Genomic DNA, 114,528 nt, shown 5'->3' with positions numbered 1-114,528 from the left:
GTCGTTCCGCCCACAGGAATGTCGGGACGCTCGATCGCCGGCTGGCTGAGGGCCGGCGGGCCCGAACCTGTTCGGCAAGACATCGTCTTCCAGTCGAACGGCAACGAGGCCTACGGCATCCAGCGGATCATCGTGAGAAACAGGTGGAAGCTCGTCTACAATGCGTTCGACTATGATGAACTTTACGAGCTCGATGCGGATCCGGGCGAAATGCACAACCTGCTTGCGGTCGACGCGAGCGTGCGCAATCTCGGCGCCGGTCACCTGGACCGGATCCCGCAAGATTTGCGACCGATCGTTCGGGATCTCTATGTCCGGCTGTGGCGGTTCGCCATCGATCGCGGCGACGACATCTTCGATCCATACATCCTGACGGCGATGGGCACGTTTGGACCAAAGGCCACCGCCGATGGTTCGGGGACATAGTTTTCGGCCAGACGAAACAGCGGTGTTTGGCAAAACGGCGCCTTGAGCGGGCGGTTATGCCCGCTCGGCTTCGACCGCGCTTCAACTGCAGTTGGCAAAGATGATTGTCGAGCATGGCCGAGCGCGAATTGGCGCGGCGGTCGAGCGATCGACGAATGGGAGGGATCATGGGAAACATAGTTCTGGATAGAGTGACGAAGTCGTTTGGTTCGACGACGATCATTCCCGGTATCAGCCTTGAGATAGATGACGGGGAGTTCGTCGTGTTCGTCGGACCGTCTGGCTGCGGAAAGTCGACGCTTCTGCGCCTCATCGCGGGCCTGGAAGACACGACCGCGGGAACGATCTCGATCGGTGGTCGCGACGTCACGCGCGAAGCGCCGGCCGCACGCAAGCTCGCGATGGTGTTCCAGTCCTATGCGCTCTATCCGCATATGTCGGTTGCGAAGAACATTGCCTTCCCGCTGAAAATGGCGGGCGAGAGCCAGGACGTCATCGACAGGAAGGTAAGGGAGGCTGCGGAGGTCCTCAACCTCACCAATTATCTGGAGCGCCGGCCAGGCCAACTTTCCGGCGGGCAGCGCCAGCGGGTCGCGATCGGACGCGCCATCGTGCGTCAGCCCACCGCCTTCCTATTCGACGAACCCTTGTCCAATCTGGATGCGGCGTTGCGCGGTGCCATGCGGCTGGAGATTTCGGAACTGCACCACCAGTTGAAGACCACGATGATCTACGTCACCCACGATCAGGTGGAGGCGATGACCATGGCAGACAAGATCGTTGTGCTGAACGCAGGCGATATCGAGCAGGTCGGTTCGCCCCTGGAGCTGTATAACAGCCCAAGGAATCTTTTCGTTGCCGGTTTCATCGGCTCGCCGAAGATGAACTTTCTCGAAGGTTCGGCGGCCGACAGGCACAATGCCCAAACCATCGGGGTACGGCCAGAGCACGTCGAAATCTCGAAGACTGTGGGCGAGTGGATAGGCAAAGTGACGGTTGCCGAGCATCTCGGCTCGGACACCTTCGTACATGTGCACACCGAACACGGCCCGATCAATGCGCGTGCGAACGGGGAGTGCGACGTCAAACACGGAGATACCGTGTTCCTTTCGCCTGTTCCTTCCAAGATCCATCGGTTCGGGGCTGATGGGCGCGCATTGTCTGAAGACAAAATGGCATCGAGGATCTGAAGAGCGAGAGGATCATCTCGTTCTGGCAGCGAACCGCGCCAATGCAGGGAGCGACGTCGCTTGAAAATTCGAGGAACAGGATCCAGCGGGGAGTGTCGCCAATGTCTGCGACGACACCTTCTCATTGGTGCCGCTCAGGAACTCAAGCGGACGCAAGGCCATCCATGCGCAGGATGAACCGTTGAATCGCATCGGGCGCGAGCGCGACATGATCTCGTGTCGCCAGCATGTGCTCGGTCAGCGTCGAGAACAGCTCCGCAGCGAGATCGGCATGTTCGACGATCAGGTTTGTCGTTTCCTGCGGGTCGCTTGCCAGCGCGTAGAGTTCGAAGAAAATCTCATCCTTGAAGATGTCGACGATGAGCTTGTGCGATCTTCGGATGATGCATCGCGAGAAATTGCCTAGAGCGCCATTGCCGTCATACTGGATAAAGACGTCCTCGCCCGTGCTTTCACCGCTCATTGCCGACAGCAGGGAGGACCCGGGAAGGTCGCCTGGTTTCTCCACACCCAGTATTTCGCAGATCGTCGGTAAAACATCGATGTGGCTGACAGGGTGATCGCAGACGCCCACACCGGCGATACTTGCGGGCATCTTGAAGAGAAGGGGTGTCCTGACGGCTTCCTCGTACATGCACATCTTCTGCCAGAGGCGATGCGAGCCGAGCATTTCCCCGTGGTCGCTCGTAAACAGGATCAGCGTTTCGTCATAGATGCCTTCAGCCTTGAGCCTGGTCACCAGTTCGCCGATGCAGTGGTCGAGAAGGGCGACGAGACCGGCATAGACACGCCAGATCTCCTTCCAATCGTCGCGGCTGTACCGGGCACCGACGAAGCCGGGAAGATTGTAGAGCTGCAAAGGGCTTTGGCCCGAGAACCATTGGCCGACATTGGCAGGCAGGTCGACCTCGCGTGCCAAGGAGTACCACGGCTCCGGCACGTCGAAGGGCGGATGCGGCGCAAGGAACATCGCGCTCAGGAAGAAAGGACGCGATCTGTCGCGGTTTTCGATGGCATCGAGCGATGATTGCAGTATGTAGCCATCGAAGAAGCTGTCGAAACCCGGCTCGTAGCAACCTGTCGCCGGGATCGAATAGTTCCCGACCGAAGTGATGGCGCCAGAGGTCAATTCCGGAACGATGCCGCGGAAGCGGGCGCCTCCCGGGACACGGTGTGCTCTTGCTTCGAGGAGCGCGTCATAATTGCTTTCAAGCGCGCTCCACCGGACCGCCGAGCCCTCGCGTGTCTCCAGCGGTGGTTGGTACATCAGGTGCTGTTTCCCCGCATGCCAGCAATCCCAGTCGGCCGACAGCAATTCGTAAAGGTTGGTGACGCCTTCATCGACGAAGCCATGCTCTTTGTCCGCCTCGATCCATGGATTGATCAGGCAGCCTGTCGAGCTGGGGTACCGTCCGGTAAAGAACGCGCCCCGGGAAGGGACGCAGAGCGGGGACGCGCAATAGGCGTTTGGGAAGAGGCAGCTGTCGGCCTGAAGCGCCTGGAGATGCGGCATGTACTGCGTGCCGATGAAGTCGTAGCGAAGTTGATCCGCCATAATCACGACGATGTTGGGCTTCTTCATCGAGACATCCTTGCAAAGGCTGCGCGAGAAGGCAGCGCAACGGGTGACCGCCCGCCAGTGCAGGTCGGCGGTCGATTTCATGCGATGTGGAGACGGCGGGAAGGGGGCTGAAGGTTTCGCCGACCTCAGCGGCCATGCCTGGGCGGGCCGACGGTCGCCCTTTCGATCAGTTTGACACCCATGTTGACGCGCGTGATGCTCTCCTCGGCGTTGGCGATCCGCTTCATCAGCAGTTGAATGCCGATCCGGCCGAGTTCGATGCGATCGATGCTGATGGTCGTCAGTGGCGGCCGGCTGTGCATGGCAACAGCCACGTCGTCGAGCCCGATGATCGAGTAGTCGTCGGGCACGGAGAGGCCCTGGCTCTGAAGCGCCTGCATCACGCCGAGTGCAACCACGTCCATGCTGCAGAAAAGTGCTGTTGCCTTGTCCAGCCTGCCGCTCTCGAGCGCCTGGCGGGTGGCCGATTGTGCCTGGGTTTCCAGGAACCCCATCTTGCCGAGGTCGATAACGTGCCTTTCGGGATCGAAGGCAATTCCAGCTTCTTCCAGCGCCAGGCGAAACCCCTCGAGACGACGCTGCATGGACAGTCTGCGGGGCAGCGTCACATGAACGATTTCCCGGTGGCCTGCCTCCAGGAGGCGACGCGTGGCTAGCCAGCCCGCCGACCAGTTGTCGGGCAGGACACTGTCCATGCGCATCGAGCGATCCATGCCATTGATGAGAACAGTCGGCACACCGCTTGCTGCGAGGCGGTCGATCGCGGCCCGGTCGTCCAGCCCGACAGCGATGATTGTGCTCGGTGCGGCGCCCCGCAGATACTCATCGATTTCCGATGCGTTCTTCTGGGCGTCGTGGGTCAAAAGTTGCACATCGACCTTCAGCGAATGCGCAGCTGCCTCGTCCAGTGCGCCGCGGATCACATCCTCATAGAACTGCGACCCGGAGTAATATTCGGCCGGCACGATCAGGGCGGTGCTTCCGATGCCCGCCCTGTGTAGCGATCGGGCGCTGCGCCCGAGGTAGCCGAGCTCTTCCGCCAGCGCCAGGATCTTCTTGCGGCTCTCGTCGCTGACGCCGCCGCGGTTGTTCAGCACCTTCGACACGGACGCGACGGAAACTCCGGCCGCGTCGGCGATATCGCGCAGGGTCAGTGTGGCAAGTTGATCATCGGTCATTGGAAACCCACTCCATCAGATTCCTGCGCGTTTTGGGAGTCGCGGCGGCTGACATTTCGCCTGCTTACCAGAAGAATTGCGTATGCCCGAGCGACCGCATCAAAGCTTCCATGAAATAGTAGTCACCATAGGGAAGCATGGTGTCGGAATAGCCGGATCCGACATGGGCCGCGCCGTGGGCGAGAAGGCCAAGTGCGGTCGGATCGTCTGTCAGATCGCAGGTGTCGAGCAACCCGGCGATCAGGCGGTCTGCGAACCCGCGCCAGCGCTGTGCCTCGTCCGCATCGCACTGGTCGGCAAGCATATAGATGCCGGCCGCCATGATCGCGCCGGCCGAACTGTCGCGCGGCGCGTTCTTCGGGTCAGGAACGTCATAGTCCCACACGGGAACGAGGTCGTCGCCCATCAAAAGCTCGGCCTTGGCGGCAAGCCTGCGGGCCGCATCCAGATAGGATTTGTTGCCGGTGACACGCGCACATTGGGCAAAGCCATGGATCAGCCAGGCCTGGCCGCGCGACCAGCAGGAGCCGTCGGCATGGCCCTGGTGGGTTTCTCCGCGCAACGCTTCGCCGGTGCTGGGATCAAACAGGAAGGTGTGGAAGCTGGTGTCGTCGTCGCGCACCAGGTGTTTCAATGTGGTGTCGGCATGGCCATCGGCGGCCTCGCGAAAGTCGGCTCGCCCGGTTTCGCCGTGCGCCCAGTAGAGCAATGCGAGGTTTTGCATCGTGTCGGCGATGATCCGGCCGTTGGCGAAGTCGGCGCGCATGGAACCATGCGTCGGAAGCGCATTCCACGCCTGAAGGTAGCGCCCTTCCGGTCGATATCTTCCAAGCAGCAAATTGGCGGCTTCGAGCGCCATTGCGCGCGGCTCTTTCTCGCCGGTCATCAGCCATTCGGCCACGCAGCTCAGAGAAAACTGGAAGCCGAGATCATGGTCCTGGGCGCGACGATGCGCCAGAATGCCGCGAAAGATGGCGCGTCGGGCGCGTGCTGCATGGAGGAATGCCGGATCGCCGGTCATTTGCAGTGCCAGCCACAGCTGTCCCGCTTGAAAGCTGACGACCCAATCATAGGGACTGCAATAGGCCCAGCTATTGTCGCTCAAGCCGATTTTCGGATTGCGGATGCCGATGACCGGCATGGTGCTTCGCAGCTTTTCGATGCTGCGAACGAGTGCGGCCTGGTGTCGATCCGCATCGGAGGTGGCGGCTGCGGCGACGGAGGCTGCAAAGTAGCTGCTGGTTTCGATTTTCATGGGCTTGCTCCTGGTGTAGGAAATCTTTTTGCCCATTACGTAAATTTCGTCAATAGCGAAAGTTTCGCTTGACGAAGAATGTTTTCGGTTTCATGTTGCATTCAGTCTGGACGTCCTTCGTGGCGTCAAAGGCGCCGATTAGGGAGGGTGAGGGAATGTCCATTACGGACGCATCGAGTGCAGGGCCGACTTTGCGCGGGCGACTGCGCAGCCAGTTGGGCGGCTACGGCTTCCTGTTGCCCTGGCTGCTCGGGTTTGTCGTGCTGACGTTGGGGCCGGCCGTTTCGTCGTTCTATCTCTCGCTCACGGACTTCGGCCTGATGGGGCCTGCCAACTGGGTCGGCGCGGAAAATTACATCCGGATTGCCAGCGACGACCCTCGTTTCTGGACCGCGATGCGCGTGACCTTCACCTTCGTTCTCTTGTCGGTGCCGCTGAAACTGATGTTCGCGCTGGCGATCGCGGTGGCGCTGAACAAGGGGCTTCGCGGTCTGACGGTCTTTCGCGCGATCTTCTATCTTCCGTCGCTGGTCGGCGGCAGCGTCGCAATTGCGGTGCTCTGGCGGCAGGTCTTTGCAGGAGACGGCGTGTTGAACCAGGTTCTCGCCGCTCTCTTCGGTTACGAAGGGCCGAGCTGGATATCAAACCCCTCGACATCGCTCTACACTCTGGTCCTGCTTGCTGCCTGGCAGTTCGGGTCCTCGATGATCATCTTTCTCGCAGGATTGCGCCAGATCCCGCAGGACATGTACGAGGCCGCCAGCATCGATGGCGCAAGCCGTTCTCGTCAGTTCTTCAAGATCACGCTGCCCTTGCTGACGCCGGTGATCTTCTTCAATGCGGTGATCCTGACGATCGACGCCTTCAAGGCTTTCACGTCGGCCTTCGTTGTCAGTGACGGAAGCGGCGGTCCGATCGACACGACTTTGTTCTACACGCTCTACCTCTACCAGGAGGCCTTCACCAACTTCCGCTTTGGATATGCCTCGGCGCTTGCCTGGGTGCTGGTCGTCATCATCGCGATTTTCACGGCGCTCTCCTTCATGTCTGCCAAATATTGGGTGCACTACGATGACTGATACCGTCTACACGTCGAACGTCGTCGAGGCTGCTGCCGTGCCGGATGGAGCGACGTCATCGCCTTTGAAGCGGGCACTGGTCTACGCGCTGCTGACGGCAGTAAGCTTCATCATGCTTTATCCGCTGCTGTGGATGGTCTCGAGTTCGTTCAAGCCCGAAAACGAGATCTTTGCGACGACATCGCTCATCCCGCAGGAGTTTACGCTCGATGCCTATCGCCGCGGCTGGAATGGCCTGAGCGTCAGCTTCGGCTACATGTTCCTCAACTCGCTGCTGATCTCGGTCCTGGTCGTCATCGGCAACCTTATATCGTGTTCGATGGCGGCCTATGCCTTCACGCGCCTGCAGTTCAGGGGGCGCGGCTTCTGGTTCGCGCTGATGCTCGGGACCCTCATGATGCCGCAGCATGCGGTGCTGATCCCGCAATATCTCATGTTTCTGAAGTTCGGCTGGGTCAACACGATCATGCCGCTCGTCGTGCCGAAGTTCTTCGCCATCGATGCCTTCTTCATCTTCCTGATGGTTCAGTTCTTCCGTGGCATCCCGCGCGAGCTCGACGAGGCCGCGATCATGGACGGTGCGGGACCGTTGCGCATCTTTCTCAAGGTGATCCTGCCGCTTTCGACGCCGGTGCTGGCGACCGCTGCAGTCTTCTCCTTCATCTGGACCTGGGACGATTTCTTCGCGCCGCTGATCTATCTGAACGACATCGAGAAATACACAGCGCAGCTCGGACTTCGCACCTTTGTCGATGCCACGGCGCAATCGGACTGGGGCGCGCTGCTCGCGATGTCGACTTTGACCGTATTGCCGATCTTCATTCTCTTCCTCCTGTTCCAGCGGCTTCTGATCGAAGGCATCGCGACAACGGGCATGAAGCGCTAGCGGCGCGAACGAAACCACAGAACAAGCAATAGAAAGGGGAGCCCAATGACGACGCTCGCTTTGAAGCAAGTCCAGAAGCGCTACGGTGCCGTCGAGATCATTCGCGGCGTCGACCTCCAGATCGGTAGCGGCGAGTTCGTCGTTTTCGTCGGGCCGTCGGGATGCGGCAAGTCCACGCTCTTGCGCATGATAGCCGGGCTGGAACCGATCTCCGGCGGCGAGCTGGCGATCGGCGGCGCCAGGATGAACGAGAAGGCTGCCTCCGAGCGCGGCATCGCCATGGTGTTTCAATCCTACGCACTCTATCCGCATATGAGTGTTTACAAGAACATGTCGTTCGGCCTTGAAACCATGCGCATGCCCAAGCCCGAAATCGACAAGCGGGTGCGCAGGGCCGCCGATATCCTGCAGATCACCCAGTTGCTCGAACGCAAGCCGAAGCAGCTGTCAGGTGGGCAGCGCCAGCGCGTCGCCATCGGCCGCGCCATTGTGCGCGATCCGAAAATCTTCCTGTTCGACGAGCCCCTGTCCAATCTCGACGCCGAGCTTCGCGTTCAAACCCGCGTTGAGATCGCAAAACTCCACGCCGATATCGGCGCAACCATGATCTATGTCACCCATGACCAGGTCGAAGCCATGACGCTGGCTGACCGGATCGTCGTGCTGCGCGCCGGCCGCATCGAGCAGCAGGGGACGCCGCTCGAAATCTACAACAGGCCGGTCAACCGCTTTGTCGCCGGCTTTATCGGCTCACCCAAGATGAATTTCCTGGATGTTTCCGTGACGGGCCACCGCGACAACGAGGCCGTCCTCGGTCTTGCCGGCGCCGATGTCGCCGTGCCGATGGCCGAAAGAGCTTCGATTGGGGCGACGCTCAGCCTCGGCGTTCGCCCGGAGCATATCAGGGTCAAGGGCGCTTCCGGGATCCACCTGGGAACCCTGACGATAACCCATATCGAGCATCTCGGCGGCCAGACCATCGTCTATGGGCGTTTGCCCGACAAGCAGTCGCTCATCGTCGCGATGGAGGGCCAATCGCTGCTCGGTACGGGTGAAACACTGAGCGTCAGCATCGCACCGGAGCACTGCCATCTGTTCGACGCCGAAGGGCACAGGCTTGCACACTAGGCTCACGCAATAAGGGAACCAAAGGGAGGAATTCATGCTCAATCGACGCGAACTTCTACGCACCGGCCTGATGCTCGGTGGGGCGGCGGCATTCTCGCAACTACCGATGCGCAGCGCATTTGCCGATAGCGCTACGATGCGGCTCTATTGGTGGGGCACGCCTGCGCGCGCCGAACGCACGCTTGGCGTCGCCAGGCTTTTCGAGGCGGCCAATCCTGACGTCAAGATCAACGGTGAAGTCGGCGGAAACGACTATTGGTCCAAGCTGACGACGATGCTCGTTGGCGGCAATGCGCCTGATATTTTCCAGCTTGAGCCCGGCCGGTTTGCCGACTACGCGCGCCGCAACACCACGCTTGCGCTCAACGACTTCCTCGGCAAGACCATTCGCACCGACAGGCTGGCGCCGGGTGTCCTGGAACTCGGAACCGTTGACGGCAAGGTCGCGGGTATGCCGCTGTCGCTCAACGCCTTCGCACTGTTCTACGACACGCAAGCCTTCAAGCAGGCCGGGCTCAACCCGCCGGGCGCTGCAACCACCTGGGACGAATTCGCCAAGCTTTGCATCGATGTGACCAAGGCGATCGATCGCAGGAACGTTTGGGCGGTCGGCAACGCGTCGCGCTACACCTATGCTTTCGATGCCTTCCTCAACCAGCGCGGCAAGCGGTTGTACGGTGAGGATGGCAAGATCGGCTTTGACGCCAACGATGCCAAGGACTGGTACGGCTATTGGGAGAGCCTTGCCAAGAGCGGGGGATGCGTGTCGGCCGAGGTCCAGTCGATGGACCAGATCCAGGTCGATTCGAACCCGCTTGCAACTGGCAAGGCCGCCATGGCCATCGCATTTTCGAACCAGCTTCTAGGCTATCAGTCGGCAGTGAAGAACCCGCTCGGGATCACCACCTTGCCGGTGTCGGATCCATCAGGGCCGTCCGGCCTGTTCTATCGGCCGGGTCTCCATTTCGGCATTGCAAGTACCTGCGAAAATCCCGAGCTTGCTGCCCGGTTCATCGACTTCTTCGTCAACGACATGGCAGCCGGCAAGGTGCTCGGCGTCGAGCGCGGAGTTCCCGTCAACACCGACGTCAAGGATGCCGTGGTTCCTCTGATCGACGACGTGTCGAAGCGCACCGTCGATTACATCTCGTCGATCGCCGGAAGGGTGGGAACCTATCCCCCGCCGGTACCCGTTGGCGCATCTGAATTCGATACGCGCGCGTTCCGGCCCCTGGCCGACAAGGTGGCTTTCGGCCAACTGACCCCCGGGGAGGCAGCCGACCAACTGGTTGCCGAAGGCGGCCGGATCGTCAAGGGCTGATCGTCTCGCAACGAGAGGCGGCCGCTTCGCACGTCGAAAAGGCCCATGCGTACAAGTGCGCCGCCGAAGGAGGTCGGCGGCGCAGGCAAATTGAAGCTTTCGGGAGATTACCATGTTTGGCAGACGCGAACTCTTGCAGTTGGGATTGATGTTCGGAGGCGCTGCAACGTTTTTGCAATCGCCGCTGCGTTCGGCCCTCGCAGACAGCGCGATGATGCGCCTCTTCTGGTTCGGTTCGCCGGCGCGCGCAGAGCGCACGCTCGCTGTCACCAGGCTGTTCGAAGCCGCCAATCCGGGCGTGAAGATCAATGGAGAGGTTGGCGGCAACGACTATTGGTCGAAGCTGACGACGATGCTGGCCGGCGGCAACGCGCCCGACATTTTCCAGCTGGCGCCGAGCCGTTTTGCCGACTATGCCCGCCGCAACACCATGCTTCCACTCGACGACTATCTGGGGAGCACGATCCGTACCGAAAAGCTGATGCCCGGTGTGCTCGATCTTGGCGCTGTCGACGGCAAGATCGTCGGCATGCCGTTGTCGCTGAATGCGTTTGCGCTTCTCTACGACAGCGTGGCCTTCGAACAGTCAGGTATTACGCCGCCCGGTCCGACCACCACCTGGGACGATTTCGCCAGGCTCTGCATCGACATGACCAAGGCGATCGGCCGGAAGAATGTCTGGGCGGTCGGAAATGGTGCTCGCTACAGCTATGCCCTCGAAGCGTTTCTCGTTCAGCGCGGCAAGCGCTTGTACGGCGAGGATGGCCGGATCGGCTTCGACGCGAACGATGCGAGGGAGTGGTACGGTTATTGGGAAAGCCTTGCGAAGAGCGGCGGCTGCGTTCCGGCAGAAATCCAGGCGCTGGACAAATTGCAGATCGACTCCAACCCGCTGTCTACAGGCCATGCTGTGATCGCCATTGCCTTTTCCAACCAGTTGCTGGGCTATCAGGCACTTGCAAAAAACAAGCTGGAGATCACCTCGCTGCCGATCTCCGAGGCAACGGGCCCGTCCGGATTGTTCTACAAGGCCAGCCTGCATTTCGGTGTTGCCAGCACGTCCAGGCAGCCGGAGCTTGCGGCCCGGTTCATCGATTTCTTCATCAACGACCTTCCGGCGGGCGGACTTCTCGGCGTGGAACGTGGTGTCCCGATCAACCTCAATGTCCGCGAGGCCGTGACGCCTCTGGTCGATGATGTCTCGAAGCGATCGGTGGACTACATTTCCTCGATCGCGGGACGGGTCGGCGCCTTCCCGCCCCAGGTTCCGATCGGTGCATCGGAGCTTGAAGAACGCGTGTTCCGCCCGATTGCAGATCGGGTTGCCTTCGGCCAATTGACCGTCGCTGCAGCCGGCGAGGAGCTGGTCGCACAGGCAAATCGCATCCTCAGGAGTTGATGCTGCCAACCGGTCGGCGTCCGCCGAACGCCGACCACACGTTTTCCAAGACAGGAATGGCCAATGAGTGATGGCATTTTCGCCGACAGCCTGTTCCATCCATGGGCAGGCAATGAACTGCGTACGCGTGCCGACGTCGAGCGCGCCCTGAAGGCGCTCTGCGACCCCGCCGAAACCTACCGCTCGACTGGCGGTGCCCGTTTGAGGTTCGATGCGACTGCCGCGCATTTCGATCAGGCGGCTGCCGATCTCGAAGGCTTTTCGCGGCTATTGTGGGGACTGGTCCCGGCAGAGCTCGGCGGCGCCGACTGGATCGACTGGACGCCTATCGCGCGCGGCCTTGCGGCCGGCACGGACCCGCAGCATCCCGAATATTGGGGCAAACCCACCGATCGCAACCAGCGTCTGGTCGAGCTCGCGGCAATCGGTTTTGCGCTGCGGCTCGTGCCGGAAAAGCTCTGGGCGCCGTTGGGGGCAGGCGAGCAGGCGAACGTCATCTCCTATCTCAAATCCGGGCACGCCTGCGCATTTTCCGAGAACAACTGGAAGTTCTTCCGCCTTCTCATCAGTCTGGGGCTGGATGCGGTCGGGGCCGATCACGATCGCGCCCTCAACCAGGCCTATATCGACGAGATCGAGGCCTTCTATTTCGGCGATGGCTGGTACAGCGACGGCGACGCGCGCCGGGCCGACCACTACATTCCCTTCGCATTTCACTTCTACGGGCTCATTCTCGGCGTGCTCGACGGCCAAGCCTATACGCAGCCTTATCGAGAGCGTGCACGGCTCGTCGCCAACGACCTGGTGCGCTGGTTTGCCGATGACGGTGCGGCATTGGCGTTCGGCCGGTCGATGACCTATCGCTTCGCCATCGCCGGTTTCTTCGGCGCCTTGGCATTTGCCGGCGAAGAGGCGCTGCCCTGGGGCCAACTGAAAGGCTTCTATCTGCGCAATCTGCGCTGGTGGGCCAGCCGACCGATGGCATCGAGAGACGGTATCCTGCCGGTTGGCTACGCCTATCCGAACCTCCTGATGTGCGAGACCTACAATTCGCCGCAGTCGCCCTACTGGGCATTGAAGGCATTCCTGCCGCTGGCCTTGCCGGAGCAACACCCCTTCTGGAGCGCCAAGGAGGCGGATGTGTTGCCGCGCGACGACGTGGCCGTGCACCTGCACACGGGCATGATCATCAAGAACCCTCCCGGCGATGCCATTGCGCTTTGCGGCGGTCAGCAGACCGGGCCGCAAAACACCTGGGCACGGTTCGGCGCCGAGAAATACAGCAAGTTCGTCTATTCCGCCCGCTACGGCTTCAGCGTCGAAAGCGACCCCAATCGGTTCGCCGACGCGGTCCTGGATGGCATGCTGGGGTTCAGCAGCGACGGCCTCCAGTTTTCCGTCCGTCAGGCCAACGAAGAGGTGCTGATTGCCGGTGACGTCCTTTACGCGCGCTGGCGGCCTGTTGGCGACATTCTGGTCGAAACATGGCTTTACTGGCATGGAGATTTCCATGTCCGCGCCCACCGCATCCGGACGGATCGCGCCGTCTCGACCAAGGAAGGCGGCTTTGCGATCGCGCGCAACGAGGGGTTATCCGATGCGCTCGAAAGCGAGGGGGGCAAGGCGGTCGTTTCCACCCAGCGCGACCTCTCGGCGATCATCGATCTCGGCTCGTCGATCCATCGTGCCGGCAAGGCGCATATCGCCCAGCCGAACACCAATCTCATTGCCGCAAGGACACTGGTGCCGCAGTTGACGGCCGAGATCCCTCCCGGAGAGAGCACTTTTTTTGCCGCCGTCCTGGCGTGCGGCGATGCGTCCGCCGGGCGCAGCGCGCTGGAGCATCTGCCGCCGACGCCCGACCTGCCAGCGCTTCAAGCCCTGCTCAAGACAAAGGGCCGGCCGGTCACGCTTATGAGCAGAAACACGAATGCCTGACCGGCGGACACTGCTGGCCGGCCAATGAAGGAAAAAACTGATGGATATTCGCCAAGCTATACATTTCGAACAGGCCGAGACGCTCGATACCGAAGGTCTGCGCCGCCACTTCCTTATCGAGGACCTCTTCGTTGCCGGAGAAATGCGTGCCGCGTACAGCCACTATGACCGCCTGGTGCAGCTTGGCATACTGCCACAGGCCACGCCGCTTTCCTTCAGCCCTGAGCTCGCGAAATCCGCTGGCGTCACCGATTTTCTGGAACGACGGGAACTGGCGGTTGTGAACCTTGGCGGTGGTCCGGCGAGGATATCTGCGGATGCGCAAGATCACGTCGTCGCACCTTTCGAGGCGCTCTATATCGGGAAGGGGGCAAAGGGCGTATCGTTCGCGGCGGTAGACGATGCCTTGCCTCCAAGGCTCTACGGTGTTTCGGCGCCCGCGCATGCCACCCATCCCACCCGCAAGATCACCCAGGAAGAAGCTTCGCCGCAGGCACTCGGAACGACGGAAGCTGCCAACAAGCGCACCATCTACAAATACGTCCATGATGGCCTGCTGCCGACCTGCCAGCTCATGCTCGGGATCACGCGGTTCGAGCCGGGAAGCGTGTGGAACACCATGCCTGCGCACCTTCACGATCGGCGCATGGAAGCCTATCTCTATTTCGACATGCCGGACGATCGCATGGTGGTGCATCTCATGGGCCGACCCGAGGCGACGCGCCACCTGATCGTTCGTAACGAGCAGGCGGTGCTCTCGCCCCCGTGGTCGATCCATAGCGGCGCCGGCACGGGCTCCTATGCCTTCGTCTGGGCGATGGCGGGCGATAACCAGTCCTTTGCCGACATGGACTTTGTGGCAATGGAGACCCTGCGATGACCGGGCTTGCGGACATGTTCGGTCTTGCCGGCAAGTGGGCACTGGTCACGGGCGCCCGGGGAGGACTGGGCCAGGCGATGGCTCTGGCGCTGGCGAGCGCGGGGGCCGACATCGTCGGCCTCGGGTCCACGCCCATGCCGGAGACAAGGGCATTGGTCGAAGCCGAAGGGCGTCGGTTCCTCGGTGTTCAAACGGATCTTTCGCAACCCAACGACTTTCGCTCCCTCGTCGATGAGATCGAGGAGCAGGCCGGGCCAATCGATATCCTGGTCAACAATGCCGGAACGATCAGGCGCGCCGATTTGCTCGACTACACGGAGGCGGATTGGGACGCGGTGACGAACGTCAATGAAAAGAGCCTGTTCTTTCTGAGCCAAGCGGTCGCGCGCGGCATGGCCAAGCGCGGCGTCGGCCGCATCATCAACATCGCTTCGCTGCTTTCCTTCCAGGGCGGAATCCGGGTTCCGGCCTACACCGCCTCAAAGCACGCGGTCGTCGGGCTGACCAAGCTGATGGCAAACGAGCTGGCCGCATCCGGTATCACCGTCAACGCCATTGCACCCGGCTACATGGAAACCGACAACACCGCCGCACTTCGGGCGGACCCGGTTCGCCAGCGGCAGATCCTCGAACGTATTCCGATCGGCCGATGGGGCGTGCCTGAAGACCTGGCTGCCGCCGTTCTCTTCCTGGCCAGTCCTCGCGCCTCCTATGTAACCGGAGCGACCATCCCGGTCGACGGAGGATGGCTCGCCCGATGAGCCGGTAGCCGCAACTTGTCTGATTTGGAGAATGAAGGGCCGCGCAATCGTGCGGCCTCGTCCGTCATCGAGTCGATCGCGGACCGGTTGGCCCGCGATCGCCGTGGCCTTGTTACGGATAGATCGGGTTCGACCAGGCGATCTTGCCCGCAGAATCGATCGCCACGACACGGCACCAGTCGCCCTTGAACTTGTCGAGCGGGAACTTTGCCGATGTCACGTCAGTGCCCGATTGTTTTTCGTTCCGCGACGCCCTGCCAACCACGGATATCTGGAAGACCGCGGACGTCTCGATCACGATCATTCCATCTTCGACACGGATATCTTCAATCCGCGGCCCCTGCGTCGAGTAGTAGTGGCCTTGCTTCAAGGCTTCGACCAGTGCGTCCGGCTCGTTCGCGCCCGCCTTGACCATGACCCAGCCGCCGAAAGCGTCCCGGTTCTGGTCTTCGCCGGCAACGAAATGGGCATCGTCGCAAGCAAGCGCGTTGATGCGGCGGCCGGAATTGAGAAGATCGTCCAGATAGTATGAGCCGCCACCCCTCGCGTTCAGCACCTGGCTGGTGTGGTTGTAGACCTCCACCGCATGGGCGCCGGGGATCGATGCGGCGTCCGCCATCGTCAGCGCGTACCATTCCGGATGGGGGATCGCGACAAAGGCGCCGGCATCGAGACAACGCTTTGCAATCTCCGGGCCGGTCTCGCCGTCGCCATTCGGTGCAAAGTCGAGCGGGAGGCCAACCGCGAGGATATGCCACTTCTCGCCGTGCTCGGTGGCCATTGCATGGCATTCGGCGCCGAGGATCGTTGTGAAGCTGTTGGTGCGAAACGCCCGGGTATCGGCGATCGGGTAATTGTAGTGCGGCATGAAGTGATCGGACAGGCAGATGAAATCATAGCCGCGCTCACGGTAGCGCTTGCAGACCTCTTCCGGATCGAGCTTGCCGTCGGACAGCGATGAATGGGTGTGGAGGTTGCCTCGATAGAACTGTCCGGGGGCGGCGAAGGCGTCAATTTGCATGCTTCATGGTCCTTTGTGCGAGCTGCTCGGAGGCCATCGAAAAGGCCGCCAGCAGGTTTTGGGTATAGGAAGACGTCGGCGCGGCAAGGACGTCCTGCGTGTCGCCGTAGTCTCGAATGCGGCCGCCCTCCAGAACCAGGATCTGGTTGGACATCTCCGCCACGACCGGAAGATCGTGCGAAATGAACAGGTATGTCGTGCCATGCTCGCGCTGCAGCCGCTTCATGACCTTGAGCACGGAAGATTGCACGGTTACATCAAGCGCGGAGGTAACTTCGTCACACAGGACAAGGTCGGGTTTGCCGGCAAAGGCGCGAGCGATGGCGACGCGCTGCTGTTGGCCGCCGGAAAGCTGCCGCGGCGAGCGCGTCAGGAAGCTCGCATTGAGGTCCAGCTCTTCCAGGTGTGCCACGGCCTGATCGCGGGCGGCCACGCGCGACATGCCGAAGAAGAACTGCAGGGGGCGGGCAATGATCTGCTCGACGGTATGCTGCGGATTGAGCGAGGACGCCGGGTCCTGGAAGATCATCTGCACGCGTCGGCGCAGATCGCGTTCGCGGCCGTTGGCAAGACCATGGAGCGGCTTTCCGTCGAATTCGATCGCGCCGGGCTTGCAGTCGATCAACCCGGCAACAAGCGCTGCGAGCGTCGATTTTCCGCTGCCGGATTCGCCGACCACGCCAAGCGTCGTTCCCGCCTCGATCGACACCGAGATGCCGGAAAGCGTCCTGGGGGCTTCGGTGCGCAGGAACAGCCGCGAAATCGGGTTGAGCCCGGCTGCCTTGCCATAGGAAAACTCAAGGCCGTTGATGGTCAGTTTTGGCGATGCGGTCGGCAAATGGCGCGGTTTGCTGTTGCCGATGGTCTCCAGCTTGGGAATGGCGGCGATCAGCGCTCGTGCATAGTCCGTCCGGGGATTGGCAAAAACCTGTGCGGTCGGGCCGTCCTCCAGCACCTTGCCGTCTTTCATCACCAGAACCCTCTCGCACATGCGGGCGATGACGTTGAGGTCGTGGCTCACATAGATCAGTGTCGTGTTGGTGCGCTTCTGCAGCCTTGCGACGAGCTCGAGAACCTGGCCTTCGACTGTCTTGTCGAGGGCCGTCGTCGGTTCGTCGAGGATGATCAGTTCCGGTTCAGCGACGAGCGCCGCTGCGATGACGACACGCTGTCGCTGGCCGCCCGAAAGCTGGTGCGGATAACGATCGAAGATCGCCGCGGGGTCGGGCATTTCCATTGCGCCGAGAAGCTCGATCGCCTTGTCCTTCGGGTGCTTGCCTCCCGCCGTCTTGTGGAGGCGGATCAATTCCGTCAGATGCTGGCCGATCGTTCGGTGGGGGGTGAGCGAGGAGAGCGGGTTCTGGGGCACCATGGCGGCGCGGCGCCCTCGAAACGCAGCGAGCTCCCTCGCGTCGAATGTCAGGATGTCGGCGCCGGACATCACGATCGAGCCGCCGGCTATGCGTGCGCCGGGCCGCGTATAGGCAAGGAATGCCCGCGCCAGCGAGGACTTGCCGCAGCCGCTTTCACCGACGATGCCCAGCGTTTCTCCCTTGCGAAGAGAGAAGCTCACATTGTCGATTGCAGGCACTTCGGTCTTCGGGCCTGTCTTGTAGACGAGTGTCAGGTCGCGAACGGTAATATGAGTGGTTTCGACCATGATCAAAGCTCCGCCGTCGAGATGCCGAAGGCCCGGGAGAAGCCGTCCACCATGAAGTTCACGCCGAGGATGAGGCTCGAAAGCATGATCGCCGGCAGCAAGAGAAACCACGGATCGGTATAGACGACACCCATGGCCTCCTGAACCATCAGGCCCCAGTCGGGGGTCGGCTGGCTGATGCCGAGCCCGAGGAAGGAAAGCGCACTGATGCGAAGCACGGCCGAAGAAATCCTGACCGCCAGTTCGACACCGATGAGACCGGTGAGGTTCGGAAGAATCTCCCGCAGCATGATGCTCAACCGGTTTTCCCCGCGCAGTTCGGCTGCCCGCACGAAGTCCAGGGTCGACAGGCTCACGGTCTTGGCGCGCATGACGCGCACCACGCCCCAGGTATACACGACGGCGACGATCGGGATCAGCATGACCACATCCTTGCCAAGCGCGAGCGTCAGGATGGCGATGAGGATGATGTCCGGAATGGCCATCACGGCATCGATGAAGCGCATGATTGCCTCGTCGATGCGGCCTCCCACATAGCCGGCGACCATGCCGAGAAAGGTGCCGATCGCAACGGCGATGGCGACACCGCAGAAGGAAACCAGAAGTGCGATGCGTCCGCCTTCGATGATGCGGCTGAAATAGTCGCGGCCGATCTGATCGGTCCCCATCCAGAATTCCGCCGATGGGGGCGCGAGCGGCGTACCGACGAGGGCGCTCGAGTCATGAGGGGCTATCAACGGGCTGAAGATTGCAAGAAAGAGGTGGATGGCAACGACAATGGCGCCGATCAGCGTTGCGGGTTCGCCGAGGGCGCGGCGGAGCTTGGAGCTGGGCGGTCGAGGTTGGGCGACGGGATGAAGAGTGCTTGTATCAGGCATTTTCCAGACTCGTGCGGACGCGTGGGTCGAGGGCGAGGACGGCAAGGTCGGCGATCAGGTTGGCGACCACCACCGCCAGGGCGGCGAGAAACGCGATCGCCTGGATGGTCGGGATTTCCCGTTGGGAAATGGCCCGCAGCAGTTCGCCGCCAGCGCCGGGAAACTTGAACACGGCCTCGACGACGACGGAGCCGGCGAGAAGTCCGGCGACAAACGTCGCCGTGCCGTTGAGCATCGGGATCACGGCCGCTGGAAGGGCATGCCGCGTCGCGATCCGCCAGGTGGGAATGCCCGCCAGCCGTGCCCGTTCGACATAGTCGCTGTTGAGCGCTTCGACCATGCCGGCGCGCAAGAGCCGGAACTGATAGGCCGCCCCGTGTACGCATAGGGCGATGACCGGCAGGACGGCTGCCCCGAGGATCGTCAACTTCGGTGCATCCGTTGGAGCGAAGATGACTGCCGGCACAAGGCCAAGCCAGACGGAAAAGACGATGACGAAGATGTTGGACACGACAAAATCGGGCATCGAATAGGTGAAAAGCGTCGCGCTGCTGATGGCGTTGTCGAGCCGCCCACCCGGCTTCAGGCTTGCAAGAATGCCCAGAGCGATAACGATCGTCAGCATGACAACCAGCGCCATGCCCGCCATGATCGCCGAGTTTATCATCGGGTGGATGATCCGATCGACGACCGGCTCGCGGCGCAGCAGCGTCTGCCCGAAATCGAAGCTGAACAGATTTTGCCAGACCTCCAGGAAACGCACCGGCAGGGATCGGTCGAGGCCAAGGTCAGCCCGCATCAATGCGAGCTGCTCCTCGGTGTAGAACGCCAGTTCCTCGGCCGGGATCGTCGCCGTCAGCGCGTCGCCGGGAAGAACCTCGGTTCCAAGGAAGACGATCAGCGACGTCAGGGTCAGGATGAAGAAAGACAAGACCAGACGGCGACCGATCAAGGTGACAATGTTTGACATACGTGCTGCCGTTCTTTTCTACGAAATGTATGCGGCTCGAAGGTGTGTTGTGGTCATCAGCCATCGACCCAGCAGTCGTCAAAGCGGGTTCCCCAGTTCTGGGAATGCGACTTCAGGTTCTTCACCCTGGTCGTGTGTGCCAGCATGTTGCGACGGCCGCCAAGCACGATCGCGGGCGTGTCCGCCTGTGCGATCCGCTGCAGTTCCTGATAGTTTGCCAGGCGCTTTTCGGCATCGGGTTCAGCGATCGTTTCCTGGTACAGTTTGACGAAGGCATCGTTCTGCGGGCCGGTCCAGCCTGCGGATTCGACAGGGTTCGATACCAGCCGGCCCAGATTGATCGCCGGATTGCGGGGGCCGACCAGGCCGGCATTGGGCCGGCCGACGGGTGGGTTCACCTGCTTGACATAGGCGTCGAAACCGTCGGTCGGCATTTCGCGAAGTTCGGCATTGATGCCTGCCTTCTTCCAGGATTCGGCGACGATCGCCATCACCCGCGGCATCTCCGGGAACGACGGGGAGAACACGATCACCGGAAGGTCGATGCCGTCAGCATAACCGGCTTCGGCGAGAAGTTGCCTTGCGCGCTCGGGGTCGAACGGCTTTTGCCGGGCAATGAACTCCTTGTTTATGCCCGACATCTGCGTGTCGTTGCCGAGCCAGGTTCCCGGGTCGTTGTAGACGATGGTGTTGATGGCGTCGCGGTCGATGCTGAGGCTCATGGCCTCGCGTATCTTCTGGTCATTCCAGGGCAGGGTGAGGTTTTTCGGCAGGCCGATAAGAAACTGGTCGCCACCCGCCGATTTATGGATGTGGCCGCCGGCGCTCTCGAACTGGCCGGCAGTGGTCGGGTCGATGTTGAAGACCGCATCGAACTGGCCGGAGCGAAATCCGTTGATCGCCGTTTGCGAATTGACGACGTAACCTTCGAGCTCATCGAGGAAGGGGCGGCCGCCGAGCCAGTAATTCTCGTTGCGGACTGCCTTGAAGCCGCGACGGTTGTCCACCTGGACGAGCTTGAACGGACCGGTACCGATCCCGTCCGTCAGGATGGCCTCGGGGGAGGCGCTCGGGACGATCGTCAACCGGTACTCGGCAAGGATATAGGGGAATTCCGCATAGCCGGAGTTCAAGGTAAAGCGGACGCCGTACTTGCCGGTCGCTTCGACCTTCTCGAACCACTTGTTGAGAAAGCTGCTGGCCTTTTGTGCGATGTGCGCATTGAACGAGGCGACGACATCATCGGATGTCATTTCCTTGCCGTTGTGGAACTGCACGCCTTCGCGCAGTTTGAAGTCCCAGACTTTCAACGTGTCGTCACTCGGGTTCCACGTTTCGGCCAATTCGCCCTGGAGGTTGAAATCGTGGTCGACCCACAGGAGGCAATTCCAGACGGAACGCGTGAGCAGATCGATCCAGTAATAGGGGTGCTTGCCATTGTCAGACGTGCCTACCGCCCAGTTGGGATAGGTCTGGCCATAGACGAGCTTGCCGCCGGTCTTGGGGGCTGCTCCGACAGGAAGCGCAGCCCAGTCGGGAAGTCCAGCCGCATGTGCATGTCCGCCGGTCATCAGCGGTTGCATGCCGAGTGCCATGGCACCGAGACCGAGCAACTGGAGGAATTCTCGTTTGGACTGCGACTGCATTGCTCTCTCCCGGTTGTTCGCATGACCGGCCCCTGCGAGTTGCAGTTTCGGGCGCGCGCACGCGTTGATATATCAGCTGTCTGACCGGACGATGGCACTTCGCGGGATGGCGTTCAAATACGAAGTCTCAATAATGATAATAGATAAAATATATGGAAGGCTCAGAAACTATTGTTTCTTGAATGCGCGCTGGGGTTTCAGGAAATGATCAAGACCGGCCGGTGTCGCGCGATGCGGACGCGCGCACGAGGGGTGTCTCAGTGCATGCCGGGAAGTGCTATCTGCCGACGGTCATCGCCAAAAAGGCAGGGCGATCACAGATCGTCCTGCCTTCTTTGAAGTGTGCTTTTGTGGTGCGTCGACTATGGCAAACGGCTGGCGTTCAAGACATGCGGTTGCTTACCAGGGCAGCGAAAACGTCTTGACGTTGGTGTAGGACTTCATTGCCTCGATGACGCCCTCCTTGTAGCCGTTGCCGGAATCCTTGATGCCACCGAACGGCGACATTTCTATGCGGTAGCCGGGGACTTCCCAGATGTTGACCGTGCCGACCTCGAGGCCGGCGATGTACTTCTGCATGCGGCGGAAATCGTTGGTGCAGACCCCGGAGGACAGGCCGAATGCGGTGGAGTTGGAAAGCGCGATTAGGGCATCGTCGTCATCGGGCGCGCGGATGATCGGGATGATCGGACCGAAGGTCTCTTCCATGACGAGATCGCAGCCGTGCGGAACGCGATCGACAACGATCGGCGGGAGAAGGGCGCCTTTCCGGCCCGGATCGTAGAGCACGTCGGCGCCTTGCTCGGCCGCCATATGAACCCGCTTTTCGAATAGTGCTGCCGCCCGTTCGTGCACGACGGTGCCGAGCTGTGTCGCGCGGTCCATCGGGTCGCCGAAGATCAATGCCTTCGCCCGCTCCAGTACCATCGGCACAAAGCGGTCCGCCACGCGCTCCTGGCAGAGGATGCGCTTGACGGCCGTGCAGCGCTGGCCGGAGTTTTTCGTGGCGCCGGCAACCGCGAGGTCGGCGGCTCTTGCGAGGTCGTCATCCGAAAGATCGTTGAGGATGATCAGCGGGTCGTTGCCGCCGAGTTCCAGCACCTGGCGCTTGTATCCGGCCTTCGAGGCGATCAGCTTGCCGACCGGAACGCCGCCGGTAAAGGTGATCAGGTCGATATTGGGATTGGTGATCATCTCGTCGCCGATATCGCCCGGCCAGCCGGTGACCACCGACAGCATCTCCGGCGGCAAGCCGGCGTCGTAGAGGATGTCGGCAAGCAACAGCGCTGTCATCGGGGTCAGTTCCGTCGGTTTGACCACGATGCAATTGTTTGTGGCGATGGCCGGCGCGATCTTGTGCGCCACCATGTTCAGCGGATGGTTGAACGGCGTGATCGCGGAAATGGCCTTCAACGGTTCGCGCAGCGTGAAGATCTTGCGCTGCTTGCCGTGAGGGGTGAGGTCGCAGGAGAAAATCTGGCCGTCGTCCTGAATGCACATCTGTCCGGAAAGCGTGAAGACGTCGAAGGCGCGGCCGACCTCGTAGAGCGAATCCTGCTTGGAGATGCCGAGTTCGAGCGTGACGAGGTCGGAAATCTCCTCCTTGCGGGCGTCAAGCAGGTCTGCGGTGCGCAGCAGGATCCGCTGGCGCTCGTAGCGGGTCAGCTTCGATTTGAAGTTTGCGGCAATGTCGAAGGCCTGGCGCGCGTGTTCGGCGCTGCCTGCGGGTACGGTGCCGACCACCGTGTCGGTATAGGGGTAGCGAACTTCGACGATGCCGTCGGCATCGACCATTTTGCCGGCGATCCGCATCGGCTCATGGCGGACTTTGATGGAGGTCTCGGAGCGGGTCATCTAATGTCTTCCTTTTGAGCGTCGCCTGCCGGCTCAGGCCTTCTTCTCGGTCTGTGCCGCGGCCATGACCGCATAGTAGAAGGCGTCGAAGTTCCGGAGATCAGGGGCATCCGGCTGATCGGGCAGAACCCTGTTGGTGATGAAGGGAACGGCCTGCTCGCTCAATCCGCCGTGGGAGCGCAGCGGTTCGTCGAGCGCTGCGAGATCGTGGCGGTGTTCGCTGGTGCCGATCGTCTTGTTCTCGGATGACAGCATGACGATGCCGCCGATGCGATCCTCAGGAAGCTCGAAGCGGCGGCATGCATCCTCGCGGCCAAGGACGAGCTCTATGCCCTCGATCTTGCGCAGCCGGTCCATGATGGCGTTGCGGTCGGCATGGGGCGGAAGGTAAGCGGTGGCGAACGAGCCGAGCGCGCCGTGATGAACCACATAGGGGTCGGTGATCGGCAGGATGACGCGCGCGATGTCCTTTCCGAGCCATTCGTCGAACAGATCCTGGGCGTAGACGACATCGGGTGTGCCGTCTGCCCGGTGCTTCGGTTTCATGCCGTGGTCCGCGGTCACCACGATTGCGGCGCCGAGCGCGTCGAGTTCGCCGAGATACGTGTCGAACATGGCGTAGAAGTCGTTCGCCTGTTTTGCGCCGGGAGCATATTTATGCTGAACGTAGTCGGTCGTTGTCAGATACATCACGTCCGGCTGGAATTCCTTCAGCAGCTTGACGCCCGCGGCGAAGACGAATTCCGACAGTTCTGCCGAATAGACTTCCGGCACGCGGCGACCCAGCCATTTCGAGGCATTGTCGATGCCGTTCGCGGCCTTGGTGGTGGTATCGGCCCTTTCGGAGGAGAAGCACACGGCCCGGTCGTCGTCATAGGCAAGTCCGTGACCGAGCAGCGCCCGCAGCTTGTCCTTGGCGGTGACGACCGCGACTTTTGCGCCGGCATCATAGAAGGCCTTGAAGATCGTCGGCGCGCGCAGGAATTTCGGGTCGTTCATCATCACCTCGTCGCCCGTCGCCGGGTTGTAGAGGTAGTTGCCGCAAATTCCGTGCACCGCCGGTGGGCGGCCGGTTGCGATGGAAAGATTGTTCGGGTTGGTGAAGCTTGGAATGACGCTGTGTGCCGTGCGCACGGTGCCCTGTTCGCGCAGGCGCTTGAGCGTCGGCATCAGGCCGGCTTCGATCGCCGCATCGAGGTAGGCGGGTTCGCAGCCGTCGAGGCAGATCGCGATCGCCGGTACCTTTGGCCATTGATAGTCTCGGCCATTCGCGTTGACGGTGATGGGTGACATCTGGTTCATGGCGGTGTCCCTTGCTGAGGGCGGACCGGGCAGCACTCGATCCGCATCTGTTTCTCGTTCTATCTGCCGCAAATCCATCCATCTGAAAAATTGCAATTATGAATTAGATCGATAGATCCTACCTATGGTTCGGGTTCGTGAGCCGGCTCGCGAGGAGATCACCGCTTCTGGTCAGGATCGGATAGGCGACGGTGACCAGGAGCGAATTGATCTCCTTCAGCCCGCGGGCGATTTCGATGTGCATCCCGCTCGTCTCGATGCTTTCCGCCGTGCCCGATTGAAGGCGCCTCAGATGCCGGTCGTGGGTGTGGCGCGCCATTTTCCGCATTTTCTCCTTTTCGAGCACGAGTTGACGTGCCGAAGGCAGGTCCTGGGAGATGAGGACGTTCAGCGAAAGGTGCATGTTCTCGACGACCTGGGCATGAAGCTCGAGCAGTTCGGACCAACCTTCGCTCGAAAAGCGACAACTCTTTTCGGTGCGCTCTTCGGCAAGAACGAGAAGGGTCTTGGCGACGATGTCGCCGGCATGCTCGAGGTTGATGGCGAAATCTGTCAGTTCGATACTGCGCGACGCTTCGTCTGTCGTCATGATGCCCCGGTTGACCTCGGCAAGATAGAGCTTGATGTCCCGATGAGCCTGATTGACCGCGTTGTCGATCTCGCGAATGCGGGTGATCTCCGCCCGACTGCCGGCTTGCAGGAGATCCATGACAGGCCGCACCATCACTTCGACGAACTCTCCCATGCGCAGCAGTTCCCGGGTCGCGCTGGCGAGCGCAAGTCTTGGCGTGGCGATGACGGAGCGGTCGAGGGCGGTGACGCGGTTTTGCCGAGGGTCATCGCCGGGGCTCGCTTCCAAGTTCGCTAGTAGGTGCCCCGTCAGGCGGGTCATCGCCGCAATGAAAGGCAATCCGGCAAGCACGAGAGCGGCATTGAAAAGCAGGTGGAAATTCACCAACGCGTCCGCCGGCCCGAGACCGAGTGCTGTGATCGGCAGGGCCGTCGTTTCCATCAAAGCGAGGGTGGCGAGCGAGGCGACGGTGCGGAAGATGAGGTTGCCGAGCGGAATGCGTTGAGCGGCCGGCGACATGCCGCGCGATAACCAGAAGGCGATCAGGCCGCCGCCTAGATTGGCGCCGAGCACCAGCGGGACGGCGGCTTCCAGGGGCACCAGGTCCTGCGCGGCAAAGGTCGCGACCATGAGGATCGCGGCCACGCTGGAATGGATAAGCCACGTGAAGAGCGCGCCGAGCAGGAACGCCGTCAAGAAGTCCTCGGCAAGGTAGCCGGCGAGTGACGGCAACATGGCCCCGTCGCGCAGTGGCGCCGTTGCCGTCCCGATCAGTCGCAGCGACAGAAGCACGAAGCCGACGCCGAGTACCATGCGACCGATCTCGCGCGTCTTTCGGGCGGAGAATTTGAGGTGCAGAATCCCACCCACGAGGAGAAGGACCGGGACGAGCCAACCGAGATCGAACGACAGCACCCGCACGACCAGCGCGGATCCGAGATCGGCGCCCAGCACAAGGGCAAGGCCGGTCGACACGGGAAGAATGCCGTTGGCGGTGAAGCCGCAGGCGAGCATGGCGACGGCGGTGGAGCTTTGCAGCAGGATGGCTATGGCGGCTCCGCCGGCCGCAGCCCTGCCGTGACCCTGCCTTGCCGCGGCCAGCATGGTTCGCAGGTCGGCGCCATAGGCATTCTCTACCCCGCTTCGCACCATCTGAACGGCGAAGAGCAGCAGCATGGTGGCACCAGCCAGGTGCAGCAATATGACGGAGAGATGCATCGGTTCCTGTCCTGTCTGTTGAACACGGGACAATCGGCCGACGCCGACATATTCGTCAATTCTAAAGTTTCAATCGAACCTATAGGGAAAATCTATGGTTCGAGCTATCTTACTACTCCAGCACTGTCTTCATGAAGGCTTCGATCTTCGGCGAGCCCCGCCGTTCCATCAGGCAGCAGAGTCGATATTCGGTCTGCACCTTGGCGTCCGAGAAGCGGATCGTCCCAAGGCGGGGATGGGCGACGAACTCGAAATCGGCGACCACGCCGATACCGAGACCGCGCTCGACAGCCTTCCAGACGCCTTCGCGACTGCCGATCTCGAGACGCGGCCTGATCGGCACGTCAAACTCCACGGCCGCTTGCTCCAGCGCCCGACGTGTCGTCGATCCCAGTTCACGCAGGATCAAAGGCTGATCTGCGAGCTCGGTGATGGAGACTTCTTCGCGCCCGTACCAGGGGTGATCGACATTGACGAAAACAACGACGTCGTGCGTGCTGAAGGGCACGGACGAGATCCGCGGATCCTCGACCGCGTGGGCGAGGATTGCAACGTCGGATTCGAGGTCCAGGATCCGTTGCAGGGTCTGGTCGGAATTGCCAAGCAGCATGCTGACCTTGATCGACGGGTACTTGGCGAGGAAGCGCGCGACCATCTCTGTCGCGTGGAACGGACCGACGGCCGCAAGCCGCAGTTGGCCGGTCTCCAGCCGGCCACTGCTGAGCAGAAGCTCCTCGGCTTCCTCATGCAGCGTCATGATGCGTTTCGTCACGTCGAACAGGGCCGCGCCGGTCTCCGAGAGTTCCACCCGCCGCCCACGGCGCACGACAAGCTCGACGCCATAACGGTCTTCGAGCTCTTTGACCTGGGTGGTGACTGTCGGCTGACTGATGTTGAGGGCATCGGCGGCCGCGGTAAAACCGCGGTTGTCGGCGACGGCGTGAAAGGAGCGGAGGTGCGTAAATACTATAGCCATAGTCTATGATAATCCGCAAAGATTTGTATTAGTCAATGGATCGCGGCTTCGTCACAGTGTCCCTGCCAATCAATTTGCAGAACAGGAAGTCGTCCGTGTGGTCTTATCGAAACCCCGTTGATGTCCGTTTTGGTCCCGGCAGCTTTACGCGCCTTGCCGATGCCATTGCCGGCCGTACCTATGCCCTGGTCACCTATGGAGATGCCTTTTTCCGCGGGCTCGCATTGCGCCTTGAACAGGAGGCCGGCGCGCCATTGCTCGTCATCGACGATATCGCCCCTAACCCGGACATCGCTCTTCTTGAGATCCAGACTGCCCGGTTTGCGGCCTTACCGCGCCAACCTGAAGTGATCGTTGCGCTCGGTGGTGGCTCCGTCATCGACTCGGCGAAGGTGTTTGCCGCTGCCCGGGGCGATTTCACTGCCATGGACGCCTATTTGAAGAAGCGTGCCGGCGCGGAAACCCTTGCTCCCTGGCCGCTGATCGCCGTGCCGACAACGGCGGGCACCGGCAGCGAGGTCACCTGCTGGGGCACGGTCTGGGACAATGCCGGCGGCCTGAAATACTCGCTCGCCCATCCCGGTCTCTATCCCGAATACTCGATCGTCGATCCTGAACTCATGGTCGGCAAACCGCGGGACCTGACGATCCAGACCGGTCTCGATGCGCTCTCGCATTCACTCGAAAGCCTCTGGAACCAAAGCGCCAATCCGGTCTCGATGGCCCATGCCATAGCCGCTGCCCGTGGCGTTCTCTCGACGTTGCCGCAGCTTGTGGACGATCTGGCGAATGTCGAATTGCGCGGCCGCATGGCGCGCGCCGCCACGCTTGCTGGCTTTGCCTTCTCCAATACCAAGACCGCGATCGCCCATTCGCTGTCCTATCCCATCACGCTGCGCCATGGCGTACCGCATGGCATCGCCTGCTCCTTCTCGCTTCCGATGATCATTCGCAGCGTCGCTGCGGAAGGCGGGATCTGCGCAGAGGGCCTGCAGGCGATCTTCGGTAGCAATGGTCGCGCGGCGGCCGACGAGATGCAGGCCTTCCTGGCCGGTCTCGGCGTTGCGACCGACTATCGCCACTACGGTATAGACGACGTGGAGTGGCGCGACCTGATCGCGCTCGCCTTCGATGGCGAGCGGGGACAGAACTTCATCGGCAAGCGGGAGGTGCTTCTGGCGATCGCCGATGATGGAGCGAGGAAGCAGATGGCAATGGCATGATCGACTTCTAACCGCCGCGAGCGGGAGGCTCCGGCGGATCAATTTCATTTGTTTTGGGAGGAATGAATGACCAATTTGAAACGCACTGTCGCGGGCCTGGCAACCCTGGGTGCCGCGATTGCCTACACGACGTCCGGAGCGCTCGCCGAGGAGTGCAAGAACCCCGATGCGCTGGTCTTTTCCATCATTCCGACGGAGGAAACGACCCAGGAACTGGATATCTACAAGCCGCTCCTTGACAAACTGAAGGAAAAGACCGGCAAACCGGTCGAGTTCTTCATGCCCACATCCTACGCCTCGGTCATCGAGGGCATGGTCAACGGGTGGGTCCAGATCGGCGTTCACGGGCCCAACTCCTACGTGCTTGCCAAGGAAAAGGATCCGACACTCGAGGTCTTCGCCACCTACACCAAGACCAAGGGTCACTTCCAGGAGGAGGGCCCAGGCTATCGTGCCGTGCTCGTCGTCAAGGCGGATTCGAAATTCGACAGCATCGACGCCCTCAAGGGATCCGTCGTCGGTCTTGCCGATCCGGCCAGCACGTCGGGGAACCTGTTGCCGCGCATGGTGTTCGGCGAGAAGATCGGCACGGGTCCGGAATTGGAGAAGTACTTCTCCAAGGTCGTCTATACCGGTGGGCATGACCAGTCGGCGCTGGCCGTCAAGGAAGGCCGCGTCGACGACGCCTTCGTTGCCACCCACCGTCTCGACAACGTCATCGACCGGGGGCTCGCCAAAAAGGAGGATTTCCGGGTGCTCTGGCAGTCGGACATCATCCCCCAGGACCCGATGGTCTATCGCGGCGATCTCTGTGAGCCGCTGAAGGCTTCCATTCGCGAAGCGTTCCTGACGCTGCACGAGGATCCTGCTGCAAAGCCGCTCTTCGACGGTATTAGCTCGACGAAGTTCGTCGCCATGAACGACGGCGACTACGACATCATCCGCAAGCTGGTGGCAGCGGAAAAGGCGGCGAGCCAGTGAGACACGAAAAGGACATCGTCGAGAGCCGCGCATCGCGCGGCTCCATGGCTGACGGGGTGGCCTCCATGTCGATCCTGCAGGTGCGCAATCTGAAAGTCAGCTACGCGGCCAGCGGCCCGCAGATCCTCAAGGGGATCGATTTTGCAGTCGATGGCGGCGATTTCTGCGCCGTCATCGGGCCGAGCGGTGCCGGCAAGTCGACTCTGATCCGCTGTATCAATCGGCTTGTCGAGCCGACGGAGGGCGACATCTTCCTGTTCGGCCAGTCGGTTCGGCCGTTGCGAGGATCAGAGCTTCGCCGCCTGCGCCGGCGCATCGGCATGATCTTCCAGGAGTTCAATCTCGTGAACCGGATGTCGGTTATGGACAACGTTCTGTCCGGCCGGCTTGGCTACACCGGCCCCGTCCGCAGCTTCTTCAAGGCATTCCCGCGCGAAGATATCGATCGGGCGTTGCGCCTGCTTGAACGGGTCGGGCTACAGGATCATGTCGACAAGCGCGCGGATGCCCTCTCGGGCGGCCAGCGGCAGCGGGTCGGCATTGCCCGCGCGCTGATGCAGAGGCCGGAAATCCTGCTGCTCGACGAGCCGACCTCGGCTCTCGACCCGAAAATATCGCGCGATGTGATGCGGCTCATCCGTGAACTGGCGACGGAGTTCAAGATCCCGGTCCTCTGCAACATCCACGACGTCCAACTGGCGCTCGAAAGCTGCAACCGCATCATCGGCATGCAGGACGGCTACAAGAAGTTCGACGGGCCGTCCGACGGGATGCGCAAGCAGGACCTCGACGAGATCTACGCCATGGAGGTGCTGTGATGAGCATGGCGGCAACCTCGCCGAGGGAGTACGGTTTCGAAGCCTGGCTTGCCCACAAGCGCAGCCGCCGCGCGAAGAACTGGCTGATCGCGGCGGTGGGCACCGCGGTTCTCTTATGGTGCTTCTGGGACACCATCATGTTCGATACGGATTGGGCGCGCATGGGCGGCGCACTCGGTATCGCCGGTACGCTGGAACGCTTCCTATGGATCGACTGGTCGCTCGCGCCGAAACTTGTGGTGCCGGCGCTCGAAACCCTGATGATGGCGACGCTCGGAACGATCCTCGGCTGCGTGCTGTCCTTGCCCGTCGCCTGGTTCGGAGCGACAAACGTCACGCCGAGCCGGTTCATCCTCTATCCGTTCGGGCGCTTGCTGATGGTGTTGTCCCGTTCGATCCACGAGATCATCTGGGCGCTTTTGTTCGTCGGCGCAGTCGGCCTCGGGGCCTTGCCCGGTATTCTCGCCGTCGCGATGCGCTCCATCGGGTTCATCTCGAAGATAACGGCAGAAGCGATCGAGAACATCGACCCGAAGCCGGTCGAAGCGATCAGGGCGGTCGGCGGCAACCAGTTCCAGGTGATGTACTACGGAATCGTGCCGCAGATCCTGCCTGTGATCATCGGTACCATCATCTTCGAATGGGACATCAACATCCGCCGCTCCGCGATCATGGGGCTGGTCGGTGCGGGTGGCCTGGGTCTTGTCTTCTTCCGCCAGATGGCGATGTTCAATTATGGGGGCGTGACGCTCGTGATCCTTTCGGTCCTCGCACTCATCGCGCTTGGCGAGGTGGTTTCTCATTTCGCCCGCAAGGCGGTCATCTAGGGAGGCGGCAATGGCCATCGCATCTGCACAATCCATCCCCGCCAACGGGCGCCGCTGGTCGCGCTACCGCCACCCAGAATCGACGATCCGCTTTGCCGTTCTGCTCGCGGTTCTGACGTTCCTGGCGTGGTCCGTGGCCTTCCTCAACATCGACCTGGCGCGTCTGCTCGGTGCCTTTCCGCGGTTGGCGGAGATCCTTGCGACCCGCTATTTCCCACCGGACATGGACTACATCTCCGATGCGGAATTCATTCGATCGGTTATCCGTACGCTTGAAATGTCGCTGCTTGGCGGGTTCTTTGGCGTCGTCTTTTCCATGCCGCTTGCCTGGCTTGCGGCACGCAACATCACCGTCGGCCGCCGGATCGCCTATCCTTTCGGACGCTTCGCGATCATGGGTAGCCGCTCCATCCACGAGACGATCTGGACCATTCTTTTCGTTTCGATCCTCGGCTTCGGCATGTTGGCGGGGACGCTGGCGCTCACTGTGTTCTGTGTCGGTTTTGCCGGAAAGCTCTTCTCCGATGAACTTGAGGCCATCGACATGGGGCCGGTCGATGCCATGCGCTCCGTCGGCGCCAGTCCGTTGCAAGTGTTTCAATACGCGGTTCTGCCGCAAGTTCGGGTCGCCTTCACCGGCATCGCCATCTACACTTGGGACGTGGCCTTCCGCGCGGCGACCGTCGTCGGCTTCTTCGGCGGTGGCGGCATGGGCTGGTATCTGAAACGAACCACGCAGCAACTCGAATCGACCCGCGTCGCTGCAATCCTGCTGGTCGTCATCGGCCTCGTGCTCATCGCCGAAATCGGCTCTGGCTGGCTGCGGCGGCGGATAGCCAGGATGCGGTGAATGTGATCGCGGGAACGACTGATTGTGTTCTCTCGCACGAGCTAACGCAGTGGCTTGTTTGCTCACTTACGCAAAGCAGGCAGTCGAGCATTGCGCGCATAATGTATCGGCTGGAACCGCTGAAGCAGACCGCGGCGACTAGCCGCGGGCCTTTGACATTCAAAAGAGTTGGCGGTTGCAAATGGCTTGCAGATCAGCGCGGCAGCGCGTCCGCGGGTTCGACGACCAGGCCGTTTGCAGCTCTGTTCGTCGTGTGAAGGCGCCTCGAAATCGGTCTGCGGTTTTGGGCGCAAGTTCGAGCTTTTGGAGTTCGGCAAGCATCGGAGAAGCGCGGCAGGTCTCTCGCGCGCAACAGGTCGCGCAGAAAATCCGCGGCTAGCCGATCGATGATGCGGCTGCGCTGATCTCAGCTTGATACGATCAATGCATACCCACTGTCGTCCAATCGCCATTGCGAATGCCTAAGTGTGTCTGCCAAAGGCGACGTAAAGCGTCGCCCTTACCGTGAAATCGTTCAGAGACGAGAGAACAAGACTGAACTCGGTCGGTCCGGAAACGACGGAACGCGCTTCTCAACTCGCACCATCCAACGATCATGTGGGCTTCGACGTCGTACGCTAGCGCTATGGGCATAATCAGTCTGCACGTTGCCTCACCTGCGGCATCCGAATAATTGAGGAACAGCTTTCGCTCCTCTCGAATGGCCTGCCGGATCATGGCCACATCCAAACCTTTGACCGGTGATGGACCGGGCGGTGTCGCGTAAAGGCTGTCGGTAACGAGCGGACCAGAAACAGCCTTTGGGATGACGTCCTTAATCTTCTCCAAAATCGTTCCAGCTGCGACGTTCAAGCCCACGTCACCCGTCCGTTGCAGGAGGCACAGAGCAACGACCAGGGCTTCAACCTCGTCGATAGTAAACATGAGCGGCGGCAAGTCGAATCCCGGCTCGATCATGTAGCCGACGCCCGCTTCGCCTCTAATCGGCACGCCCATCGCCTGAAGCGATACAACATCGCGGTAGATCGTCCGCTTGCAGACTTCGAGTTGCTCCGCAAGCCCCGACGCGGTGCGCGGACGCCGTGCCCCTCGCAAGGCCTGGACAAGTTCAAAAAGGCGGCTCGTTCTTCTCATTTCAGACCCCCAAACAAATTTCACATGGGACTGCTGACAGGGTCATGTCAGCAGTCAGCGCGTATCTAATGTCTGCTCGTTTCAGCGTGGAGAATTGCTGGTGATCGCAAATTGTCACAGCCGCCATCACATCATCAAGGCGGACCAGTTCAACCCGCTCACCCGCGTTGTAGACGGCGAATGTGACCTCTTCTCCGGAAACGTGGCCGCGATCCTGGGCTTTTTTCTCGGGCTCCGTGCCCTCCGCACCATGCAACTAGACCCCTCTGAAAGGAATAAGAATGACCGTCGTGCCCGCTCGACCTGCCGGTTCGAACACCGTCAATCCGTTCATCATGACTGACGATGCAAGTGCGCTGATCGCGTTCGTCACCGAAGTCTTTGGCGCCGTCAATGTGCCCGAGGCGCGTACCGTCGATTCCGACGGACTGATCCTGCACTCCGAGCTGCTCATCGGCGACTCGATGATTACGATTTCAGACCGCAAACCCGACTGGCCCTTCACGCCTGCATTCACTCGGGTCTATGTCGACGACGTCCCCGCGACCCTCGCACGGGCCGAGCAACTGGGTGCCCGCATCGTTACGCGGCCGACAGAGTTCTTCGGGGACGTCTTCTCGCGTTTCCAAGATCCTCAGGGCAACCTGTGGTGGGTCTACCGTCATAATCCCCCGACGGACACGCAAGACTGGGGACAGCTGGATGCGGCAGCGGCAGCGGACAACAGCTGGGAGTCGTTCACAAGCCCCGAACTGGAATACATCCGCTCAACCCTCGTCGATGCGATGGCAGCACTCAAGGACCCACGGGCGTCTTCTACGTCGTAGCCCCTATACATCGCACTAGCCAGACACCACCCATAGGACACCGATCATGCGCATTCTCGTGACCGGAGCAACCGGCAACGTCGGACGACACCTCGTCACCCAGCTCCATGAAGCGGGCACGAGGTCCGTGCCCTCACCCGCAACCCCGCAAACGCCGGGTTCCCACCCCGAGCCGAAGCGGTCGCAAGCGACCTGAGTGACACCGGCACGCTCGAAGGCGCTTTCCGCGACGTTGACGCCGTCCACCTGATTACCTTCGGAGGGGAGGTTACAACGAACTCACAAATGGTGCCGAAATCGTGGCCCTCGCCGAACGCACCGGCGTTCGGCGCTCGACCGTGCTGGGCGGCTGGTCCCCAACGAGTATCGAACGCGCGCTTACGTCCAGCGACCTCGCCTGGACCATCCTGCGGCCCAAGGAGTTCATGAGTAACGCCCTGGAATGGGCGAACGAGATCCGCACCAGCCGCTCGGTGTCCATGCTTGCCTCCTACCGCAGTGCCGTCATCCACGAAGCCGATATCGCCAGTGTTGCTGTCTGTGCGCTGACCGAAGACGGACACGGCGGAAGGAGCTACCAGCTGACGGGGCAGGAAGCGTTGACACCCGAGGAACGAACCCGAATTCTCGCAGAAGCCACCGGCCTGGACATAAGTTTTGTGAAGCTTACCCAAGACCGCGAACGCGAAAAGCTGCGCAGCTACGGTTACAACGACGACTATGTGGAGTTCGGCCTCCAGCTCGCGATCAACCCGCCCGACGAGGCCGGCGTCGTGCTGCCTGCCGTCGAGACTGTCACGGGGTTTCCCGCGCGTACCTTCGCCCTCTGGGCTCAGGAGAACGCCGAACAATTCCGCGCCGCACACTGATGCATCCGCTTAGTGATCACGGAGTGTGACCGATGTTGCAGGTAAGCGAGCGGCACCCCCTCCCTCGGGAGCCGCACCTGAATTGGCCCGTTCGTTGCGGACACCCGCAAAATGCATCGGCCCGAGAACCCCAAAGCATATGACTGCGTCAAGGCAACCAGCCGCCTCGCCATCGACGAGGCCCATCACGGATGGCGGGTGAGCATTGGTGCCCGACGCAGGTTTGCGCCTGCTCAATGCCGCAGAAATCTCCGGCATCCGTGTCGGCTCAGATGGAAAAGGCTATATGATTGGGTTCGACCGCCAACCACCTACGACAGCGGGAAAAAGGCCTGTGCGCTGCAGTTGCTTGGCACCAGCTAATTATGACTTTGTCGGCGGCAGCACTAGCTTCTCGTTGACAGGTCCCTCCTGGCGGAGAAAGCTGGATCGAACGGATCTTTCCATCCAGGGCAGCGGTTAAGGCGAAATAGAGCGTCTCGAATCGAGGGCCGGCCTTGTCCCATCAAGGCCTCGCCACAGATGCCCGCCGGCGAGAGGTCGTCATTTTTTTCGGTGTCGTACCCGCGGCTGCAAGGCTTGGATCGAGCGTGAACAATTCCTTGGCTTTTCCAACGCCTTTCAACGCAAATCGCCCGACGGAAACGAGCTTGTCTCGTTCCTCCCCCAGCAGGAGGTCGGCGAATTCCGAGGAGCAGAGCATGTTACGCCCTGTGGAATGGCACATATCGCTGATGCGGCTTACTTCGTTGACTGCCTGGCCAACCACAGTGAAATCGAGCCGGTCGGGTGTGCCGATGTTGCCGTAGAACACATCGCCCGCATGCAGACCGAGATGGATGTCGGCGACAGGCAGGCCCTCTGTTTTACGGCGGCGTGCAAGCTGGCCGAGCCGCAGCCGTAGATCGTGCTCCGCGTCAACGGCCGCTCGGCACGCATGTTCCGGCCGGGAACTCGTAAACATCGCCAGCACGCCGTCTCCGATCAGCTTCAGGACATCACCGCCGGCCGACTTGACCGCCCCAATCACCGCCTCTGCATAGTCGTTGATCAGAGGGATCAGCTGATCGGCCTGCACGGACTCGGAGAGATGGGTGTAGCCGGTGATGTCCGAATACCAGAGCACGGCCCGGATACGCCTCACAGCATCATGTCGAATCGCGCCGCTGAGCACACGCCGGCCGGCATCGCGGCCGAGATAGGCTTCGGCGAGCGTCTTCGTCAGCCGGGTTTGCGCAGCGGACCTGATGGCGAGGCCGAGGTGCGGCGTAAGTTGCGCCAGGCAAGCCACATCAACGTCGCTGAATCCCCCCGGCCGAGCCGTGGTGAAACGCGCATAGAATGCATCGACATCTTCGACGCGGACTGCCTGCCGCGTACGGTAGACGAAAGCCAGATAGTCAGTTTGACCAGCGTCGCACAGTTCCTGGATCGCTGAATAGCCGTGGGTTTCGCCGTGCTCCAGCCGGCAGCGCAGCGAGGTCTCGCGCCGGCGCAGCATCTGCAGGAAGGGGCTACGCGACCACTGCGCCGTACCTTCCGGATCACGACTGCCGACATACTCTTCTTCGCGGAAAGGGTTTTCGGGCCCCTCGTCCCAAAAATACGCGCGCGCCTCATACATCGGATGCAGCGTGTCGATCATCACGAAGACTTTGCCGAGCGGCAGTCCAGCCTCGACGCATCGTTCGCAGAATGCCCGCGTCAACGAGGCCTCGTCTCGAATCCCCAGCAGGCCGGCCTCAGCCAACCAAGCGGCGATCTTGTTGCAATCACGGGTATCCATGACCCGATCATAGCTGCATCGCCCGCAGGTAAGAAGTCGAATTGCGCTGCTGGGCCGAGGCCAAATTTAGCTCTACGCCGAGATGGGGGCGCAAAGTTGTCGTTTACAGATCTAAGCGTGGACGCGCTTACGGGCCGGACAGAACTGTGCTTCCTAGAGCCCTGCAAGCCTTGTTGCTGTGATGTGCACTTTTCGAGCCAAAATAATCGCATAATGTATCGTCAGGAATTTCCGATAGAGCCAATCAACTTTTCGGCTTCGGACCCGGGCGCATAAGTTAATGATCCCAAATAAACGTATGCGCCTCCTGGTACACTTATGAGCAGTTGGTTGAAGCCCAGTCGAGCCTGGGCTTCATGTTGCTTAAGCTAGTTCTTGGCGGCGACGACCACGACTTCGATGAGTCTCTTCGGATCGCCAAGATCGGCGACGCCGATGGTTGCGCGTGACGGTAGGTCGTCCTCGTCGAGCCATTCGAGCCAGGCTTCGTTCATCTCTTCCTTCTTCGACATATCGCTGATGTAGATCCGGGCGGATACGAGCTGGGTCTTGTCGGAGCCGCATTCGGCCAGCACGCCGTCTAACTTGGCGCAGACCTGCTGCGTCTGTTCCTTCATGCCGACGGAGATGTCGGTGGCTGCGTGGCCTCCGACAAAGATCAAGCCGTTGTGTTCGACAGCCGCATGCATGATGCGATGTTTCCGGTAACGCGTTACCATGATTGTTCCTTTTCCATTTGTGTTGAGTTCAATGCCGGCCGGCGATTTAAGCCGGGGCGTAGGGCGTGAGATCGATGTCGAGCGGAGCGCCCGTCAGCAGTTCCGCGAGTTGCTTTCCGGCGAAGGGGCCGATGGTGAGGCCGGCGGCGCCGAGGCCGTTGCCGACCGTCAAACCCGAGAGACCGGAAACTCTGCCCAGAATGGGCTTCATGCTGCTTGACGCCGGGCGAAAGCCGATGCGGGTTTCTATGTGTGTCGCGGTCGCAAGCCCCGGGGCGATCGCCAGTCCCGCGTTCAGGACTTCGGCTTCGCCACCCACGGTCACGCGATAGTCGAAACCGGAATTGTCCTCGCGGGTCGCGCCGATCACGACGCGGGAATCGTCGAATGCGAGCAGGTAGTGGCTGCCCATCGGCAGGAGAACGGGCCAGTTCGATGTTTGCACGCCGGGCAGACGAAGATGGATGATCTGGCCCTTCTGGGGTGCGACCGGATGCTGAATGCCCAATGGGTTGAAAATCTGCGACGCCCATGCACCGGCCGTGACGACGATTTCGTCCGCTTGAAGCGCGGTTCCATCGCTGGCCGTGCAGACGGGGCGTCCATCCTCCAACGCCAATGAAACGCGATCCTGTCTGACCCTCGCTCCAAGGGAGCTTGCGGCGCGCAGCATTGCGGCCGCGAGCAACCGCGCATCGACCCGCGCGGCCCCGGGGATGAAGATCGCCTCCATCCCTTCGCGCAGCGGCGGGAATTTCTCGCGGGCCGCAGCCGGGCTCAGATGTTCGACCGTACCGGCTTCTGGAACGTTGGCAACGCGCCGCGCCACGCGCTCGGCGGCCGCCTCGAACTCCTGCCTGTCCTCGGCCACGACCAGGGCGCCGACCTTGCCATATCCGAGATCTACCTCGCCGAACGACTTCAGGCCGTCGACCAGGGAGGCATAATAGGCTGCGCCGGCGGCGTACATGTCATAGAAGTCGCCGTCTTCGAGCTTGGTTGCCCACGGGCAGACGATGCCGGCGCCGGCAAGGGTTGCTTTTCCCTCATGCTGGGCGTCGACGACTTCCACGTCGACTCCCCTTTTCGCGAGGTGATAGGCGGTACTGGCGCCAAGAATGCCGGCGCCAATGATTAGCACTTTCATGTTTGCTCCAATGCAAATAGGTTGCTGGCCCGTGCGACCCGCCTAGTCGACGGTCACGCCCGAATAGCGGCTTGTTCCGAAAATGGCGGGCTGGAAGCCGTGAACGGTTTTGCTGACGGCAGTCAGCGTGTCGGCTCCGCCAAGAATGACGGCGGGGGCCTCTTCATGAAAGCGGGCCTGCGCTTTCTTATAGAGTTCGATACGTTTCTCCTTGTCCTCGATACGCCCAGCTTCGTTCATCAGGCTGATGAACTCGCTGTCGCACCAGGCACCCACGTTGGAGGGGCTTGGCTTGCCGTCGGAGTCGCAGATGAAGTAGTTGTTCGGGATCTGGCTCGGGTCCGGAAAATCATAGATGCCTCCGAACATGGCTACCGGAGCCTCTCCCGCTCGGGCGCGCTGGATGTACTCGCCCCATTCGAAGCTAACGACCTCGGCTTTTACCCCGATCTTCGCCCAGTCGGCCTGGATCATCTCGGCAGCGCGACGCCCGTTCGGCATGTAGGGGCGATAGACCGGAATCGCCCATATCTCCGTCGAAAAGCCGTCCGGATATCCGGCTTCCTTGAGAAGCGCCTTTGCTTTTTCGGGATCATAGGGGTGCGGCTGGAGTTCGCTGTCATGTCCCCAGAGGACCGGAGGAATAAGTGCGCCCGTGGCTATGCCCATGCCGTTGTAGACCGTATCGACGAGCGCCGGCACGTTGATGGCTTCGGCCAATGCGGTTCTTACCCGCTTGTCCCGGAACTTCTCGTCGCGGAAGTTGAAATCGATGAACCCGGTCGATGCCACCGGCGTCTGCACAAGTTCGAGCGTGTCGCTGTTCTCGATCTGGGCGCGGTCGGCAAGGTTCGGGTAAAGCGCAATCTGGCACTCGCCGGCGAGTGCGCGCTGGAGCCGCACTGGAGCATCGGCACTGATGGCCATCACCACCGCGTCGACCATGGGTGTCCGGCTCTTGTCGCCGATCGCGGCACCCCAGGTTTCTTTGAACGGCATGAGGCGAACGACAGCATCTTGCTGATAGGCCTGCAGTGCGAAAGGTCCAGTTCCGATCGGGATCCGGTCGAACGTCTCGGGCGTCCCCGCTTTCATCAAGCCATCGGCATACTCTGCCGATGTAATCGCAAGAGACTGGTGTGCCATGATGCCGATAAAAGGTGCCAACGGCTCCTTCAAGGTAAAGGCAACGGTGTAATCATCGATCTTGGCGACAGCTTCAAGGTTATCGGCGAGCTTGGTGTTGAAGGTGATGTACGTACCGTTGCTGATCTTCGCGTAAGGGTGGTCCGACTTCAGCATCCGGTCGAAGGTGAACACCACGTCATCGGCGTTAAAGTCCCGCGTCGGGGTGAACTGATCGTTGGACTGCCACTTCACGCCCTTGCGCAGCCTGAATGTGTAGGTTCGGCCGTCATCCGATATCGTCCAGCTTTCGGCAAGCGCCGGCTCGATGTCCGAACTGTTCGCCTTCACGGACACCAGATTGTCGTAGATGTTGGCCAGCACGTTCGATGTCGTTCCGCTGCTGCTCAGCTGCGGATTGAAGATTTCCGGCGATCCCTCCACACATACCGACAAGACGCCCGCATGTGCCGAAGTTGAAAGCGCCAAAGTCAGCAGGGCCGTTCCCAGAGCTATTCTCATTCTCGTTCCCTTTTTGAAGCAGATCGAACGCCCGATCCGTCGTGTTTGGTTGGTGTCAGAGAAGCGAGACGGTGATATGATTGTCAAATATCAAATTATCCGATCGTTATAACCTAAACTCATATTGTTCGATTCAAGGCAAAGGCATACCCATGAACATCCGCCAGTTGGAGGCGTTCCACAATACCGTCGAGACCGGATCCGTCACGCTTGCCGCCGAGCGCATGCGGATCTCTCAGCCGGCGGTCAGCAAGCTCCTGCGCAGCTTTTCGGATGCCTGCGGTTTCCGGCTTTTCGTTCGCGCCGGCGGCCGGCTCACGCCAACACTCGAAGGCCGCATGCTTGCGGTCGAGGTCGCAAAGATGTTCTCGGGGACCGTGCGCGTGGCTCGGCTCGCCGACGCCGTCCGCAATCAGGAATGGGGAGAGATCACGCTTGTCGCCCCGCCGGCGCTGACCACGCGTTTTCTCGCCCAAGCGCTTTCGCCCCTGCTTGCCGAACAGCCCGATATTCACTTCACGATGCGAAGCCTGCCTTCGCCGCGCATCATCGATCTCGTCGCGGCACAACAGGTGGATATCGGCCTCAGCGTGCTGCCGTTCGAGCATCCCAACGTCGACGCCGAGCGTCTTATGCGTTTCGAAATGGTCTGCGTTCTTCCCGCCTACCATCCGCTGGCGGACAAATCCGTCATCGATCTCGAAGATCTCGGCGGCGATCCCTTCGTTTCGCTGGCGCGTGACGATTGCTCGCTGATGACGATTGACCGCGCCTTCCAGATCAAGGGCGTGCAGAAGAGAAACCGGATCGAGGTTCCGCTCTCGGAGACGGCCTGTTGTTTCGTTGCCAATGGCGTCGGCGTTTCCATCGTGCCTTCGTTCGTCGGGCTCGATTTTGGCAGCGACGTTCTCGTGCGGCGCAGTATCGTTCCGGAAACGACGATCGATCTGTGGCTGCTTACACCGAGGAACCATCCACGATCGCTCGCAGCCAGCAAGCTCATAGATTTTCTGCGACAGGCGGTCGCCCCGTTCGACAAGCTTCAGTCCCGACCGAGCGCCTGAATGACTGCGCCGGATCATGCGAGACTGGGTCGTCTCGCCTGATCCGGTCAGCGACGGCTACTTATAGGCCGAGACGACCACTTCGATCAGCGTGTCGCCACCGAGATCGGCAACGCCCACGGTCGCGCGGGTCGGCAGCTCTTCTGGGGTAATCCACGCCTTCCAAACGGCATCCATGTCCGGCTTCTTGCCAAGGTCGGTCACGAAGATCGTGGCCGTCAGGAGCTTCGTCTTGTCGGTGCCAGCTTCCGCCAGATAACGATCGATCTTCGCCAGGATTTCCCGGGTCTGGCCGGCCATGTCGAGGCTTTCGTCGTCACAGGTCGTGCCGCCGACATAGACGATGCCGTTGTGTTCAACGACGCGGTGCATGATTGGTGTGCGGAGATGACGTTCTGCCATTTTTGTTTCCTTTGTTGAGGGGTCAGCTTCTGTCGGAGTGGTCACCGGTAACGGCCTGAACGGCATCCGGCGTGAGGGGGAGCGAGGCAAACTCGCGCAAGGGGACGGGCTTTATCGGTGCGCGAAGCCTGTAGGTGCCGATATTGGCAGGGGACCGCTGCTGCACGTCAGCCAGAATTTCGGTGATGGTCGCCGTGCACATTCGCCCCTGGCACGGCCCCATGCCACAACGCAGCATCGTCTTGAGCTGGTTGGGGCCGACCACGTTGCGCGAGGCGGCATCACGGATGGCGCCGACCGTCACTTCTTCGCAGCGGCATGCGATCGTCTCCAGATCGGTCGGCGCGCGAAACGCCGGGGCGGGCTGATAGAGCGTGTCGATGAAGGTGCGCCCGCGCGACAAGACCCTGCGCCGCTTTTCGTGCTTGGCAAGCAGCGGTCCGATCCGGCGCGCCTTCTCCGGAAAGAGATCGAGACAGGCGGCCAGCGCCGCTATCCGCCCACCGACCTCCGCGACAAGCGCGCCGCCTATGCCGCCGCCGTCACCGGCGACGTAGATCGCCGGCAGCGAGGATCGACCGCGTGTGTCAAGTTCTGGCTGAAAACACTTCTGGCGGTCATTCCAGGCAAGAAGACATCCGGTCGCGTTGGCGAGGCTGTTGTTGGGCACGACCCCCTGATGCAGGAAGGCGCTGTCGATGTCGATTTCCTCCGTCCGGCCCTTGGCCTGGAAGCGGATTGCGGTGGCCCGGTCCTGACCGATAATCTCGATCGCCCTGATACCGTTGAAAACCGGTACCGAGCGCCGGACCTTGGCCAACAGTGCCAGGCCCTTCAACAGATAGGGCGAAACCAGAAACGGGGGCAGGAAAGGTAGCGCCTTCGCCCAGTTCGAACGCGGCGTCGTGTCGAGTACCGCGACGAGGTTGCCACCTGCCTGTAGCAATTGATCGGCAAAGAGATAAAGTAGGGGGCCGCTGCCTGCCAAAACAACGCGGCCGTCGGGCACCAGCCCTGAAGACTTGAGTGCGATTTGGGCCGCGCCGATCGTCATGACGCGGGGAAGCGTCCACCCCCTTACGGGCATCGGCCGTTCCATCGCGCCGGTGGCGAAGACGACCCGTCGCGCATGGACGATGCTGCTTTTGCCACCGGCCGAAACGCGCAGTTCGACAGATACCTTTCCATCGGTCTCGCCTTGCTCGACACTCCAGACAAGTGCTTGGGGCAGGTAGGCGGCGTCGCACTGAAGAAATGCCTTAAGGACGCCCTTTCCCTTCCAGTAGTCCTTGCCGAGGAAGGCGCGCCTTGCTGGCGAATTCCTTTCGATCGACCGGTAGATTTGGCCGCCGGGGGCGGGGTTTTCATCAAGGAGGATCGTTCGCGCGCCAGCGGCGGCCGCTTGCGCCGCTGCGGCCATCCCCGCCGGCCCTGCACCGATGATTGCGAGATCGTATTCGCGGTCGAGAAGGTGAAGGTCTTCGATTTTCCGGAGCGCCATCGTCAGCACTCCTCGTCCAGAGAGCGGGCACCGCTTTGCGATGCGATCGCCATCCCGTCACGCACGACGGTCATGCAAGCCTGCCGGTTTTGAACGCCGTCGATGGTGACCAGGCATTCGAAGCAGACACCCATCAGGCAATAGGGCGCACGTGGGCGATCGCCGACGACGCTCGTGCGCAACGTGCTAATACCTTGGTTAAGGAGTGCAGCGGCCACCGTCTGTTCGATGTCGACGCGCATCGGGATACCGTCGAACGTGATGGCGACGGTATCCGCTGCTTTATCAATTCTGCGAAACATGAAATCTCCGGCCGGGGAATGTGTTGCCGGCAAGTACGGCCTGCTGGGTGGCGATCTCACCGGCGACGACGAGCGCGTGGATTGCGGCAAGCGTCACGCCGGAATGGCACATCGCCACATAGGCACCGGGATGGTCGGCCGACTGCTCGTAAATGGGAAAACCGTCGGGCGTCTTGACGCGAAAGCCGGCCCAGGAGCGAAGGACGTTGACGCCGCTCAGGCAGGGAAATGTCCGGATGGCCCGATCGGCCAGAACCGCGCTGATGTCCTGGTTGGTGGCAATCGAGTCCGTGTGGGTTTCCTGGCTGTCGCCGATCATCACGCCGCCTTCGTCGGCTTGTCTGAGCGTGGCCGAGGTGTAGGGGAAAAATGGACGGCATTTTTCGGTGACGAGGATCTGCCCCTTGCTGCGCACGGAGGGCGCGTGAATGCCGACCATCGCGGCAAGCCGGCTGTTGCCGACGCCAGCCGTCAGGACGATGCGTTTGGCGAAAACCTCGCCCCAGCCGCCCTTCAGTTGGAACCCGCCCGATCGGGGTGTGATCTCGTCGATCTCACAATGCGGCTCGTAAGCAGCGCCTAGATTTATCATGCCGGTATGAAGCGCCCGGAGCAGGCGGAGCGAGTTCACGTCGCCATCCATTGGCGAATAGACGGAGCCGACGACATCCCGTCCGATCGCCGGCACCAGTTTCGCCGTCTCTGCGTGGTCGAGCAGGGTATGCTCGGTGGCATCATCGCCAAGTTCGCGTGCAACCGCCACGACGTCTTCATGCGTCCGTTCCAGCTCGGCTTCGTTCAGCGCAAAGGTGAAGCCCCCATTTTGCTTCAGGGCGACATCGACGCCGGAAGTCTCTTTTAATGCGGCCGCGAATTCCGGCCAAAGGCGGGTCGAGCGCATTGTCCAGCGTGCATAATGGGGAGCGCCGAGACCCTTACCCTGAACCCAGATCAACGCAAAGTTGGCGCGAGATGCGCGCAGCGACAGATCGTCTCCGTCCAGAAGCAGCGGTCGCTCACCCGCGCGCGCAAGGCCCCAGGCGAGGGCGGCGCCCACAAGGCCTGCTCCAATGATGACGATGTCTTGATCTGGTAGTCTGCGCATGCTTTTCGGTCCGTATGCCGGTGGCGTGGCCCGCCCGAAACTCGGACGGGCCGGTTGTCGAGGCTTATTCCTGCGGGCTCACGTCCACCTTGAACCACTTCTCGGAGAGCTTCTTCACCGTGCCGTCGGCGACGGCAGCCTTGATGACGTCGTCGAAACGCGCCTTCAGTGCGGTGTCTTCCTTGCGCATTCCAACGCCGATCATGCCGAACACCTTGCCCGAGAAGAGCGGGCCGGTGAGTTTCGCACCCTTCATGTCGTCCTTCTCGAGCGCTGCTGCGAGAACGGTCGCATTGGCCACGACTGCGTCGAGGCGTGCGCTCGCGAGATCGAAGTTGTGCTCTTCGGTGGTCTTGTATTCGCGGACGTCGGCGCCGCCTTGAAAGTACTGTTCCATGAACGCGGAAGCCGTGGTGGAGCCCTGTACGCCGACAGCCTTGCCCTGGATCTTCCTGGCAATTTCCTCAAGCACGGGCTTGGCGGCTTCGGAATCGACCGAAAGCGGCTTGCCGGTTTCCGGCAGGTTGGCGAGATCGCTGTCTTCCATTGCCGCAAAGGAATTGATCGCTGCGGCGTAGGGGGCGGAGAAAGCCATGACTTCCTCACGCTTTGGCGTGATGCTCATTGCCGCCATGATGGCGTCGTATTTGCCGGCGGTCAGCGAAGGGATGATGCCATCCCAGTTCTGCGCGACGATTTCGCACTTGGCTTTCATGCGCTCGCACAGCTCGTTCGCCAGGTCGATTTCGAAGCCTTCCAGCACGTTGTTGGGGCCGGAAAAGTTCCACGGTGCATAGGCGCCTTCCGTGGCAATGCGGATCGCGTCCTCCGCTTGCGCGACCTGTGCCGTTGCCAGCAGTCCGACGGCGGACAAGATAATCTTCAGTTTCATGCGTTCTCCTCTCTTCGTTTTTTCAAAGTTGGTTTCAGGCGTTGTGCTTGGAAATGAACTGGCGGAAGCGCTCGCTCTTCGGGTTCGAGAAGACCTGTTCCGGGTGGCCGTCCTCTTCGATCAGCCCCTTGTGCAGAAACAGAACGCGGTTCGAGACGTCGCGGGCAAAGCCCATCTCATGGGTAACGACGAGCATGGTACGGCCCTCGGCTGCGAGATCGCGCATGACCTTCAGCACTTCGGCGACCAGCTCCGGATCGAGCGCCGAAGTCGGCTCATCGAACAACATGATCTTGGGCCGCATTGCGAGGGCCCGGGCAATCGCCGCACGTTGCTGCTGGCCGCCGGAAAGATGCGCCGGATAGAAGTCGCGCTTGTCGGCAATGCCCACCCGCTCGAGGAGGGCTTCAGCCTCCGCGACACATTCGGCACGCTTGCGCTTTTGCACATAGACCGGCGCTTCGATCAGATTTTCCAGGATCGTCAGGTGTGACCAGAGATTGAAGGACTGAAACACCATCGTCGCCTGGGAGCGAAGCCGCAGCAGTTGCTTCGGATCGGCGACGCGCGGGGCAAAGCCCGAACGCTGTGTAAGCCTGTAGCTCTCACCGTGAATGGAGATTTCGCCCGCATCCGGCACTTCCAGCATGTTGATGCAGCGAAGCAGCGTGGACTTGCCGGATCCCGAGGCCCCGAGGATCGAGACGACCTCACCCTGGTTGGCACTGAACGAGATGGAGTGCAGCACCTTGTAGGCACCGTAGCTCTTCTCGAGCCCGGTGATCTTCACGGCCGGCGTGAGGGCTGCGTTCATCATGCATTTTCTCCTGCGGCACGTCGGAAGAGTGGTTGGCGCTGCGCGGCTGAAAGCCGGTACTCGAACAGCTTGAACAGCCGGCTGACGATGAAATTGAGCAACAGATAGATCGCGCCGGCGGCGATGAAGATCTCCACGGGGCGGTAGGTCGCCGAGATGAGTTTTGCCGCCAGCCCTGTGACTTCCATCATGGTTATGGTCGAGGCCAGCGCCGTCGATTTCACCATCAGGATCACTTCGTTGGAGTAGCCAGGCAGCATCTGCCGCAGCGCCTGTGGCGTGATGATGCGGCGAACGAGAGTAAAGCCACTCATCCCATAGGCACGCGCGGCCTCGATCTGCCCGGCAGGCACTGAGAGCACGCCGCCGCGGATGATTTCGGCACTGTAGGCTGCTGTGTTGAGCGCGAGCGCGAGTGCTGCGCACCAATAGGCCTCCCGCAGGAACGGCCATAGGAAGGTCTTGCGCAGTTCGGGAAACTGGCTGAGACCGTAGTAGATGAGATAGAGCTGCACCAGAAGCGGCGTGCCGCGAAAGACGAAGATGTAAATCCGCGCCAGGAGATCGAGCGGCGGCCAGGACGACAGTCTCATCGCTGCGAGAGCAATTGCCAGAACGGCGCCGGACGCGACGGACACTGCCACCAGTTGCAGCGTCAGCGGGATGCCGCTGCAAAGCTGCACGAAGGCGTCGTAGATGAAGGGAAGATCGATCATAGTGCCCGCCTGATCCCGCGCATGGCGCGCTTCTCTGCAATCCGGAACAGGACGCCCGACACGAAGCTGATCAGCAGGTAAAGCACCGCAGCCGTCAGGAAGAACGTGAAGGGCTTGCGGGTCGAGCCCGCGCCGATCTGGGCCTGTCGCATCAGTTCGATCAGCCCCACCACCGAGATGAGCGCTGATTCCTTCAGCACCAGTTGCCAGAAATTGCCGACCCCCGGGATTGCGAACCGCGTCGCTTGGGGCAGGATGATGCGGCGAAAGAGAAGGTGGTTCGGCATGCCATAGGCTCTTGCTGCTTCAATTTCGCCCTTCGAGAGTGCGAGTACCGCACCGCGATAGACCTCAGCCTGGTAGGCGCCTGAAACCACCCCGATCGCCAGAGCGCCCGTCAGGAAGACGGGCGCGCTGATGAAGCCCTCGGAGCCGAACAGAGCGCCGAGTTGGCTTAAAACGGCGCTGCTGCCGAAATAGAAGAGATAGATGACGAGCAGGTCGGGAATACCGCGCAGGATGGTGGTGTAACCATCGGCCAACGCTCTCAGAACACGCAGCGACGAGAACGACGCCGCCGCGGAGAGACAGCCAAAAACCGCCCCGGCGGCAAAGCCGCTGAGGGCAACGCAAAGGGTAACGCCTGTCGCCTTGAGCATATCCATGCCCCAGGCTCCCTCGGCGAACCCCATCAGATCGAGATACGCGCTCAAAGCACCCACCAGTTTGTTCCCTTGGTGCGGCGCCGGTTCGAGCCAGACGCCACGGTTTGTTTTCCAGTGGGTTTGCCAGCTTGCTTCAATACCGTCAAATTCGTAATCTGGCCGCGAGCATAACCAAATATTATGGTGATCCATGAACCTGCGTCAGGTGGAAGCGTTCCGTACCGTGATGTTGACCGGAAAAATGACAGCGGCGGCGGAGCTGATGTCCATCACTCAACCGGCGGTGAGCCGGCTGATCCGTGACTTTGAAATCGATACGAAGCTGAAGCTGTTTGACCGCAGGGGAAACCAGCTGACGCCCACTCGCGAGGCCCTGACGTTGCTCCAGGAGGTGGAGCGGGCCTATGTCGGTCTATCGCGCATCAAGGCGTTTGCCGAAGAGATCAGCCGGCAGAATGCCGGCATGCTCCGCATTGCCGCCATGCCAGCACTGGCAAACGGGATCATGCCGCGTTTCCTTGCGTGGTTCCTGCGCGACCGTCCTAACGTTCATGCGTCGCTGAACGGTATTCCGTCGTCTCTGGTGATCGAGGCGGTCGCATCGGGGCAGGTGGACCTTGGTTTTGCCGATGGTCCGCTCGACCGTCCCGGGTTTCTGATCGAGACCCGTCCGATACCTGCGGTCGTCGCGGTTCCCACTGGTCACAGGCTCGCCGACCGGGAAGACATCATGCCGGCCGATCTCGCCAATGAGCGCATGATCACGCTGGAGCCCGGCACGCTGTTTGCCATGCGCGTGGAGGTAGCGCTGGCCGGCATTCCTCGGTCATCGACGCTGGAAACGCGCCTTTCCCATACCGCGCTGACGCTGGTCTCCGAAGGGGCGGGCATTGCGATTATCGACCCATCGTCCGCGACCGAATTCCGTGGGCGCGGCGTTGTCGTCAGGCCATTCGCCATCTTCGTCGATGCAGGCTTCCTCGCGATCCGGCGCAGCCAGGGGTCCGACAGCGTGCTCGCCGAACGGTTTGTGAGCGAGTTCTGGACCTACCATGAAGCGCTGCTTGCGGGAGATTCGACTTCGACTTCGACTATCGGGCCGCCATGATCGCATAACGTGTCGACGGGAACGACGGCGGAGTTCCCGTCGCCTTTTGCCTTACACCCACGCGGAAGGTTTGCGGGTTCTTGCTCTCCCTCTCGCGGCAAGCTGAACAGCTCCAATACCTCTCGTTCCAGGACCGCGGCTATCTTCCTATGGACGAGCGATCGCACCTGGGCGATCAATCGGCACGGTGTGATGACCGTGCCGATCTGGATCGGGAGCAGTTGTCTTTCGTTCAGATCACGCCGAGCGCATCCATAGCTTCTGCGACCCGGACGAAGCCGGCGATGTTGGCGCCGAGCACATAATCTCGAGGAGCTCCATACTCTTCCGCAGTTTCGGCGCAGGTGTCATGGATATTGTGCATGATGACAGCAAGGCGTTTTTCAGTTTGCTCGAAGGTCCAGCTGTCGCGCGATGCATTTTGCTGCATTTCCAGGGCCGACGTGGCGACGCCACCCGCATTGGCGGCCTTGCCCGGAGCAAACAGCACGCCTGCTTCCTGGAACAGGCGGACCGCTTCCGGCGTCGTCGGCATGTTGGCACCTTCGCCCACGGCAATAACGCCGTTGTTCACCAGGGTTTTGGCATCCTTGCCGGTCAACTCGTTTTGAGTAGCGGATGGCATGGCGACGTCGCAGGGCACGTCCCAGATAGAACCACCCTCGATATAGTGGGATCCGGCTCCCCTTCTTTTCGCATATTCCGAGATGCGCTCGCGGTAGACTTCCTTGATCTCCTTAACGAGATTGAGATCGATGCCCTGCTCGTCGACGACGTATCCGTTGGAGTCGGAGCACGCGATGACTTTGCCGCCGAACTCCTTCACCTTTTCCATGGTGTAGATCGCGACATTGCCAGAACCGGACACGACGACCCGCTTGCCATCGAAGCCTTGACCCGTCGTCGCGAGCATCCGTTGAACAAAGTAGGTCGCGCCGTATCCGGTGGCTTCCTTGCGCGCGCGGGATCCGCCGTAAAACAGTGCCTTGCCGGTCAAAACTCCGGCTTCGTAGCGATTTGTAAGACGCTTGTACTGGCCAAACATGTATCCGATCTCGCGGCCGCCGACACCGATGTCGCCGGCGGGAACATCGGTGTATTCGCCGATATGTCGATGCAGCTCGGTCATGAACGATTGGCAAAAACGCATGATCTCGCCGTCCGAGCGATTGCGCGGGTTGAAATCCGAGCCGCCTTTGCCGCCGCCGATAGGCATTCCTGTCAACGCGTTCTTGAAGGTCTGTTCGAAACCGAGAAACTTGATAATTCCAACATTCACTGAAGGATGGAACCGGATGCCACCTTTGTAGGGCCCGAGCGCGGAATTGAACTGAACGCGAAAGCCCCGGTTGATCTGGACCTGACCTTTGTCGTCAACCCATGGAACGCGGAAAATGATCTGACGCTCGGGCTCGCATATCCGCTCGATAAGGGCGTTGTTGGCATATTTCGGATGTTTTGCGATAACCCGCCCGAGGCTCTCGAGAACCTCTCGCACCGCTTGGTGGAATTCCTGTTCGCCCGCATTACGCTTCAGAACTTCGTTCAGAATAGGCTCGAGCTTTTCATCCACTTTGACCAATTTTTTGTCTCTCCCTTTTGTCCAAATCGTCGACCGTAGAGGAGATAACCTCTTTCAACGTTTGATTGAACAAGAAATCGACGCGGCTTGCGGTTACTCGAGAGCAGACGGCGCGCGATTAAACTGTTTGGACAGGAAGTCGAGAAAGACGCGGATTTTGGGCGCCAGATGCTGACGCGACGGATAGATCGCGTAGTGTGTGATTTCTGTCGTTGTCCAGTCGTCTAATGCCGATTGAAGCCGCCCATTCTGCAAGTCTCTCTCGACAAACGGCAGGGGGATCAGGCTGACACCAAAACCGCCCCGCAGCGCGTCACGGACGGCCAAGCTCGATGTTACCGAATAGCGCGCCTGGACTTTGACCCTTTCGGTGCGCGCTTCCTTCCGAAATTCCCAGATATCAACGTTCCCGCCGTAGAGGAAACGAACGTGGTCCAGCGCTTTCAGATCAGCCGGCGTTGTCGGCATTCCATGCCGCTTGAAATAAGAGGGAGCGGCACAGAGTACATGCGGCGTCACTGCCAGTCTTCTCGCGACAAGGCTTGAATCTTCAAGAGCGCTGCTACCCCTTATCGCCAGGTCGAAACCGTCGCGAACAATGTCGACGAGGCGGTCATCGAGATGCAGGTCGAGCTTGAGGTCGGGATAACGTGCGAGGAATTCCGGAATTGCCTCAGAAAAGCGAACAAGCGCGACGGTCATCGGTGCACTCACGCGCAGCGTACCGGAAGGCGACTGCTTCGTAAGTGAGAGTGCCGTTTCCGCTTCGCTTAGCGCATCGAGGCCCCGGGTGACATAGTGGAAATAGGTCTTGCCTTCCTCCGTCAGAGCCATCCGTCTCGTCGTCCGATTGATCAGTCGAACGCCCAGATGCGCTTCAAGCTCCGCTACATTCTTGCTGACGGCGGGTGGTGAAAGGCCAAGCATGCGAGCTGCCTCTGCAAAACTGCCCAGTTCCGCGACGGATCTGAAGACCCGCAAAGCCGTGAAGCGGTCCATTCATTATGCTCCAATGGATAAGAGTTTCGTTCTCTGGGTGCTTATTATCATCCAAAGGTGAATTCGTTATCTCTTCCGATAACGATGTCAGGGGATTTCGTAATGTGTCATCCAACAATCGGGCTTATCGAGAAGCGCGTGTCCGCTCCTCAATTCGATCCGTCTCATGAGCCGACTAACGCCGAGATTGAAGATCTCGATCGTCTCGCGACGCGCGCACCGGTGGCTTACAACCTGCAGAATTGGCGGCTCTTTGCACCCCGTACATCTGATGCGAAGGTGAGGCTCCACAAACTGGCCTATGGTCAGGTCAAGGTCTCAGAGGCCGCCGTCACCTTCATTATCTGTCGGCAGTCTCCCGATCATGTGACCATTGCCGCGCGATCGCCGGCGTTCGTCGAAGCAGGCCATCATACATCGCAAGACACGGCTTCGGGATGGCAGGAGAGCGTTAGGGCGCAATACGCCGAACCTGGTGCGGGTCGCGATGAGGCGATATGTTCTGCCCCCCTTGGCGCAGCGACACTGATGTATGCCGCCGAGGGCGTCCGGGAATTTGGCCTCGCTCAAATTGAGATGCCGGTGATGCTCTTCGCTGTCGGTCGCATCAGACAAGGCAACTGGCCACAGAAACCGCGTCGTCCGCTTTCCGAGGTTCTGCAAACATCATGAAGACAAAGCTTTCCGACATTTCGGCGACGGCAATTGCACCGGTCATCTGGGGCAGCACATATCTCGTGACGACCGAATTCTTGCCAGGGTTCTCACCTATGGCCGTTGCCATGTTGCGAGCCTTGCCCGCGGGCTTGCTGCTGATGATGATTGTGAGGGAGTTGCCGACCGGCATCTGGTGGCTGCGCGCATTCGTGCTTGGAGCTCTCAACATCGCGATTTTCTTGAGCATGCTGTTCGTCGCGGCCTACCGGCTGCCCGGAGGCGTTGCGGGCACCGTGCTATCGGCGCAGCCCCTGATCGTCGTCTTTCTGGCTTCATTTCTGCTCTCAAGCCCCGTGCGTGCGTCAACCATCATTGGCGCCTTGGTCGGGATGGGTGGCGTCGCCCTGCTGGTTCTGACGCCCAGCGCCGCTCTTGACGCCATCGGCATTGTCGCCGGGCTGGCCGGCGCAACATCCATGGCACTCGGAAGTATTCTGGCGCGCAAATGGCGTTCGCCGGTATCGCCTCTCACCTTCACAGCTTGGCAACTGACGGCAGGCGGGTTGCTTTTGCTTCCCGTTGTTCTGATCGCCGGCGTCCCCATCCCGGTTCCGACGGTCTCCAATCTCCTGGGCTTGGCATGGCTGGGCCTGATCGGCGCGGCTTTCACCTATGCCCTCTGGTTTCGAGGCATCGGGCGATTGTCCCCGTCGGTGGTATCGTCGCTTCTGTTTCTCAGTCCGCTCACCGCCGTGCTTCTCGGATGGGGGTTCCTCGGGCAGACACTGACCCTGCTCCAGTTTGCCGGCATCGCACTGGTTATCGGCAGTATTTGGCTCAGCCAGCGCACGAATGGTTAAATGGTCAGCACACGCACGGTGATTGATTTTTTTTAAGGTCGAGCAACGAGCCGGTCGGTACCGACAAAGCGTCCGCATGATTGGGGGGCATGCGCTGCACCGCCACGGCGGGATGTCACAAACGTGCGTCTCTGGCTCGATACGCAAGGTCCATCGGGAACTCTCGTCGACGGATGTGACTTCCTTGATGACCTTGGTTGATGCTTTGCCGGCAGAAGCGAAAGAACGGTCAGCGCGGCCATCCCCGTTCGCCGATCCGAGTAAGATCGTTCGCCGGTCTCAAGCAAGCGGCGTGTTGCGGTGATGTCGTTCAGAGAGGAGGGCGACGGCCCAGACGTGGATCGGCTTCTTCCGTCTCAGGCGCCGGCTGAGAGAGTGGGTCGCTCTACCCACTGTCACAGCGGCGTCCTTAAGCGTTGATGAAGCTATCTGCTCTTTTTCGGCTTCGACGGGAGCAGGCCCTCGCGTTGCATTTGCTTGCGAGCATTCTTGCGCTGGCGGCTCACCGCCTCGGCTTTCTCGCGCGCCCTCTTGACCGAAGGCTTCTCAAAGGCCTCGCGCATCCGCATTTCACGAAAAATGCCCTCGCGCTGAAGTTTCTTCTTCAGAACGCGGAGCGCCTGATCGACATTGTTATCACGTACTAGAACCTGCATTGGTCTTCCGTCGGTTGGAAAAAGTCGCTCAATCTACAAGTTTTCGAGCGGATTCCTAGATCACACGTCGCAGGAATTCGCGCTTTTCTGAAAATGGAAAGGGAGGCGACGCGGAAGTCGGATGACCTTCGAAATTCGGCGGCATTGTGGAAGAAGTGCAACACGGTTCCGATGAAGCCAGATGCTGTCCCCGCAGAGGCCTCGAGACTGAAGGTATCCACCGGCCGTCCTCTCAGATCAGCGACGCAAAGCTGCACCATCGGCCGATATGGTGTCCGCAGGAAAAGGACGACTGCGCCGCAGCCGCTGGTGTCCGTTCGGGTGACTTTCACTCAAAAAGTTCGGGATTTTGAGCTTCGATCTGCGGCAGGTCCGCTAGGATGCCATTGAGATGGGCACGCATCGCATTCGCCGCCGCATCAGCATCCCTCGCGTCGATAGCGTCGATGATCGCTTCATGTTCGGCGATTAACCGCGTCATGGAATCGGGATGACGCAGTTGCAGGTTACACACCCGGTCCATATGGGCCTTGATGTCCGAAATGGCATTCCAGGCGAGCCCACAACCAGCACCCTCTGCGATCGCAATATGGAACTGCTCGTCTTCCCGGCGGAAGGCGTTGTGGTCTCCAGCATCATTTGCCGCCTTCTGACGATCGAGGATCGTTTCGATCCTGCGCCGCGTCCAAGTGTCAAAGGTCTCACTCGCGCGACGCGCCACGGCCGTCTCGATCGCTTCGCGGACGAAACGCGCTTCCATCATTTGACGGGCCGAGATCCGCACGACAACGGTGCCTCGGTTCGGGCGAATATCGACCAGTTTCGACTTGCCGAGAGCGATCAGTGCCTCTCGCACCGGCTGTCTCGACACGCCCATACGGGTGGCAATCTCCTGCTCGGATAAGCGCGCACCGGGGGCGAGTTCCAGGCGGATAATCAATTCCCGCAGGTCTCGTTCAACCTGCGCTGCCGCGGTTTCGCCCGTGTCGATCTTCAGGGATTCCAGGTTCATTTCTTTCGCTACCGTCATGCGTTGACTTCCATTTTTAACCACCATACAGTACCATACAGTTTCAACGCAACATAAATCCGGGTGTCAAAAACCGGATCGAGAGGGAGGGGGCGGCACAGCGTGCCGGCCTTGGAGAAATAGTGCTGTCCAATTTCATTGCGCCTGATTCCACTGACCCACGGCTGAGCATCAAAGCTCGCTATCAGATGCTTGTCGATGGCAAGTCGGTTGATGCCGCATCCGGCAAGACCGTCGAACGTGTGAGCCCCGGACATGCCGGCGTCGTGGTAGGCACATGGCCAGAGGCCTCGGCTGATGACGTGCGCGCTGCGATCGCCGCTGCTCGCCGTGCGTTTGACACAGGCCCATGGCCGCGCATGTCGGGCGCCGAGCGGTCGCGGCTCATGTTCAAGGTGGCAGACCTTATTCTGGCGCGTCAGGAAGAACTGGCCTTGATCGAAAGTCTCGAGGTCGGAAAGCCGATCGCCCAGGCGCGTGGTGAGATCGGGTTTTGCGCCGACCTATGGTCCTATGCCGCCGGCCAGGCGCGGGCGCTCGAAGGCCAGACGCACAACAATATAGGCGACGACCGCCTCGGCCTTGTGCTGCGAGAGCCTGTCGGCGTCGTCGGTATCATCACGCCCTGGAATTTCCCCTTTATCATCGCATCGGAGCGGGTTCCCTGGGCGATTGGCGCCGGCTGTACGGTCGTCCTGAAGCCTTCCGAATTCACATCCGGCACCTCGATCCGCATGGCGGAGCTGGCGCGGGAAGCCGGCATCCCTGATGGCGTCTTCAACGTTGTCACCGGTTACGGCGATCCGGCCGGTCAGGTGCTGGCGGAAGATCAAGGCACGGACATGGTGGCTTTCACCGGCTCGGTTCGTGTCGGCACCAAGCTTGGCGAGATAGCCGCGCGCAGCGTCAAGCGTGTCGGGCTTGAGCTCGGCGGCAAGGGGCCGCAGATCGTCTTTGCCGACGCGGATCTTGAAGCGGCAGCTGATGGCATCGCCTACGGCGTCTATCACAATGCCGGCCAGTGCTGCATTTCCGGCAGCCGGCTTCTGGTTCAGGAGGAGATCCGTGATGCGCTCATGGACCGCCTTCTTGATATTTCGCGCAAGGTGACGTTTGGCGATCCGCTGAATGAACGCACCAAGATCGGCGCGATGATTTCGGAGGCGCATGCCGCAAAAGTGCATTCCTATGTGGAGGCTGGTGTCGCTGCCGGCGCCGAACTGTTGCTCGGCGGTGAAAGGGTCGGGAGCGGTGCAGGTCTCTATTACGCGCCGACGGTTTTTGGTGGCGTGACGCCTCAAATGTCGATTGCGCGCGAGGAGATTTTCGGGCCGGTCCTGTCGACCTTGACCTTCAAGACGGCGGACGAGGCCGTGGCGCTGGCAAATGCCAGCGAGTTCGGTCTTTCGGCCTCGGTTTGGTCGACCAATCTCGAAAACGCGCTCCAAACAATTCGCCGCATCCGCGCCGGTCGCTGCTGGATCAACAGCGTCATTGACGGGACGCCTGAAATGCCGATCGGCGGCTACAAGAAGAGCGGGCTTGGTCGCGAGCTCGGCCGCTATGGCTTTGACGAGTATTCGCAGTTCAAGGGCGTACACGTGACGCTCGGACGCCCGACGCCATGGTTTGGATAATGATGGTGGCGACTGGGGCGTAACGGGAAATTGAGCGTTTCCGCTTTTGGGAGAATGGCGGAGAGGCTCGGGAGGAAAACCTCGGCTGGCGTGATCTTTGGTCGGAGCCCGCCAGCCGAGATTTGGGTCTTGCGACCCGCATTGCACATCCAATGGGAGGACACGCAAATGAAATTGACCAAGCTTAGAGCCGCGGTGCTTGCTGCGGGTATTGCCACGACGTTGGCGTCGACAGCCGTTGCCGCAGACGTCAAGGCAACCATGATCATCTATCTCGATCCGAGCGTCCAGTTCTTTAACCCCGTGGTGAAAGGCGCACAAGACGCCGCCGCTGCGTTCGGCGTGGACCTCGACGTGCAATATGCCAACAACGACCCGGTTCGCCAGAACGACCTGATCGAAAGCGCAACGGCCAGCGGTGTCGACGGTATTGCCGTCGCAATCTCCTCGTCGGATGCCTTCGATGAAAGCATCTGCGCGGCCGTGAAGGCCGGGATCGTCGTCATCGGTTTCAACAACGACGACCTGGATGGTGCCAAGGGCAATTGCCGCCAAGCCTATGTCGGAATGAACGAGTTTGCCTCCGGCTACGAGCTCGGCAACCGCATGATCAAGGAATTCGGCCTGAAGTCCGGCGATGTGGTGTTCAATCCGCGCGAGATCCCCGAGGCCAGCTTTGCCGTCGCCCGTGGTGGTGGCATCGAGAAGGCAATGGCCGAGAACGGTATCAAGGTCGAGACGGTGCGTGCCGGTCTTGATCCGGCCGAAGCGCAGAACATCATGGCGCAGTTCATGATTGCCAATCCGAACATCAAGGCGCTGTTCGGTACGGGGTCCGTAACCTCCACCGTTGGTGCGGGCGCCATCAAGGATGCAGGCGTCAACATTCCGTTCGGCGGTTTCGATCTCGCAGTCGAGATCGTCAACGCGGTCGAGTCCGGCGCCATGTTCGCGACCATGGACCAGCAGCCCTATCTGCAGGGCTATCACCCGATCGCCCAGATTGCGCTGGCCAAGAAATACGGTCTGACCCCGACCGATATCGACACGGGGCAGGGAGCCTTCCTCGACAAATCGCGCATCAGCTCGGTCAAGCCGCTGATCGGCAGCTACCGCTAACCGCGTTTCGTGGGGGCCTGCCGGCGCATTCGGCAGGTTCCCCGTTCCCAATCGATCGAGTGACAGACCGTGACACCTATCCTAGCCGACAGTGCCGCGCCCCGTTCGCGGACCCAGAGACAATCCGTTCTCAAGCAGATCATGAGCATGCCCGCGGGGGCGATCCTGCTCGTCTTCGCAACGCTGCAGATCGTTTGCATCGCCGGAGCGCTCCTTTATCCCGATGATTTTCGCTATCTTTCGCCGCAAAACCTGACGATCCTGATGAAGGCGATCCCGGTGCTCGGCTGTCTGGCGCTGGGTGCCGGCGTGCTGATGATTGCCGGCGAGTTCGACCTTTCCATCGGCTCCGTCTACACCTTCACTGCCATCCTTATGGCCAGTCTGGTTGGTGCTGGCGTTAGCGCCTTCATCGCTGCCCCTCTCGGTATCCTGACCGGCGTGATGATCGGCCTTCTCAACGGGCACATCACCCTGCGCTTCGGCCTGCCATCTTTCATCGTGACGCTCGGAGGACTGCTGTTCTGGCGCGGTGCTGTGCTTCTCTATAACGGAGCGGTCCAGGTTCGCTTCGATCCGGAACCGATCTTCACCAGCCTCTTTTCCGGGACCCTCTTCGGTATCAACGCCGCCTTTATCTGGATAATCCTCTTCGTCGTCGGATTTCATTTCCTCCTGCACCGCCATCGCTTCGGCAACCACGTCTTTGCAACCGGCGGCAATCGGGGTGCTGCCGAGGCCATCGGCATCAATACCAACCGCGTCAAGCTTATCGCCTTTGCGATTGCAGGCGGTATGGCGGCCGTGGCGGGCATCATTGCGACCGCCCGCGTCGGCAGCGTGCAGCCAGGACAAGGTGCTGGCCTCGAACTTCAGGCGATTGCCGCCTGCGTCATTGGCGGGTTGTCGCTCCGCGGCGGGCGGGGCTCGATCATTGGCGTCTTTCTCGGCGTGATGCTTATCCACACCATCACCGATGTGCTGCTCTTGCTGCGGGCGCCGGGCTTCTATCTCGACATGTTCATCGCGACCCTGATCGTGCTGGCCGCCATCTTCAACCATCTTATCGAGCGGCGAGGTCTTGCGTGATGTCGACCCCCAATCTTCTCGAACTGCACAATATCTCCAAGAGTTTCGGTGCGCTCACGGCGCTCCGCAACCTGAGCTTCCATATCAGCGAAGGTGAAGTAGTCGGTCTTTTGGGCGACAACGGCGCCGGCAAATCGACGACCGTCAATCTTATCTCCGGCATACACAAACCGACGGAAGGTTATCTCAGCGTCGATGGCAAGAAGACGGCCTTCACCTGCCGCTCGGACTCTGCCGATGCCGGTATCGAGACGATCTACCAGCACACTGCTCTGGTCGACAGCCTCTCGATCACCCGCAACATTTTCATGGGGCGCGAACTGACGGATCGTTTCGGCTTTCTCCGACAGGCAGAGATGCGCGACATCGCCATGGAAGTGCTGCAGAACGCGGTGCACATCTCGGGCATCGATTCCCCCGACACGCTCGTCGGCAACCTCTCCGGTGGTCAGAAACAGGCGGTCGCCATTGCCCGCGCCGTCTACTTCAAGAAGCGCATATTGCTTCTCGACGAACCCACATCGGCGCTCTCCGTGCGTGAGACCGAGGCGCTTTTGAACCAGGTCCTGAAGCTCAAGGCGGAGAATGTTTCCAGCGTGCTGGTGACGCACAATATCTACCACGCCTACCAGGTCTGCGATCGCTTCGTGATCATGAGCCACGGCACGAAAGTGTTCGATGTCGACAAGGCAGACACGACGATCAACAAGCTGACCGAGTATGTCGTGCTGACCTGACACATCCCTTCAAGACGAGAGGCAGATGTAGTGACTATTTCCGTATCAACACGTCAGGTCGTAGGACCGGCTGATGCCGCAAGGCGTGACACACAGGGCCTTCGCGCCGGCTTCGTGATCGAAGGCATTTTCCGCCCCGACGAGATCAATCTCACATACAGCCATCTCGATCGGATGATCGTCGGTGGCGTGGCGCCGGTAAACGAAAAACTCGTCATCGACAGCGTCGCCGAGACGGGCACGGAGCATTTCCTGGATCGCCGCGAGGTCGCCGTCGTCAATATCGGCGGAAGCGGCGTGGTCACGGTGGGCAGCCGGAACCATTCGCTCGGTTTCCAGGAGGCGATCTATATCGGCATGGGCGAGGGTGCGCTCGGTTTTGCGACCGACGATCCTGCCGCGCCCGCATTGTTCTATCTCCTGAGCGCGCCGGCGCACCGTGCTTGTCCGACCGTGCACATCAGCCGCGACATGGCAAGGAAGGTGCATCTGGGTTCTGCGGAGGAATCCAATGCCCGCACCATCAACCAGTATGTGCACCCGGATGTCTGCGAGAGCTGCCAGCTTCTCGTCGGCCTCACGATGTTCGAGCCGGGTTCCGTCTGGAACACCATGCCGGCGCATGTGCATGATCGCCGCATGGAGGTCTATCTCTATTTCGGCATGCAGGAGAGCACGCGCGTCTTCCACTTCATGGGCGAGCCAAGCGAAACGCGCCACGTCGTCCTGAAGAACCATGACGCGGTGTTATCGCCGGGATGGTCTATTCACTCGGGCGCCGGGACGGGCCGCTACGCTTTCATCTGGGCGATGGCCGGCGATAACATGAGCTTTACCGACATGGACAAGGTGCCGATGGAAACGCTCAGATGACGCTGTTCGATCTCACGGGCCGCTGGGCGATGGTCACTGGCGCCAACACCGGCATCGGTCAGGCGATCGCGGTCGGGCTTGCCAGGGCTGGCGCCGATATCGTCGGAGTTGGGCGATCGATCATGACGGACACCGAGGCGGAGGTGACGTCCGTTGGCCGGAAATTCGTGTCGATCGCAGCCGATCTATCAGTGCCGGGCATAGCGAGCACCGTCATTGCGAAAGCCCTTGCTTCCGGTGCCAGCCCGGATGTGCTCGTCAACAATGCCGGCATCATCAGGCGGGCTGATGCTCTCGATTTTACCGAGGAAGATTGGGATGCGGTTCTTGATACAAATCTGAAGTCGGTTTTCTTTCTCTGCCAGGCCTTTGCGAAGTCGGCGATTTCGGCGGGGCGAGGTGCGAAGATCATCAACATCGCGTCGCTCCTGTCGTTTCAAGGCGGCATTCGCGTGCCGTCCTACACGGCTGCCAAGAGCGGGCTTGCCGGGCTCACCAAGCTGTTGGCAAACGAGTGGGCCTCGAAGGGGATAAACGTCAACGCCATCGCACCGGGATATGTCGAGACCAACAACACGGCGGCGCTTCGGGCGGACGCGGAGCGCAACGCCGACATCTTGAAACGCATTCCCGCCGGACGTTGGGCGCGCCCGGACGATATGGTTGGTGCAGCAGTCTTCCTGGCGGCATCAGCATCAAACTATGTACATGGCACCATCCTGCCGGTCGACGGCGGTTGGCTCGCCCGATAAGGAGATCAAATTGCAGTACTATTCATTGCCTGAAGATACGGTCTGGACCGAAACCGCGCCTGGCAGTAGCCGAGCGGTGTTGAGCCAGCGTCCAGAACTCATGCTCGTGGCCTTCCGGTTCGACAAGGACGCCATCGGTGCGCTTCATTCGCATCCGCACACACAGGTAAGTTACGTTGCAGAAGGCAGCTTCGATGTCACGGTCGACGGCATCACGACCCGACTGGGACCGGGCAGTAGCTTCATCGTTGCGCCCAATCTCGTCCATGGCGTCGTCGCGCTGACGAATGGCCTTCTGATTGATACGTTTACTCCACGCCGGGATGAATTCTTACAGGTTTCCAACGAAAACTAACCAACCGTTGGGACCGAGCATCTTTCGGAAGGAAGTGCAGCGGTGTCGCTGGTTTCGGCCGGTCTTGGCATCGGCTTTGCACCGGAATTGACGCTGGTTCTGCCCAACCGCAATTTCGAGCTTCGAAAGGTGAGGGGAGCGGGCTCCAGGATCGGGCTTGGCGTCGCCTCTTCGAAGGATGATCCCACGGCCGCCCGAGACGACATCATCGATATCGCGCGGCCGCTGGTCAGGGCGGATAGGTGACGGGGCGGTCTATTTACGCTGACGCTCCTGAAGGGAATTTGGACTTGCAGGCCACCACTTGCGCCCGTCAGGAAGCTTCCTACCTCGTGCGATCCTCGACATGGAGCCTCGTGCATTGGAGGCGACATACTGACGTTACTCATCGCGTGCGAATGACTTTGTAGATTGCACAGTGCTCCTCTGCGCCATACCCTGCCTCTGCAGCGTTGCGAAAGAGATCGGCAGCAAATTCGGGAAACGCGGAACTGATATTCAAATCATCCGCCATTTCCACAAGCCTGGAAATGTCCACACCAACCGACCTGATGGTGCTTTGAGGATCGGCGAATCTGTCCCCTGCGATAGCCCGTCCCATGTGACGCACATCGTCTGCAAACATTGGTGACAGGGCAGCGATAGTTTCGCCAAACTCAGCGACGTCCATCCCTTCCGCCGCGTACATTGCCGCCCCATGGCTGAAGCCAATCCAGTGTCCGGCGAAATAGGAAAGCGCCGCATTGAAGAGTATCTTTGCGCGGCCGATGTCAGTCCCGACGTGAGAAAGATTTGGAGCCAGCAGCTGCAAGATTGGCGCGACCGAGGTTAAGACGCTTTCTCGCCCGGCGATGACAATCGAGGCTTCAGGTCCACCGATCTGATCGGGCCAGGCCGAAATTGCGCCGTCGAGATAGCTTCCTCCACGGGCCTCCACCCAGTGCTCGAGATGGCGAGCTTGCTTCGGCGTGCCTGACGTGAGTTGGACGAGGGTCTTTCCTTCAAGCAAATCGGTTGCGTGGCACTCATCGAGGACGATCGACGTTGCAGCGTAGTCCGACAAGCAGACGATGAGCGTACTGCTGCTGGCAATAGCAGCGGCTGGCGTTTCCGCCTTCAGGGCGCCGATGCGCTCCAGAGCGTCCGTTTTGCCTTGGCTTCGATTCCAGACAGTGACGCTTTTGCCGGAAGTCACAAGCGCCTTGGCGAGCGCACTGCCCATACGTCCCAGCCCGATCACGGCTACGTCACTCATCACGTCATCCTTGACTAAGATGCTACATACTGTAACTTACAGATTGTAAGTTTCTGTGCAAGGGGGAAATGTGAAGCTCAAGAGAGATATGCGTCGCGAACAGATGCTCGATGTCGCAATGGAAATCGTCCGGAATCAGGGCGTGGATGAGCTGACGCTCGGGACCTTGGCCGCAAAAGCAGGGGTCAGTCGTCCGATCGCATACGAACACTTTTCAACCCGGGCCGGCCTTTTGGTGGCGCTGTTCAAGCGGTTGGAGGAAAACTATGTCCAATGGCTCCGCTCTGCGCTTCATGAAGCGCCAACTGAGCTCGACGCCGTAGCTAAGGTTATCAGCGAAGCCTATTTCAGTTGCCTTGCCCAGTTTGGTCCGGAAGCTCTTGCCATCTCCGCTGCTCTAAAAGGGACGGAGGAGATGGCCGCGCAGCAACGGCTCATGCTCAACGTTTACGTCGAGCTGATGTGTGATGCCCTTCGGCCATTCTCCGACCTGCAAGACGAGCACTTCCGTCCTGTGTGCGTCGGTCTTTTAGGCGCAGCGGAGGCACTTGCCAGCGAGACACAGGCCGGGGCGATATCCCAGCAGATCGCCACATCGGTATTAACGTCGCTGATCGCAAAAGCTGTGGCTGATAGGCCAGCAAAGCTCGGTGACGTGGCTCTCGCAACCCTGGGAAAGGACGGTGAACTTTGACAAGGAGCCCACGACGGCAAGCAGGGTCAATAGTCGACGGCGACGGGGATCGAAGGGCGGGTACCACCTTTTCCTGCATAAGCCTGCGACCAGTGTTGCGGTACAACAGGTTGCATTATGCAATCAGATTTGCCACACTGCGAGATGAAGATGCGATCCAATTGCCCAATCGATCTGGCCGCAGAGGTGATCGCGATAATCCTGCGGCACATCATGTTCGCGAATCCTCAGCCATTCGCTCGAAGGGATCGCGACTAACATTGTATGAGCCAGGCTCAAGAAATTGGTCGCTGAGGGTCTGCTGACGCATTCCGATGTTCAAACCACAAACAGCGAACGATCTACAGCCTGATCGAAAAGTGGATCGCTCTGCTCCCGGCGCCTGGGGACGACAGTTCCTCCCTACAACACCGGAATAGGGAACCCGCAATCAGGCGCTCGAAGAGGGTCCAGGTGGTGCAGAACGCATTTATGGCCGAGATGAGAGAGCGCCATCTCGGCATACCGGACCCCAATGACGGTCCACGGTGTCGGACAGTCTGCGAGGCGCCTATGACGCCGCTGCGGCCGAAGCGCAGCTCAAACTCCCCGGAAGGAGACGAGACCATGCCCAAGTTCATCACAATCGGATATGGCGACGCGGCCGGCTACGACCGCACACCCCAATCTGTCAGAGACGCGGCACATGCCCAAGACGCCAAACTTCGGTCCGAAGGCGCTGTGATAGGGATAGCAGGCACACCGGTTCAGGTCCGCAATCCAGAGGCCCGTGACATGGAAACGCGCGATGGACCGTTTATGTCGTCGGCCTTGCCTATTGCGGGCTTTGCGATCATCGAGGCCCCCGATCTGGCCGCTGCCATCGAGAAGGTTTCGCATGTGCCTTGTGCGGTGGCGCATGGCGTCGTTGAAGTTTGGCCATTGAAAGAGGCAAAATTTTAGATATGCGTCATAAATGGAGCGCATGAATGGCCACGTCCCGTGGCTCGCAGCATCGAAGATCAATTTACCAGCTGTTTCGCCAGCTGTGCGTATCGAACGTTTGCAAGCGATCGGGCGCGAAGCCAGCTATCGCCATGGTGGACGGATGGGATCTAGTGTTGCGAGGGCTGCGACCCGGGGTGTGCGCAACAGGTTCCGCGCGGCCTTCACCGCATCCTAGGTGGTGCCCAAGCCAGCGGCGATCTCGATGTCGTGCTATCGGACTTACGGTTGTATTCGTCATGGGCTCCCCCATTCATGCATGTCTTTCCTCGCATTGGCGCCGTTAAAGTCGGGTGCAAACCTCGGATGTTTCGTTCCTAGGTTGCTGATTCGGCGCTTGTTCTTTCGTGACGGGTGGCTAGACTTAAAGTCATCTTCCAGTCGAAACTGGCGTCGCTGGCAAGCATTTTCCCCTGACCATGTTTTTGTTTTTGCGCCGTTCGGCGGGCAATTTTTGCACTGCCGCCCCTCTGGTTTTTGGCTGTCCCTAAAATTTGAGTGTTTTTATCATATTTGAACTTGATTCTTTGACTCAAGTTTAATTACAAGGCGCCCGTTGATTTTGTTTTGATCCCGGGGGCTGGGTATGACGAGAACTTTGAGCGACGCGCCAACTGGAAGAGGCCTGGGACAGCGCCTCGCCTGCTCGACGGCAATTGTGCTGGTGCTGGCCACGAGTGCCGGCGCGCAAGACGCGCAGAAAAAGACGAAGCGCGCGGAACCGGAGGCAACCGCGCTTGAACGGATCGTCGTCACCTCGACGCGTCAGCCGAAAAAAGTGCTCGACGTCCCGCAATCGATCTCGGTCATCACCCGCGAAGATATCGTCGATCACAATGTCCGGGATATTCAGGACCTCGTTCGTTATGAGCCGGGCGTCAGCGTCGACCGACGGACCTCGATCACCAATCCCTGGGGGCAATTGAACGCGTTCACGATCCGCGGCATGGGCGGCAACCGCGTGCAGTTGACGGTAGACGGCTCGCGGATCCAGGAAGGGATCACCGACGGCAGCCGCGACTTCTTCGACATGAGCAACTTCAAGGCCGTCGAGATCGTTCGCGGCCCGAACTCGGTGCTCTGGGGCGCCGACGCGCTCGGCGGTGCGGTCATGTTCCGCACGCTCGACCCGTCCGACCTCTTGGTCGATCCGACGAAGCCCTGGGCGCTCGAAGTGAGTACCAGTTTCGACAGCCTCGACAACAGCTGGCGCAAGCAGGTCACCGGGGCCTATGATTTCGGCGATGTCCAGGTGCTTGGCAGCTATGGCCAGGTTTCATCCCGCGAGGCCGAACTCGGCAAGGCGCGCGCTGATGGCGGCAGCTGGGGGTGCACGCGTAGCACCATCGGTTGCGATCAGCTCTTCCCGGCCGATACCGACGTGAACAATGCACTGGCCAAGATCGTCTGGACGCCAGATGGCGAGCACACGTTCAAGCTGACGGGCGAACTGTTCGGCCGCGATACCGACATACTGCAGCTTTACGAAATGGGCGCGTTGACCACGGGTCTGCCGACAACGACAACGTATCTCAACGACAGTTACCCGCGCGACCTCGAGATGAGCCGCAAGCGCATCGCGCTCGAACACGATTGGCAGGTGGGTGCTGCGTGGCTCGACAGCGTCAACTGGAACCTGTCCTGGTCGCCGCAGAAGCGCGTGACCGACAGCCGTCAGCGCCGCGTCTATTCCAATCGCTACCAGGTGCACGAGCAGTATCGCGACTATAGCGAGGAGTTCTTCGAGGCCGATATCCAGCTGCAGTCGTCCTTCGATCTGGGGTCGACCCGACACACGCTGACTTATGGCTTTGATGGCGACCGGACCAGGGGCGACTATGCCGGCATCAACCGGACCTTCAATTCGCTGACCGGGACCACGACGACCGCGATCAACCAGGGCTTCAGCTTCCCGCGGGTGACCACCGAGCGCGCCGATTTCTACCTGCAGGACAGCATCGAATTCTTCGATGGCCAGCTGACCGTCAATCCGGGCGTCCGCCTTGCCCATTACTCGATCGACCCGACGGGTGACGCCTCCTATCCGGGCCTGCCGGGCTTCCGTCCGGAGAAAGAGGACAAGACCGAGCTCCTGAAGCGCGTCGGAGCGATCTACAAGTTCGACGACATCTATTCGGCCTATGCCTCCTATGGCGAAGGTTTCAAGATGCCGACCTCGGCGCAGCTCTTCCAATCAAGCAGCGATCCGTTTAGCGGTTCGTATCTGGTGCCGAACCCCGCCCTCAAGCCGGAGTCGGTTGAGAGCTACGAGATCGGTCTGCGCGGTGAACTCGATCGCGGCTACTTCACCGTCGCGACGTTCTATGCCGACTATACGAATTTCATTCGCAGCCTGCAGCCGGTTGACATCATTGCGCCGGGTGGCATACCGGTCGTTGGCTACACGTCGAACAACGTCGAGGACGTCAAGCTCTGGGGCATCGAGTTCGGCGGCGAATACGAAGTCTTCGACAACACGACCGCGTCGGCCAACATCACCTGGACCAAGGGACGCCAGCGCGTTTCCTCGGGCGCTGCAACGACCGCCTTTGACGGCGCGACGCCGCTCACCGCCGTCCTCGGGCTGAAGCACGAGCTGCCAGATTACGGGCTGCAGTTCGAACTCTTCGGCACCTTTGCGGCCGGCCGCACCGAAAGTAGCGATCCGGGTTACTTCCTGCCGACGGGCTACGCCGTCTTCGACACCTACGCCAAATGGCAGCCGCGCGAAAACGTGGAACTGACCGCCGGCATCCAGAACATCTTCGATCGTCGCTATTTCCCGAATACCGTCACGGGTTTTCAGCGCGTTCCAAGTTCGGCTGCGGTCGCAAATGTCAATCCGCTCGAGCTGCAGACCGCTCCCGGCCGGACGTTCAAGCTGGGCGCCACGGTTCGCTTCTAGCCCCGACCTGACGTGGACGCGCGTCGCGCGTCCACACCCCTCGATCTGACGGACGAAGTCATGCTGAAGCTAGCCGGACAATTCCAGCGCCTGATTGCCATCTGCATCCGCCACCCCGGCGGAAAAACCGATCTGGCCCTCTTGGGCATCGTCATCGCATTGACGCTCGGCAGCGTCTACGCGAGCGTTCGCCTGATCGAATGGACCGGCGCCTTCTACTCCGCGATCGAAGAGATCGACGGTCCGGCCATCCTCGCGCAGATCGGGGTGTTCGCCATCATTGTCGGCCTCAATTCGGCGCGGCATCTGATCGCGGAATATCTGCGCAAGATCCTTGAAATCCGCTGGCGGCAGAAGCTCACCGAAAAGGCGATCGCGCTCTGGACCACGGACAAGGCCTATTGGCACATGGCGAATGCCACCGACGGCCGCGTTGACAATCCTGACCAGCGCATCGCCGAGGATTGCCGCCTCTTCGTGCGGGGTGCGTTGAACGAGGCACTCGACCTCATCTCCCGCGTCGTCGGGCTGTTTTCCTTCGTGGCGCTCCTGTGGACGCTAGCGGATTTTCCGTTGAGCCTGGCGCTGCTCGGCATCGACATCGAGGTCCCGCACTACATGGTCTGGGCCGCCTTCCTATATGTCGCCATCAGCAGCGTGGTCACCCATTTGCTGGGCAAGCCCCTGAAATCGCTTTTTGCCCAGCAGCAACATCGTGAGGCGGATTTTCGCTACGCCATGGCGCGCTGGCGCAGCAGCTTCGACGAAGTGGCGCTGGCGGGCGGCGAGGCGGCGGAGGTTCGCCAGTTCAAGCAGCGGTTCGGCGCCCTGGCGCACAATTGGCGGCGACTGATCCGGCGCGAGTTCGTGCTCGGAAGCTTCACCTATCCCTTCACCCATTCGGTCCTGCGCATTCCCCTGTTCGTCGCCCTGCCGGGTTACATCGCGGGCCATGTCGCCTTCGGCGGCCTGATGCAGCTCAGCACGGCCTTTTCGCAGGTGGTGACGACGCTTTCATGGTTCATCTTCTCCTACCGCGATCTCGCGGATCTTGTGGCAACCGGCACGCGCCTGGATGATTTCATGGAAAATGCGCGACGCCGCGCCCAAACGCGGTCCGCAATCGCCCATGCAGATCGGGCCGACGGTCTGCGACTGACGGGCCTGCGTCTTAGCACGCCGGATGATCGCCACCTGCTCGACCTTGCCGAACTGTCCGTGCGCCCCGGCGAATGCGTCTGGCTGAAGGGTGCGTCCGGAATCGGAAAATCCACCCTGATGAAGGCCATCGCCGGCTATTGGCCGCATGGGCAAGGCGAAGTCAGCCGCACGCGCGAGGGCTGGATGTTCGTGCCGCAGTCCTCCTATTTGCCGCTCGGCACGCTCGAAGAGGCGGTCGCCTATCCGTCACGGGTGGAGGAGATCGGTGCTGGCGCCATCAGGACGCTGTTGGCGGAGGTCGGGCTGGGGCACCGTCTGTGCGACGGCGGTGAACCGGTTTCAGAGGCCGGTTTGTCAGGTGGCGAACGCCAGCGCCTTGCGATCGCGCGCTTGCTGGGGCAGGCGCCCCGCTGGGCGATGCTAGACGAGGCGACCAGTGCGCTCGACGCTGCGGCCGAAACGCAATTGCTGCAACGTGTCCGCGAGTGCCTGCCCGACACCACGCTCATCATTATCGCGCACCGCCCGCCGCAGGCGCTCGGCGCCTTCAGAACGATCGATCTGGATCTGGCGCGCGACCAAGCCGTCGCCGCCTGAATGCCAGGCCGCATGACCATCCAAGACAGAACCACGAGAGGACATCATAAATGACAGAACCAGCGACACGCCGTATCCTGCGCGAACCCGCCGAAGCGGTGCTGCAAAAACTGCCGCTGATCGGCAAGCTCATGATCATCGGCAAACGCAACGGCGCCACCCACGAACGCATCGGCGCGGTCGAGACTGTCGCCGTCGAAGCTGAGCGGATCGTCTGTCGGGGCGCCTGCCATGACAGCAGCATCGATCCGGCCCTGGTGGTGACCATCGTCGCCGACACCTCGAGCGTGATGCAGGGACAGGTCTATCCGCGCCTCGACTTCAACGACGAAAAGGGTGAGCCCGTTTTCAGCGTCGTCGGGTTTGATGGACTGGATCCGTTCGAGAAGGCGCTGGACGGCCTGCACATCGAGGCGGGCGAAAGCGAAGCCGATAAGCCCGGGCGCCCTGAGCGCCCTGACGTCGCTGAGAACGATGCCGGGCTGAAGCCGCTGAACCTCGCGCTTCAAACGGCGCGGCCTGTTGTGATTTCATTCGAAGCCCCAGGCTTCGGCCAATCCTGGTCGGGGACCGTCGAAAAGGTAAAGCCGGCGATGGGGTTCATCAATGTGATGACGTCGGACTTCCATCTGCATCTGCTCGGTGGTGCCGTTGCCGCCTGGGCCGAACACGAGGAGGGCGGAGCTACGACCTTCCGCGCCCTCGATGCGCAACAAAAGGAAATCGGCCTCACCGTGCGCCTTGCGGCCGCCGTATCGGCCTGAACGGGAGCAGCGAGATTAACATGTCAACCGTTGCACATTCTCCCGCCACATGGCTCGTGCCTGGTACGGGCGAAACCGTCCCGCATAACAGGCTGATGGCGCAGATGGCGGGAAAGAGCGCTGTCCTTCTCGGGGAGAGCCATGACCGATACGACATCCATCGTTGGCAGCTTCATGTACTCGCTGGCCTTTACGCCCACCGCACCGATGTCGTCGTCGGCTTCGAGATGTTTCCGCGCCGGGTGCAGCCGGCCCTCGACAAATGGGTTGCGGGTGCGCTGAGCGACGTGGCCTTTCTCGATGAGGCAGAGTGGCGGACGGTCTGGGGTTTTCCGGCGGATCTCTACATGCCGATCTTCCATTTTTGCCGGCAATATGGCGTTGCGATGAAGGCGCTGAATTGCCGTCGGGCCCTGGTCACCGAGGTCGGCAAGCTGGGTTGGGATGAAATCCCCGTCGGCGACCGCGACGGCGTCACGCCCGCAAAGCCGGCGACGGCGGCCTACCGGCAATATCTGTTCGACATCACCGGCGGCAGCAGGCCGGACCGGCAGGCGACATCGCCCGATGATCTGGCCTTCGACCGGTTCGTCCGGGCACAGCAGACATGGGACCGGGCATTTGCCTGCAACATTGCCGAGGCGATCGGCGAACATGGGCCCGCGCTGGTGGTCGGCATCATCGGCCGCGGCCACCTCGAATATGGTCACGGTACGCCCTACCAGCTCGCTGATCTCGGCATTCAAGATGTCGCCGTGCTGTTGCCGAACGACACGGAAACGGTCCGTCTGGAACCGGAGGCTGTCGCCGATGGCCTGTTCAGACTTCCGCCGATCGGGCGTTCGGTTGCGCAGCGCGCACCAAGTCCATGAGGGCTCATTGCAGATGTTTCCGCGCTTGAAGACACGTCAGGCGACCAATCGGGTGCCTGTGCCTCGGCTAGGGGCGTAGCGAGATCACGGAAAACTATAGGCCGGTCCGGTGTTCGCGGGGCTCGAGCACTCTTATCGCCGCCGCGACCGACTGATGGCATCCGCTATTTCAAACTGCAGTCATCCAAGCGATCAAGCCTTCGTGATGGGAGTTCGCGGCACAAAATTCGATCTCGATCATTACTTCTTCATGCCGGTTTTTATCTTCCGTCAAAGGATATGGTGAAGGCAATGAAGACCTTGACAGTTCTCACACTCGCGGCGTTGACGGCAATGGCCAGCGCGCCAGTTGCTCAGGCGTTTCCGATTGCTCCGAAGCTTGCTTTGCAAACAGACGCGGCTCAGTCCGTACAATTCACCTATGAGAGGGGCGAAGCGCGCAAGAATTTCAGCGGATGTAGCCTGCCCTATTGCGGTCAAGGCTACCGCCACGATCGACGGGGCTACGACCGTGACGATTATTACCGGGACAATTACCGCAGCCACTATCGCCACCACGACAATGACTTCGGCGCATTCGTGGGTGGTCTTGCTGCCGGCGCAATCATTGGCGGATTGTCGAGCCAGCCAAGATACGAGAGCGGCCCGAGAGTTGTCTCAGGTAGCCCGCATGTGCGCTGGTGTTACGCCCGTTACAGGTCCTATCGAGCCTCCGACAACACGTTTCAGCCCTATAGCGGTTTCAGAAGGCAGTGCTATTCACCCTACTGAGCCTTCTTTGACTTTTGTAGCCCCGGGCAGGCGTTCTTCGGTCAGGGCGGCAGTCAGCGGAGGTGGTAACCCGCCGGGACCGATCGTGCGGACAGCGATGGATCAGCGCGACAACGGCTGCGCCATCAGCGAGCCAAGCACAATTTCGGCTTTCTGTTCGATTGTCCTGCCGGCGTTCTTGAAGTTGTCGAGAAGCTGCGGGTCGGGCGGCTGCATCTGTCGCCGCGGTGGTGATGTCAGTTCTGTATCTCGTTCCGCTTGTCCAGTCCTCGCCTAGCGCAGCGGCCGTCGCTGCCGTTCCCTCGATCCGGGTGGGGCAGACACCTTTGATGTTGAACAATCCCGTGTCGCGACCCGCTGTTCACGGTTAACGGCGGCAGCGTTGTCCGCTGCCGCCGAAACGCACGGCAGCTGCTTTGCGGTCCATGCGCAGAGCTAGACGGGCAAGCTCGCCGGTGCCGATTTCACGTAGGTTTCGATCAAGTCAACGACATGCCGCCGTCGTTCGGTGACGATCCGCTCCGACGATAGGTCAACCCCGAATGTGACCGATAGCGTGTAGCGGCTCGATATGTGGATGAAGCTCAGCGCGACGATCGATATGTATAGCTGCATGGCATCGATGCCCGGCTTGATGCCGCCAGACGCTTCACCGCGATCCAGCAGCGTCTGGATGGAATCGATCAGCGGTCGGGACGAGCGGGGTATGCTGTCGATCGTGCGGATGAATTCTCCCTGCATCAGGTTTTCCGCCAGAACCATTTTGATGAAGGCCGGCGTCGCCGCCATGTAGTCGTAAGTAAAGGCCGTCAGTGCCGCGATCCCTTCGACCGGATCGCGATCAAGGATATTGAGCCCTGCCTCGTTGCTGCGAAGGTCGTCGTAAACGTCCTGGAGTGCCGCCTTGTAGAGCAGCTCCTTGCTCTGGAAATAGTGGTACAGCATCCGGATGTTGCAACCCGCGCGCTCGACGATGCGGGCGGTGCTGGCGCCGCTCAGGCCGTGCTCGCAGAACTCCACTATCCCCGCTTCAAGGATGGATCGCCGCGTCGCCTGCGCATTGCGCGAGCGCGTGCCGCTTGTTTCCCCCTGGTGATCACCGTTGCCCGCGTCACGCATTTTCAACCCATCCTTCAATTTGCCGATCGGCAGAGATCTTTCTACCGCATCCGGTCATCGTGGCAATTGACAACCAAGTAAGTAATAGCATACTTACAAAAATAGAGGAGCGGCTTTTTGCGGTGCAGAGAGCAAATTTGAGGAGCCTCCGCCCGAGGAGCGGGCGGTAGTGGGGAGGGGTGCATGATGAAGGCAATCAAGAGAATTCTTTTGCTCGGTGGCGCGGCTGCAGCCATGGCGGGCGGGGCGGCCCAGCAGGTGCAGGCGCAAAAATCCGATCAGATCACCGTTGCGATCACGGAGGGGATTACCGGGAACAATCCGTATGCCGATTCCGTGGTGCTCATCGGTTCCATCTGGTGCCAGGTTTACGGTTGCCTCACCCGTTGGGATTTCGAGACGGGCAAGTTCGTTCCGTTCCTGGCCGAAAGCCTGGAGCCGGAAGACGATCTGAACTGGATCCTGACGCTGCGCGCCGACTGGAAGCGCCACAATGGCGAGCCGGTTGTCGCCGCTGACGTGATCCATTCGATCGAGCGCTCGCGCAACGATCCGGAAAGCATGTCGCAGGCATCGGTCCAGTACATTGAAAAGGCCGAGGCTCTTGACGATCGGCGTCTACGCATCACGACGACCCAGAAGATGGCGACACTGCCGAACTATCTGGCGACGATGCAGATCACCTCGAAGAAGATCTACGATGAGCATGGCGCGAAGGTCGCCGATCGCGAGCATCCGGTCGGTGCGGGTCCCTATCGCCTCGTCGAGGTCGGCATCGGCAGCCACATCGTGATCGAGCGTGTCGACGATCACCCGATGGTCGAGCCGACCAACCCCAAGCGCATCATCTATCGCATGATGGCCGAGCCCGAGCAGCGGGTGACGGCGCTTGCGAATGGCGAGATACAGATCGCACAGGGCATTCCGCCGCAACTCGTCAGCCGCGTCCAGCAATTGCCGAACGCCACGGCCGAGATGGTCGATTCCGCCGAGGCGATGTTCATTGCGATGAGCCCAAAGACCGCGCCCTGGGACAATCCGAAAGTGCGCCAGGCGGTCTGCCATGCGATCAACCGTGAAGGCATCGCCAGGGCAATCCTCGGCAATCAGGTGACGCTGCTGAACGGACCGGTGGGCGCGGGCCAGCTCGGTTTCGATCCGGCCTATGTCTCGCCGATCGATTACAATCCTGACAAGGCGAGGAAATTGCTGGAGGAGGCGGGCGCAGTCGGTGCGAGCGTCGATCTCTATTCGCCGGTGGGACGCTACATCGCCGACCGTCAGATCGCCGAGGCGGTTATTCCGATGCTCCAGGACGTCGGCTTCAAGGCGACGCTCCAGACGCCCGAATGGGCAACGCTGTGGACCAACGTTCAGCGCGGCGACACGCCCTTCTACTACATGGGCCGCGGCAACATGCTCGATCCATCACCAGCGCTGGCGCAGTATTTCGAGACCGACGCCTCGCCGCGTCTGAAATATTCAAACCCTGAAGTCGACGCGTTGCTCCAGGCCGAGCGCCAGGAATTCGACCCCGAAAAGCGTGTCGCCATGCTTTCCAAGGCAATGACGGCTATCACTGAAGATGCTCCGGCCTGCTTCCTGTGGCTGCACAAGCTGAGCTGGGGGGTGGCCAAGGGCGTCGACTACAAGCCGAGCAAGGCTGACCGGGTCAACGGCTGGGAAATCCACCTGCGCTAGCCGCGACCACCTTCCACGCCGGGGCCGTCTGACGCGTAGCCCCGGCGCCTACCCCCTCCAGAGCTCCAAGGATCTCCCATGCTTGGCTACACGCTGAGACGCGTGGCAGGCACCATACCGGTGTTGTTCATGGTCTCGCTTCTGATTTTCGCACTGGTCCAGTTCGCCCCCGGCGATCCGGTGGACATGTTGGTAAGCGACGAGGCGACCGAGGAGGTCAGGCTGGCGATCCGCGCGGCCTGGGGCCTCGACCAGCCGGTCTACGTGCAATACCTGACCTTCCTCAAGAACGCGGTGATGGGCGATTTCGGCCAATCCTTCCGCTATCGCGAGCCGGTCATGCAACTGATCCTGGAACGCCTTCCGGCGAGCCTCGAACTGGCCATTTACTCGACGCTGCTGGCTGTCGCCATCGGTCTTCCGCTCGGTGTCTGGGCAGCCAGCCGGCCAAATTCCATCGTCGACACTGTCGGTTCGATCGGCGGCTTCTTCGGGATCAGCCTGCCGAACTTCTGGCTCGGCATCCTGTTGATCCTGCTGTTTGCCGGCACCTTCAATCTGCTGCCGTCAGGTGGCCGGGAAACCTGGGGCCTGAATGTCGAACGGGTCACCGGATTCCTGACGGTCGATGCGATCATTGCCGGTCGCTGGGACGCCCTGTGGGACTCTCTTCGCCACCTTGCGCTTCCCGTCGTGGTCCTCGGTACCAACATGACAGGCATCATCATGCAGATCACTCGCGCCTCGGTGCTTGAGAACCTGCAGGAGGATTACGTCATGACGGCGCGCGCCAAGGGGATGAGCGGACGCGTCGTGCTGTGGCGCCACGCGTTCCGCAATGCGCTCATTGCCGTCATCACGATCATCGGTCTCGAATTCGGCACCCTTATCAGCGGCGCCATCATCGTCGAAACCGTGTTCTCCTGGCCGGGTATCGGCTACCTGCTGCTGCAGGGCATCTCGTTTAGAGACTTCCCGCTGATCACCGGTCTGGTGCTCGTCTACACGACGCTGTTCGTTCTCATCAACCTTGCGATCGACATGATCTATACCATCGTCGACCCGCGCATCCGTATGGGGTGACTAGGATGGTTCGCTCCTCCAAAACTCGAAAACTCGCGCAGGCCATGAAATCGCCGAAGGGTGCCTTCAGCCTCGCCGTCATCGTACTCCTGCTGCTGGCTGCTACCTTCGCGCCGCTGATTGCGCCATTCGACCCGAACCGGCAGGATCTGATGCTGGCGATGACGCCGCCGCAACTGACGGGGCCGCATTTCCTCGGCACGGATCATGTCGGGCGCGACATGATGAGCCGCATCATCTATGGTTCGCGCGTCTCGCTCCTGATCGCCGTCGCCGTCGTTCTGTTCTCCGGCGTGGTGGGCGTCACCCTGGGCGTCGTTTCGGGTTATTACGGCGGCCGCGTCGACTCGATCGTCCAGAAATTCCTGGAAGTCGTCTGGGCATTCCCGCCGCTGCTGCTCGCGATCTCGATCGTCGCCTTTCTCGGCCAGGGCCTCGGTATCCTGATCGTTGCCTTGGCGTCGCAGCGCTGGATCCCCTATTGCCGCCTTGCGCGCGCCGAAGCCCTCAGCCTGCGCGAGCGGGAGTTCGTTTCCGCCGCCCGCTCGCTCGGCGCCAGCAATGCCAGGATCCTGCGCACACATATCCTGCCGAACCTCATCCAGTCGGCCTTGATCGTCGCGACCTTCGCCATGGCGACGGCGATCATCGCCGAATCCAGCCTCAGTTTCCTCGGGCTCGGCGTGCCGGCGACAACCCCGACCTGGGGCGGCATGCTGTCGGATGCGCGCGCCTACATCAGCACGTCATGGTGGATGGCGCTGTTTCCCGGCCTCTGCATCTTCTGCACCGTTCTCGCCATCAATCTCCTGGGCGATGTCCTGAGAACGCATCTCGATCCCCGCCTGAACCGCGCGTGACGGTTCCAAACCTAAAGAAGAGAAGGATTATCGCATTGGTTGAGCGTATCGAAACATCGATGGCGGATGGCGCCCTCAAGAGCATGGCTGTCGTCCATAACGACATGGTCTTCCTGTCGGGCGTGCACGCCACCGACACCAGCGGCGACATCAAGGAGCAAACCCGCGAGGTCTTCAAGACCATCGATCGGCTGCTGGAAGCGGCCGGATCGAACCAGAGGTCGATCTTCGTCGTGCATGTGTGGCTGAAGGACATGCGCTACTTCGGGGCGATGAACTCCGTCTGGAACGAATGGGCCGACACGGCGCACCCGCCGGCACGGACCTGCGTCAGCGGAGAGCTCTACCGTTCGGACGTTCTCGTCGAGGCTGTCGTCATCGCCTATCGCGCCTGAGCGGCCTTCCGAAGGAGAACCCCATGGAACTAAGAGAACTCGGCAAGAAGGACGGTGCCGGCCATCAGCCGCGCATATGCCTCGGCAAGGCTTCCGACACATTGGCATCCGTGTGCCTGACCGCCCCGGACAAGACCGGCAACCTCAAGGACCAGTCGCTGCAGATCCTGAACGCCATCGAAGAATATTTCGAGAGCGTCGGCTCGTCGCGCAGAAAGATCCTCATGGTGCAGGTCTGGCTGTTCGACATCACCGAATATCCGGCGTTTTGCGTGCTTTGGAACGACTGGATCGATCCCGAGGGCGTGCCCGCTCTGTCCGTCGTGACCGGGCATGCGGCACGGCGTGACTGCGCGGTCGAAATTCGCGCCTACGCCGCCTGCTGACACCGCATCAACTGCCTAACCTGGAGACGACCGTGACCGAGAACCTGCTCAGCATTTCCGATCTTGCCGTGAAGTTTCATGGTGCGCCGGACGGTGCGCTTGCCGTCAAGGGCATCGACCTCGCCATCGGTCGCGGCGAGGTCGTCGCGATCGTCGGGGAGTCCGGGTCGGGCAAATCGGTCACGGCCAAATCCATCATGCGGCTGGTCGAGTTCATGGGCGCCGAGATTGTTCGGGGCCGGGCCATGCTGAGCGAAAGGGCAGGGGGGGCGACCGATCTGCTTGTCCAGGATGAGGCCCGGATGCAGCAGGTCAGGGGCGACCGCGTCGCCATGATCTTCCAGGAACCCATGACCTCGCTCAACCCCGTGCTGACCATCGGTCAGCAATTGTGCGAGGTCGTGATCAAGCATCGCAAGGCCGGCCGGGCCGAGGCCGACAAGATCGCGCTGAACGCACTGCAGCAGGTGCGCATCCCGGAGCCCGAGCGCCGGCTGAAACAGTATCCGCACGAACTCTCAGGTGGAATGCGCCAGCGCGTGATGATCGCCATGGCCATCCTGTGCAAGCCGGACCTGTTGATCGCCGACGAGCCGACGACGGCACTGGATGTCACCGTACAGGCCGAAATTCTTGCGCTCTTGAAGACCATCCAGCGCGAGACCGGCATGGCCATTCTCCTGATTACCCATGACATGGGTGTCGTCGCCGAGATCGCCGACAAGGTCGTCGTCATGCTGCGGGGCGAGGTGGTCGAAAGCGGCGACGTGCACGCCATCTTCAATGCGCCGCAGCATGAATATACCCGCCGCTTGCTCGATGCCGCACCGAAGCTCAGCGCCCGGATGGAGTGTGGTGTGCAAAGCGTGACCGAGGCACCGGCCCACACGCCTGACGAAGAGACATCCAAACCGGAGGTCGTCCTCAGCGTGCGCAATCTGGTGACGCGCTTTGCCGTCCGCCAGGGCATGTTCCAGCGCGTCGTTGCCAATGTCCACGCCGTCGAGGATGTGTCCTTTGATCTCAGGGAAAAGGAGACGCTGTCGCTCGTCGGCGAGAGCGGTTGCGGCAAATCCACGACCGGCAAGAGCATCATGCGGCTCATCCGCCCTGATGGTGGTGAGGTCCTGCTTCAGGGGCGAAATCTCGAAGGCGTCGGCGCGTCCGAAATGACGCAGATGCGCAAGCGCATCCAGATGGTGTTCCAGGACCCCTATGCGTCGCTCAATCCCCGCATGTCGATCGAGCAGATCATTTCCGAACCCTTGCGCATCCATCGTAGCGGCAGCCCGACTGAAATCCGGGACCGCGTCTTCGGTCTGCTCGACAGGGTTGGTCTGACCCGGGCGCAGGCAAGCCTCTACCCGCATCAGTTCTCGGGTGGCCAGCGACAGCGGATCTGCATTGCCAGGGCTCTGGCACTCAATCCCAAGGTGATCATCGCCGATGAGCCGGTTTCGGCCCTCGACGTTTCCATCCAGGGTCAGATCCTGGACCTGCTTGCCGAAATTCAGGAGGAATTTGCAATCTCCATCCTGTTCATCTCGCATGATATGGCCGTCGTCGAGCGTGTCAGCGATCGCATCGCCGTGATGTATCTGGGCGAAATCATCGAGATCGGCCCGCGAGACGCGGTCCTGGGCGCGCCCGCCCACCCCTACACACAGCAATTGCTGTCTGCCGTACCGATCGTGCATCCGGATCAGCGTCGGGCCCGCGTCTTTGCAGCGCGCGAACTCAGGAGCCCGATCCGTCCGCCGGGTTATCGGCATGAAACGCCGCCCATGAAGGCGGTCGGCATCGAACACTATGCTCGCATAGCCTAGCCATCTTCGGCCGCCGGCCGGCATCCACCACTTGGATACGCGCTCGGTCCCGCTCTGGATCCGGGCGCAAACAGCCGTGCCGGCACCAGCGTCGACGACAGGACAAACACATGCAGGGCCATCCCGGGTCGCGTTGGACTTTCTTGATTGCAGTCGCTGTCATCGGTCTCAATCTTCGCCCGTTCATCACAAGCATCGGACCTCTGGCCGAGAGCATTCGCGCTGGCACTGGTCTCAGTTCGCATGGTCTCGCGCTGCTGACGTTCGTACCCATGGTGCTGATGGGGTGTCTCGCATTCCTCGGCCCCGCCCTGCAACGACTTCTCGGCGCACGCCCGGCAGTCATCGCGGCGCTCGTCTTCATCACGCTCGGGACATTCCTGCGGTTCTTCGTCTCGAGCGCCTGGACCATGGTGGGTACGGCGGCGCTGACAGGGTTCGGCGTCGCGGTGGTGCAGGCTCTCTTCCCAGGCATCATCAAGCGCGAGTTCCCGCAACAGGCGGGGCCGGTCATGGGGCTCTATTCCGCGATGCTTTTGGGCGGCGGCGCGCTCGGCGCACAGGCCTCTCCCATCCTCATGGAGTTGACGGGAAGCTGGCACATCGGGCTGGGCGCGCTGGCCTTGCTGGGGCTTTTCGCCGCCATTGTTGCGTGGCGTGTCCTTCCGGCCGACCGACCGCGCATGCCCGAAGGCAATGTCGTCAGAGCCTTGCTGGCACGGCCGCGATCCTGGTTGCTGATGGCCTTTTTCGGTCTGGTCAACGGCGGTTACACATCCGTCGTGGTCTGGCTCGCTCCTTCCTATCAGCAGCTTGGCTGGAGCGCTTCGGCGAGCGGCAGTCTGCTTGCCGTCATGGCAATCTGCCAGGCTGCGGCAGCCCTCTTTCTGCCGGCATTGGCGCACCGCAACGGATCCGACCATCGGCCATGGCTGTGGCTGACGCTCGGCTGCCAGTTTGCAGGTTTTGCCGGCTTTGCGCTTGCGCCCGACCTTGCACCGTTTCTTTTCGTCGCAGCGACCGGATTCGGACTGGGTGGGTGTTTCGCGCTGTCCCTTGTCGTGGCGCTCGATCATTTCAGCGATCCCGTACCGGCTGGCGCGCTTTCGGCTCTGATGCAGGGCGGCGGCTTCCTTCTTGCCGCGTGCCCGCCGCTGATCGTGTCGAGCCTGCACGATTTGACGGGCGGGTTTTCAGCCGGCTGGATCTGGCAAATGGGCTGCATCGCGGTCGCCGTCGTCCTGGTCATGCGCCTTGCGCCGAAGGGGTATGCGGCCGCCATGCCAAGCGCGGCCAGGTCCGTCCCGAGCGGCGGATCGTAACAAAACATCACGGACCGCCGGTCGCGCCGCCGGGGCAAGCACCCTTGCCGATTGTGCGACAGGTCTGCGATACTCTCTCTGCACGCCTGTCGGTCTTTGGAATTTCCTCGCATTTCCCTTGTTGTTATGTCGACATGCTCTAGATTTCCTCGCGATTTCGGCTTGCGGCGCGCGTTTGATGTTGGCTTTCTCTCCAGAATCTGGACGGCCCCCGCCAGGTGTGCGAGGGCAAGACGACATCGCGAAACGGCAAACCATGAACGGAGACAGAATGGCCCCCAGCCAACGGCGTTTTGAACTGAGAGACCGGACGCGGGAAGGCCATGATCGACTCGACGCAGCAGTGGGGGCATTCGGTACGCTTGACGCGTATTGCCACTACATCGCCCGCATCGGATCGTTCCGCGCCACGATGGATGCGGCTTTGCTTAACGCCGTATGGCCCGATGAGTGGCGGTGGCGGCCGACATGGGTCGCAGATGCGCTTGCGGACGACACGCTCGATCTAAAACTGCCGCCGGCAAGTCAGCAAAAGGTGTGCCTCGATCTGGCCGACGAAAGCGCCTTGCTTGGCACTCTCTATGTTCTTGAGGGGTCGACGCTCGGTGCCCGGGTGCTGCGGCAGCGTGCACTCGCGCTCGGACTTGATGAAACTTTCGGTGCGCGGCACCTCGCCCTCATGTCAAATGATATAGCGCAGTGGCAATCCTTTCTCGTACTTCTGGACAGTGCGCCGGATTTTAACATCGAGCGCGCGGCCGCTTCGGCCAATGCCGTCTTTGCCTTCGCACTACGATGCTTCGAAAGTGATTGCCTTGTCGTCCAATGAACCTGTTTCCCTTGACACCTGCGACCGCGAGCCGATCCACATTCCCGGCAGCATTCAACCGCACGGCTGCCTACTTGCCTGTGATCTCGGGCTGAAGACAGTCGAGCGGATCTCGGCAAATGCCGGTGCGATGCTCGGCTTTGCGGGCGACCTTCTCGGTCGCGACGTGGACGAGGTTCTTGGCCACGCACTTCTCCACGATCTGCGCAATGCGCTGACCACGTCTATCTCCGCATCCCGCCCGGCCCTGCTGCTGGGCATTGCCGTCGGCAACGGCATTTTCGACATTTCGGTGCACCAGCATAAGTCGGCCGTCATCATCGAGTTCGAACCGGCGCCGTCGATCGGCCAGCCCTTGCATATCGCGCGTGAGATGATCGGCCGTATCAGCGACATCACCGAGGTCGACCGGCTGGTTCAGCGCGCCGGGCGCATCGTGGCAGGCGTGACCGGCTATGACCGTGTGATGATCTACCGCTTCGAACATGACGGCTCCGGCAAGGTCGTCAGCGAGGCAAAACGTGCCGATCTCGAAAGTTTTCTCGGCCAGTATTTCCCCGCGAGCGATATTCCGCAGCAAGCGCGCACCCTCTATCTCAAGAATACGATCCGCGTCATTTCCGATGCCAGCGGTGCGCGCGCGCCGATCCAGCCGGAGCTGGATGCATCGGGCGAGCCGCTTGATCTGAGCTTCGCGCACCTGCGCAGCGTGTCGCCGATCCATTGCGAGTATCTGCGCAACATGGGCGTCGCCGCATCCATGTCGATTTCGGTCATTCTTGACGGCCAGCTCTGGGGGTTGATTGCCTGCCACCACTATTCGCCGCGTTCGCTGCCGATGGCGCAGCGCGTGGCCATGGAGGTGTTTGGCGAATTCTTCTCGCTGCATCTGAAATCACTGAAGGAACGCCGCCGCGTCGCCGCGGTCGCCGGAACGCGCGAAGCGCTCGACCGGTTCCTGATCCTGTCCTCGCATCACGAGGATGTCGGCGAACTGCTGCGCCAGAGCCTGCGTGAATTCTCGGAGCTCCTGCGAAGCGACGGCATCGGGGTGATGTTCGACGGCAACTGGGCGTCGCTCGGCACGGCGCCGTCCGCCGAGATGATGCCAGGCCTTCTCGAATTCGTCCGGGACATCAGCGAAGGCCGCGTCTGGGCGACGCATACGCTGTCGCAAAAGATGCCGGAAGCGGCAGCTTATAGCGATCGTGTCTCGGGGCTGCTTGCCATTCCGCTATCCCAGACCGGATCAGATTGCCTCCTGTTCTTCCGTAAGGAACTGGAGCAGACGCTGGCCTGGGCCGGAAACCCGGAAAAGACCTATGAAACCGGGCCGCTGGGGGATCGCCTGACCCCGCGCAAGAGCTTCGCGATCTGGAAGGAAACGGTCAAGGCGCAGTCGCAATCCTGGAACGAGTCGGAAAGGGAGATCGCCGAGATCGCGCGCGTGGCGATCGTCGAGATCGTGCTCCGGCACAATGAACTGATGGCTGGCGAGCGGCGCAAATCCGAGGTTCGCCAGCGCATGCTGAACCAGGAACTCAGTCATCGCGTCAAGAATATCCTGGCCGTCATCAAGTCGCTGGTCGCGACACCGCGCCAGCACAAGAGTTCGCTGGAGGACTATGTCGCCACGCTGCAGGGGCGGATCGAGGCGCTGTCGATCGCCCACGACCAGGTGGTGCGCGGCGATGGCGGCGGCATCCTTGCTGATCTTCTCGATGCGGAGTTGCAGCCCTATCGCACCATGGTTTCGACCGTGAAGCTCAGCGGTCCTGCGGTGTGGCTCGACAGCCAGGCATTTTCGGTCATGGCGCTCGTCTTCCATGAACTGGCGACCAACGCGGCGAAATACGGTGCCCTCTCCATGCCGACCGGCGAACTCGAGGTCAGCTGGTCGATGGACGATGGCGGCATTTGCGAAATTCGCTGGCGCGAGCGCAACGGGCCGCGTGTCAGCATCCCGTCTCGCACCGGTTTCGGCAGTGCTCTGATCGAACGCAGCGTGCCCCACGATCTCAACGGGGAAAGCTCGGTCCGGTTCGAACCGTCAGGTGTCGAAGCGATGTTTCGCATTCCGCCCCCGCATGTGAAGCTGACAGCGTCTAAGGTGATGCGTTCGGCGCGCGCGTCGGAGGATCTGTCGATGCGGCAGGACGCGCTGCGCGTTGCTGATCCGGCCGTTCTGATCGTCGAAGACCAGATTCTGATTGCGCTCGATCTGGAGACGATGCTGGCAGAGGAAGGTCTCTCCAAGGTCGCGACAGCCAGTTCCGTGCAGCAGGCCATGAGGCAGATCGAGACCAGCCCGCCTGATCTCGCCATCCTCGACATCAACCTCGGATCGACCAATTCGTTCGCGATAGCAGAGGAACTTCGCGAATTGGGAACGCCTTTTGTCTTCGCCACAGGATACGGCGAAGGCGCGGCTCTGCCGGATGGGCTGAGCGGGGTGCCGATCGTGCGCAAACCATATAGTCGCACGGCGATCGTAGCGGCGCTTGCATCCCTGTTGGGCGATCAATAGCCCTGTGGGTGCAGGAGCCTGTGGCAGGCTGCCGGGTTGTGCGGTTGTCTAGTGTCGAAACATACGCTCCGATATCCGGTTGTGGCGATCAAGCCGTGTCGCGGCAAACTGAAGGGTCTGACATTGTGCTTGGACCTCAAGTCGTCGTCTCGCGGACAGCTTGAGCAGGAGCTTGTGCGTCGGCGGTCAGCGCAAGTGCCGGATGGCGCGCCGGGTGACGCGCTGGCGCAACAGGTTACCGCACTGATTGCCGCGCGGGACCGAGGGCCTTTACGTGAGTCGCCAGGTGCGATGCTAGTATAGGTTGCATCGCCGGTTCCTCGTTGAGGCGAACGGGAAACAGAGCAGGCCCGGTTTTTGCCGCTAGGACGGCACATCGCGAAACTCAACAGAAGCTGAGGGGGCTCATTTCAGGCTAACCCGCCGAGGCCGTTCGGCCCGTGAAATCGCAAAGGGCGCGGCAGAGTTCGGCGATCTCTTCAAAAAATGCGCCATTGTAATCATTGCGATAGGTGATGAAATATTCGAGCTTTGGCAGATCGATCGCAGTTCTCACGATGCGCAGCCGTCCGTCGCTGACATATTTGCTGAAGAAAGCCTTCGGCAGGATCGTGATCCCGAGGCCGAAAGCCGCAAGCTCGGCGAGCGCTGCCATGTTGTTGCATGAAATGGTCTTGGCAAAAGGCAGTTTCGGATTGTCGATGACATCGTGGAGGATCGGTCGCAAGATCGAGCCCGTCGACTGGATCAAAAGCGGAAACCGCAGCAGTTCGTCATTCTTAAGAACTTGATCGTCGCCGCAAAGCTTCGGGCTCGCCATCCACACCAGCTCGATCTCTCCCAGCCGCATGTTGATGAACTGTGGATGCTGGGTGATCCTTGGGCAGATGACGAAATCGATCTTACGGTCGGTCAGGCGCTCCATGAGCCCCGCCGTAAGGTCGATCTCGGGCTCCAAGCTGATATCCGGGTACCGGTCGATGATGGTCGCCAGCAATTCCGGCAGCCACGACAGCGCGACGAGATCTGTTACGCCGAGCCGGAAGCGCAGGGGTGGTGCCACCGACGCCCGCGCCGTAAGCACCAGCCGGTCGTTCAGTCGCAGCATCTGCTCGGCGATATCCCGGATATCGCCCCCTTTGGACGTCAGCACGGATTGCCGGGCGGAGCGGTCGAATAGCGGGACGGAGAAGCGGCTTTCCAGCTCGCCGATGCGCTTCGAGATCGTCGACTGGGTGACGTTCAAATAGGACGCCGCGGCTTCGAAGCTTCCGAGCGTCGCGACCCAATAGAGGGCTTCCATCTGCTTCAGGGTGAACATCGGCGTTCCATGAATAAAAGCGATTTATATAGGACGAAATTTATCGCTTTTTTGCTTCGCTTGGCAAGTTTAGATGTTTGTCATGAAGGAAGGCCTTGGGATGGCCTTCATCGGAGGAAACATGTCAGTCGAAGAATTCCCGACAGCCGCGCCTGTTGGCGCCGAACTCCTGGCGCAGTTCCGCAGCGTCGCTACGTCCATCATCAGTGACAATCTGGAGCGCCTTCCGGGTGCGACCGGGATCTTGCCCTATCATCGGGGCGGCCAGTTGATCGGCACCGCGCTGACGGTCAAGACCCGCCACGGCGACAACCTCGCCATCCATGCCGCCCTGAAGGTCGCGCGCCGGGGTGACGTCATCGTGGTCGATGGCGGCGGCGATATCAGTCAGGCCCTGATCGGCGAAATCATCCTGACCCATGCGGAATCGATCGGAGTCGCCGGCTTCGTCATCGACGGCGCGATCCGCGACGTCGCCGCCATCCGCGCCTCGGACCTGCCCTGTTTTGCCCGCGGCGTGACGCACAGGGGTCCCTACAAGAATGGCCCGGGAGCGATCAACGTTCCCGTCTCGATCGGCGGCCTGGTCGTCAATCCCGGGGACCTGATTGTTGGCGACGATGACGGCGTTGTTGCGTTGTCCCCGGCGATCGCCGCGGGATTAATTCCCGGCATTCGCGCCCAGGAGGAGCGTGAACGCGACAAGATTGCAAAATTCAGGGAGGCGCGGCTTCAGCTGGTGAAAGGTTGAAACGCACGGCATGAGACAAGGCAAGAGGAGGATACGCCTTTGAAACTTTGGAAATCGTTTGCGGTCGCGTTGGCGACAACGATGGCAATGCCCGCCGGAATGGCGGTGGCTGGGGCGAACACGTCGGTAACGATCGTGCTTCCCGCAGGACCGGATCGGCTCGATCCGTGTGAAACGCCGCGCTCCGTCATCGGCCGCATCATCAAGCAGAATGTCGTCGAAACGCTGGTCGAGCTTGACTACGACAAGAACACGACCCTGCCGCGACTGGCCGAAAGCTGGGAGCAGACCTCGCCTACCGAGTGGGTATTCAAGCTTCGCGAGGGCATCAAGTTTCATGACGGCGCTCCTTTCGACGCCAAGTCTGTGATCCATTCGGTGGAACGCACCGTCGATCCGAAGTTGACCTGCATTACCCGCACTAAATATTTCGACGGCACTGATGTGACGGCAAGCGAGGTGGACGCCCACACGGTGAAGTTCACCACCAAGGCGCCTGTCCCGATCCTGCCGACACTTCTGGCGCAGCTCGCGATTTCATCGCCCAACACACCGATGGGCGAATACACCGCAAAGCCTGTAGGCACTGGCCCCTACCGGTTCGATCACTGGACGCAGGGCGAAAATGTCGTACTCGTCCGCGACGACGCCTATTGGGGCGAAAAACCCGTCATCGACAAGGCAACCTATGTCTGGCGCACTGAATCCTCGGTGGCGGCGGCGATGGTCGAGACGGGCGAGGCGGACCTCGCCTTCTCCATCGCGCCGCAGGATGCGACCAACGAGGCGACGGACAAGGTCTATCCGAACTCCGATAGCGCCATGTTCCGCCTGTCGGTCGACATTCCGCCGCTGAACGACCTGCGTGTGCGCAAGGCGATCAACCTTGCCATCGACCGCAAGGCCTTCCTCGGCAGTATCGTCAGCGACAAGGCACAGCTTGCCATGCAGCAGATCGGCCCCAACGTGCTCGGCTTCAATCCGAACCTGAAGCCCTGGGCCTATGATCCGGAGGAGGCCAAGACGTTGCTCGCGCAGGCAAAGGCCGACGGCGTAGACGTGACGCGCGAGATCCGCATGGTCGGCCGCCCGGCTATGTTTGCCAACAGCAACGAGTTCGTCGAAGCGGCGGCGGAAATGCTTCGGCAGGTCGGTTTGAACATCAAGCTCGACAATCTCGAAATGTCGCAATGGCTGCAGATGGCCAACAAGCCGTTCGCTCCCGATCGCCAGCCTAACATCTTTCTGACGATGCACGACAACAACAGCGGAGACGCGGCCTTCACCGCCTTCTTCAAGTACCATTCAAACGGTCGCCAGAGCGAATTGCACGACCCCGAACTCGACAATCTGATCGTGCTCGCCGGTACCGAGCAAGGCGACAAGCGGGCCCAGACCTACCAGGAAGTGTTCCGCAGAATCTATGAGGACAAGGTGGCCGACGTGCCGCTGTTCCACATGGTCAACTATATGCGGGTTGGCACGAGGCTCGACTTCCAGCCGACCATCGCCAACGCGGTCGAACTGCAACTGGCAAAGCTGACCCTGAAGTAGAGACGCGCGCGGCGCCGGGCGATATGCTCCGGCGCCGCAGGTTTCCGTCCGGTTCCGGGCAATTCTTCAATCCACATCCGGCGGAGGAGCTGATATGGGTTCATTCATATTCAAGCGATCGTTCCAGAGCCTGTTCTCGCTCATCGTCCTGATTATTCTCGTGTTCTTCCTGGCGCGTATGACCGGCTCGCCCGCCGACCTTTATCTGCCGCAGGATGCGTCCGCCGAGATCCGGCATCAGTTCAACGAACGCCTCGGCTTCAACGATCCGCTGTATCTCCAGTTCGGCCGCTTCATGGTCGGCCTGATGCATCTCGACATGGGGCAATCGCTGCAGTTTTCGCGGCCGGCGCTCGACGTCGTTCTTCAGGCCTTTCCGACGACCCTCATGCTTGCGGCCGTCACCATGCCGCTAGTGATCGCGCTTGCGGTCGTCATAGGCTCGCTTGCCGCCTTCAAGCCAGGCGGGCCCTTTGACCGGCTTGCCAGCTTCGTCTCGCTGCTCGGCGCCAGCACCCCCAACTTCTGGGTCGCCATCGTCGGCGTGCTGGTGTTTGCCGTCACGCTGCGCCTGCTGCCGACGTCGGGTACCGGAACGGTTTTGCACTGGGTCCTCCCGGTGGCGGTCCTGACGCTGCGCCCGACCGGCGTGCTCGTCCAGGTCGTTCGTACATCGATGATGACGGCCCTGTCGTCGACTTACATAAAGACGGCGCGGGCCAAAGGCGTCGGATCGCGATCGATCGTGTTCGTACATGCGCTGCGCAACGGACTTCTGCCGGTGATCACGGTTGCCAGCGACCAGGCGGCCGGCATCGTCAACGGCGCCGTCATCGTCGAGACCGTGTTCGGCTTTCCCGGCATCGGCAAGCTGATGATCGATTCCGTCATGCTTCGCGACTTCGCCGTCATCCAGGCCGCCGTGCTCGTCACAGCACTTGCCGTCTTCATCATCAACATCCTTGTGGACATCACCTATGCCGTCGTCGACCCGCGCATCCGGTATAACTGAGATGGCCGCCCCACGGGTGGCCAAGGCGAAACCTGCGGCCCGATCGGCCGCAGCGAGGCAGATCGCCGCGCTCCTCTGGCAGGACAAGGTTGCCTTCGTATCGGCCATCCTGCTGCTGATCGTTTTCTTCTGCACGATCTTCGGGCCGTGGCTGATGGCCGACCAGGCGCGGGCCGTCAACCTGATGGCGCGCAACGCGCCGCCGTTCTCGCTCGACAAGGGTTGGTGGTTCGTGCTCGGCGCGGACGCGCTCGGGCGCAGCCTGGCTGCCCGCATCATCGTTGCAAGCCAGAACACCATTCTGATCGCCAGCAGCGCCGTCCTTCTGTCGATGACGATCGGTGGCGCGCTCGGGCTCGTCGCCGGCTACAAGGGCGGCTGGATCAGCGCGACCCTTCTGCGCCTTGCGGACGCAATCATGAGCTTCCCCTCGATGTTGCTCGCCGTCATCGTGCTGTTCGTCTTCGATCCCGGCGTCGAGAACGTCATTCTGGTGCTGGCGGTTTCGCGCATTCCGATATTCCTCAGAACCGTCAGGGCCGAGGTCCTCGAGATCAAGGAGCGAATGTTCGTCACGGCCGCCCTTGCCATGGGCGCGAACACCAACCGCATCCTGTTCCGGCACATTGCCCCCATGGTGATGCCGACGGTCATCAATCTTGCGGCACTCGAAATGGCTTTCGTCATGCTGGTGGAATCCGGCCTGAGCTTCCTCGGCATCGGCATCCAGCCGCCCGAGATGACCTGGGGACTGATGGTGGCCGATGGCCGCAACTACCTCGGATCTGCCTGGTGGCTTTCGTTCTGGCCCGGTGTCGCGATCATGATGGTGACAATGGCGTTGAACCTCCTTTCCAATTGGCTCCGGCTGGTAACCGACCCGGTCGAACGCTGGCGCTTCCAGACATCAGCAGGTGTACGATGACCGAGCAGGCCCTTCTCGAAATCCGCAACCTGTGCATCGAGTTCCCGAGCCGCGTGGGGACCGTGCGTGCGGTCAATGATGTCAGTTGGTCGATCAATCCGGGCGAAACGCTCGCCATCCTGGGCGAGAGCGGCTCGGGAAAGAGCGTCAGCGCATCGGCGGTCCTCGACCTGGTCGACACGCCGCCGGCGGTGATTTCGCGCGGAGAGATCCTCTATCGCGGGCGCGATCTGCTGAAGACTTCGCGCGAAGAACGCCGGGCGATCAACGGCAAGAAGATTTCGATGATCTTCCAGGACCCGTTGGCGGCTCTCAATCCGGTCTACCCGATCGGCTGGCAGATTGCCGAGACCCTGCGTGTGCACGGCGTCGACAAGGCCACGGCCCATGCCCGCGTCATCGATCTCCTGGCCAAGGTCGGCATCGACGACCCGGAGCGCCGGGCGCGGCAATACCCGCACCAGTTCTCCGGCGGGCAGCGCCAGCGCATCATGATCGCGTCGGCCATTGCGCTCGCACCAGAGCTCTTGATCGCCGACGAACCGACAAGCGCGCTCGATGTTACCGTTCAGGCGCAGGTGCTGGCGTTGCTCAAGAAGCTGCAGTCCGAGAGCGGCATGGGCATGGTGCTCATCACCCACGATCTCGGCGTTGTCGAGAAGGTCGCCGACCGGGTCGTCGTCATGCAAGGCGGGCGGATCGTCGAGGCGGGAACGGCTCATGCGATCATGAACGCGCCCCAGCACCCCTATACGCGCAAATTGCTAGACGCCATGCCCGGCCGTCATGGTTTCGAATCGAACACGCACGACGCGAAGGGCAGGGTGCTGCTCGACGTCGACGGGGTTTCCCGGATCTACGGCGTCGAGCCGGGCAAGGCGGCGCAAGCCGGGCCGAAGGCAATCCGAGCCGTTGATGACGCGAGCTTCATGCTGCGCAGCGGCGAAACGTTGGGGATCGTCGGCGAATCAGGTTCCGGAAAATCGACACTGGCAAGAATGCTGCTTGGCCTCGACAGGCCGACCATAGGCACGATCCGCTTCGATGGGAGCGATCTTCATGGCATGAGCCCGGGTGAGACCTTCAAGGTCCGCCGGCGCATGCAGTTTGTTTTCCAAGATCCGACGGCCTCCCTCAATCCGCGCATGACGATCGCCCAGATCGTCTCCGAACCATGGGCGATCCATTCCGACGTGCTGCCGAAGCGCGAGTGGCGTGACGGGGTAATCGGCCTCCTCGAACGTGTCGGCCTGAACGCAGATCACATCGACCGACATCCGCATCAGTTTTCCGGCGGCCAGCGCCAGCGCATCGCGATCGCCCGCGCACTTGCCCTCAAGCCCGAGGTCATCGTGTGCGACGAGGCCGTCTCGGCACTCGACGTTTCTGTCCAGGCGCAGGTCATCGATCTGTTGAAGCAGCTGCGCAGCGAGCTCGGTTTGTCCTACATCTTCATCGCCCACGATCTGGCGCTGGTGCGCGATTTCGCAACCGACGTGGTGGTGATGTATCGCGGCCGCATCGTCGAGCAGGGAAAGACCGAGGCGGTCTATGATAATCCGCAGCACGACTATACGAAGCGGCTTCTTTCGGCGAGCATGGCACAGCTTCCGAATGCAGCCTGACGACGAGCGGGAAAACGGGCAAGCAGGAGGCGGCGCCAGCCTGCCGGCCCTCTTTGGCGTCTGCCTGAAGATCGGCGTGCTGAGCTTCGGCGGTGGTCTGTCCGGTTGGCTGCATCGGGAGTTCGTCGAGCGGCGCGGCTGGATCAGCGAGGACGATTTCGCCAGCAGCCTGGCGATCTCGCAGATGCTGCCCGGGGCGAACGTTGTCAATCTGGTGGTCTGCATGGGGGAGCAGTTGCGTGGCCCCCTCGGCGCGGTCGTGGCCACATTCGGCTTCCTCATCGGACCTTTCTTCGCCGTGATCGGTATGAGCGCGATCGTCGACCACGTGCACGACCTGGCCGAACTCGAGGGTGTGCTCACGGGCATTGCAGCCAGCGCCAGCGGTCTGCTTCTCGTCATCTGCTGGAAAGGTACGCGACGGGCCGCACGGCATGTTTCAGGTCTTGCCATTGTCGCTGCGACGACGATAGCCGTCGCCGTCCTGAAACTGCCCTTGTTGCTGGTCGCAGCCGTTATCGCGCCGATCAGCGTCGCGCTCAGCTGGGGGCGTGTCAAATCCGATGCGTGACGATGCCTATCTCGGACTTCTCGCTGTCTTCATTCCGTTTTCGCTGATTTCCATCGGCGGCGGCGCCAGCATCATCTCCGGCATGGAAGGTGAGGTCGTGCGGGCACGGGCGTGGCTCAGTTCACGCGAATTTGTCGAGCTGTTTGCGATTTCGCGTGCCGCTCCCGGCCCTGGAACGATGCTCGCGACCCTGGTCGGCTGGAAGATCGCTGGCTGGGGAGGAGCGGTGGTCGCGTCGCTTGCGCTATTCGCTCCGTCCTCGCTGCTTTGCTATGCAGTGTTCAGGCTGACGAGCGCCCACCGCGAAAAAGCCTGGCATCGTGCCATGCGCGAAGGCCTCGCGCCGGTCGGGACCGGACTGATCATTGCCGGCGTGGTTTCGATACTGCAACTCTCCGGCGCTGTGGGTTTCACCGCGGCTACCGCGGCTGCCGCAGCGGCCGCGGTGATGGGAGTGCCACGCATACCGATCCTATTGATCATTGCTGCCGGTGGATTGGCCGGGTGGCTATTAGGATGACGGTTCCTCATTGGATCAGGCGCCCGGTTCTCCAAAGCAGACGCGTCGTATAAAAACCCGCATCTGCCCACTTTGAGCAAGGGAAGGGCCATTCTTCAACACCCGTGAGGGGGCACGCCTGACGCTGTGAGCATCGTCTTCAATCATATCAGCGATGATATCGGATGCTGTTCGTATCCTTCTGACGCGAACGGCGAACGAAGGCTCGAAATGGTCGGTAGCGCGAATGGGTGGCATCCCTCATCCAGGCGGCTGCGGCTTGCCCACGGTACCAGTTCCCGGCCGCTGGTCGGCGCTACGCTGTACCTCCTGCGGTGACCCTTCTAACCGCCAACTGGCCCGGCCGCCTGGTGCGCTCATTGGAGGGGGGCAGATATCGAGTTTGCAGGCTCCCAAGAGCGGACTCTGCTTCGATAGCGTCCGATCTCAATCTGCTTTGCTGAACGCAGCAGGGTCGACCAGGACAGTCACGTCAGGGTGCTTTCTCAAAGCGGACGCTGGGAGGTTTAGGGTCACCTGGTCCTTCAGAAGCCTTGCGACAGCGTCGGACGTCTTGGCTCCAGTCGCTACGATCAGGATCGAAGCTGCGTCTAAAATTGTGCCGATCCCCATCATGATTGCATGGGTAGGGTGAGCCGACCCCATGCGGTCGAAGTACGGCATCTGCCGTATTTTTTTGCCGCGACAGACGTGAGAAGCCAGCCCGAAGCGCAAGAGAACCCTTGGGAGTTTAACCTCACCAAATACTCGATGGTCGTGAGGGCATCACTCTTTGCACGAGATCAAGCTGGATCGGGGAATTGCGTGATGCAGATAGGACTTCTGGACCTGCGGGCTATTCTGGTCTCAGTGCTCATTTTCTTGATTGTTCCGACGATTTCACTGGCGGCGCCCATTACGATCTCTCCTAGCGTTGTATATCTTAACTCCGGAATGGCAGGTTCATCTTACAGCGCAGCTTTCACCGCGGCTGGCGGCGCTGGCACTTATACATTCAGCCTGAAATATGGCGAACTGCCGGACGGCCTGCGTCTCTCTCCCGAGGGCGGTCTCAGCGGCACCCCAAGTCGCTATGACCATTACAGCTTTACGATTGGTGTCCGCGACAGCCAAGGCAACACCGGTGAGCGAGCCTATATTATGCTCATCCGTCCGAATATCACGATATCGCCGCTCACATTACCGCACGCGACAAGCGGTACCTTCTATTCGCAACAGATGCAGGTTAGCGGCGCCCGCCAGCCCTATGATATCGCCATAGATAGCGGCCGGCTGCCAGCTGGCATGACCCTGTCGCGATCGGGCTTGCTGTCGGGTACGGCGCGCGATCCAGGCGAACATTCGGTGCTGGTCGTAGTCAACATGTACTCCAAGAACGGAGCTTTTTATGAGTATCGACTCTACAAACTTTCCGTCGACGACAGCTTGCCGGTTGTCGGTGATGTCGCATTGGACGTTGCCTATGATAGCGACGAGGTGCAGGTGCCATTGCGCATCATCGAAGGCACACCAGTCTCGGTGGCAGTGGCCAGTTCCCCGGCCAACGGTGATGCCGTGGCGAGCGGCATCACGATCAGCTACAAGCCGCGGCCAGGCTTTTACGGCATCGATAGTTTCACCTATACAGTGACGGATGCGTCAGGGACCTCCCTGCCAGCACGTGTGACAGTGACTGTCGGAGACCCCCCGCCCCCGGTTGCGCAAGACCTCACATTTGAGATGAAGCCAGAGGAAACGAGACTGGGCTTCAGCCTCCTCGCTACAGGAGCCGGACCCTTCCAGTTCAGGATGCAAAGCCAGCCCCAGCATTTGAGAGGATTCAGCTTTCTCGCGGACGGAACGGGAACATATGAGCGGGGCGAGGACGGAAGCGGCAGGCCGTTCAAGGGCACAGATACTTTTACCTACCAGGCCGTAGGCCCCGGCGGCGTTTCGAATACAGCGCGTGTGACGATCAATGTCCTTGGAAGGCCCGCTCCGGTGGCGACCGACGACACACAGCGCATGGCGGCCAACAGCTCCGCCAACATCTTCGTGACCCGGAACGATAGCGGGGTCATCGCAGAAATCGCGATCGACAGGGCGCCAGCGCACGGCACGGTGTCCGTCAGTTTGCCGAACGTCCTGGTCTATACGCCCGCTGCCAATTTCTTCGGCACGGACAGTTTCACCTATGTGGCTTCCGGCCCCGATGGAACTTCCGCGCCCGCCACTGTGACCGTCACCGTGATGCCGGCGCCGGTGCCGACGGTCACCGCGCATGGCGCAAAGACCGCCGCCGGTGTTGCTGTCGCGATTGACCTTGCGGCCGGAGCGACCGGCGGACCGTTTACGGCAGCCACCCTTGTCAGCCCGCCCGCGGACGGTGTGACTGCCGTGGCGGGTACCGTCGTAACCTATACACCGCCGGGCCACGCGGCCGGCGAAGTGCGTTTCGGATACAGGATCAGCAATCCCTTTGGGGACTCTCCCCCGGGCGTGGTGACAATCACCGTCGAGCAACCGACGTTCGTCTTTTCGCCTGTGGCCGGCGCGCTGCCGCGTGGAACCGTCGGAACGCCCTATAACGGGCTCACGATCATTGCCGCGACCGCAGCGCCGGTTACTCGTTATGACGTCACTTCGGGCGGGCTTCCTGAGGGCCTCAAGTTCGACGGCGCGACGGGCACCATCTCCGGTGTGCCAACCACCGCCGGGGCCAATGATTTCACCGTGACGGCAACCGATGCCAATGGTGCCGTGGGGACGTCGGCCTATTCGATTACAATCGTGGTCCCCGCTCCGACCTCAAGCGATTCAAATGCGACTGTTGCCGCAAACTCTACTGGCAATTCGATACCGCTGAACCTCGGCGGCGGTGCCGCCGACACACTTTCCATCGGTACCCGGCCGGCACACGGCATCGCAACGGTCTCCGGACTTGCGATTACCTACACACCGGCCCCGGGCTATTCCGGTGTCGACAGCTTCACCTACATTGCCTCCAACGCTACGGGGCCGTCCACAGCGGCGACTGTGACGATCACAGTCACGCAACCGATCCTCGTCTTTTCGCCATCCAGTGGATCTCTCCGGCAGGCGATGGCGGGCGAGGCCTACAGCCAGCCGATCTCTGCTGAAGGCGGAGCGGCTCCGCTGCTTTATCGCCTTGCATCCGGAACATTGCCCAAAGGAATGATCCTGAACATCTCAACAGGCGAACTGACGGGTCCACTCGCAGCTGACGCCGGAGGCGATTATGCCTTCACGATCGGGGTTCGCGACAACAACGGCGCAACGGGAACGGTAAACTACACCCTCAACGTTCGCGCCATCGCCATCACAGTCACCGACAAGGTGGTCGATGTCCCGGCCGGATCGGCACCATCGGACGTCTATCTCAATAGCGGCGCCACCGGCGGTCCGTTCATCGGGGCCGAAGCGACCTTCGTGGAGCCGGAGCATGCCGGGACCGCGTCCATAATCCAGGGAGAACTGGCACAGGTTGGCCCAGCCGCTCCTCCGGTCGGCTGGTATCTGAAATTTATCCCCAACAAGGCCTATTCCGGCCAGGTGCGCATCGGCTTCCGTCTCGTCAGCGCGCTTGGTGCTTCCAACACGGGGACGGTGACCTACAAGCTCGCCTTTGATGCCTCCAAGCACGCCGAGGAGATCAATGCGCTGGTGCGAGACTTCTTGCAGACACGCCAGAACCTGATCGCTTCGACCATCAAGGTGCCGGGCCTGATCGACCGTCGGCGGATGGCCGCGGGCACCGAGACGCTGACCAGCCGCATGACACCCTCGACCGATGGCGTGACACTTGGCTTTTCCACCAGCCTTGCCCAAATGAAGGCAGCCCGCGACAGGGCCGATGGCATTGAGCAGGCGGAAATCTCGCCATTCAACATCTGGCTCGACGGCACAGTCCTGATGCACCGCCGCAAGGACGAAGACGACAGGTGGGGCAACTTCGGCATGGTCTCGCTCGGCGCGGACTATCTGCTGTCGGAGAAAGCGCTGCTCGGGCTGTCCTTCCACTATGACCGGATGACCGATCCGACCGACGAGGATATGGAGCTTTTCGGCAATGGCTGGCTGGCCGGTCCCCATGCCTCCTTCGAAATCGGCAAGGGCATCTTCTGGGATACGAGCCTGCTTTATGGCGGATCGTCCAACACCATCGATGCGAACGCCTGGGACGGCACGTTCGGCACCCGCCGCTTGCTCATGGACACCGCGATCAAGGGGCAGTGGCAGCTGGATGACGTCACCGTGTTCACACCGGCGTTGCGGGCCGTCTACTTCTCCGAAACGGTTGACGATTATGGGGTGAAGAATGGCGCCGGCAACGCCATCGACATCGAGGGCTTCACCGAAGAACAGCTGCGGGTCAGCCTGAGGGCGGAGATTGCCCGACAGTTCACCCTTGAGAGCGACCTGACCCTGACCCCCAGGCTCGCCGGCACGGTCGGATACTCCGAGCTTGATGGCGAGGGTGTTTTTGGCTCGCTTTCCGCCGGACTGTCGATCAATGCCACGCAAGGGTGGGCGATCGATGCAGGACTGCTGCTCAATGTCGAAGGTAACGGTGAAAAGTCAGTTGGAGCGAAGGTGGGAATAAGCGGTAGAATGTGATGGATACCGGTGAAGGCGAGAGGTCTGTCGGTCAACTCTCGGTCGTAGCAGAGCCCTGGAGACCCGGAACAGGCTGGTCGTTGCGTGTCCGTGGATGGCATCCCGGTTTTCCCGGTCCGCGGAGCCAACCTTCGCTTCAGATCCATCTCGGGTCGCGAGCGTTGAATTATCCTCGCATTTCCCGCGCCACAGTTTTGAGGCGGCCAAGGTCTGCAAGGTGACGTGCCATGTAGCGCGACGCTTCTTCGTTTTTCCCCGCGAGGATCAGGTCCAGAAGCTCGATATGTTCGAGGCAACGGTCGCGTGCGCTGTTGCGGTCCAGCATCTGGCGGTAGTCAATGAGGCGGCGAAGGCGATCGAGCCGATTGAGCGCATCTATGAAGAAGCTGTTCTGGCAGCATTCGATGATCGCCTCGTGCATGCCGCTGTTCAGTCCAAACAGCTTTGCATCCGACACGGTCCAGATGCCGCCGTTGACCAGCCACTCCTGTTCCTCGCGGCAGCGTAAAAGTGCGGGGCGGTTCAGCTTGAAGGTTGGCTCCAGCAGTGCGGCGGGTTCGATCAACAGGCGAAACCGAAAGCTGTCTTCGTAGGCCTGGAGGGACGTAAGGACCGGCAGAAATGCCCATCCGTGGCCCGGAAGCCGCTCGATCCAGCCTTCATTGGCCATGCGCGAGAGTATTTTTGACAGCCGGCCCTTCGTCAGGTCGTAGCGGCGCAGAAACTCGCTTTCCGTGATCTTTTCCGGCAGGCGGCCGTGCAGGCGGTCGTCGGCGATCGTCAGATAGATCTGTTCGTCATCCTCCGTGGAGGCCGATTCAAGCGACAGCTTCTCGGCCGCCCCGACGTCGGCGATCATGTAGCCGCCGCCTTCTCCCTGCTTCAGTACCCCGGCTTCGTGCAGCAACTTCATGGCGTTGCGCACCGGCGAGCGTGATACCCGGAGCTGTTCGGCAAGCTTTCGTTCCACCAGGCGATCGCCCTCGGAAAGCTTGTCGGTGCGAATGTGGGCGACGATCTGGTCGGCGAGGCTGACGATCAGCGGGGTGGTCTGCAAGGCTAAGCTCCCGATTTTGCTTATCTATGCCACAGACGAGCGATGAGGCCAAGGGATTTTGGTTTTTCCCTATTGCAAAATACCAAGCAACGGCGTAATTGGTATTTTAGAGGAGAAAAAGACCAAGAGCGGTCTGGAGGGCTTCAATTTTATCTTTGCTTTTTCGACGCCGGCGTGAAGTCGGCGAACGATCTCGCACGGCCTCCGCGATCTCCCGAACGGTGAGGAAGACATGACGATTAAACTTCTCGTACTGCCGGGTGATGGGATTGGTGCGGAAATCACCACCGCGACCTTGGAGGTGCTGAAGGCTGCCGATGCCGCAACCGGCGTGGGGCTCGACTTCGAAATCAAAGACATCGGCCTCAAGTCGCTTGCCGAGCAGGGCACGACATTGGCGGATGCGGTGATGAAGCGCGTGTCCGAGGTAGATGGCGTCATTCTTGGACCGGTCTCGCACTACGAGTATCCGCCGCGCGACAAAGGCGGTGTCAATCCGTCCGGCGAGCTCAGAACCAAATTCGAGCTTTATGCCAACATTCGCCCCTGCCGCTCGCGCGACGGATTGACGATCCTTCGTAAACCGATGGACCTGGTCCTCGTGCGCGAGAACACGGAAGGGTTCTACTCCGACCGCAACATGTACGCCGGTGCTGGCGAATTCATGCCTGATCCGGATATGGCGTTTTCGATCCGAAAAGTGACTGCCAAGGCGTCCTCGCGGGTGGCCAAGGTGGCTTTCGAACTGGCACGCCACCGCCGCAAGAAGGTGACTGCGGTGCATAAGGCGAATGTGGTCAAGCTCTCCGACGGCCTGTTCCTGCGCGAAGTGCGCAAGGTCGCGGAAGCCTATCCGGATGTCCATCTGGAAGAGCTGATCGTGGATGCGGCTGCGGCCCATCTCATTCGCTCGCCGGATCGTTTCGACGTCATCGTCACCACCAACATGTTCGGCGATATCCTCTCGGATGAGGCCTCGGAGCTTTCTGGAAGCCTTGGTCTTGGTGGATCGATCAACGCCGGCGACGACATTTGCGTCGCACAAGCACAGCATGGCTCAGCGCCTGACATTGCCGGCAGGAACGTTGCGAACCCGACCTCCCTCATTCTTTCGGCCGGCATGTTGCTTGAATGGCTCGCTCGCCGTCGAAGCGATCCGCGCCTCACGTGCGCCGCGGCTCTGATCGAGACAGCCACCGAGGCCGTCTTGCGGGACCCGCAATCACGCACGCGCGACGTCGGCGGAAGCCTCGATACCGATGCCTTCACCGCGAAGGTGGTGGATGCCATTCGCGCCGTCGGTGCTTCGACATCGGCCGCCTGACGACACCTGACATTCCCGAAAGGGCGAGCCGGGAATGTGTTCCGGCGATCCGGGAGGAGGGGGCCGAGTGGCGGTCCCTGGGATCGAACAACACAGTGCACATGGATGGAGGAGTTTCCATGAAGAAGATCACACGACGCGTCCTTTCAACGGCGCTGGCCGCCGCTGCAACCGCAATGCTGGTTCATCAGGCGACCGTTCCCGCCTTCGCGCAAGAACAGCTGGAATCCCTTCACGTCATGGCGCCGAGCAGCCCTGGCAGTGGTTACGACCAGTTGGCTCGAACCATTCAGACCATCCTGCAAGGAGACAAGATCACCGGACCGGTCGAGGTTCAGAACGCTGCCGGTGGTGGCGGCACGGTCGGCCTTTCACAGTTCGTGACAACCAAGCCGCGTCATCCGTCGGCCCTGGTCATCGGTTTCGCCTTGGTCGGCGGCGTGTTGACGACAAAGTCGCCCGTGACGCTCGACCAGACTGTTCCGGTCGCCAGGCTGATGGGCGAGGCGGACGCCATCGTGGTGCCGACGAACTCCGATATCAAGACGATGGATGACCTTGTCGCCCGTCTGAAGGCAGATCCGGCGAAGGTCTCCTGGGCCGGTGGTTCGATCGGCGGTATCGATCACGTCGCCGCGGGCTTGATTGCCAAGACCGTTGGCGTCGACCCGAAGAAGATCAACTACGTGGTGCATGCCGGCGGCGGCGAGGTGCTGGCCTCGACCCTTGGCGGGCACGCGACGGTCGGCATCAGTGGCTATGAAGAGTTCCGCGCGCAGGTCGAGGCCGGACAGCTTCGCGCACTTGCGGTCACCGGGGACACTCGTATTCCGGGGGTCGATGTTCCGACGTTGAAGGAGGCGGGCGTTGATCTCGCCGTCATGAACTGGCGCGGGATCATGGCGCACCCAAAGCTTGCCGACAAGGACCGCGAAGGGCTTGAGAAGGCAATTGCCGCCCTCGTCAAGACCCCTGAATGGAAGGCTGCTCTCGAGAAGCGCGGCTGGATCGACACCTATCTGCCGGCGGACGCTTTCGCTGCGTTCCTCGCCGACGAGCAGAAGCGCGTCGAGGGCGCATTGAAGGAAGTCGGGCTTCTCTGACCGTCGTCCACCTTGGGAGGTGTCATCATGTTGAAATCGGCCAATTTCCGTATCGGGGAGACAATCCTCGGACTTGCGTCGCTCAGTCTCGGTCTATTCATCGGTTTCGAGACATGGTCGACGCCTCCCATCGCAGCGCAGACGGTGATCGGGCCAGGCCTGTTTCCTGCCCTCATCGCCACGGGACTGTTTCTCGTCGGCCTGCAGCTTCTCTACGAGGCTTTCCTTCATCGCTTGCAGGTGGAGGAATTTCCCGAGCTCGACTGGAAGGCCGTAGTCCTTGTGGCTGCAGCCTTCGCATCACAGCTCGTGCTCTTGGAGAGGCTCGGCTGGGTCATCTCCGGCACCTTCCTCTTCGTCGTCTCGGCAATGGCCTTCGGCAGCCGGACTCATCTGCGCAATCTGCTGATTGGGCTGTTGCTGACCGCGCTGACGTATCTGGTCTTCGACTACGGCCTTGATCTCGATCTGCCGACCGGCAGCTACATCGAAGACCTGATCGATCTTTCCGGCAGCACCGCTTGAGCCGCGCTCGGTTCGAATGCGCAAACAAAGACCTTGCCGAATTCTCATAGCCTGAGGGCGGAATGAACATGGATACCTTAGCAGCACTCTTCCACGGCTTTGCCGTCGCCGCCACGCCGTACAACCTGTTCTGGTCCCTGGTCGGCGTAACGCTTGGCACGGCGATTGGCGTTCTTCCCGGCATCGGACCGGCGCTGACGGTCGCCTTGCTCCTGCCGGTTACCTACGGGATGGAACCGACCAGCGCCTTCATCATGTTTGCCGGTATCTACTATGGCGCCATGTATGGCGGATCGACCACGTCGATCCTGCTCAACACGCCTGGTGAATCGGCATCCATCGTCACGGCGCTCGACGGCCACGCGATGGCCCGCAAAGGCCGCGGTGCGCAGGCGCTGGCGACTGCCGCAATCGGTTCTTTCGTCGCCGGCACCATCGCGACGATCGCGCTCACCTTTGTCGCTCCATTGATGGTGAAGATCGCGCTGCTCTTCGGCCCGACGGAATATTTTGCACTCATGGTGCTTGCGCTCACCACGGTCACTGCAGTGCTTGGCGATTCACTGTCTCGCGGCCTTGCCAGCCTGCTGTTCGGCCTCGCGCTGGGCTTGGTCGGGATCGATTTGCAGACGGGCCAGGCGCGCTTCACGCTCGGCATCTCGGAACTGCTTGACGGTATCGACGTGGTTGTTGTTGCAGTCGGCCTCTTTGCCGTCGGTGAAACGCTGTTCACAGTTGCGCGCCACTGTTTCGAAACCGAGGAGCTCTACCAGCTCAAGGGTTCCAAGTGGCTGAGCCGCGAAGACTGGCGCCGCTCCTGGAAGCCGTGGCTACGTGGTACGGCCCTTGGCTTTCCGATCGGTGCGCTTCCGGCCGGTGGCAGCGAGATCCCGACATTCCTGTCCTATCTGACGGAAAAGCGCCTTTCGAAGAACCCGGAAGAGTTCGGTCATGGTGCGATCGAGGCAGTCGCGGGACCCGAAGCGGCCAACAATGCTTCAGCCGCGGGCGTGCTTGCGCCGCTTCTGGCGCTCGGCCTGCCGACCTCGGCGACGGCAGCAATCATGCTCGCCGCATTCCAGCAATATGGCATCCAGCCGGGGCCGCTGCTCTTCGACAACAATCCCGAGCTCGTCTGGGGGCTCATTGCCAGCCTCTATATCGGCAACGTCATGCTGCTTCTCCTCAACCTGCCGCTCGCCGGCGTCTGGGTGAAGCTGCTCGCCATCCCGCGTCCGTGGCTCTACTCAGGGATTTTGCTGTTCGCGACGATGGGCGCCTATACGCTCAACAACAACATCGTCGATGTGGCGTTGCTCTGGATCATCGGCGTCATCGGCTTCGGCATGCGGGTGTTTAACGTCCCGGTCGCGCCCTGCATCGTTGGCCTGATCCTTGGACCGCTTGCCGAACAGCAGTTCCGTCGCGCCCTGACGATCAGTCAGGGGGATGCAAGCATCTTTTTCACCCATCCGATCTCGCTCGCGCTGATTGTCATCGCTGTGACGCTTGTTCTCGTGCCCACCCTGTTGCGCTGGCGCGCTGCGCGCCTGGCCAGCGAAGCGGCAAACCAAGCCTGAGCCTTGTCGTCGGTTACCGATCAACCAGGAACATCGCCATGTCGAAAGTCACCTACTTCTCCGTCGACGAACTGACTGCCTTCGCGACGAAGATATTCGCCGGCACTGGAATGTCAGAGCCCGATGCAGCCACGATCGCCCGCGATCTGGTGAAGGCCAATCTGCGCGGTATCGACTCCCACGGGGTCTCGCGGATACCGATGTATGTCGAGAGATTGCAGCGCGGGCTCGTGAACGCACGGCCTCAGATCCGCGTCCAAAAGGTTGCGGGTGCTGTCTCCCTCGTCGACGGCGACAACGGCATGGGGTTCCTTGCCTCCCATAAGGCGACCGAAGAAGCCGTTGAACTGGCGAAAGCCAACGGCATTGGTCTGGTCGGCGTTCACCGCAGCACCCACTTCGGCATGGGCGCGCTTTATGCACTCCAGGCGATCGAAGCCGGCTACATTTCGATGATCTTCACGAACTCGTCACCGGCCATCCCGATGTGGGGCGGGCGCACAACCTTCCTCGGTGCAAGCCCGATTGCGGCGGGTATTCCGGGCGGGAAATACGCGCCCTATGTCATGGACATGGCGATGACCGTTATCGCCCGAGGCAAGATCCGCCTTGCCGCAATGAAGGGTGAGGCCATTGCGGAGGGACTTGCCCTCGACGTCGACGGCAACCCGACGACGGATGCGGCGAAAGCATTCGAGGGCGTCTGCCTCCCATTTGGCGGGGTCAAGGGATCCGTGCTTGCAACATTGATGGACCTCATGTCCGGCGTTCTCACCGGCGCGAACTTCGGCGGCGACGTGAAGAGCCTTTATTTCGATCACAGTGAGCCGCAGAACGTCGGCCACCTCTTCTTCGCTATCAAGCCTGATCTTTTCATGTCGCTCGAGAACTTCGACGCGCGCATGGACGAATTCTATGAGCGCATCAAGGCGCTGCCGAAGGCGGCGGGTGTCGGGGAGATCATGATGCCGGGCGAGCCGGAACAGCGCCGCGAGGACGAGCGACTGAGGACGGGAATTCCGATCACCGAGAACGTGGTTGCGGACCTGACAAAGGAAGGCGAACGGATCGGCGTGCGTTTCCCGACCGGCCAGGCATCCGGCGAGGCAGCCTGATGAATCGTCTCTCCGCCCATATCGGCTACCTGTTCAGCGAACTCCCGCTGTTGGAACGGCTTGAAGCGGCGGCCAGCGCCGGGTTTACGGCGATCGAGCACCCCAGCCCATGGGACGTTCCCGCAACCGAGATGCGATCGTGTCTCGCTGCCAACGGCCTTTCGTTCTCGCAGCTCTGCGCGGTTGTGGGTGACGCCAGCAAAGGCGAGAAGGGGCTTGCCGCCCTTGCGGACAGGGAGGCGGACTTCCGCGAGAGCTTCAACTGGGCGCTCGATTATGCGGTCGCCGTCGATTGCCCGTTCGTGCACCCGATGGCCGGCGTTCCAGGCAATGCCGATGCGGCTGCTGCGGCCGAGACCTATCATCGCAATCTGGGCTATGCCGTCGAACGGACCGCCGGGACCAACGTCAAAATCCTCATCGAGGCGATCAGCGAGGTTGCGGTGCCGGGCTATTTCATGTCCACGCTCGAGCATGCCAGCCGGGTTCAGGACATCTTTGGTCCCGGCAACCTCGCGCTGCTGTTGGACACATTCCACGCGCAGGCAAACGGCATCGATCTGGTGCCTTGGATAGGGGCCAACTCCCATCGGGTGGGGCACATCCATATCGCCGATCATCCGGGCCGGCATGAGCCCGGAACCGGGTCGATCGATTTCGACGCGCTTCTCGATGCCCTTGCCGAACAGGGCTACGAGGGCGCGATCGGCTTCGAATACATCCCTTCCAGAACCACAATCGAAAGCGCCGCCTTCCTGCCCCGCTGGACGCAGTTGATCGGCGCCAAGTTGCAGCAGAGGCGGCAAGACAGGAGGCTCGCATGATCACAGCAATAAACCCGGCGAACGGCAGGGAGTTGGCTCGTTTCGAGGCGCATGACGACGCTTATGTCGATGCGGCGCTTTCCGCAGCCGCTGCCGCCCAGAAGGCATGGCGCAAGGTGTCGGTCGAAGACCGGGTGCGCCTGCTTGCCGGCATGGCAAAGGCGCTTCGTACCGGCAGGGCCCGGTATGCCGAAATGATCACGCTCGAGATGGGCAAGCCGATCGTCGAGGCCGAGGCAGAGATCGAGAAATGTGCCTATAATTGCGAATTCTACGCCGAACACGCACCGAGGTATCTCGCGGACGAACCGGTCCCTTCGAACGCGTCCGAGAGCGTGGTCGCCTTCGATCCGCTCGGCGTCGTGCTCGCGATCATGCCGTGGAACTATCCCTTCTGGCAGTTCTTTCGCTTCGCCGCCCCAGCCTTTGCGGCCGGCAATGGCGCGATCCTCAAGCATGCCAACAACGTGCCGCAATGCGCCTTGGCTATCGAAGAGATCATGATGGAAGCGGGCTGCCCGGAGGGATTGTTCCGCACGCTTCTGATCGAGCCTCAAAAGGTCGCAGGGATCATCGCTGATGATCGCATCGCTGCGGTTACGCTGACCGGTTCGACCGAGGTCGGGGCTATCGTCGCCTCGCAAGCCGGCAACGCTTTGAAAAAACAGGTTCTGGAGCTCGGCGGCTCCGATCCGTTCATCGTGCTTGCCGACGCCGATCTCGATGAGGCCGCCGCCGTTGCCGTCAAGGCGCGCTACATCAATGTCGGGCAGTCCTGCGTCAACGCGAAACGGTTCATCGTCGAAGACGCGGTTGCGGATCGTTTCGTCGAGTTGTTCTGCGCGGGCGTTGCGAAGCTGAAGATCGGCGATCCCCTGGGACGCGATACCAATATCGGGCCGATGGCGCGTGCCAATCTCCTGAGCGGTCTGCATGCCCAGGTGGAGAAGACGGTCGCGGCCGGTGCGACGCTCAAGATGGGTGGCAAGCCGATCGATGGTCACGGCTTCTACTATCCTCCGACCGTGCTTGACCACGTCACGCCAGACATGACGGCGTTTCGCGAGGAGACTTTCGGACCTGTCGCCGCAATCATTCGGGCAAGGGATGCCGAGGATGCAATCCGCCTGGCGAACCAGACCGAGTTCGGTCTCGGCTCGGCGATCTGGAGCCGCGACGTCGGACGAGCGCGCAAGCTTGCCCGCGATCTCGATGCGGGCGCCGTCTTCATCAACGGCATGGTCGCTTCGGACCCGCGCTATCCCTTCGGCGGCATCAAGCGTTCCGGCTATGGCCGCGAACTCGGGGTCTATGGCATTCGCGAATTCGTCAACGTCAAGACAGTCTGGATCGGTCCTGCCGTGACCGCAAAGTGAGGATGGCTTTGATGACGAAAGCAGCAATACTTCGCCCGCGTGAACTGCCGACCAACGACCGTGGCGGTGGCGCGCGGACGACACCGCTGGTCACGCGCAAATGCGGATCGACCAGCATGATCAACGGCATTACCGCCTTCGACCCCGGCGCTGCGATCGGGCTGCACAAGCACAATTGCGAAGAAAGCGTGATGGTGATCGAAGGTCAGGCGATCGCCGAGATCGACGGTGTCCAGCATCATCTCGACACGAACGACACGACATGGATTCCGGCAAACGTCTCACATCGCTTCATCAACCCGACCGACAAGCCCATGCGCATTTTCTGGGTCTATGCGTCCGTCGATGCCACCCGCACGATGATCGCCACCGGCGAGGAACGGTCGATCGACGCCGAACACGGCCACAAGCCCGCATGAGGTTCCAATGATCTATGAGGTTGCGGAAATCACGGTGAAGGCCGGTCAGGAAGCCGATTTCGAAAACGGGGGTCGAGCAAGCGGCTCCGCTTTTCCTTCGTGCAAAAGGTTGCTACGGCCTTTCACTCCATAGGGTCGTAGAGAGCCGGTCCATGTATCGTCTCCTCGTGAAATGGGAGACCGTCGATAATCATCTCGTCGATTTTCGCGGTTCCGACGATTTCCAGGAGTGGCGGCGTCTCGTCGGAGCTTTCTTCAAAAGCCCACCGCTGGTGACGCATTCTTCGCTCACGGCGCGATACGGAGCCGAGTGACGGGAATGAAGATGCATGGCACTGCGAGGTTTCTGCTGACGCTTTCCATCGGAGGGGTCGGTGGATGGGTGATGTGGCATTTCTACATGCCGCTCGCCTGGCTTCTCGGCGCGATGATCTTCTGCGGGCTGGCAGCAATGGCGGGACTTCCCCTCGCAATGCCAAAGTTTGCGCGCCCTCCGATGACCGCCACGATCGGGGCAATGCTGGGGACGTCGTTCTCGCCGGCCGTCTTCGAACATGCAGGCGTATGGCTCGTGTCTCTTGCCGGGCTCGTTTTCTTCATCGCCGCCGCGGCGTCTCTCGCCTACGTCTACTTTCGCAAGGTCGGCAAATTCGACCATCCGACGGCGTTCTTCTCGGCCATGCCCGGTGGACTGGTCGAAATGGTCACGCTCGGTGCGGAACGAGGCGGCGACGAGAGGATGATCTCGCTCATCCACGCGGCGCGCATCTTTCTGGTCGTTCTCTCACTGCCGTTTGTCATCCAACTCATAACGGGAGAAGAGATAGGTCGGAGCGGGTCCAGCTACGTCCCACTCTCAGCGCTCGAGGCGAAGGGCCTCGCTTGGTTCGCCGCTGCCATGGGGATGGGTGTGGCGGCCGGGATTATCCTACGTCTGCCCGCGCGCTATCTGCTCGGACCGATGATTGTCAGCGCGGGCCTACATCTCTCAGACGTATCCGATTTCCAGCTTCCGAGCGTCTTTCTGGTAGCAGCGCAGGTGGTGATCGGCGCCACGGTCGGATGCCGGTTCGTAAACACCGCCCCGAGTTTGATCCTGAGGGTGATCGGGTTGTCCGTCGGTTCGACGGTGCTGTTGCTATCCGTGTCGCTCGGGTTCGCGCTGCTTGTCTCGACCATGACCGGGGATCGCCTTGTCGGAACTGTCCTCGCGTACTCGCCCGGAGGGGTGGCCGAGATGAGCCTGATAGCGCTTTCCCTTGGGATTGAGGTCCCCTTCGTGGTGTTTCACCACATTATCCGGGTCTTGTTGGTGGTAGCCGGTTCTGCCACCGTTTTCCGCCTAGGTATCGATCCGTTCAATACCAAGTGACACCTCGCTCGTCGGCTTCCGGTGGCCGCGTGATCTGACGGGAAGTAGACGTTCGGTCGTCCTCGGCCGAACGCACGCGCCGATGACACTTTCCTAAGTCCGAAATCCTTGATTTCCGTATCATCATTTCAGCTATAAGGTGGAAGACGTCGCCCAGAGGGATTCAAGGCCAATGCTCCCAGGAAAGAAGGACCGTTCGCCTGTTGCGCTGGAACAGCGCGACGTAAGCGGCGACCAGCGCATGTTTTCACCTTCCGCTGCGCGAAATTCGACGCCGATCCTCGCAGTCCTGAAACGTGTCCTTCCTGTCCGTGGCGCCGTGCTGGAGATTGGATGCGGGACCGGCGAGCACGCCGTGTGTTTTGCGGGGGCAATGCCAAACATCACCTGGCAGCCGAGTGATCCGGATGCCGACGCCCGCACCAGCACGTCTAGCTGGATCAAATTCTCAAGGCTGAAGAATGTGCTGGCGCCGCGCGATATCGATGTGTGCTCAGGGCAATGGGGCGTCGAACAGACGGGCCCTTTCGACGCCATCGTGTCGATCAATATGATCCATATTGCGCCATGGGCGGCAAGCTTGGGATTGTTTGCAGGAGCTGGCCGCTTGCTTCACGCGGGCGGACTTCTTCTTCTCTACGGCCCATTCATGCGCGACGGGGCGCACACGGCCCCCTCGAATGCTGCTTTCGATGCGGCTCTGATGGCGCGCGACCCCTCCTGGGGCGTGCGTGATATCGCTGATCTTGAACAAGTGGGTAAGGTCGCTGGACTTGTTCTCCGCGAGACGGTCGAGATGCCTGCCAACAATATGTTGCTGGTCTTCTCCGCCGGGAGCGTTTGAACGACAGGCTGGTGCGAAAAAAGAACTGGCCCTTAGCAGCATTTATGCGCTTTTCTGCCGTCCGAGGTCGATCCGAGGAATGTGCGGCATGAAGGCCGAACACGACAGACGCGCTGTAATCAGGCCGTAATTCGCCCGGGCGAGTGCCAAGGTTGTGCTGTTGGAAGGGGAGAAGTGCACTATGCCGACACAAGAGCAGCCCGGTCTGATTGTTCGACAGAAATCCCCGGAGAACACCGAGTTCCCGTTTGCATCGCTCTCCGATTGGCTGATCCCGACCGAGCTGTTCTTCGTGCGAAACCATTTCCCTGCGCCGGACCTCGATGCGCGAGACTGGAGATTACGCGTTGACGGGGCGGTCGAGCGGCCGATCGAACTCGACCTCGACAGCATCAAGTCGATGCGGAGCGCGACATTCAACGCCGTCGTCGAGTGCGCCGGGAACGGCCGCGTCTATTACGTGCCACCGAAAGAGGGGTTGCAGTGGCAGAACGGAGCCGTCGGCAATGCTGCGTGGACAGGTGTTCTTCTGCGCGAGATCTTGGAGATGGCGGGCGTCAGGCAAACCGCGCGCGAGGTTCTGCTTGTGGGCGCAGACAGCGGCGTCGTCGACACGAACAGGAAAACGGCTTCTCCCGGCCCCATCGCATTTGCCCGTAGTTTACCGCTTGCCAAGGCTGTCGCCGACAGCACGATGCTCGCCTATTCGATGAACGATGCGCCGTTGACGCGTGAACACGGCTACCCGCTCCGCGCGGTTGTGGGTGGCTGGTTCGGCATGGCTTGGGTCAAGTGGATCACGCATATCACGGTTTTGGAACAGCCGTTCCTTGGCTACTGGCAGGCCCGCGACTACTTTCGTTGGGAGCGCAACCTCGGGGAACCCCGGCTTGTGCCCCTCACGGAGATGGAGGTGAAAGCGCAGATCGCGCGACCCGTACAGGGCGCGCGTCTCATCACCGGGCAACCATACCGGATTTTCGGAGCCGCCTGGAGCGGCGAGGCCCCTATCAGGCAGGTGCAGGTCTGCACTGGAGACGGCAGGGGGTGGCGCGACGCAAGGCTCCTTGAGGCGGAGCGTCCCTTTGCATGGCGCTTGTGGGAGTACATCTGGACCCCTGAAGACGTGGGGCAATACAAACTGCGATGTCGCGCGAGCGATGGGGCGGGGCGTGTGCAGCCCGACCTGCAGCATTCCGACTTCGAGAGCTACGGGGCCAATTGGATCGTTCCGGTGGAGGTTACGGTGGTCCCCGAGCCACAGACCTACGAGGCGGAATTCGTGATCTGATCACCGCGTGGGGCGGAATGGCACGATACCTCTGTACGAGAGCGCTTCGTCGACAGCTCCGAAAACGCTTGTCTGCCGGAGGATTGAAGCGAACGGGCCTGTTTCAGGCAAGCCGAAATAAAATCCGGGTCTTGCCCGGCTGCGCGGCAAGATTATCTCAAAGGTCAGCGATTCCGAGAAAATTGGTATCTATAAAATCTATGGAGTTTATAGGTTAATAGTCCTGTTGGCTTGCCAGGAGGATACCATGCCCAAAACCGAATCCAACCCCATCAAGCTCGGAACCCGCGCCGCGGATTTCACCTTGCCCGATGCCGATGGAAACCTGTTCACACTCGCCGAATTCGAGGATAGCCCGGCGCTGCTCGTCGGCTTCATCTCCAATCGCTGCCCCTTCGTGGTGTTGATCCGCGAGGAGCTGGCGAAGTTTGCGCGCGACTACGCCGGGCGGGGGCTTGCCGTCGTCGCCATCAACAGCAACGATGCCGAAGCGCATCCAGAGGAGACACTGGAGCGTATCGGCGCGGAGGCGAAGGCGCACGGATACGGTTTCCCCTATCTGAAGGACGCATCGCAGGACGTCGCCAAGGCCTATGGTGCGGCCTGCACGCCGGATTTCTTCCTCTACGATCGCGATCGCAAACTTGTCTATCACGGCCAGTTCGACGACGCCCGGCCCGGCAACGGCAAGGACGTGACGGGCGCGGATCTGCGTGCGGCCGTGGATGCCGTGTTGAAGGGTGAAGCGCTTGGCGCGGGCCAGGTCCCCTCGATCGGCTGCAACATCAAGTGGACGGTCGGCAACGAACCATCCTGGTTCTCGACTGCCGCCTGATCACCAACTGCAAATGGCCGGCCGCAGCGCCGGCCAACGCTCTCTTTTTTAGACCGGAACAAGATGGCATCGCGTCGCAAGGAACAGCCCACCGAAGACGGGCGACACATGGAGACGGACGTGCTGGTGGTCGGTGGCGGCCCCGCCGCCGCCTGGGCTGCGCTTTCAGCTGCAGAAGCCGGTGCGCGCGTCATCTTGGCGGACAAGGGCTATCACGGCACGAGCGGCGCAACGGCTCCTTCCAATACGGGAACGTGGTGTGTGCCGCCGGGAGAGGGCAGGGCAGCTTCGGTCGAGCAGCGCTTTAAACGCACGGCTGGCCTTGCCGATCGCCGCTGGATGTTGCGTGCGGCGGATCGGGCCTATGAAAATCTCCAGAAGCTTGTCGACTGGGGTTATCCCTTTCCGAGCGAAGAGGACGGTAGTCTCTACATCGCCAACCTGCGCGGCCCCGACTACATGCGCTTCATGCGCCAACGTGTACAGAAGGCCGGTGTCACCATCCTCGACCATCATCCGATTCTGGAATTGCTCGGTGACGAAAATCATGTCGGTGGCGCGGCAGGACTTTCGCGCCGCAATGGCGCGAGCTTTTCCGTGGCAGCCGGTGCCGTCGTGCTCGCCACCGGGGGATGCGCCTTCTTCGAACGGATCCTTGGAGGGACAGGGCTCACCGGCGATGGTTATCTGCTTGCTGCGGAGGCTGGCGCATCGCTCTCCGGCATGGAGTTCACCGGAAAGTACACGCTTGCCCCGCACGGTTCCTCTCTCAACAAGGGGCTGCCCTTCCGCTGGGCCACCTTTTACCGGGAGAGCGGCGAGGTGTTGCGTGACGATCGCGGAGAACCGGTAACGAACGGTATCGGCGGCGGCGAGCGTCAGGTCGCCGAGGCGTTGCTGTCCGGACCGGTCTATGCGCGGCTCGATCTTGCCGAACCGGCGATCCAGGACTGGCTGCGTCGTGGTCAGCCGAACTGTTTTCAGCCTTATGATCGCATGGGGATCAACCCTTTCGAACAGCTGTTCCGGGTGGACCTCAAATACGAGGGCACGGTGCGTGGCACGGGTGGTATCCGCATCGTCTCCTCCGACTGTGGAACCGGCATTGCCGGCCTCTACGCCGCCGGCGACGCGGCGAGCCGCGAAAACGTGACCGGTGGCGTTTCCGGAGGCGGCGCAATCAACGCCTCCTGGGCGATCGCGAGCGGCTGGTGGTCCGGTCACGGCGCTGCCCACTACGCCCGCAGTCGAAAGCACCGGGATTTCGCACGTCTGCGGCCGCTTGGCGCAACGGGTTTGCGCGGCGCCGGTCAGCGCGAGGACGTCGAACTGGCGGTTGCGGCCCGCACGGTCCATGACGAGATCGTGCCGCTCGACAGAAGCTATTGGCGCAAGGCCAATGTTCTCGAAACCAGCCGTCGCATCCTCGAAGACGTGTGGGCCGGGCTTAACCAGGCAAAGCCTTCAGTCGGCATCGAGCGTCTTCGCGCTCGAGAGGTGGCCTCCGTCACGGCGAGCGCCCGTTGGACGGTCGCTGCAGCACTTCTGCGCACGGAAAGCCGAGGCGTGCATCGCCGGAGCGACTTTCCGAGCGAAGACGAAAGGCAGGCGAGCCGCATCATCGTCTCCGGCCTCGATCGGGTGAGCGCATTGCGTGAAGATTTCGCGCTTGAAACGGTTCGGGAGGGCTGAGCGATGATCGAAGTCATTTCCTCGGACCGCTGCATCCGCTGCGACATCTGCGAACGGGTCTGCCCCGCCTTCGTCTTCGATCGCGACGAAACCGGCCTTCCGGTCATCGCCCGGCAGGACGACTGCCAGACCTGCTTTCTCTGTGAAATCTACTGTCCGACGGATGCGCTCTATGTCGCCGAGGCGGCACACGGACCGATCGGCATCGCCGAAGCCGAGGTGGTGGAGCGTGACCTTTTCGGCGCCTACGCCCGGTCGCTCGGCTGGAGCCGCGGCCGCGCCGGCGGCGCGCAAAATGATCCGACCCGCCACATCCGCGTGGCGCAGGTTTGAAGGGAGTTCGACCATGGAACGTATAGCCGTCAGCGCGCTGCGCAAAACATTCACGCTCAAACAAGGCCAGACCGTAACGGTCGACGGTGTTGCTTCCAACCGCATTGCGGTGCTTGACGGCGTCGACCTGACAATCAGGCGCGGCGAATTCATCACTCTCGTCGGGCCTTCCGGCAGCGGAAAGTCCGTTCTGCTCGACGTCATCGCCGGATTGACCGAGGCGACCTCAGGCGTTGCCCGGATCGATGGCATCGAGGTTTCGAAGCCGCACGCCCGCACAGCATATGTTTTCCAGCAATATGCGCTCTTTCCCTGGCGAACGGCGCTCCAGAACATCGAATATGCGCTGGAGGTTCGCGGCGTGCCGGCGGCAGAGCGCCGAGAGAAGGCCCGTCATTTCCTGCATCTTTTCGGGCTCAAAGGCTTCGAAGACCGCTTCCCCTCGCAGCTTTCCGGCGGCATGCAGCAGCGCGTGGCAATCGCCAGGGCGCTCTCCACCGATCCGCAGGTGCTTCTGATGGACGAGCCCTTTGCGGCACTCGACGCCCAGACGCGCGACATTCTGCAAAGTGAACTTCTCCGCATCTGGGAACAGATCAAGACGACCGTCGTCTTTGTCACCCATTCGATCGACGAGGCAATCTACCTCGCCGACCGCGTGGTCGTGATGACCGCGCGCCCGGCAAGCGTCAAGGAGATCGTCGAGATCGATTTACCGCGCCCGCGCGACCTCGAAATCCGCAACAGCGCAGCGTTCAATGCCTATCGCGGTCGCGTCTGGGAAAGCCTGCGTGACGAAGTCGTCAAAGCCCAGCGCGACTGGGTGCTGGCATCCAGCTATGCCAACTGAGGGAGGCTCCGATGAGTCTGATCGCCGACCGCAACCTGCCGCTCCGCAACACCTTTTCATCGCGCCGAAAACGTGCGGCGGAGAAGCCGCCGACGGTGTTGGGTGAAACCTTCTCAACCATCACACTCGGCCTTCCGGCGCTCATCGCCTTTGCGCTTCTCTGGGAGATCGCGCCGCGCGCCGGCTGGATCAACGCGCTCTTTTTCCCGCCCCTCAGCCAGGTGCTCTCGGTGCTGTGGGAGATGATTGTCTCCGGCCAGCTTGCCGATCACATCGGCATCAGCCTTAAGCGCGCCGCGATTGGCTTTTCGCTTGCCGTGGTTGTCGCCGTGCCGCTCGGCCTTTTGATGGGGCGATATCCGCTCTTCGAAAAGGCCTCGGACTTTCTCGTCCAGACCCTGCGCAATACCTCGCAATTTGCCTTGCTGCCCGTCTTCATCCTGTTGCTTGGCATCGGCGAGGCGTCGAAAATCGCCATCACTTTCTATGCGGCCGTCTTCTTCCTGCTGATCAACACCATCGTTGGCGTGAAGTCGGTCGACCCGCTACTGGTAAAAGCGGCCCGCTCGATGGGAACGTCCGATTGGGACCTCTTCAAGAAGGTCATACTTCCCTCGGCGGTGCCTTCGATCGTCGCAGGCGCAAGGCTTGGTGTGAAGACCTCGCTCTTCTCGGTCATCGCCGCGGAGATGCTCGCAGCCCAATCCGGCATCGGCTACCTCATCCAGAACGCTTCGCTGATGCTGGAAACCGACCGAATGTACGCCGGCATCCTGACGCTCACGATCATCGGCCTTCTCCTCAACTACCTGCTGGTGGCCGGCGAACGGCGCGCCACCCGTTGGCGTGGCAACGCCGACAGCGGCCCGAACTGAGTCCAGCCTCCCTCCCAACGAACACGCGATCTCGAAAGGATCCATCCATGACATCCAATCCGCTCCGCCGGACGCTGCTGAAGCTCGCCATTGCATTGTCGCTTCTGCCGGCTGCCCATGCCACGCCGGCCTTCGCCGACGAGGCGAAGCCCGAGGTCATCCGCATCGGATCCACCGCGCCCGGCCACCTGAAATTCATCCTCTATCGCAACAAGAAGCTACTGGAGGACGAGTTCGCCAAGGATGGCATCAAGATCGAGCTGACGACATTTGATGGCGGTTCCGCCGCGACTGTCGCGCTCGGTTCCGGGGCCATCGACTTCACCTATATCGGCAACAATCCGTCGCTTCGCCTTGCGGCGACCGGCGCCGACGTCAAACTCATCGGCCTTTCGAGCTGGAACCGCTCGAACGAAACGCAGATCGTCGTCAAGCCGGAGTCTTCGATCCAGAAGATCGAGGACCTGAAGGGCAAGAAGGTCGCCTACCTCTCCGGCACCGTGCGTCACTCGACCTTCGCCAAGGCACTCAAGGCCGCCGGACTTTCGCTCAAGGATGTGGAGAGCCTGAACCTCGGTATCGAAAGCTCCGGTCCGGCGCTGGCGCGTGGCGACGTCGATGCGATCGTGGAGAGCACGGGGCCTGTCCAGACGCTTGTCGAAAAAGGCGCGGCGCGCGTGATCTTCGACGCCGGCGTGTCGGGCGACCCGGATTGGGCGGTTCCGCATCTCCTCAGCGTCAACGGTGAATTTGCGGCCAAGTATCCTGACATCGTGACGCGTCTGCTGGCCGTCGATATCGCGACTGCTCGCTGGGCAGACGCAAACCCGGAAGAGACCATCGCGATCTTCGTCAAGGAGACCGGCAGTAGCGAAAAGGCAGTAAGGGCCACTTACCCGAAAGGCAGCTTCTTCCAGGACCCCGAAATCACGCAGGATGCCGTCAAGGCGCTACAGGGCGAAGAAGCCTTTATGGCGGATGCGGATCTGTTGAAGGGCAAGGTCAATTACGAGACCTGGATTGACCGTTCCTTCTACGATGCAGCCCTCAAGAAAGTTGCTGCCAGCAACTGACCCTGCTGATCCCGCAGGTTTGGCGGCGGCGCAGAAGCGTCGCCGCCTTCTCTCTTCGATGGCGAAGAGGCGGCCGGCTCCACCTTTGGTTCGCAGCGATGCACTAAGGACGGGCCAGCCCGTCACGGGATTTGCGCGCCAGCAGCGGCGTGGCCGCATCTGCTATGACACGGTGGCACTCGACCAGGTGGTCAGCCGTGCCTTTGCCCGGAGCATCGCCTATCTGCC

The 114,528-nt window shown here is 61.1% G+C and carries 105 protein-coding genes and 3 pseudogenes (1 of these 108 cut by a window edge); 73 read left to right on the top strand and 35 right to left on the bottom strand.

The genetic code is table 11. The features are described 5' to 3' along the window. Positions 1-426: the end of a sulfatase-like hydrolase/transferase gene (locus RTP54_RS25710; RefSeq protein WP_312366460.1), read on the top strand. It extends 1,128 nt beyond the left edge of the window; only the last 426 of its 1,554 coding nucleotides appear in the window; its start codon lies off the left edge, out of view; the stop codon is at positions 424-426. Positions 427-593: 167 nt separating this feature from the next. Further along, complete coding sequence (locus RTP54_RS25705; protein ID WP_312366612.1) at positions 594-1,616, top strand: ABC transporter ATP-binding protein; 1,023 nt, start codon at positions 594-596, stop codon at positions 1,614-1,616. A 142-nt stretch (positions 1,617-1,758) separates the two neighbouring features. Here the strand turns inward: RTP54_RS25705 and RTP54_RS25700 are convergent, their stop codons facing one another. The 3 genes from RTP54_RS25700 to RTP54_RS25690 all read right to left on the bottom strand — a co-directional run bounded on the left by RTP54_RS25700 (position 1,759) and on the right by RTP54_RS25690 (position 5,631). Beyond that, entirely contained in the window at positions 1,759-3,198 is a 1,440-nt protein-coding gene (locus tag RTP54_RS25700) for a sulfatase-like hydrolase/transferase (protein WP_312366458.1), read from the bottom strand. 125 nt (positions 3,199-3,323) lie between these two features. Further along, positions 3,324-4,376 (bottom strand): LacI family DNA-binding transcriptional regulator, encoded by a 1,053-nt coding sequence (locus tag RTP54_RS25695; RefSeq protein ID WP_312366456.1) that lies wholly within the window; start codon positions 4,374-4,376, stop codon positions 3,324-3,326. 64 nt (positions 4,377-4,440) lie between these two features. Then, the gene (locus tag RTP54_RS25690; RefSeq protein WP_312366454.1) at positions 4,441-5,631 is read right to left on the bottom strand and encodes a glycoside hydrolase family 88 protein; all 1,191 of its coding nucleotides are present in this window, start codon (positions 5,629-5,631) and stop codon (positions 4,441-4,443) included. Positions 5,632-5,786: 155 nt separating this feature from the next. On the opposite strand from RTP54_RS25690, the gene RTP54_RS25685 reads away from it, so the two are divergent. From RTP54_RS25685 to kduD (RTP54_RS25650), 8 genes are all read left to right on the top strand, one after another. Continuing rightward, positions 5,787-6,710, top strand: a complete 924-nt coding sequence (locus tag RTP54_RS25685; RefSeq protein ID WP_312366452.1) for a sugar ABC transporter permease — start codon at positions 5,787-5,789, stop codon at positions 6,708-6,710. After that, complete coding sequence (locus RTP54_RS25680) at positions 6,703-7,596, top strand: carbohydrate ABC transporter permease (protein WP_409517213.1); 894 nt, start codon at positions 6,703-6,705, stop codon at positions 7,594-7,596. The genes RTP54_RS25685 and RTP54_RS25680 overlap by 8 nt, the downstream gene beginning before the upstream one ends. Positions 7,597-7,641: 45 nt before the next feature. Further along, positions 7,642-8,724: a sn-glycerol-3-phosphate ABC transporter ATP-binding protein UgpC gene (locus tag RTP54_RS25675; protein ID WP_312366450.1), complete on the top strand. Its 1,083-nt coding sequence runs from the start codon at positions 7,642-7,644 to the stop codon at positions 8,722-8,724. Positions 8,725-8,758: 34 nt separating this feature from the next. Then, positions 8,759-10,045: a sugar ABC transporter substrate-binding protein gene (locus RTP54_RS25670; RefSeq protein WP_312366449.1), complete on the top strand. Its 1,287-nt coding sequence runs from the start codon at positions 8,759-8,761 to the stop codon at positions 10,043-10,045. Between the two features lie 112 nt (positions 10,046-10,157). After that, positions 10,158-11,444 (top strand): ABC transporter substrate-binding protein, encoded by a 1,287-nt coding sequence (locus tag RTP54_RS25665; RefSeq protein WP_312366448.1) that lies wholly within the window; start codon positions 10,158-10,160, stop codon positions 11,442-11,444. Between the two features lie 63 nt (positions 11,445-11,507). Beyond that, a complete protein-coding gene (locus RTP54_RS25660; protein ID WP_312366447.1) occupies positions 11,508-13,382 on the top strand; it encodes a DUF2264 domain-containing protein in 1,875 nt (624 codons plus the stop codon). 40 nt (positions 13,383-13,422) lie between these two features. Beyond that, on the top strand, positions 13,423-14,262 hold the full coding sequence (gene kduI, locus RTP54_RS25655; RefSeq protein ID WP_312366445.1) for a 5-dehydro-4-deoxy-D-glucuronate isomerase: 840 nt from the start codon (positions 13,423-13,425) through the stop codon (positions 14,260-14,262). Continuing rightward, on the top strand, positions 14,259-15,023 hold the full coding sequence (gene kduD, locus RTP54_RS25650) for a 2-dehydro-3-deoxy-D-gluconate 5-dehydrogenase KduD (RefSeq protein ID WP_312366443.1): 765 nt from the start codon (positions 14,259-14,261) through the stop codon (positions 15,021-15,023). Before kduI (RTP54_RS25655) ends, kduD (RTP54_RS25650) begins: the two co-directional genes overlap by 4 nt. A 112-nt stretch (positions 15,024-15,135) precedes the next feature. On the opposite strand, the gene RTP54_RS25645 is transcribed toward kduD (RTP54_RS25650), so the two are convergent. The 9 genes from RTP54_RS25645 to RTP54_RS25605 all read right to left on the bottom strand — a co-directional run bounded on the left by RTP54_RS25645 (position 15,136) and on the right by RTP54_RS25605 (position 27,119). Further along, positions 15,136-16,044, bottom strand: coding sequence for a CehA/McbA family metallohydrolase (locus RTP54_RS25645; RefSeq protein ID WP_312366442.1), 909 nt, complete (start codon positions 16,042-16,044; stop codon positions 15,136-15,138). Next, positions 16,034-17,704, bottom strand: coding sequence for an ABC transporter ATP-binding protein (locus RTP54_RS25640; RefSeq protein WP_312366440.1), 1,671 nt, complete (start codon positions 17,702-17,704; stop codon positions 16,034-16,036). The genes RTP54_RS25645 and RTP54_RS25640 overlap by 11 nt, the downstream gene beginning before the upstream one ends. A gap of 2 nt (positions 17,705-17,706) precedes the next feature. Then, positions 17,707-18,582: an ABC transporter permease gene (locus RTP54_RS25635; RefSeq protein ID WP_312366437.1), complete on the bottom strand. Its 876-nt coding sequence runs from the start codon at positions 18,580-18,582 to the stop codon at positions 17,707-17,709. Next, complete coding sequence (locus RTP54_RS25630) at positions 18,575-19,552, bottom strand: ABC transporter permease (protein ID WP_312366435.1); 978 nt, start codon at positions 19,550-19,552, stop codon at positions 18,575-18,577. The genes RTP54_RS25635 and RTP54_RS25630 overlap by 8 nt, the downstream gene beginning before the upstream one ends. A gap of 56 nt (positions 19,553-19,608) precedes the next feature. Then, positions 19,609-21,198 carry an ABC transporter substrate-binding protein gene (locus RTP54_RS25625; RefSeq protein ID WP_312366432.1) on the bottom strand — a complete coding sequence of 530 codons (1,590 nt, stop codon included), beginning with the start codon at positions 21,196-21,198 and terminating at the stop codon, positions 19,609-19,611. A 399-nt stretch (positions 21,199-21,597) separates the two neighbouring features. Further along, complete coding sequence (gene phnY / locus RTP54_RS25620; protein WP_312366431.1) at positions 21,598-23,052, bottom strand: phosphonoacetaldehyde dehydrogenase; 1,455 nt, start codon at positions 23,050-23,052, stop codon at positions 21,598-21,600. Between the two features lie 33 nt (positions 23,053-23,085). Then, positions 23,086-24,354 (bottom strand): phosphonoacetate hydrolase, encoded by a 1,269-nt coding sequence (gene phnA, locus RTP54_RS25615; protein WP_312366430.1) that lies wholly within the window; start codon positions 24,352-24,354, stop codon positions 23,086-23,088. Positions 24,355-24,472: 118 nt separating this feature from the next. Further along, the gene (locus tag RTP54_RS25610) at positions 24,473-26,143 is read right to left on the bottom strand and encodes a Na/Pi cotransporter family protein (protein ID WP_312366428.1); all 1,671 of its coding nucleotides are present in this window, start codon (positions 26,141-26,143) and stop codon (positions 24,473-24,475) included. 112 nt (positions 26,144-26,255) lie between these two features. After that, positions 26,256-27,119 (bottom strand): LysR substrate-binding domain-containing protein, encoded by an 864-nt coding sequence (locus RTP54_RS25605; protein ID WP_312366427.1) that lies wholly within the window; start codon positions 27,117-27,119, stop codon positions 26,256-26,258. A gap of 95 nt (positions 27,120-27,214) precedes the next feature. Between RTP54_RS25605 and psrA the strand changes: the two genes are divergently transcribed. From psrA to phnE (RTP54_RS25580), 5 genes are all read left to right on the top strand, one after another. Continuing rightward, positions 27,215-28,342 carry an iron-containing alcohol dehydrogenase PsrA gene (gene psrA, locus RTP54_RS25600; RefSeq protein WP_312366425.1) on the top strand — a complete coding sequence of 376 codons (1,128 nt, stop codon included), beginning with the start codon at positions 27,215-27,217 and terminating at the stop codon, positions 28,340-28,342. Between the two features lie 66 nt (positions 28,343-28,408). Continuing rightward, on the top strand, positions 28,409-29,323 hold the full coding sequence (locus RTP54_RS25595; protein ID WP_312366423.1) for a phosphate/phosphite/phosphonate ABC transporter substrate-binding protein: 915 nt from the start codon (positions 28,409-28,411) through the stop codon (positions 29,321-29,323). Further along, complete coding sequence (phnC, locus tag RTP54_RS25590) at positions 29,320-30,141, top strand: phosphonate ABC transporter ATP-binding protein (RefSeq protein WP_312366422.1); 822 nt, start codon at positions 29,320-29,322, stop codon at positions 30,139-30,141. Before RTP54_RS25595 ends, phnC begins: the two co-directional genes overlap by 4 nt. Beyond that, entirely contained in the window at positions 30,141-30,968 is an 828-nt protein-coding gene (phnE, locus tag RTP54_RS25585) for a phosphonate ABC transporter, permease protein PhnE (protein ID WP_312366421.1), read from the top strand. The genes phnC and phnE (RTP54_RS25585) overlap by 1 nt, the downstream gene beginning before the upstream one ends. Positions 30,969-30,978: 10 nt before the next feature. Continuing rightward, on the top strand, positions 30,979-31,818 hold the full coding sequence (gene phnE, locus RTP54_RS25580) for a phosphonate ABC transporter, permease protein PhnE (RefSeq protein WP_312366420.1): 840 nt from the start codon (positions 30,979-30,981) through the stop codon (positions 31,816-31,818). A 420-nt stretch (positions 31,819-32,238) separates the two neighbouring features. On the opposite strand, the gene RTP54_RS25575 is transcribed toward phnE (RTP54_RS25580), so the two are convergent. Then, complete coding sequence (locus RTP54_RS25575; protein ID WP_312366159.1) at positions 32,239-32,952, bottom strand: YafY family protein; 714 nt, start codon at positions 32,950-32,952, stop codon at positions 32,239-32,241. 281 nt (positions 32,953-33,233) lie between these two features. On the opposite strand from RTP54_RS25575, the gene RTP54_RS25570 reads away from it, so the two are divergent. The 4 genes and pseudogenes from RTP54_RS25570 to RTP54_RS25565 all read left to right on the top strand — a co-directional run bounded on the left by RTP54_RS25570 (position 33,234) and on the right by RTP54_RS25565 (position 34,648). Then, entirely contained in the window at positions 33,234-33,779 is a 546-nt protein-coding gene (locus tag RTP54_RS25570) for a VOC family protein (protein ID WP_312366419.1), read from the top strand. Between the two features lie 46 nt (positions 33,780-33,825). Beyond that, positions 33,826-33,900, top strand: a pseudogene (locus RTP54_RS31110) (NAD-dependent epimerase/dehydratase family protein); the annotation flags it as partial. 5 nt (positions 33,901-33,905) lie between these two features. Continuing rightward, positions 33,906-34,043, top strand: a pseudogene (locus RTP54_RS31105) (NmrA/HSCARG family protein); the annotation flags it as partial. A gap of 35 nt (positions 34,044-34,078) precedes the next feature. Further along, positions 34,079-34,648 carry a hypothetical protein gene (locus tag RTP54_RS25565; RefSeq protein WP_312366418.1) on the top strand — a complete coding sequence of 190 codons (570 nt, stop codon included), beginning with the start codon at positions 34,079-34,081 and terminating at the stop codon, positions 34,646-34,648. A 505-nt stretch (positions 34,649-35,153) separates the two neighbouring features. On the opposite strand, the gene RTP54_RS25560 is transcribed toward RTP54_RS25565, so the two are convergent. The 4 genes from RTP54_RS25560 to RTP54_RS25545 all read right to left on the bottom strand — a co-directional run bounded on the left by RTP54_RS25560 (position 35,154) and on the right by RTP54_RS25545 (position 39,914). Beyond that, positions 35,154-36,434 (bottom strand): adenylate/guanylate cyclase domain-containing protein, encoded by a 1,281-nt coding sequence (locus RTP54_RS25560; protein ID WP_312366417.1) that lies wholly within the window; start codon positions 36,432-36,434, stop codon positions 35,154-35,156. A 368-nt stretch (positions 36,435-36,802) separates the two neighbouring features. After that, entirely contained in the window at positions 36,803-37,153 is a 351-nt protein-coding gene (locus tag RTP54_RS25555; RefSeq protein ID WP_112805518.1) for a RidA family protein, read from the bottom strand. 46 nt (positions 37,154-37,199) lie between these two features. Next, positions 37,200-38,300, bottom strand: coding sequence for an FAD-dependent oxidoreductase (locus RTP54_RS25550; RefSeq protein ID WP_312366415.1), 1,101 nt, complete (start codon positions 38,298-38,300; stop codon positions 37,200-37,202). A gap of 42 nt (positions 38,301-38,342) precedes the next feature. Then, a complete protein-coding gene (locus RTP54_RS25545) occupies positions 38,343-39,914 on the bottom strand; it encodes an ABC transporter substrate-binding protein (RefSeq protein WP_312366610.1) in 1,572 nt (523 codons plus the stop codon). Here RTP54_RS25545 and RTP54_RS25540 point away from each other — a divergent pair. Together RTP54_RS25540 and RTP54_RS25535 are read left to right on the top strand one after the other, a co-directional pair. Further along, positions 39,796-40,059, top strand: a complete 264-nt coding sequence (locus tag RTP54_RS25540) for a hypothetical protein (RefSeq protein ID WP_312366618.1) — start codon at positions 39,796-39,798, stop codon at positions 40,057-40,059. The genes RTP54_RS25545 and RTP54_RS25540 overlap by 119 nt on opposite strands. A 40-nt stretch (positions 40,060-40,099) precedes the next feature. Further along, a complete protein-coding gene (locus tag RTP54_RS25535; protein ID WP_312366413.1) occupies positions 40,100-41,011 on the top strand; it encodes a LysR substrate-binding domain-containing protein in 912 nt (303 codons plus the stop codon). Between the two features lie 57 nt (positions 41,012-41,068). On the opposite strand, the gene RTP54_RS25530 is transcribed toward RTP54_RS25535, so the two are convergent. The 8 genes from RTP54_RS25530 to RTP54_RS25495 form a co-directional block, all read right to left on the bottom strand. Next, the gene (locus RTP54_RS25530) at positions 41,069-41,413 is read right to left on the bottom strand and encodes a RidA family protein (RefSeq protein WP_112805526.1); all 345 of its coding nucleotides are present in this window, start codon (positions 41,411-41,413) and stop codon (positions 41,069-41,071) included. A 22-nt stretch (positions 41,414-41,435) separates the two neighbouring features. Further along, the gene (locus RTP54_RS25525) at positions 41,436-42,914 is read right to left on the bottom strand and encodes an NAD(P)/FAD-dependent oxidoreductase (RefSeq protein ID WP_312366410.1); all 1,479 of its coding nucleotides are present in this window, start codon (positions 42,912-42,914) and stop codon (positions 41,436-41,438) included. Positions 42,915-42,916: 2 nt separating this feature from the next. Continuing rightward, positions 42,917-43,216 (bottom strand): (2Fe-2S)-binding protein, encoded by a 300-nt coding sequence (locus tag RTP54_RS25520; protein WP_312366408.1) that lies wholly within the window; start codon positions 43,214-43,216, stop codon positions 42,917-42,919. Then, positions 43,200-44,321 carry an FAD-dependent oxidoreductase gene (locus tag RTP54_RS25515; RefSeq protein WP_312366406.1) on the bottom strand — a complete coding sequence of 374 codons (1,122 nt, stop codon included), beginning with the start codon at positions 44,319-44,321 and terminating at the stop codon, positions 43,200-43,202. Before RTP54_RS25515 ends, RTP54_RS25520 begins: the two co-directional genes overlap by 17 nt. A gap of 64 nt (positions 44,322-44,385) precedes the next feature. Further along, the gene (locus RTP54_RS25510) at positions 44,386-45,213 is read right to left on the bottom strand and encodes a lysine/arginine/ornithine ABC transporter substrate-binding protein (protein ID WP_312366404.1); all 828 of its coding nucleotides are present in this window, start codon (positions 45,211-45,213) and stop codon (positions 44,386-44,388) included. Positions 45,214-45,247: 34 nt separating this feature from the next. Next, complete coding sequence (locus tag RTP54_RS25505; RefSeq protein ID WP_312366609.1) at positions 45,248-46,027, bottom strand: ATP-binding cassette domain-containing protein; 780 nt, start codon at positions 46,025-46,027, stop codon at positions 45,248-45,250. Continuing rightward, positions 46,027-46,746, bottom strand: a complete 720-nt coding sequence (locus tag RTP54_RS25500; protein ID WP_312366402.1) for an ABC transporter permease subunit — start codon at positions 46,744-46,746, stop codon at positions 46,027-46,029. Before RTP54_RS25500 ends, RTP54_RS25505 begins: the two co-directional genes overlap by 1 nt. Next, positions 46,743-47,438, bottom strand: a complete 696-nt coding sequence (locus tag RTP54_RS25495) for an ABC transporter permease subunit (protein ID WP_312366608.1) — start codon at positions 47,436-47,438, stop codon at positions 46,743-46,745. Before RTP54_RS25495 ends, RTP54_RS25500 begins: the two co-directional genes overlap by 4 nt. Before the next feature lie 163 nt (positions 47,439-47,601). Between RTP54_RS25495 and RTP54_RS25490 the strand changes: the two genes are divergently transcribed. Further along, on the top strand, positions 47,602-48,519 hold the full coding sequence (locus tag RTP54_RS25490) for a LysR family transcriptional regulator (protein WP_312366400.1): 918 nt from the start codon (positions 47,602-47,604) through the stop codon (positions 48,517-48,519). 232 nt (positions 48,520-48,751) lie between these two features. Here RTP54_RS25490 and gdhA read toward each other — a convergent pair whose 3' ends face one another. Further along, the gene (gene gdhA / locus RTP54_RS25485) at positions 48,752-50,101 is read right to left on the bottom strand and encodes an NADP-specific glutamate dehydrogenase (RefSeq protein ID WP_112805538.1); all 1,350 of its coding nucleotides are present in this window, start codon (positions 50,099-50,101) and stop codon (positions 48,752-48,754) included. Between the two features lie 93 nt (positions 50,102-50,194). Next, positions 50,195-51,100: a LysR family transcriptional regulator gene (locus RTP54_RS25480; protein WP_112817869.1), complete on the bottom strand. Its 906-nt coding sequence runs from the start codon at positions 51,098-51,100 to the stop codon at positions 50,195-50,197. 102 nt (positions 51,101-51,202) lie between these two features. Between RTP54_RS25480 and RTP54_RS25475 the strand changes: the two genes are divergently transcribed. Both RTP54_RS25475 and RTP54_RS25470 read left to right on the top strand, forming a co-directional pair. Next, on the top strand, positions 51,203-51,772 hold the full coding sequence (locus RTP54_RS25475) for a nitroreductase family protein (RefSeq protein ID WP_312366396.1): 570 nt from the start codon (positions 51,203-51,205) through the stop codon (positions 51,770-51,772). Further along, positions 51,769-52,617, top strand: coding sequence for an EamA family transporter (locus RTP54_RS25470; RefSeq protein WP_312366394.1), 849 nt, complete (start codon positions 51,769-51,771; stop codon positions 52,615-52,617). The genes RTP54_RS25475 and RTP54_RS25470 overlap by 4 nt, the downstream gene beginning before the upstream one ends. Before the next feature lie 425 nt (positions 52,618-53,042). Here the strand turns inward: RTP54_RS25470 and rpsU are convergent, their stop codons facing one another. From rpsU to RTP54_RS25455, 3 genes are all read right to left on the bottom strand, one after another. Continuing rightward, on the bottom strand, positions 53,043-53,273 hold the full coding sequence (gene rpsU / locus RTP54_RS25465; RefSeq protein WP_057249963.1) for a 30S ribosomal protein S21: 231 nt from the start codon (positions 53,271-53,273) through the stop codon (positions 53,043-53,045). 328 nt (positions 53,274-53,601) lie between these two features. Further along, positions 53,602-54,303 (bottom strand): GntR family transcriptional regulator, encoded by a 702-nt coding sequence (locus RTP54_RS25460; RefSeq protein WP_312366388.1) that lies wholly within the window; start codon positions 54,301-54,303, stop codon positions 53,602-53,604. Continuing rightward, positions 54,300-54,560 carry a hypothetical protein gene (locus RTP54_RS25455; protein WP_312366616.1) on the bottom strand — a complete coding sequence of 87 codons (261 nt, stop codon included), beginning with the start codon at positions 54,558-54,560 and terminating at the stop codon, positions 54,300-54,302. Before RTP54_RS25455 ends, RTP54_RS25460 begins: the two co-directional genes overlap by 4 nt. Here RTP54_RS25455 and RTP54_RS25450 point away from each other — a divergent pair. From RTP54_RS25450 to RTP54_RS25415, 8 genes and pseudogenes are all read left to right on the top strand, one after another. Beyond that, positions 54,492-55,940, top strand: coding sequence for an aldehyde dehydrogenase family protein (locus RTP54_RS25450; protein WP_312366606.1), 1,449 nt, complete (start codon positions 54,492-54,494; stop codon positions 55,938-55,940). The genes RTP54_RS25455 and RTP54_RS25450 overlap by 69 nt on opposite strands. Before the next feature lie 168 nt (positions 55,941-56,108). Continuing rightward, entirely contained in the window at positions 56,109-57,059 is a 951-nt protein-coding gene (locus tag RTP54_RS25445) for a substrate-binding domain-containing protein (protein WP_112805550.1), read from the top strand. Between the two features lie 69 nt (positions 57,060-57,128). Further along, positions 57,129-58,148 (top strand): ABC transporter permease, encoded by a 1,020-nt coding sequence (locus RTP54_RS25440; RefSeq protein WP_312366386.1) that lies wholly within the window; start codon positions 57,129-57,131, stop codon positions 58,146-58,148. After that, positions 58,148-58,885, top strand: coding sequence for an ATP-binding cassette domain-containing protein (locus RTP54_RS25435; protein ID WP_312366384.1), 738 nt, complete (start codon positions 58,148-58,150; stop codon positions 58,883-58,885). Before RTP54_RS25440 ends, RTP54_RS25435 begins: the two co-directional genes overlap by 1 nt. A gap of 30 nt (positions 58,886-58,915) precedes the next feature. Continuing rightward, a complete protein-coding gene (gene kduI / locus RTP54_RS25430) occupies positions 58,916-59,758 on the top strand; it encodes a 5-dehydro-4-deoxy-D-glucuronate isomerase (RefSeq protein ID WP_312366382.1) in 843 nt (280 codons plus the stop codon). Continuing rightward, the gene (gene kduD, locus RTP54_RS25425; RefSeq protein ID WP_312366380.1) at positions 59,755-60,510 is read left to right on the top strand and encodes a 2-dehydro-3-deoxy-D-gluconate 5-dehydrogenase KduD; all 756 of its coding nucleotides are present in this window, start codon (positions 59,755-59,757) and stop codon (positions 60,508-60,510) included. The genes kduI (RTP54_RS25430) and kduD (RTP54_RS25425) overlap by 4 nt, the downstream gene beginning before the upstream one ends. A gap of 10 nt (positions 60,511-60,520) precedes the next feature. Next, the gene (locus tag RTP54_RS25420) at positions 60,521-60,865 is read left to right on the top strand and encodes a cupin domain-containing protein (protein ID WP_409517212.1); all 345 of its coding nucleotides are present in this window, start codon (positions 60,521-60,523) and stop codon (positions 60,863-60,865) included. A 42-nt stretch (positions 60,866-60,907) separates the two neighbouring features. After that, a pseudogene (locus RTP54_RS25415) lies at positions 60,908-61,111 on the top strand (LysR family transcriptional regulator); the annotation flags it as partial. Positions 61,112-61,250: 139 nt separating this feature from the next. Here the strand turns inward: RTP54_RS25415 and RTP54_RS25410 are convergent. Continuing rightward, a complete protein-coding gene (locus tag RTP54_RS25410; protein ID WP_312366378.1) occupies positions 61,251-62,120 on the bottom strand; it encodes an NAD(P)-dependent oxidoreductase in 870 nt (289 codons plus the stop codon). A gap of 70 nt (positions 62,121-62,190) precedes the next feature. On the opposite strand from RTP54_RS25410, the gene RTP54_RS25405 reads away from it, so the two are divergent. Then, positions 62,191-62,814, top strand: coding sequence for a TetR/AcrR family transcriptional regulator (locus RTP54_RS25405; protein ID WP_312366376.1), 624 nt, complete (start codon positions 62,191-62,193; stop codon positions 62,812-62,814). Between the two features lie 606 nt (positions 62,815-63,420). After that, positions 63,421-63,756 carry a YciI family protein gene (locus RTP54_RS25400; RefSeq protein ID WP_312366374.1) on the top strand — a complete coding sequence of 112 codons (336 nt, stop codon included), beginning with the start codon at positions 63,421-63,423 and terminating at the stop codon, positions 63,754-63,756. A gap of 359 nt (positions 63,757-64,115) precedes the next feature. On the opposite strand, the gene RTP54_RS25395 is transcribed toward RTP54_RS25400, so the two are convergent. Next, positions 64,116-64,334, bottom strand: coding sequence for a hypothetical protein (locus RTP54_RS25395; RefSeq protein ID WP_312366372.1), 219 nt, complete (start codon positions 64,332-64,334; stop codon positions 64,116-64,118). A gap of 50 nt (positions 64,335-64,384) precedes the next feature. Between RTP54_RS25395 and RTP54_RS25390 the strand changes: the two genes are divergently transcribed. From RTP54_RS25390 to RTP54_RS25370, 5 genes are all read left to right on the top strand, one after another. After that, positions 64,385-66,703 carry a TonB-dependent hemoglobin/transferrin/lactoferrin family receptor gene (locus RTP54_RS25390; RefSeq protein WP_312366370.1) on the top strand — a complete coding sequence of 773 codons (2,319 nt, stop codon included), beginning with the start codon at positions 64,385-64,387 and terminating at the stop codon, positions 66,701-66,703. A gap of 60 nt (positions 66,704-66,763) precedes the next feature. Further along, positions 66,764-68,461, top strand: a complete 1,698-nt coding sequence (locus tag RTP54_RS25385) for an SbmA/BacA-like family transporter (protein ID WP_312366368.1) — start codon at positions 66,764-66,766, stop codon at positions 68,459-68,461. Between the two features lie 50 nt (positions 68,462-68,511). Next, entirely contained in the window at positions 68,512-69,225 is a 714-nt protein-coding gene (locus RTP54_RS25380; RefSeq protein ID WP_312366367.1) for a hypothetical protein, read from the top strand. Positions 69,226-69,245: 20 nt separating this feature from the next. Then, on the top strand, positions 69,246-70,097 hold the full coding sequence (locus RTP54_RS25375; protein ID WP_312366364.1) for a ChaN family lipoprotein: 852 nt from the start codon (positions 69,246-69,248) through the stop codon (positions 70,095-70,097). A gap of 291 nt (positions 70,098-70,388) precedes the next feature. Continuing rightward, on the top strand, positions 70,389-70,868 hold the full coding sequence (locus tag RTP54_RS25370; RefSeq protein ID WP_112805579.1) for a BA14K family protein: 480 nt from the start codon (positions 70,389-70,391) through the stop codon (positions 70,866-70,868). Between the two features lie 435 nt (positions 70,869-71,303). Here the strand turns inward: RTP54_RS25370 and RTP54_RS25365 are convergent, their stop codons facing one another. Beyond that, positions 71,304-71,987: a TetR family transcriptional regulator gene (locus tag RTP54_RS25365; RefSeq protein WP_112805581.1), complete on the bottom strand. Its 684-nt coding sequence runs from the start codon at positions 71,985-71,987 to the stop codon at positions 71,304-71,306. Between the two features lie 183 nt (positions 71,988-72,170). Between RTP54_RS25365 and RTP54_RS25360 the strand changes: the two genes are divergently transcribed. The 9 genes from RTP54_RS25360 (at position 72,171) to RTP54_RS25320 (ending at position 82,916) form a co-directional block, all read left to right on the top strand. Then, positions 72,171-73,688, top strand: coding sequence for an ABC transporter substrate-binding protein (locus RTP54_RS25360; protein WP_312366361.1), 1,518 nt, complete (start codon positions 72,171-72,173; stop codon positions 73,686-73,688). A gap of 78 nt (positions 73,689-73,766) precedes the next feature. Next, positions 73,767-74,771, top strand: coding sequence for an ABC transporter permease (locus RTP54_RS25355; RefSeq protein ID WP_112805583.1), 1,005 nt, complete (start codon positions 73,767-73,769; stop codon positions 74,769-74,771). 44 nt (positions 74,772-74,815) lie between these two features. Continuing rightward, positions 74,816-75,631, top strand: a complete 816-nt coding sequence (locus tag RTP54_RS25350; protein ID WP_312366360.1) for an ABC transporter permease — start codon at positions 74,816-74,818, stop codon at positions 75,629-75,631. A gap of 35 nt (positions 75,632-75,666) precedes the next feature. Beyond that, positions 75,667-76,026 (top strand): RidA family protein, encoded by a 360-nt coding sequence (locus RTP54_RS25345; protein ID WP_312366359.1) that lies wholly within the window; start codon positions 75,667-75,669, stop codon positions 76,024-76,026. A gap of 23 nt (positions 76,027-76,049) precedes the next feature. Then, the gene (locus RTP54_RS25340; protein ID WP_312366358.1) at positions 76,050-76,412 is read left to right on the top strand and encodes a Rid family hydrolase; all 363 of its coding nucleotides are present in this window, start codon (positions 76,050-76,052) and stop codon (positions 76,410-76,412) included. Positions 76,413-76,444: 32 nt separating this feature from the next. Further along, the gene (locus RTP54_RS25335) at positions 76,445-78,238 is read left to right on the top strand and encodes an ABC transporter ATP-binding protein (RefSeq protein ID WP_312366356.1); all 1,794 of its coding nucleotides are present in this window, start codon (positions 76,445-76,447) and stop codon (positions 78,236-78,238) included. Positions 78,239-78,381: 143 nt separating this feature from the next. Continuing rightward, entirely contained in the window at positions 78,382-79,560 is a 1,179-nt protein-coding gene (locus tag RTP54_RS25330; RefSeq protein WP_312366355.1) for a cyanate transporter, read from the top strand. Between the two features lie 271 nt (positions 79,561-79,831). Continuing rightward, positions 79,832-80,389, top strand: coding sequence for a biliverdin-producing heme oxygenase (locus RTP54_RS25325; protein WP_312366354.1), 558 nt, complete (start codon positions 79,832-79,834; stop codon positions 80,387-80,389). Beyond that, complete coding sequence (locus tag RTP54_RS25320) at positions 80,331-82,916, top strand: HWE histidine kinase domain-containing protein (RefSeq protein WP_312366353.1); 2,586 nt, start codon at positions 80,331-80,333, stop codon at positions 82,914-82,916. The genes RTP54_RS25325 and RTP54_RS25320 overlap by 59 nt, the downstream gene beginning before the upstream one ends. Positions 82,917-83,331: 415 nt before the next feature. Here the strand turns inward: RTP54_RS25320 and RTP54_RS25315 are convergent, their stop codons facing one another. Then, positions 83,332-84,237 carry a LysR family transcriptional regulator gene (locus RTP54_RS25315; RefSeq protein ID WP_312366352.1) on the bottom strand — a complete coding sequence of 302 codons (906 nt, stop codon included), beginning with the start codon at positions 84,235-84,237 and terminating at the stop codon, positions 83,332-83,334. 121 nt (positions 84,238-84,358) lie between these two features. Here RTP54_RS25315 and RTP54_RS25310 point away from each other — a divergent pair, with 121 nt between their 5' ends. The 8 genes from RTP54_RS25310 to RTP54_RS25275 all read left to right on the top strand — a co-directional run bounded on the left by RTP54_RS25310 (position 84,359) and on the right by RTP54_RS25275 (position 95,812). Then, entirely contained in the window at positions 84,359-84,988 is a 630-nt protein-coding gene (locus RTP54_RS25310) for an RraA family protein (protein ID WP_112817884.1), read from the top strand. A gap of 81 nt (positions 84,989-85,069) precedes the next feature. Then, the gene (locus RTP54_RS25305) at positions 85,070-86,542 is read left to right on the top strand and encodes an ABC transporter substrate-binding protein (protein WP_312366350.1); all 1,473 of its coding nucleotides are present in this window, start codon (positions 85,070-85,072) and stop codon (positions 86,540-86,542) included. Between the two features lie 94 nt (positions 86,543-86,636). Further along, entirely contained in the window at positions 86,637-87,554 is a 918-nt protein-coding gene (locus RTP54_RS25300) for an ABC transporter permease (protein WP_112833835.1), read from the top strand. Continuing rightward, on the top strand, positions 87,520-88,479 hold the full coding sequence (locus RTP54_RS25295) for an ABC transporter permease (RefSeq protein WP_312366348.1): 960 nt from the start codon (positions 87,520-87,522) through the stop codon (positions 88,477-88,479). Before RTP54_RS25300 ends, RTP54_RS25295 begins: the two co-directional genes overlap by 35 nt. Next, entirely contained in the window at positions 88,476-90,104 is a 1,629-nt protein-coding gene (locus tag RTP54_RS25290; RefSeq protein ID WP_312366346.1) for an ABC transporter ATP-binding protein, read from the top strand. Before RTP54_RS25295 ends, RTP54_RS25290 begins: the two co-directional genes overlap by 4 nt. Continuing rightward, positions 90,094-90,675, top strand: a complete 582-nt coding sequence (locus RTP54_RS25285) for a chromate transporter (RefSeq protein ID WP_312366344.1) — start codon at positions 90,094-90,096, stop codon at positions 90,673-90,675. The genes RTP54_RS25290 and RTP54_RS25285 overlap by 11 nt, the downstream gene beginning before the upstream one ends. Continuing rightward, complete coding sequence (locus RTP54_RS25280) at positions 90,668-91,195, top strand: chromate transporter (RefSeq protein ID WP_112805608.1); 528 nt, start codon at positions 90,668-90,670, stop codon at positions 91,193-91,195. The genes RTP54_RS25285 and RTP54_RS25280 overlap by 8 nt, the downstream gene beginning before the upstream one ends. An 807-nt stretch (positions 91,196-92,002) precedes the next feature. Next, the gene (locus RTP54_RS25275; RefSeq protein ID WP_312366342.1) at positions 92,003-95,812 is read left to right on the top strand and encodes an Ig-like domain-containing protein; all 3,810 of its coding nucleotides are present in this window, start codon (positions 92,003-92,005) and stop codon (positions 95,810-95,812) included. A gap of 166 nt (positions 95,813-95,978) precedes the next feature. Here the strand turns inward: RTP54_RS25275 and RTP54_RS25270 are convergent, their stop codons facing one another. Further along, positions 95,979-96,869 carry a GntR family transcriptional regulator gene (locus RTP54_RS25270; protein WP_312366341.1) on the bottom strand — a complete coding sequence of 297 codons (891 nt, stop codon included), beginning with the start codon at positions 96,867-96,869 and terminating at the stop codon, positions 95,979-95,981. A gap of 232 nt (positions 96,870-97,101) precedes the next feature. On the opposite strand from RTP54_RS25270, the gene RTP54_RS25265 reads away from it, so the two are divergent. From RTP54_RS25265 to RTP54_RS25180, 17 genes are all read left to right on the top strand, one after another. Then, positions 97,102-98,193, top strand: coding sequence for an isocitrate/isopropylmalate family dehydrogenase (locus tag RTP54_RS25265; RefSeq protein ID WP_312366339.1), 1,092 nt, complete (start codon positions 97,102-97,104; stop codon positions 98,191-98,193). Positions 98,194-98,312: 119 nt separating this feature from the next. Next, a complete protein-coding gene (locus RTP54_RS25260; RefSeq protein ID WP_312366337.1) occupies positions 98,313-99,296 on the top strand; it encodes a tripartite tricarboxylate transporter substrate-binding protein in 984 nt (327 codons plus the stop codon). A 27-nt stretch (positions 99,297-99,323) separates the two neighbouring features. Beyond that, a complete protein-coding gene (locus tag RTP54_RS25255) occupies positions 99,324-99,821 on the top strand; it encodes a tripartite tricarboxylate transporter TctB family protein (RefSeq protein ID WP_312366335.1) in 498 nt (165 codons plus the stop codon). A gap of 68 nt (positions 99,822-99,889) precedes the next feature. Beyond that, the gene (locus RTP54_RS25250; protein ID WP_112805688.1) at positions 99,890-101,401 is read left to right on the top strand and encodes a tripartite tricarboxylate transporter permease; all 1,512 of its coding nucleotides are present in this window, start codon (positions 99,890-99,892) and stop codon (positions 101,399-101,401) included. A 38-nt stretch (positions 101,402-101,439) separates the two neighbouring features. After that, positions 101,440-102,516: an Ldh family oxidoreductase gene (locus RTP54_RS25245; RefSeq protein WP_312366332.1), complete on the top strand. Its 1,077-nt coding sequence runs from the start codon at positions 101,440-101,442 to the stop codon at positions 102,514-102,516. Then, positions 102,516-103,340, top strand: a complete 825-nt coding sequence (locus RTP54_RS25240; protein WP_312366331.1) for a hydroxypyruvate isomerase family protein — start codon at positions 102,516-102,518, stop codon at positions 103,338-103,340. The genes RTP54_RS25245 and RTP54_RS25240 overlap by 1 nt, the downstream gene beginning before the upstream one ends. Next, positions 103,337-104,716 carry an NAD-dependent succinate-semialdehyde dehydrogenase gene (locus tag RTP54_RS25235; RefSeq protein WP_312366329.1) on the top strand — a complete coding sequence of 460 codons (1,380 nt, stop codon included), beginning with the start codon at positions 103,337-103,339 and terminating at the stop codon, positions 104,714-104,716. Before RTP54_RS25240 ends, RTP54_RS25235 begins: the two co-directional genes overlap by 4 nt. Before the next feature lie 11 nt (positions 104,717-104,727). Next, positions 104,728-105,135: a cupin domain-containing protein gene (locus RTP54_RS25230; RefSeq protein WP_312366327.1), complete on the top strand. Its 408-nt coding sequence runs from the start codon at positions 104,728-104,730 to the stop codon at positions 105,133-105,135. Between the two features lie 319 nt (positions 105,136-105,454). Continuing rightward, complete coding sequence (locus RTP54_RS25220; RefSeq protein ID WP_312366325.1) at positions 105,455-106,507, top strand: AbrB family transcriptional regulator; 1,053 nt, start codon at positions 105,455-105,457, stop codon at positions 106,505-106,507. A 172-nt stretch (positions 106,508-106,679) separates the two neighbouring features. Continuing rightward, positions 106,680-107,351 (top strand): DUF938 domain-containing protein, encoded by a 672-nt coding sequence (locus RTP54_RS25215; protein WP_312366323.1) that lies wholly within the window; start codon positions 106,680-106,682, stop codon positions 107,349-107,351. Positions 107,352-107,532: 181 nt separating this feature from the next. Further along, positions 107,533-108,642: a sulfite oxidase gene (locus RTP54_RS25210; protein ID WP_312366322.1), complete on the top strand. Its 1,110-nt coding sequence runs from the start codon at positions 107,533-107,535 to the stop codon at positions 108,640-108,642. Between the two features lie 247 nt (positions 108,643-108,889). After that, positions 108,890-109,477 (top strand): thioredoxin family protein, encoded by a 588-nt coding sequence (locus tag RTP54_RS25205; protein WP_312366320.1) that lies wholly within the window; start codon positions 108,890-108,892, stop codon positions 109,475-109,477. Between the two features lie 63 nt (positions 109,478-109,540). Next, entirely contained in the window at positions 109,541-111,169 is a 1,629-nt protein-coding gene (locus RTP54_RS25200) for an FAD-binding protein (protein ID WP_312366319.1), read from the top strand. Positions 111,170-111,172: 3 nt separating this feature from the next. Further along, positions 111,173-111,502 carry a ferredoxin family protein gene (locus RTP54_RS25195; protein ID WP_112805636.1) on the top strand — a complete coding sequence of 110 codons (330 nt, stop codon included), beginning with the start codon at positions 111,173-111,175 and terminating at the stop codon, positions 111,500-111,502. 13 nt (positions 111,503-111,515) lie between these two features. Then, the gene (locus RTP54_RS25190; RefSeq protein WP_112805638.1) at positions 111,516-112,352 is read left to right on the top strand and encodes an ABC transporter ATP-binding protein; all 837 of its coding nucleotides are present in this window, start codon (positions 111,516-111,518) and stop codon (positions 112,350-112,352) included. 11 nt (positions 112,353-112,363) lie between these two features. Next, positions 112,364-113,227, top strand: coding sequence for an ABC transporter permease (locus RTP54_RS25185; protein WP_312366318.1), 864 nt, complete (start codon positions 112,364-112,366; stop codon positions 113,225-113,227). Positions 113,228-113,274: 47 nt separating this feature from the next. Further along, on the top strand, positions 113,275-114,300 hold the full coding sequence (locus RTP54_RS25180; RefSeq protein WP_312366317.1) for an aliphatic sulfonate ABC transporter substrate-binding protein: 1,026 nt from the start codon (positions 113,275-113,277) through the stop codon (positions 114,298-114,300). Positions 114,301-114,528 lie beyond the last annotated feature (228 nt).

Origin of the sequence: Ensifer sp., assembly GCF_031989085.1 — a bacterium.
GTDB lineage: Bacteria > Pseudomonadota > Alphaproteobacteria > Rhizobiales > Rhizobiaceae > Ensifer.
The sequence above is the reverse complement of the archived record's forward strand: the minus strand, read 5'-3'. Positions and strand labels throughout refer to the sequence as shown.

What these genes read in the sequence shown, in the direction of transcription:
- RTP54_RS25705 (WP_312366612.1), top strand. Translation starts at nt 594, where the DNA reads ATGGGAAACATAGTTCTGGATAGAGTGACGAAGTCGTTTGGTTCGACG.
- RTP54_RS25700 (WP_312366458.1), bottom strand. Translation starts at nt 3,198, where the DNA reads ATGAAGAAGCCCAACATCGTCGTGATTATGGCGGATCAACTTCGCTAC.
- RTP54_RS25695 (WP_312366456.1), bottom strand. Translation starts at nt 4,376, where the DNA reads ATGACCGATGATCAACTTGCCACACTGACCCTGCGCGATATCGCCGAC.
- RTP54_RS25690 (WP_312366454.1), bottom strand. Translation starts at nt 5,631, where the DNA reads ATGAAAATCGAAACCAGCAGCTACTTTGCAGCCTCCGTCGCCGCAGCC.
- RTP54_RS25685 (WP_312366452.1), top strand. Translation starts at nt 5,787, where the DNA reads ATGTCCATTACGGACGCATCGAGTGCAGGGCCGACTTTGCGCGGGCGA.
- RTP54_RS25680 (WP_409517213.1), top strand. Translation starts at nt 6,703, where the DNA reads ATGACTGATACCGTCTACACGTCGAACGTCGTCGAGGCTGCTGCCGTG.
- RTP54_RS25675 (WP_312366450.1), top strand. Translation starts at nt 7,642, where the DNA reads ATGACGACGCTCGCTTTGAAGCAAGTCCAGAAGCGCTACGGTGCCGTC.
- RTP54_RS25670 (WP_312366449.1), top strand. Translation starts at nt 8,759, where the DNA reads ATGCTCAATCGACGCGAACTTCTACGCACCGGCCTGATGCTCGGTGGG.
- RTP54_RS25665 (WP_312366448.1), top strand. Translation starts at nt 10,158, where the DNA reads ATGTTTGGCAGACGCGAACTCTTGCAGTTGGGATTGATGTTCGGAGGC.
- RTP54_RS25660 (WP_312366447.1), top strand. Translation starts at nt 11,508, where the DNA reads ATGAGTGATGGCATTTTCGCCGACAGCCTGTTCCATCCATGGGCAGGC.
- kduI (WP_312366445.1), top strand. Translation starts at nt 13,423, where the DNA reads ATGGATATTCGCCAAGCTATACATTTCGAACAGGCCGAGACGCTCGAT.
- kduD (WP_312366443.1), top strand. Translation starts at nt 14,259, where the DNA reads ATGACCGGGCTTGCGGACATGTTCGGTCTTGCCGGCAAGTGGGCACTG.
- RTP54_RS25645 (WP_312366442.1), bottom strand. Translation starts at nt 16,044, where the DNA reads ATGCAAATTGACGCCTTCGCCGCCCCCGGACAGTTCTATCGAGGCAAC.
- RTP54_RS25640 (WP_312366440.1), bottom strand. Translation starts at nt 17,704, where the DNA reads ATGGTCGAAACCACTCATATTACCGTTCGCGACCTGACACTCGTCTAC.
- RTP54_RS25635 (WP_312366437.1), bottom strand. Translation starts at nt 18,582, where the DNA reads ATGCCTGATACAAGCACTCTTCATCCCGTCGCCCAACCTCGACCGCCC.
- RTP54_RS25630 (WP_312366435.1), bottom strand. Translation starts at nt 19,552, where the DNA reads ATGTCAAACATTGTCACCTTGATCGGTCGCCGTCTGGTCTTGTCTTTC.
- RTP54_RS25625 (WP_312366432.1), bottom strand. Translation starts at nt 21,198, where the DNA reads ATGCAGTCGCAGTCCAAACGAGAATTCCTCCAGTTGCTCGGTCTCGGT.
- phnY (WP_312366431.1), bottom strand. Translation starts at nt 23,052, where the DNA reads ATGACCCGCTCCGAGACCTCCATCAAAGTCCGCCATGAGCCGATGCGG.
- phnA (WP_312366430.1), bottom strand. Translation starts at nt 24,354, where the DNA reads ATGAACCAGATGTCACCCATCACCGTCAACGCGAATGGCCGAGACTAT.
- RTP54_RS25610 (WP_312366428.1), bottom strand. Translation starts at nt 26,143, where the DNA reads ATGCATCTCTCCGTCATATTGCTGCACCTGGCTGGTGCCACCATGCTG.
- RTP54_RS25605 (WP_312366427.1), bottom strand. Translation starts at nt 27,119, where the DNA reads ATGGCTATAGTATTTACGCACCTCCGCTCCTTTCACGCCGTCGCCGAC.
- RTP54_RS25595 (WP_312366423.1), top strand. Translation starts at nt 28,409, where the DNA reads ATGACCAATTTGAAACGCACTGTCGCGGGCCTGGCAACCCTGGGTGCC.
- phnE (WP_312366421.1), top strand. Translation starts at nt 30,141, where the DNA reads ATGAGCATGGCGGCAACCTCGCCGAGGGAGTACGGTTTCGAAGCCTGG.
- phnE (WP_312366420.1), top strand. Translation starts at nt 30,979, where the DNA reads ATGGCCATCGCATCTGCACAATCCATCCCCGCCAACGGGCGCCGCTGG.
- RTP54_RS25575 (WP_312366159.1), bottom strand. Translation starts at nt 32,952, where the DNA reads ATGAGAAGAACGAGCCGCCTTTTTGAACTTGTCCAGGCCTTGCGAGGG.
- RTP54_RS25570 (WP_312366419.1), top strand. Translation starts at nt 33,234, where the DNA reads ATGACCGTCGTGCCCGCTCGACCTGCCGGTTCGAACACCGTCAATCCG.
- RTP54_RS25560 (WP_312366417.1), bottom strand. Translation starts at nt 36,434, where the DNA reads ATGGATACCCGTGATTGCAACAAGATCGCCGCTTGGTTGGCTGAGGCC.
- RTP54_RS25555 (WP_112805518.1), bottom strand. Translation starts at nt 37,153, where the DNA reads ATGGTAACGCGTTACCGGAAACATCGCATCATGCATGCGGCTGTCGAA.
- RTP54_RS25550 (WP_312366415.1), bottom strand. Translation starts at nt 38,300, where the DNA reads ATGAAAGTGCTAATCATTGGCGCCGGCATTCTTGGCGCCAGTACCGCC.
- RTP54_RS25540 (WP_312366618.1), top strand. Translation starts at nt 39,796, where the DNA reads ATGTTGGCCAGCACGTTCGATGTCGTTCCGCTGCTGCTCAGCTGCGGA.
- RTP54_RS25535 (WP_312366413.1), top strand. Translation starts at nt 40,100, where the DNA reads ATGAACATCCGCCAGTTGGAGGCGTTCCACAATACCGTCGAGACCGGA.
- RTP54_RS25530 (WP_112805526.1), bottom strand. Translation starts at nt 41,413, where the DNA reads ATGGCAGAACGTCATCTCCGCACACCAATCATGCACCGCGTCGTTGAA.
- RTP54_RS25525 (WP_312366410.1), bottom strand. Translation starts at nt 42,914, where the DNA reads ATGGCGCTCCGGAAAATCGAAGACCTTCACCTTCTCGACCGCGAATAC.
- RTP54_RS25520 (WP_312366408.1), bottom strand. Translation starts at nt 43,216, where the DNA reads ATGTTTCGCAGAATTGATAAAGCAGCGGATACCGTCGCCATCACGTTC.
- RTP54_RS25515 (WP_312366406.1), bottom strand. Translation starts at nt 44,321, where the DNA reads ATGCGCAGACTACCAGATCAAGACATCGTCATCATTGGAGCAGGCCTT.
- RTP54_RS25510 (WP_312366404.1), bottom strand. Translation starts at nt 45,213, where the DNA reads ATGAAACTGAAGATTATCTTGTCCGCCGTCGGACTGCTGGCAACGGCA.
- RTP54_RS25505 (WP_312366609.1), bottom strand. Translation starts at nt 46,027, where the DNA reads ATGAACGCAGCCCTCACGCCGGCCGTGAAGATCACCGGGCTCGAGAAG.
- RTP54_RS25500 (WP_312366402.1), bottom strand. Translation starts at nt 46,746, where the DNA reads ATGATCGATCTTCCCTTCATCTACGACGCCTTCGTGCAGCTTTGCAGC.
- RTP54_RS25495 (WP_312366608.1), bottom strand. Translation starts at nt 47,438, where the DNA reads ATGGGGTTCGCCGAGGGAGCCTGGGGCATGGATATGCTCAAGGCGACA.
- RTP54_RS25490 (WP_312366400.1), top strand. Translation starts at nt 47,602, where the DNA reads ATGAACCTGCGTCAGGTGGAAGCGTTCCGTACCGTGATGTTGACCGGA.
- RTP54_RS25480 (WP_112817869.1), bottom strand. Translation starts at nt 51,100, where the DNA reads ATGGACCGCTTCACGGCTTTGCGGGTCTTCAGATCCGTCGCGGAACTG.
- RTP54_RS25475 (WP_312366396.1), top strand. Translation starts at nt 51,203, where the DNA reads ATGTGTCATCCAACAATCGGGCTTATCGAGAAGCGCGTGTCCGCTCCT.
- RTP54_RS25470 (WP_312366394.1), top strand. Translation starts at nt 51,769, where the DNA reads ATGAAGACAAAGCTTTCCGACATTTCGGCGACGGCAATTGCACCGGTC.
- rpsU (WP_057249963.1), bottom strand. Translation starts at nt 53,273, where the DNA reads ATGCAGGTTCTAGTACGTGATAACAATGTCGATCAGGCGCTCCGCGTT.
- RTP54_RS25460 (WP_312366388.1), bottom strand. Translation starts at nt 54,303, where the DNA reads ATGACGGTAGCGAAAGAAATGAACCTGGAATCCCTGAAGATCGACACG.
- RTP54_RS25450 (WP_312366606.1), top strand. Translation starts at nt 54,492, where the DNA reads ATGCTTGTCGATGGCAAGTCGGTTGATGCCGCATCCGGCAAGACCGTC.
- RTP54_RS25455 (WP_312366616.1), bottom strand. Translation starts at nt 54,560, where the DNA reads ATGTCCGGGGCTCACACGTTCGACGGTCTTGCCGGATGCGGCATCAAC.
- RTP54_RS25445 (WP_112805550.1), top strand. Translation starts at nt 56,109, where the DNA reads ATGAAATTGACCAAGCTTAGAGCCGCGGTGCTTGCTGCGGGTATTGCC.
- RTP54_RS25435 (WP_312366384.1), top strand. Translation starts at nt 58,148, where the DNA reads ATGTCGACCCCCAATCTTCTCGAACTGCACAATATCTCCAAGAGTTTC.
- kduD (WP_312366380.1), top strand. Translation starts at nt 59,755, where the DNA reads ATGACGCTGTTCGATCTCACGGGCCGCTGGGCGATGGTCACTGGCGCC.
- RTP54_RS25410 (WP_312366378.1), bottom strand. Translation starts at nt 62,120, where the DNA reads ATGAGTGACGTAGCCGTGATCGGGCTGGGACGTATGGGCAGTGCGCTC.
- RTP54_RS25400 (WP_312366374.1), top strand. Translation starts at nt 63,421, where the DNA reads ATGCCCAAGTTCATCACAATCGGATATGGCGACGCGGCCGGCTACGAC.
- RTP54_RS25390 (WP_312366370.1), top strand. Translation starts at nt 64,385, where the DNA reads ATGACGAGAACTTTGAGCGACGCGCCAACTGGAAGAGGCCTGGGACAG.
- RTP54_RS25385 (WP_312366368.1), top strand. Translation starts at nt 66,764, where the DNA reads ATGCTGAAGCTAGCCGGACAATTCCAGCGCCTGATTGCCATCTGCATC.
- RTP54_RS25380 (WP_312366367.1), top strand. Translation starts at nt 68,512, where the DNA reads ATGACAGAACCAGCGACACGCCGTATCCTGCGCGAACCCGCCGAAGCG.
- RTP54_RS25375 (WP_312366364.1), top strand. Translation starts at nt 69,246, where the DNA reads ATGTCAACCGTTGCACATTCTCCCGCCACATGGCTCGTGCCTGGTACG.
- RTP54_RS25370 (WP_112805579.1), top strand. Translation starts at nt 70,389, where the DNA reads ATGAAGACCTTGACAGTTCTCACACTCGCGGCGTTGACGGCAATGGCC.
- RTP54_RS25365 (WP_112805581.1), bottom strand. Translation starts at nt 71,987, where the DNA reads ATGCGTGACGCGGGCAACGGTGATCACCAGGGGGAAACAAGCGGCACG.
- RTP54_RS25360 (WP_312366361.1), top strand. Translation starts at nt 72,171, where the DNA reads ATGATGAAGGCAATCAAGAGAATTCTTTTGCTCGGTGGCGCGGCTGCA.
- RTP54_RS25355 (WP_112805583.1), top strand. Translation starts at nt 73,767, where the DNA reads ATGCTTGGCTACACGCTGAGACGCGTGGCAGGCACCATACCGGTGTTG.
- RTP54_RS25350 (WP_312366360.1), top strand. Translation starts at nt 74,816, where the DNA reads ATGAAATCGCCGAAGGGTGCCTTCAGCCTCGCCGTCATCGTACTCCTG.
- RTP54_RS25340 (WP_312366358.1), top strand. Translation starts at nt 76,050, where the DNA reads ATGGAACTAAGAGAACTCGGCAAGAAGGACGGTGCCGGCCATCAGCCG.
- RTP54_RS25325 (WP_312366354.1), top strand. Translation starts at nt 79,832, where the DNA reads ATGGCCCCCAGCCAACGGCGTTTTGAACTGAGAGACCGGACGCGGGAA.
- RTP54_RS25320 (WP_312366353.1), top strand. Translation starts at nt 80,331, where the DNA reads ATGCCGTCTTTGCCTTCGCACTACGATGCTTCGAAAGTGATTGCCTTG.
- RTP54_RS25315 (WP_312366352.1), bottom strand. Translation starts at nt 84,237, where the DNA reads ATGTTCACCCTGAAGCAGATGGAAGCCCTCTATTGGGTCGCGACGCTC.
- RTP54_RS25310 (WP_112817884.1), top strand. Translation starts at nt 84,359, where the DNA reads ATGTCAGTCGAAGAATTCCCGACAGCCGCGCCTGTTGGCGCCGAACTC.
- RTP54_RS25305 (WP_312366350.1), top strand. Translation starts at nt 85,070, where the DNA reads ATGGCAATGCCCGCCGGAATGGCGGTGGCTGGGGCGAACACGTCGGTA.
- RTP54_RS25300 (WP_112833835.1), top strand. Translation starts at nt 86,637, where the DNA reads ATGGGTTCATTCATATTCAAGCGATCGTTCCAGAGCCTGTTCTCGCTC.
- RTP54_RS25295 (WP_312366348.1), top strand. Translation starts at nt 87,520, where the DNA reads ATGCCGTCGTCGACCCGCGCATCCGGTATAACTGAGATGGCCGCCCCA.
- RTP54_RS25290 (WP_312366346.1), top strand. Translation starts at nt 88,476, where the DNA reads ATGACCGAGCAGGCCCTTCTCGAAATCCGCAACCTGTGCATCGAGTTC.
- RTP54_RS25285 (WP_312366344.1), top strand. Translation starts at nt 90,094, where the DNA reads ATGCAGCCTGACGACGAGCGGGAAAACGGGCAAGCAGGAGGCGGCGCC.
- RTP54_RS25280 (WP_112805608.1), top strand. Translation starts at nt 90,668, where the DNA reads ATGCGTGACGATGCCTATCTCGGACTTCTCGCTGTCTTCATTCCGTTT.
- RTP54_RS25275 (WP_312366342.1), top strand. Translation starts at nt 92,003, where the DNA reads ATGCAGATAGGACTTCTGGACCTGCGGGCTATTCTGGTCTCAGTGCTC.
- RTP54_RS25265 (WP_312366339.1), top strand. Translation starts at nt 97,102, where the DNA reads ATGACGATTAAACTTCTCGTACTGCCGGGTGATGGGATTGGTGCGGAA.
- RTP54_RS25260 (WP_312366337.1), top strand. Translation starts at nt 98,313, where the DNA reads ATGAAGAAGATCACACGACGCGTCCTTTCAACGGCGCTGGCCGCCGCT.
- RTP54_RS25255 (WP_312366335.1), top strand. Translation starts at nt 99,324, where the DNA reads ATGTTGAAATCGGCCAATTTCCGTATCGGGGAGACAATCCTCGGACTT.
- RTP54_RS25250 (WP_112805688.1), top strand. Translation starts at nt 99,890, where the DNA reads ATGGATACCTTAGCAGCACTCTTCCACGGCTTTGCCGTCGCCGCCACG.
- RTP54_RS25245 (WP_312366332.1), top strand. Translation starts at nt 101,440, where the DNA reads ATGTCGAAAGTCACCTACTTCTCCGTCGACGAACTGACTGCCTTCGCG.
- RTP54_RS25240 (WP_312366331.1), top strand. Translation starts at nt 102,516, where the DNA reads ATGAATCGTCTCTCCGCCCATATCGGCTACCTGTTCAGCGAACTCCCG.
- RTP54_RS25235 (WP_312366329.1), top strand. Translation starts at nt 103,337, where the DNA reads ATGATCACAGCAATAAACCCGGCGAACGGCAGGGAGTTGGCTCGTTTC.
- RTP54_RS25230 (WP_312366327.1), top strand. Translation starts at nt 104,728, where the DNA reads ATGACGAAAGCAGCAATACTTCGCCCGCGTGAACTGCCGACCAACGAC.
- RTP54_RS25220 (WP_312366325.1), top strand. Translation starts at nt 105,455, where the DNA reads ATGAAGATGCATGGCACTGCGAGGTTTCTGCTGACGCTTTCCATCGGA.
- RTP54_RS25215 (WP_312366323.1), top strand. Translation starts at nt 106,680, where the DNA reads ATGCTCCCAGGAAAGAAGGACCGTTCGCCTGTTGCGCTGGAACAGCGC.
- RTP54_RS25210 (WP_312366322.1), top strand. Translation starts at nt 107,533, where the DNA reads ATGCCGACACAAGAGCAGCCCGGTCTGATTGTTCGACAGAAATCCCCG.
- RTP54_RS25205 (WP_312366320.1), top strand. Translation starts at nt 108,890, where the DNA reads ATGCCCAAAACCGAATCCAACCCCATCAAGCTCGGAACCCGCGCCGCG.
- RTP54_RS25200 (WP_312366319.1), top strand. Translation starts at nt 109,541, where the DNA reads ATGGCATCGCGTCGCAAGGAACAGCCCACCGAAGACGGGCGACACATG.
- RTP54_RS25195 (WP_112805636.1), top strand. Translation starts at nt 111,173, where the DNA reads ATGATCGAAGTCATTTCCTCGGACCGCTGCATCCGCTGCGACATCTGC.
- RTP54_RS25190 (WP_112805638.1), top strand. Translation starts at nt 111,516, where the DNA reads ATGGAACGTATAGCCGTCAGCGCGCTGCGCAAAACATTCACGCTCAAA.
- RTP54_RS25185 (WP_312366318.1), top strand. Translation starts at nt 112,364, where the DNA reads ATGAGTCTGATCGCCGACCGCAACCTGCCGCTCCGCAACACCTTTTCA.
- RTP54_RS25180 (WP_312366317.1), top strand. Translation starts at nt 113,275, where the DNA reads ATGACATCCAATCCGCTCCGCCGGACGCTGCTGAAGCTCGCCATTGCA.